At 72.1% G+C, this 113,251-nt stretch carries 100 protein-coding genes, 1 tRNA gene and 2 pseudogenes (2 of these 103 running past the window's edge); 46 read left to right on the top strand and 57 right to left on the bottom strand.

Going from position 1 to position 113,251, the window contains the following annotated elements; genetic code table 11:
* A protein-coding gene (locus ACFQZ6_RS13385) for a hypothetical protein (protein ID WP_381607987.1) crosses the window boundary here: on the top strand, positions 1-57 show its final stretch. The gene continues 330 nt to the left of window position 1, outside the view; 57 of the gene's 387 nt are visible here — the last part of the coding sequence; its start codon lies beyond the left edge, outside the window; it ends in the stop codon at positions 55-57.
* 546 nt (positions 58-603) lie between these two features.
* Entirely contained in the window at positions 604-1,473 is an 870-nt protein-coding gene (locus tag ACFQZ6_RS13380) for a spermidine synthase (protein WP_381607985.1), read from the top strand.
* Between the two features lie 25 nt (positions 1,474-1,498).
* Here the strand turns inward: ACFQZ6_RS13380 and ACFQZ6_RS13375 are convergent, their stop codons facing one another.
* Positions 1,499-2,050, bottom strand: coding sequence for a hypothetical protein (locus tag ACFQZ6_RS13375; RefSeq protein WP_381607983.1), 552 nt, complete (start codon positions 2,048-2,050; stop codon positions 1,499-1,501).
* Between the two features lie 111 nt (positions 2,051-2,161).
* On the opposite strand from ACFQZ6_RS13375, the gene ACFQZ6_RS13370 reads away from it, so the two are divergent.
* The 3 genes and pseudogenes from ACFQZ6_RS13370 (at position 2,162) to ACFQZ6_RS13360 (ending at position 6,010) form a co-directional block, all read left to right on the top strand.
* Positions 2,162-2,872 carry a response regulator transcription factor gene (locus ACFQZ6_RS13370; RefSeq protein WP_381607980.1) on the top strand — a complete coding sequence of 237 codons (711 nt, stop codon included), beginning with the start codon at positions 2,162-2,164 and terminating at the stop codon, positions 2,870-2,872.
* A pseudogene (locus tag ACFQZ6_RS13365) lies at positions 2,869-4,295 on the top strand (sensor histidine kinase). The gene ACFQZ6_RS13370 and the pseudogene ACFQZ6_RS13365 overlap by 4 nt, the downstream one beginning before the upstream one ends.
* 239 nt (positions 4,296-4,534) lie before the next feature.
* Entirely contained in the window at positions 4,535-6,010 is a 1,476-nt protein-coding gene (locus ACFQZ6_RS13360) for a glycoside hydrolase family 18 protein (RefSeq protein ID WP_381607978.1), read from the top strand.
* A 119-nt stretch (positions 6,011-6,129) separates the two neighbouring features.
* Here the strand turns inward: ACFQZ6_RS13360 and ACFQZ6_RS13355 are convergent, their stop codons facing one another.
* The 4 genes from ACFQZ6_RS13355 to ACFQZ6_RS13340 all read right to left on the bottom strand — a co-directional run bounded on the left by ACFQZ6_RS13355 (position 6,130) and on the right by ACFQZ6_RS13340 (position 10,924).
* Positions 6,130-7,557: a GH1 family beta-glucosidase gene (locus ACFQZ6_RS13355; RefSeq protein WP_381607976.1), complete on the bottom strand. Its 1,428-nt coding sequence runs from the start codon at positions 7,555-7,557 to the stop codon at positions 6,130-6,132.
* 120 nt (positions 7,558-7,677) lie between these two features.
* Positions 7,678-8,577: a carbohydrate ABC transporter permease gene (locus ACFQZ6_RS13350; RefSeq protein WP_381607974.1), complete on the bottom strand. Its 900-nt coding sequence runs from the start codon at positions 8,575-8,577 to the stop codon at positions 7,678-7,680.
* An 11-nt stretch (positions 8,578-8,588) separates the two neighbouring features.
* On the bottom strand, positions 8,589-9,599 hold the full coding sequence (locus tag ACFQZ6_RS13345) for a carbohydrate ABC transporter permease (RefSeq protein ID WP_381618280.1): 1,011 nt from the start codon (positions 9,597-9,599) through the stop codon (positions 8,589-8,591).
* A 5-nt stretch (positions 9,600-9,604) separates the two neighbouring features.
* Entirely contained in the window at positions 9,605-10,924 is a 1,320-nt protein-coding gene (locus tag ACFQZ6_RS13340) for an ABC transporter substrate-binding protein (RefSeq protein ID WP_381607972.1), read from the bottom strand.
* A 323-nt stretch (positions 10,925-11,247) separates the two neighbouring features.
* On the opposite strand from ACFQZ6_RS13340, the gene ACFQZ6_RS13335 reads away from it, so the two are divergent.
* On the top strand, positions 11,248-12,303 hold the full coding sequence (locus ACFQZ6_RS13335) for a LacI family DNA-binding transcriptional regulator (RefSeq protein WP_381607970.1): 1,056 nt from the start codon (positions 11,248-11,250) through the stop codon (positions 12,301-12,303).
* 142 nt (positions 12,304-12,445) lie between these two features.
* Here the strand turns inward: ACFQZ6_RS13335 and ACFQZ6_RS13330 are convergent.
* The 4 genes from ACFQZ6_RS13330 to ACFQZ6_RS13315 form a co-directional block, all read right to left on the bottom strand.
* A tRNA-His gene (locus tag ACFQZ6_RS13330) sits at positions 12,446-12,518 on the bottom strand.
* 114 nt (positions 12,519-12,632) lie between these two features.
* Positions 12,633-13,235 (bottom strand): oligoribonuclease, encoded by a 603-nt coding sequence (gene orn, locus ACFQZ6_RS13325; protein WP_381607968.1) that lies wholly within the window; start codon positions 13,233-13,235, stop codon positions 12,633-12,635.
* Between the two features lie 225 nt (positions 13,236-13,460).
* Positions 13,461-14,654, bottom strand: coding sequence for a helix-turn-helix domain-containing protein (locus ACFQZ6_RS13320; RefSeq protein WP_381607966.1), 1,194 nt, complete (start codon positions 14,652-14,654; stop codon positions 13,461-13,463).
* Positions 14,655-15,041: 387 nt separating this feature from the next.
* Entirely contained in the window at positions 15,042-15,401 is a 360-nt protein-coding gene (locus ACFQZ6_RS13315; RefSeq protein WP_381607964.1) for a hypothetical protein, read from the bottom strand.
* Between the two features lie 354 nt (positions 15,402-15,755).
* Between ACFQZ6_RS13315 and ACFQZ6_RS13310 the strand changes: the two genes are divergently transcribed.
* Positions 15,756-16,283: a universal stress protein gene (locus ACFQZ6_RS13310; protein ID WP_381607961.1), complete on the top strand. Its 528-nt coding sequence runs from the start codon at positions 15,756-15,758 to the stop codon at positions 16,281-16,283.
* A gap of 499 nt (positions 16,284-16,782) precedes the next feature.
* Here ACFQZ6_RS13310 and glmS read toward each other — a convergent pair whose 3' ends face one another.
* From glmS to ACFQZ6_RS13295, 3 genes are all read right to left on the bottom strand, one after another.
* Positions 16,783-18,600 carry a glutamine--fructose-6-phosphate transaminase (isomerizing) gene (gene glmS, locus ACFQZ6_RS13305; protein WP_381607959.1) on the bottom strand — a complete coding sequence of 606 codons (1,818 nt, stop codon included), beginning with the start codon at positions 18,598-18,600 and terminating at the stop codon, positions 16,783-16,785.
* A 12-nt stretch (positions 18,601-18,612) separates the two neighbouring features.
* Positions 18,613-18,870, bottom strand: coding sequence for a hypothetical protein (locus ACFQZ6_RS13300; protein WP_381607957.1), 258 nt, complete (start codon positions 18,868-18,870; stop codon positions 18,613-18,615).
* Between the two features lie 99 nt (positions 18,871-18,969).
* A complete protein-coding gene (locus tag ACFQZ6_RS13295; protein WP_381607955.1) occupies positions 18,970-19,866 on the bottom strand; it encodes a DUF4429 domain-containing protein in 897 nt (298 codons plus the stop codon).
* Positions 19,867-19,937: 71 nt separating this feature from the next.
* On the opposite strand from ACFQZ6_RS13295, the gene ACFQZ6_RS13290 reads away from it, so the two are divergent.
* Positions 19,938-21,551: a beta-N-acetylhexosaminidase gene (locus ACFQZ6_RS13290; RefSeq protein ID WP_381607953.1), complete on the top strand. Its 1,614-nt coding sequence runs from the start codon at positions 19,938-19,940 to the stop codon at positions 21,549-21,551.
* Positions 21,552-21,619: 68 nt separating this feature from the next.
* On the opposite strand, the gene ACFQZ6_RS13285 is transcribed toward ACFQZ6_RS13290, so the two are convergent.
* From ACFQZ6_RS13285 to ACFQZ6_RS13230, 12 genes are all read right to left on the bottom strand, one after another.
* Positions 21,620-22,525: an RNA polymerase sigma-70 factor gene (locus ACFQZ6_RS13285; protein ID WP_381607951.1), complete on the bottom strand. Its 906-nt coding sequence runs from the start codon at positions 22,523-22,525 to the stop codon at positions 21,620-21,622.
* Between the two features lie 38 nt (positions 22,526-22,563).
* Positions 22,564-23,778 (bottom strand): NAD(P)/FAD-dependent oxidoreductase, encoded by a 1,215-nt coding sequence (locus ACFQZ6_RS13280; protein ID WP_381607949.1) that lies wholly within the window; start codon positions 23,776-23,778, stop codon positions 22,564-22,566.
* 120 nt (positions 23,779-23,898) lie between these two features.
* Positions 23,899-25,674 (bottom strand): IucA/IucC family protein, encoded by a 1,776-nt coding sequence (locus tag ACFQZ6_RS13275; protein ID WP_381607947.1) that lies wholly within the window; start codon positions 25,672-25,674, stop codon positions 23,899-23,901.
* On the bottom strand, positions 25,671-26,198 hold the full coding sequence (locus tag ACFQZ6_RS13270; RefSeq protein WP_381607945.1) for a GNAT family N-acetyltransferase: 528 nt from the start codon (positions 26,196-26,198) through the stop codon (positions 25,671-25,673). The genes ACFQZ6_RS13275 and ACFQZ6_RS13270 overlap by 4 nt, the downstream gene beginning before the upstream one ends.
* Positions 26,195-27,484 carry a lysine N(6)-hydroxylase/L-ornithine N(5)-oxygenase family protein gene (locus ACFQZ6_RS13265; RefSeq protein ID WP_381607943.1) on the bottom strand — a complete coding sequence of 430 codons (1,290 nt, stop codon included), beginning with the start codon at positions 27,482-27,484 and terminating at the stop codon, positions 26,195-26,197. The genes ACFQZ6_RS13270 and ACFQZ6_RS13265 overlap by 4 nt, the downstream gene beginning before the upstream one ends.
* Positions 27,468-28,910 (bottom strand): lysine decarboxylase DesA, encoded by a 1,443-nt coding sequence (desA, locus tag ACFQZ6_RS13260; RefSeq protein WP_381607941.1) that lies wholly within the window; start codon positions 28,908-28,910, stop codon positions 27,468-27,470. The genes ACFQZ6_RS13265 and desA overlap by 17 nt, the downstream gene beginning before the upstream one ends.
* 147 nt (positions 28,911-29,057) lie before the next feature.
* Positions 29,058-29,918 (bottom strand): siderophore-interacting protein, encoded by an 861-nt coding sequence (locus tag ACFQZ6_RS13255; RefSeq protein ID WP_381607939.1) that lies wholly within the window; start codon positions 29,916-29,918, stop codon positions 29,058-29,060.
* Positions 29,919-29,992: 74 nt separating this feature from the next.
* Entirely contained in the window at positions 29,993-31,042 is a 1,050-nt protein-coding gene (locus ACFQZ6_RS13250) for an ABC transporter substrate-binding protein (RefSeq protein WP_381607937.1), read from the bottom strand.
* Positions 31,043-31,197: 155 nt separating this feature from the next.
* Complete coding sequence (locus tag ACFQZ6_RS13245; protein WP_381607936.1) at positions 31,198-32,358, bottom strand: acyl-CoA dehydrogenase family protein; 1,161 nt, start codon at positions 32,356-32,358, stop codon at positions 31,198-31,200.
* A gap of 8 nt (positions 32,359-32,366) precedes the next feature.
* Positions 32,367-33,308, bottom strand: coding sequence for a hydroxymethylglutaryl-CoA lyase (locus ACFQZ6_RS13240; RefSeq protein ID WP_381607934.1), 942 nt, complete (start codon positions 33,306-33,308; stop codon positions 32,367-32,369).
* Positions 33,305-35,239 carry an ATP-binding protein gene (locus ACFQZ6_RS13235; RefSeq protein WP_381618277.1) on the bottom strand — a complete coding sequence of 645 codons (1,935 nt, stop codon included), beginning with the start codon at positions 35,237-35,239 and terminating at the stop codon, positions 33,305-33,307. The genes ACFQZ6_RS13240 and ACFQZ6_RS13235 overlap by 4 nt, the downstream gene beginning before the upstream one ends.
* A gap of 20 nt (positions 35,240-35,259) precedes the next feature.
* Positions 35,260-36,876, bottom strand: coding sequence for a carboxyl transferase domain-containing protein (locus ACFQZ6_RS13230; RefSeq protein WP_381607931.1), 1,617 nt, complete (start codon positions 36,874-36,876; stop codon positions 35,260-35,262).
* Between the two features lie 112 nt (positions 36,877-36,988).
* Between ACFQZ6_RS13230 and ACFQZ6_RS13225 the strand changes: the two genes are divergently transcribed.
* Entirely contained in the window at positions 36,989-37,588 is a 600-nt protein-coding gene (locus ACFQZ6_RS13225) for an SACE_7040 family transcriptional regulator (protein WP_381607929.1), read from the top strand.
* Positions 37,589-37,612: 24 nt separating this feature from the next.
* Here the strand turns inward: ACFQZ6_RS13225 and ACFQZ6_RS13220 are convergent, their stop codons facing one another.
* Together ACFQZ6_RS13220 and ACFQZ6_RS13215 are read right to left on the bottom strand one after the other, a co-directional pair.
* Complete coding sequence (locus tag ACFQZ6_RS13220; protein ID WP_381607927.1) at positions 37,613-38,011, bottom strand: DUF6069 family protein; 399 nt, start codon at positions 38,009-38,011, stop codon at positions 37,613-37,615.
* A complete protein-coding gene (locus ACFQZ6_RS13215) occupies positions 38,008-38,547 on the bottom strand; it encodes a TetR/AcrR family transcriptional regulator (protein WP_381618274.1) in 540 nt (179 codons plus the stop codon). The genes ACFQZ6_RS13220 and ACFQZ6_RS13215 overlap by 4 nt, the downstream gene beginning before the upstream one ends.
* A 230-nt stretch (positions 38,548-38,777) precedes the next feature.
* Here ACFQZ6_RS13215 and ACFQZ6_RS13210 point away from each other — a divergent pair, with 230 nt between their 5' ends.
* Together ACFQZ6_RS13210 and ACFQZ6_RS13205 are read left to right on the top strand one after the other, a co-directional pair.
* Positions 38,778-39,566, top strand: a complete 789-nt coding sequence (locus ACFQZ6_RS13210; protein WP_381607926.1) for a phosphatase — start codon at positions 38,778-38,780, stop codon at positions 39,564-39,566.
* 150 nt (positions 39,567-39,716) lie between these two features.
* Entirely contained in the window at positions 39,717-40,007 is a 291-nt protein-coding gene (locus tag ACFQZ6_RS13205; protein WP_381607924.1) for a hypothetical protein, read from the top strand.
* Positions 40,008-40,013: 6 nt separating this feature from the next.
* Here the strand turns inward: ACFQZ6_RS13205 and ACFQZ6_RS13200 are convergent, their stop codons facing one another.
* The 3 genes from ACFQZ6_RS13200 to ACFQZ6_RS13190 all read right to left on the bottom strand — a co-directional run bounded on the left by ACFQZ6_RS13200 (position 40,014) and on the right by ACFQZ6_RS13190 (position 43,708).
* Positions 40,014-40,898: an acyl-CoA thioesterase gene (locus ACFQZ6_RS13200; protein ID WP_381607922.1), complete on the bottom strand. Its 885-nt coding sequence runs from the start codon at positions 40,896-40,898 to the stop codon at positions 40,014-40,016.
* A gap of 40 nt (positions 40,899-40,938) precedes the next feature.
* Positions 40,939-42,096: an acyl-CoA dehydrogenase family protein gene (locus ACFQZ6_RS13195; RefSeq protein WP_381607920.1), complete on the bottom strand. Its 1,158-nt coding sequence runs from the start codon at positions 42,094-42,096 to the stop codon at positions 40,939-40,941.
* A gap of 115 nt (positions 42,097-42,211) precedes the next feature.
* On the bottom strand, positions 42,212-43,708 hold the full coding sequence (locus ACFQZ6_RS13190) for a PucR family transcriptional regulator ligand-binding domain-containing protein (protein ID WP_381607918.1): 1,497 nt from the start codon (positions 43,706-43,708) through the stop codon (positions 42,212-42,214).
* An 87-nt stretch (positions 43,709-43,795) separates the two neighbouring features.
* On the opposite strand from ACFQZ6_RS13190, the gene speB reads away from it, so the two are divergent.
* A complete protein-coding gene (gene speB / locus ACFQZ6_RS13185) occupies positions 43,796-44,764 on the top strand; it encodes an agmatinase (protein WP_381607917.1) in 969 nt (322 codons plus the stop codon).
* Positions 44,761-46,455 carry a thiamine pyrophosphate-binding protein gene (locus tag ACFQZ6_RS13180; RefSeq protein WP_381607916.1) on the top strand — a complete coding sequence of 565 codons (1,695 nt, stop codon included), beginning with the start codon at positions 44,761-44,763 and terminating at the stop codon, positions 46,453-46,455. The genes speB and ACFQZ6_RS13180 overlap by 4 nt, the downstream gene beginning before the upstream one ends.
* Positions 46,456-46,462: 7 nt before the next feature.
* On the opposite strand, the gene ACFQZ6_RS13175 is transcribed toward ACFQZ6_RS13180, so the two are convergent.
* Positions 46,463-46,828 (bottom strand): peptidase inhibitor family I36 protein, encoded by a 366-nt coding sequence (locus ACFQZ6_RS13175; RefSeq protein ID WP_381607915.1) that lies wholly within the window; start codon positions 46,826-46,828, stop codon positions 46,463-46,465.
* 224 nt (positions 46,829-47,052) lie between these two features.
* Entirely contained in the window at positions 47,053-47,868 is an 816-nt protein-coding gene (locus ACFQZ6_RS13170; protein ID WP_381607913.1) for an endonuclease I family protein, read from the bottom strand.
* A gap of 273 nt (positions 47,869-48,141) precedes the next feature.
* Between ACFQZ6_RS13170 and ACFQZ6_RS13165 the strand changes: the two genes are divergently transcribed.
* From ACFQZ6_RS13165 to ACFQZ6_RS13155, 3 genes are read left to right on the top strand one after another with little or no spacing between them, the layout of a single operon-like run.
* The gene (locus tag ACFQZ6_RS13165; protein ID WP_381607912.1) at positions 48,142-49,410 is read left to right on the top strand and encodes a hypothetical protein; all 1,269 of its coding nucleotides are present in this window, start codon (positions 48,142-48,144) and stop codon (positions 49,408-49,410) included.
* Positions 49,407-50,309: a hypothetical protein gene (locus ACFQZ6_RS13160; RefSeq protein WP_381607911.1), complete on the top strand. Its 903-nt coding sequence runs from the start codon at positions 49,407-49,409 to the stop codon at positions 50,307-50,309. The genes ACFQZ6_RS13165 and ACFQZ6_RS13160 overlap by 4 nt, the downstream gene beginning before the upstream one ends.
* Positions 50,310-50,362: 53 nt before the next feature.
* On the top strand, positions 50,363-51,400 hold the full coding sequence (locus tag ACFQZ6_RS13155; RefSeq protein ID WP_381607910.1) for an esterase-like activity of phytase family protein: 1,038 nt from the start codon (positions 50,363-50,365) through the stop codon (positions 51,398-51,400).
* Here the strand turns inward: ACFQZ6_RS13155 and ACFQZ6_RS13150 are convergent.
* Positions 51,376-51,936, bottom strand: a complete 561-nt coding sequence (locus ACFQZ6_RS13150) for a GNAT family N-acetyltransferase (protein WP_381607908.1) — start codon at positions 51,934-51,936, stop codon at positions 51,376-51,378. The genes ACFQZ6_RS13155 and ACFQZ6_RS13150 overlap by 25 nt on opposite strands.
* Positions 51,937-52,063: 127 nt before the next feature.
* On the opposite strand from ACFQZ6_RS13150, the gene ACFQZ6_RS13145 reads away from it, so the two are divergent.
* The 3 genes from ACFQZ6_RS13145 to ACFQZ6_RS13135 all read left to right on the top strand — a co-directional run bounded on the left by ACFQZ6_RS13145 (position 52,064) and on the right by ACFQZ6_RS13135 (position 57,759).
* The gene (locus ACFQZ6_RS13145; protein WP_381607907.1) at positions 52,064-55,789 is read left to right on the top strand and encodes an ABC transporter ATP-binding protein; all 3,726 of its coding nucleotides are present in this window, start codon (positions 52,064-52,066) and stop codon (positions 55,787-55,789) included.
* A gap of 63 nt (positions 55,790-55,852) precedes the next feature.
* Complete coding sequence (locus tag ACFQZ6_RS13140; RefSeq protein WP_381607905.1) at positions 55,853-56,272, top strand: hypothetical protein; 420 nt, start codon at positions 55,853-55,855, stop codon at positions 56,270-56,272.
* Positions 56,273-56,340: 68 nt separating this feature from the next.
* A complete protein-coding gene (locus ACFQZ6_RS13135; RefSeq protein ID WP_381607904.1) occupies positions 56,341-57,759 on the top strand; it encodes a S28 family serine protease in 1,419 nt (472 codons plus the stop codon).
* Positions 57,760-57,813: 54 nt separating this feature from the next.
* Here ACFQZ6_RS13135 and ACFQZ6_RS13130 read toward each other — a convergent pair whose 3' ends face one another.
* Positions 57,814-59,637, bottom strand: a complete 1,824-nt coding sequence (locus tag ACFQZ6_RS13130; protein WP_381607902.1) for a glycoside hydrolase family 3 protein — start codon at positions 59,635-59,637, stop codon at positions 57,814-57,816.
* 115 nt (positions 59,638-59,752) lie between these two features.
* A complete protein-coding gene (locus ACFQZ6_RS13125; RefSeq protein WP_381607901.1) occupies positions 59,753-60,658 on the bottom strand; it encodes a LysR family transcriptional regulator in 906 nt (301 codons plus the stop codon).
* Positions 60,659-60,747: 89 nt separating this feature from the next.
* Here ACFQZ6_RS13125 and ACFQZ6_RS13120 point away from each other — a divergent pair, with 89 nt between their 5' ends.
* Both ACFQZ6_RS13120 and ACFQZ6_RS13115 read left to right on the top strand, forming a co-directional pair.
* A complete protein-coding gene (locus ACFQZ6_RS13120; RefSeq protein WP_381607900.1) occupies positions 60,748-61,704 on the top strand; it encodes an EamA family transporter in 957 nt (318 codons plus the stop codon).
* A gap of 8 nt (positions 61,705-61,712) precedes the next feature.
* A complete protein-coding gene (locus ACFQZ6_RS13115) occupies positions 61,713-62,477 on the top strand; it encodes a hypothetical protein (protein WP_381607898.1) in 765 nt (254 codons plus the stop codon).
* 804 nt (positions 62,478-63,281) lie between these two features.
* Here the strand turns inward: ACFQZ6_RS13115 and ACFQZ6_RS13110 are convergent.
* Complete coding sequence (locus ACFQZ6_RS13110) at positions 63,282-63,476, bottom strand: DUF397 domain-containing protein (protein ID WP_381607896.1); 195 nt, start codon at positions 63,474-63,476, stop codon at positions 63,282-63,284.
* Positions 63,473-64,291: a helix-turn-helix domain-containing protein gene (locus ACFQZ6_RS13105; protein ID WP_381607894.1), complete on the bottom strand. Its 819-nt coding sequence runs from the start codon at positions 64,289-64,291 to the stop codon at positions 63,473-63,475. Before ACFQZ6_RS13105 ends, ACFQZ6_RS13110 begins: the two co-directional genes overlap by 4 nt.
* Before the next feature lie 160 nt (positions 64,292-64,451).
* On the opposite strand from ACFQZ6_RS13105, the gene ACFQZ6_RS13100 reads away from it, so the two are divergent.
* The gene (locus tag ACFQZ6_RS13100) at positions 64,452-64,844 is read left to right on the top strand and encodes an ATP-binding protein (RefSeq protein WP_381607893.1); all 393 of its coding nucleotides are present in this window, start codon (positions 64,452-64,454) and stop codon (positions 64,842-64,844) included.
* Positions 64,845-64,884: 40 nt separating this feature from the next.
* Positions 64,885-65,781, top strand: coding sequence for an RCC1 domain-containing protein (locus tag ACFQZ6_RS13095; protein WP_381607891.1), 897 nt, complete (start codon positions 64,885-64,887; stop codon positions 65,779-65,781).
* On the opposite strand, the pseudogene ACFQZ6_RS13090 reads toward ACFQZ6_RS13095, so the two are convergent.
* Together ACFQZ6_RS13090 and ACFQZ6_RS13085 are read right to left on the bottom strand one after the other, a co-directional pair.
* Positions 65,756-66,411: pseudogene (locus ACFQZ6_RS13090) on the bottom strand (class I SAM-dependent methyltransferase). The gene ACFQZ6_RS13095 and the pseudogene ACFQZ6_RS13090 sit on opposite strands and share 26 nt — an antisense overlap.
* A 116-nt stretch (positions 66,412-66,527) precedes the next feature.
* Complete coding sequence (locus tag ACFQZ6_RS13085) at positions 66,528-67,094, bottom strand: Uma2 family endonuclease (RefSeq protein ID WP_381607889.1); 567 nt, start codon at positions 67,092-67,094, stop codon at positions 66,528-66,530.
* Positions 67,095-67,183: 89 nt separating this feature from the next.
* Here ACFQZ6_RS13085 and ACFQZ6_RS13080 point away from each other — a divergent pair, with 89 nt between their 5' ends.
* Positions 67,184-67,627, top strand: coding sequence for a cytidine deaminase family protein (locus ACFQZ6_RS13080; protein ID WP_381607887.1), 444 nt, complete (start codon positions 67,184-67,186; stop codon positions 67,625-67,627).
* Positions 67,628-67,640: 13 nt separating this feature from the next.
* Here ACFQZ6_RS13080 and ACFQZ6_RS13075 read toward each other — a convergent pair whose 3' ends face one another.
* Entirely contained in the window at positions 67,641-68,444 is an 804-nt protein-coding gene (locus ACFQZ6_RS13075; protein WP_381618271.1) for a sugar phosphate isomerase/epimerase family protein, read from the bottom strand.
* A gap of 207 nt (positions 68,445-68,651) precedes the next feature.
* Positions 68,652-69,908, bottom strand: coding sequence for an ROK family transcriptional regulator (locus ACFQZ6_RS13070; RefSeq protein ID WP_381607885.1), 1,257 nt, complete (start codon positions 69,906-69,908; stop codon positions 68,652-68,654).
* A gap of 247 nt (positions 69,909-70,155) precedes the next feature.
* Here ACFQZ6_RS13070 and mmsA (ACFQZ6_RS13065) point away from each other — a divergent pair, with 247 nt between their 5' ends.
* From mmsA (ACFQZ6_RS13065) to ACFQZ6_RS13055, 3 genes are all read left to right on the top strand, one after another.
* Positions 70,156-71,676: a multiple monosaccharide ABC transporter ATP-binding protein gene (gene mmsA, locus ACFQZ6_RS13065; protein ID WP_381618269.1), complete on the top strand. Its 1,521-nt coding sequence runs from the start codon at positions 70,156-70,158 to the stop codon at positions 71,674-71,676.
* Positions 71,673-72,971, top strand: a complete 1,299-nt coding sequence (gene mmsB, locus ACFQZ6_RS13060; protein WP_381607883.1) for a multiple monosaccharide ABC transporter permease — start codon at positions 71,673-71,675, stop codon at positions 72,969-72,971. The genes mmsA (ACFQZ6_RS13065) and mmsB overlap by 4 nt, the downstream gene beginning before the upstream one ends.
* A gap of 156 nt (positions 72,972-73,127) precedes the next feature.
* Positions 73,128-74,237, top strand: a complete 1,110-nt coding sequence (locus tag ACFQZ6_RS13055) for a substrate-binding domain-containing protein (RefSeq protein WP_381607882.1) — start codon at positions 73,128-73,130, stop codon at positions 74,235-74,237.
* 464 nt (positions 74,238-74,701) lie between these two features.
* Here ACFQZ6_RS13055 and ACFQZ6_RS13050 read toward each other — a convergent pair whose 3' ends face one another.
* The gene (locus tag ACFQZ6_RS13050; RefSeq protein ID WP_381607880.1) at positions 74,702-75,748 is read right to left on the bottom strand and encodes a LacI family DNA-binding transcriptional regulator; all 1,047 of its coding nucleotides are present in this window, start codon (positions 75,746-75,748) and stop codon (positions 74,702-74,704) included.
* Between the two features lie 306 nt (positions 75,749-76,054).
* On the opposite strand from ACFQZ6_RS13050, the gene ACFQZ6_RS13045 reads away from it, so the two are divergent.
* Genes ACFQZ6_RS13045 through ACFQZ6_RS13035 form a run of 3 tightly spaced genes read left to right on the top strand, consistent with a single transcriptional unit; the run spans position 76,055 to position 79,202 of the window.
* Entirely contained in the window at positions 76,055-77,206 is a 1,152-nt protein-coding gene (locus ACFQZ6_RS13045) for a Gfo/Idh/MocA family protein (protein ID WP_381607878.1), read from the top strand.
* Positions 77,203-78,354, top strand: coding sequence for a dihydrodipicolinate synthase family protein (locus ACFQZ6_RS13040; protein WP_381607876.1), 1,152 nt, complete (start codon positions 77,203-77,205; stop codon positions 78,352-78,354). The genes ACFQZ6_RS13045 and ACFQZ6_RS13040 overlap by 4 nt, the downstream gene beginning before the upstream one ends.
* A 47-nt stretch (positions 78,355-78,401) precedes the next feature.
* Positions 78,402-79,202 (top strand): sugar phosphate isomerase/epimerase family protein, encoded by an 801-nt coding sequence (locus ACFQZ6_RS13035; RefSeq protein ID WP_381618266.1) that lies wholly within the window; start codon positions 78,402-78,404, stop codon positions 79,200-79,202.
* Between the two features lie 28 nt (positions 79,203-79,230).
* On the opposite strand, the gene ACFQZ6_RS13030 is transcribed toward ACFQZ6_RS13035, so the two are convergent.
* From ACFQZ6_RS13030 to ACFQZ6_RS12980, 11 genes are all read right to left on the bottom strand, one after another.
* A complete protein-coding gene (locus tag ACFQZ6_RS13030; RefSeq protein ID WP_381607874.1) occupies positions 79,231-79,617 on the bottom strand; it encodes a gas vesicle protein K in 387 nt (128 codons plus the stop codon).
* Positions 79,614-79,910: a gas vesicle protein gene (locus ACFQZ6_RS13025; RefSeq protein ID WP_381607873.1), complete on the bottom strand. Its 297-nt coding sequence runs from the start codon at positions 79,908-79,910 to the stop codon at positions 79,614-79,616. Before ACFQZ6_RS13025 ends, ACFQZ6_RS13030 begins: the two co-directional genes overlap by 4 nt.
* Positions 79,907-80,716 (bottom strand): GvpL/GvpF family gas vesicle protein, encoded by an 810-nt coding sequence (locus tag ACFQZ6_RS13020; protein WP_381607871.1) that lies wholly within the window; start codon positions 80,714-80,716, stop codon positions 79,907-79,909. The genes ACFQZ6_RS13025 and ACFQZ6_RS13020 overlap by 4 nt, the downstream gene beginning before the upstream one ends.
* Positions 80,713-81,120, bottom strand: coding sequence for a gas vesicle protein (locus ACFQZ6_RS13015; RefSeq protein ID WP_381607868.1), 408 nt, complete (start codon positions 81,118-81,120; stop codon positions 80,713-80,715). The genes ACFQZ6_RS13020 and ACFQZ6_RS13015 overlap by 4 nt, the downstream gene beginning before the upstream one ends.
* Positions 81,117-82,031, bottom strand: a complete 915-nt coding sequence (locus ACFQZ6_RS13010) for an SRPBCC family protein (RefSeq protein ID WP_381607866.1) — start codon at positions 82,029-82,031, stop codon at positions 81,117-81,119. Before ACFQZ6_RS13010 ends, ACFQZ6_RS13015 begins: the two co-directional genes overlap by 4 nt.
* The gene (locus ACFQZ6_RS13005; protein WP_381607864.1) at positions 82,024-82,515 is read right to left on the bottom strand and encodes a hypothetical protein; all 492 of its coding nucleotides are present in this window, start codon (positions 82,513-82,515) and stop codon (positions 82,024-82,026) included. Before ACFQZ6_RS13005 ends, ACFQZ6_RS13010 begins: the two co-directional genes overlap by 8 nt.
* Before the next feature lie 23 nt (positions 82,516-82,538).
* Positions 82,539-82,802, bottom strand: a complete 264-nt coding sequence (locus ACFQZ6_RS13000; protein ID WP_381607862.1) for a gas vesicle protein GvpG — start codon at positions 82,800-82,802, stop codon at positions 82,539-82,541.
* Between the two features lie 34 nt (positions 82,803-82,836).
* A complete protein-coding gene (locus ACFQZ6_RS12995) occupies positions 82,837-83,550 on the bottom strand; it encodes a GvpL/GvpF family gas vesicle protein (RefSeq protein ID WP_381607860.1) in 714 nt (237 codons plus the stop codon).
* 6 nt (positions 83,551-83,556) lie between these two features.
* Positions 83,557-83,997, bottom strand: coding sequence for a gas vesicle structural protein GvpA (locus tag ACFQZ6_RS12990; RefSeq protein ID WP_381618264.1), 441 nt, complete (start codon positions 83,995-83,997; stop codon positions 83,557-83,559).
* Positions 83,998-84,035: 38 nt separating this feature from the next.
* Positions 84,036-84,314 carry a gas vesicle protein GvpO gene (locus tag ACFQZ6_RS12985; RefSeq protein WP_381607858.1) on the bottom strand — a complete coding sequence of 93 codons (279 nt, stop codon included), beginning with the start codon at positions 84,312-84,314 and terminating at the stop codon, positions 84,036-84,038.
* A 67-nt stretch (positions 84,315-84,381) separates the two neighbouring features.
* Entirely contained in the window at positions 84,382-85,323 is a 942-nt protein-coding gene (locus tag ACFQZ6_RS12980; RefSeq protein ID WP_381618261.1) for a ribokinase, read from the bottom strand.
* A gap of 63 nt (positions 85,324-85,386) precedes the next feature.
* On the opposite strand from ACFQZ6_RS12980, the gene recD2 reads away from it, so the two are divergent.
* Positions 85,387-87,648: an SF1B family DNA helicase RecD2 gene (gene recD2, locus ACFQZ6_RS12975; protein WP_381607856.1), complete on the top strand. Its 2,262-nt coding sequence runs from the start codon at positions 85,387-85,389 to the stop codon at positions 87,646-87,648.
* Positions 87,649-87,887: 239 nt separating this feature from the next.
* Positions 87,888-89,177: a citrate synthase gene (locus ACFQZ6_RS12970; RefSeq protein WP_381607854.1), complete on the top strand. Its 1,290-nt coding sequence runs from the start codon at positions 87,888-87,890 to the stop codon at positions 89,175-89,177.
* Between the two features lie 566 nt (positions 89,178-89,743).
* Here ACFQZ6_RS12970 and ACFQZ6_RS12965 read toward each other — a convergent pair.
* The 3 genes from ACFQZ6_RS12965 to ACFQZ6_RS12955 form a co-directional block, all read right to left on the bottom strand.
* Complete coding sequence (locus tag ACFQZ6_RS12965; RefSeq protein WP_381607852.1) at positions 89,744-92,032, bottom strand: heavy metal translocating P-type ATPase; 2,289 nt, start codon at positions 92,030-92,032, stop codon at positions 89,744-89,746.
* Between the two features lie 97 nt (positions 92,033-92,129).
* On the bottom strand, positions 92,130-92,369 hold the full coding sequence (locus ACFQZ6_RS12960) for a heavy-metal-associated domain-containing protein (protein WP_381607851.1): 240 nt from the start codon (positions 92,367-92,369) through the stop codon (positions 92,130-92,132).
* A 74-nt stretch (positions 92,370-92,443) separates the two neighbouring features.
* Positions 92,444-93,172: a TetR/AcrR family transcriptional regulator gene (locus ACFQZ6_RS12955; RefSeq protein WP_381607849.1), complete on the bottom strand. Its 729-nt coding sequence runs from the start codon at positions 93,170-93,172 to the stop codon at positions 92,444-92,446.
* Between the two features lie 165 nt (positions 93,173-93,337).
* Here ACFQZ6_RS12955 and ACFQZ6_RS12950 point away from each other — a divergent pair, with 165 nt between their 5' ends.
* Together ACFQZ6_RS12950 and ACFQZ6_RS12945 are read left to right on the top strand one after the other, a co-directional pair.
* Positions 93,338-95,572, top strand: coding sequence for an MMPL family transporter (locus ACFQZ6_RS12950; RefSeq protein ID WP_381607847.1), 2,235 nt, complete (start codon positions 93,338-93,340; stop codon positions 95,570-95,572).
* A 36-nt stretch (positions 95,573-95,608) separates the two neighbouring features.
* Positions 95,609-96,664: a zinc-dependent alcohol dehydrogenase family protein gene (locus ACFQZ6_RS12945; RefSeq protein ID WP_381607845.1), complete on the top strand. Its 1,056-nt coding sequence runs from the start codon at positions 95,609-95,611 to the stop codon at positions 96,662-96,664.
* A gap of 74 nt (positions 96,665-96,738) precedes the next feature.
* Here ACFQZ6_RS12945 and ACFQZ6_RS12940 read toward each other — a convergent pair whose 3' ends face one another.
* Positions 96,739-96,939, bottom strand: a complete 201-nt coding sequence (locus ACFQZ6_RS12940) for a helix-turn-helix transcriptional regulator (protein WP_381607843.1) — start codon at positions 96,937-96,939, stop codon at positions 96,739-96,741.
* Positions 96,940-97,318: 379 nt separating this feature from the next.
* Here ACFQZ6_RS12940 and iolC point away from each other — a divergent pair, with 379 nt between their 5' ends.
* The 9 genes from iolC (at position 97,319) to ACFQZ6_RS12895 (ending at position 110,775) form a co-directional block, all read left to right on the top strand.
* A complete protein-coding gene (gene iolC, locus ACFQZ6_RS12935; protein WP_381607841.1) occupies positions 97,319-98,269 on the top strand; it encodes a 5-dehydro-2-deoxygluconokinase in 951 nt (316 codons plus the stop codon).
* Positions 98,266-99,156 (top strand): Cgl0159 family (beta/alpha)8-fold protein, encoded by an 891-nt coding sequence (locus tag ACFQZ6_RS12930; RefSeq protein WP_381607839.1) that lies wholly within the window; start codon positions 98,266-98,268, stop codon positions 99,154-99,156. Before iolC ends, ACFQZ6_RS12930 begins: the two co-directional genes overlap by 4 nt.
* Before the next feature lie 7 nt (positions 99,157-99,163).
* Complete coding sequence (gene iolB, locus ACFQZ6_RS12925; RefSeq protein WP_381607837.1) at positions 99,164-99,976, top strand: 5-deoxy-glucuronate isomerase; 813 nt, start codon at positions 99,164-99,166, stop codon at positions 99,974-99,976.
* A complete protein-coding gene (gene iolD / locus ACFQZ6_RS12920; RefSeq protein WP_381607835.1) occupies positions 99,973-101,856 on the top strand; it encodes a 3D-(3,5/4)-trihydroxycyclohexane-1,2-dione acylhydrolase (decyclizing) in 1,884 nt (627 codons plus the stop codon). Before iolB ends, iolD begins: the two co-directional genes overlap by 4 nt.
* A gap of 14 nt (positions 101,857-101,870) precedes the next feature.
* On the top strand, positions 101,871-103,373 hold the full coding sequence (gene mmsA, locus ACFQZ6_RS12915; protein WP_381607833.1) for a CoA-acylating methylmalonate-semialdehyde dehydrogenase: 1,503 nt from the start codon (positions 101,871-101,873) through the stop codon (positions 103,371-103,373).
* Positions 103,374-103,502: 129 nt separating this feature from the next.
* Complete coding sequence (locus ACFQZ6_RS12910) at positions 103,503-106,151, top strand: alpha/beta fold hydrolase (protein WP_381607830.1); 2,649 nt, start codon at positions 103,503-103,505, stop codon at positions 106,149-106,151.
* Positions 106,148-107,020 carry an ABC transporter permease gene (locus ACFQZ6_RS12905; protein ID WP_381607828.1) on the top strand — a complete coding sequence of 291 codons (873 nt, stop codon included), beginning with the start codon at positions 106,148-106,150 and terminating at the stop codon, positions 107,018-107,020. Before ACFQZ6_RS12910 ends, ACFQZ6_RS12905 begins: the two co-directional genes overlap by 4 nt.
* Before the next feature lie 145 nt (positions 107,021-107,165).
* Positions 107,166-108,752 (top strand): vWA domain-containing protein, encoded by a 1,587-nt coding sequence (locus tag ACFQZ6_RS12900; protein ID WP_381607825.1) that lies wholly within the window; start codon positions 107,166-107,168, stop codon positions 108,750-108,752.
* 94 nt (positions 108,753-108,846) lie between these two features.
* Positions 108,847-110,775, top strand: coding sequence for an AMP-dependent synthetase/ligase (locus ACFQZ6_RS12895; protein WP_381607823.1), 1,929 nt, complete (start codon positions 108,847-108,849; stop codon positions 110,773-110,775).
* An 86-nt stretch (positions 110,776-110,861) separates the two neighbouring features.
* Here ACFQZ6_RS12895 and rdlB read toward each other — a convergent pair whose 3' ends face one another.
* Positions 110,862-111,254 carry a rodlin RdlB gene (gene rdlB, locus ACFQZ6_RS12890; protein WP_381607821.1) on the bottom strand — a complete coding sequence of 131 codons (393 nt, stop codon included), beginning with the start codon at positions 111,252-111,254 and terminating at the stop codon, positions 110,862-110,864.
* Between the two features lie 189 nt (positions 111,255-111,443).
* On the opposite strand from rdlB, the gene rdlA reads away from it, so the two are divergent.
* The 3 genes from rdlA to ACFQZ6_RS12875 all read left to right on the top strand — a co-directional run.
* Positions 111,444-111,833 (top strand): rodlin RdlA, encoded by a 390-nt coding sequence (gene rdlA / locus ACFQZ6_RS12885; protein ID WP_381607819.1) that lies wholly within the window; start codon positions 111,444-111,446, stop codon positions 111,831-111,833.
* Positions 111,834-112,114: 281 nt separating this feature from the next.
* Positions 112,115-112,342 carry a chaplin ChpD gene (gene chpD / locus ACFQZ6_RS12880; protein WP_381618258.1) on the top strand — a complete coding sequence of 76 codons (228 nt, stop codon included), beginning with the start codon at positions 112,115-112,117 and terminating at the stop codon, positions 112,340-112,342.
* 118 nt (positions 112,343-112,460) lie between these two features.
* Positions 112,461-113,251, top strand: partial view of a chaplin gene (locus ACFQZ6_RS12875; protein WP_381607817.1) — the 5' portion only. Its footprint extends 55 nt past the window's final position; the window shows 791 of its 846 coding nt (coding positions 1-791); the start codon lies at positions 112,461-112,463; the stop codon falls past the right edge of the window.

The raw sequence follows: 113,251 nt of genomic DNA, 5'->3' as shown, positions 1-113,251 counted from the left end.
CGCCGCGCCCTGGGCGAGGCGGCCCGCCTGATCGAGGCCGCGGACAACTGCAGCTGAGGCTCGGCCGGGCGGGGCCGCGGGTAACGGCGACGTCGCGGGCAACGGCGGCTGAGGCTCCCGCCGGATCGAGGCGGCGGACGGCTGCGGGCTTGAACTCCGTCGACCGAGGCGGCGGACGCGGGCGAGGCTCCGGCCTGTGCCTGACCAGGGCCGAGGACGACTGGGGCTGAGGCTCCCGCCGCCCGGCGCGGTGCCGTACCGGGCGGCAGCTCAGGCGGCCCGGTCATCGCCCGGGGGCACTCCCGGCGCCTCGGTGGCCACTCCGACGCCTTACGGGGGCACTCCCGGCGCCTCGGCGGCCACTCCGGCGCCTTACGGGGGCACTCCCGGCGCCTCGGCGGTCATCCCGACGCCTTACGGCGGCACTCCCGGCGCCTCGGCGGCCACCCCGACGCCCTACGGCGGTCCCCCCAGCGCCCCACGGCGGCACCCCCGGCGCGGTGCCGTGCCGGGCGGCAGCTCACGCGGCCCGACCGCCACCCGGCGGCACCCCGGGCCCCCGGCGCCCCGGTGGCACCCCCCGACCCCTGCGACAATGACCCGATGGGAAAGTCCAGGAGTGCCCGGCGTGGGCAGGCGGTCGTTGCCGCGGTTGTCGAACCCGTCGACGGGGGGCTCGCCGAGCTGGTTCCCGACCGGGACCGGGCGCGTGCCTGGACGCTGCTCATCGACGGCGCCCCGCAGTCCCACGTCGACCTGGACGACCCGGCCTACCTGGACTTCGAGTACCAGCGCCGCCTCGGCCACGTCATCGACCTCGCCGCCCCGCCCGGCCGACCCGTGCACGCCGTGCACCTCGGCGGCGGCGCGTTCACGCTGGCCCGCTACGTCGCCGCGACCCGGCCCCGCTCCACCCAGCAGGTCGTCGAACGCGACGCCGCCCTCGTCCAACTGGTCCGCCGGGAGCTGCCGCTCGCCGCCAACGCCCGCGTCCGGGTGCGGTCGGCGGACGCCCGCGCGGGGCTCGCCAAGGTGCCGGACGGGTGGGCCGACCTCGTCGTCGTCGACGTGTTCAGCGGCGCCCGCACCCCGGCCCACCTCACCTCCACGGAGTTCCTCGACGAGGTGCGCCGCGCCCTGCGCCCCGACGGCGTGTACGCCGCCAACCTGGCCGACGGGCCGCCGCTCACGCACCTGCGCGGCCAGATCGCCACCGCCGCCGCCCGCTTCAACGAACTCGCCCTGATCGCCGACCCGGCGGTGCTGCGCGGCAAACGCTTCGGCAACGCCGTCCTGGTCGCCGCCGACCGGCCGCTGCCCGTCGCGGAACTCACCCGCCGCGCCGCGTCCGACCCGCACCCCGCGCGCGTGGAGCACGGCAGGGCGCTCACCGACTTCACGGGCGGCGCCCCGGCCGTCACCGACGCCGCCGCGGTCCCCTCACCGGCACCGCCGCCGTCGGTGTTCCGCTGACCCGGCCAACACCGGCCAGGACCGCTCAGTACGACCCGATCTCCACCCGCGGCGGGCCGTCGTGCCAGGTGCAGAACACCGACACCCGGTCCGCGCCCGAGGTGAACTCCACCCGGATCCACGACTCCGTCTTCCACACCTGCATCGACCAGCCCGCGCCCGGCGTCGCCGAGACGAGGGTCGCGTGGTCCTCCCGCAGGTCGAACACCGCCCGGCCGCCGTCGGTGTCGTAGCTCTTGACCTGACCGGAGGCGGTCGGTGAGGCGGCGGGCGCGGAGGAGGAGGGCCGGGGCTCGGCGGACGGGGTCGGCGTGGCCCGCGGCGCGGAGGCGGTCGGCCCGGCCGACGGACCGGACGGACCGGACGGGCTCTTCGACGGTCCCGGGCGGTGCGTGCTCGCTGACGTGGTCAGCGGCTGGGACTCCCGCACGGTCGCGTCGGCCGCCGTGACCGGCAGGGCGCGCGGCGGGTCGTACACCGTGCCCGCCAGCACCGTGTGCACGCCCCACCAGGACAGCGCGGCGGCAGCGCCGGTGGCCAGCGACCAGGCGAGTACGTGGACGAGTCCTCTGAACATCGCGGCCATACTGCCTCACCCGTCACACCGCGTGCACCCGGGGGCAGTTATCCACAGGCGGTTATCCACAGGCTCCGACCGGTGCCGCCCGGATGGCGTACGGTGCGGCGCATGGCAAGTGTGCTCGTGGTCGAGGACGACCAGTTCGTACGCTCGGCGCTGATCAGGCATCTGACCGACGCCGCGCACACCGTGCGCAGCGTGGGTACGGCGCTTGAGGCGCTGCGCGAGGTCGCCCACCTCCGTTTCGACGTGGTCATCCTGGACCTCGGACTGCCCGATCTGGACGGGTCCGAGGCGCTGAAGATGCTGCGCGGCATCACCGACGTCCCGGTGATCATCGCCACCGCCCGGGACGACGAGGCGGAGATCGTCCGGCTGCTCAACGCGGGCGCGGACGACTACCTGACCAAGCCGTTCTCCGTCGAGCACCTGTCGGCGCGGATCGCCGCCGTACTGCGCCGGGCCCGTTCCGCCAGCGCCGACGCCGCGCCGGACAGCGTGCTGCGGGTCGGCGGGCTGACGGTCGACCCGCTGCGCCGCCAGGCCGAACTGGACGGCGCCCGCCTGGACCTGACCCGCCGCGAGTTCGACCTGCTCGCCTTCCTCGCGGGCCGCCCCGGCGTGGTCGTGCCGCGCCGGGAGCTGCTCGCGGAGGTGTGGCAGCAGTCGTACGGCGACGACCAGACGATCGACGTCCATCTGTCGTGGCTGCGGCGGAAGCTGGGGGAGACGGCCGCCCGGCCGCGCTACCTGCACACCCTGCGCGGAGTCGGCGTGAAGCTGGAGCCGCCGGTCGGGGAAGCGGGGCCGACGCGATGAGGTGGGCACTGGTCAAGGTCTCGCTCGCGGTCACCGCCATGGTCGTGGTCGCCTTCGCGGTGCCGCTCGGCCTGGTCATCAAGGAGATGGCCCGCGACCGCGCCTTCGCCAACGCCGAGCGGGAGGCCGCGGCGATCGCACCCGCGCTCTCCATCACCACCGACCGGGACCAGTTGGAGCGCGTCGTCGCCTCGGCGGGCTCGGACGACGGGATGGCCGTGCACATACCGGCCACGGAGGGCACGGACGGTACGGAGGGCGCCGACGCCCTGGACTTGGGGCGGCGGCGGGCCGCCGACGAGGACATCGACGCCACCCGGCAGGTGGGCCGCGCCTCCACCGCGCGCGTGCCCGGCGGTTCGGCGCTGCTCCAGCCGGTCGCGCTCAGCTCCGGGCAGATCGCGGTCGTCGAGGTGTACGTCCCCGACACCGAGGTGAGCAACGGCGTCGGCACGGCGTGGGCGGTGCTCGCCGGGGTGGCCTGGCGCTGATCGTCGGCTCGGTCGCGGTCGCGGACCGGCTGGGCGTCCGGATGGTGCGGCCCGCGCAGCGGCTGGCGGAGGGCGCGAGCGAGCTGGGGGAGGGGAAGCTGGGGGCGCGGGTGCCGGAGGAGGGGCCGACGGAACTGCGGCGCGCGGCGGTCGCGTTCAACTCGATGGCCGACCAGGTCGTCCAGCTCCTCGCCAACGAGCGGGAGCTGGCGGCCGACCTCTCGCACCGGCTGCGCACCCCGCTCACCGTGCTCCGGCTGAACGCGGCCTCGCTCGGCGACGGACAGGCCGCGGACCAGACCCGGGCCGCGGTCGCCCAGTTGGAGCGGGAGGTCGACACCATCATCCGCACCGCCCGGGAGGCCAAACCGCAGACCGCGGCGGCCGGGCCCGGCGCCGGGTGCGACGCGGCCGAGGTGGTCCGGGAGCGGATGGCGTTCTGGTCGGCGCTCGCGGAGGACGAGGGCCGCAAGTGGCGGGTGGCCGGGGTGGAGCGCCCGGTGCGGATACCCGTGGCCCGCGCCGACCTGGCAGTCGCCCTCGACGCGCTGCTCGGCAACGTGTTCCGGCACACCCGGGAGGGCACGGCGTTCGCGGTCGACGTCCACAACGGCGACGACGCGGTGATCGTCCTGGTCTCCGACGCGGGCCCCGGCATAGCCGACCCCGAGGCGGCGATGTCCCGGGGCCGGGGCTCCGGCGCAGACGGCTCGACCGGCCTCGGCCTCGACATCGTCCGCAGGCTCGCCGAGTCCACCGGCGGTGACGTGCGCATCGGCCACTCCGTCCTCGGCGGCACGGAGGTCCGCGTCTGGATACAGCTCGACGCCAGGGAGCGCTCACCCCGCCGCCGCGGACACCGGGGCGCCGTACGACGCCGGGGGCAGCCCAAGGCGCTCGCGGCGACGCCGGGACAGCCCGGCCACGGCTGATCAACGCCCCACGGACGGCCACCGGACCGTCACCGGACCGCCTGCGCGCTGCTCCCAGACCGCCCACGGACTGCCCTGGACCGGCCCCCGGACCGCCCTCGATTAATCCGTCCCGATGGCTTCCTTAAGGCCGCCCTAAGACCCACAACCCCCGCCCGGAACAGGCGTTTTGGGTGTTTCGAGATCGCTAACGTGCTGCCACAGCCACCCCCCACCCCCGAACGACAGAGGCAGGCACGATGAGCACGCACCGGCGCGGACTGAGCGGCAGGAACAAGGCGATCGGCGGGGCCGTCGCCACGGCCGTGATCGGCGGTGGCGCCGTGCTGTTCTCCGGCACCGCCCAGGCGGCCGGTGTCGGCGCGGCGTACACCAGGACCAGCGACTGGACGACCGGCTACACCGCGCAGTACGTCGTCACCAACAACAGCGGCGCCCAGAAGGCCGACTGGACGCTGGAGTTCGACCTGCCGTCCGGCGCGAAGCTCAGCTCACTGTGGAACGGCGAGTCCAGAACCAGCGGTCAGCACATCACCGTCCGGCCCCCGAAGTGGGACACCGACGGGCTGGCCGTCGGCGAGTCCGTCACCGTCGGCTTCGTCGTCAACGGCTCCGGAGACCCCACCGGCTGCCTCATCGACGACGCCAAGTGCTCCACGGACGACACCGCCACCCCCGAACCCACCGGCCGCCCGACCAACACCCCCACCCAGACGGCCACCCCGCCCCCCACCCCCACGCCGACCCCCACCAGGACGGCGACCCAGAGCCCCACCCCGACCCCCACCCCCACCGCCACGCAGACCACCCCCGGCACCCCCACCACCGCCGCCTTCGCCCCGTACGTCGACACGTCCCTCTACCCGGCCTTCGACCTGCTCGCCAGCGCCCAGGCGACCGGCGTGAAGGACTACAACCTCGCCTTCATCACCTCCGGCGGCGGCTGCACCCCCAAGTGGGGCGGCGTCACCGACCTCGCCAGCGACGCGGTCGCCGGGCAGATCGGCGCCCTGCGCGCCAAGGGCGGCGACGTCCGGGTCTCCTTCGGCGGCGCGTCCGGCACCGAGCTGGCCACCGCCTGCTCCTCGGCCGACGCGCTGGCGACGGCGTACGGCAAGGCCGTGGACGCCTACGGCCTCACCAAGGTCGACTTCGACGTCGAGGGCGGCGCGCTGCCCGACACCGCCGCCAACACCCGCCGCGCCCAGGCCATCGCGCGGCTCCAGAAGGCGCACCCCGGCCTGGACGTCTCCTTCACCCTGCCGGTGATGCCGGAGGGCCTGACCCAGCCCGGCGTCGACCTGCTCGCCGACGCCCAGCGCAACGGCGTCAGGATCAGCGCCGTCAACATCATGGCGATGGACTACGGGGCGGCGTACAGCGGCGACATGGGCACGTACGCCGAGCAGGCCGCCACCGCCACCCAGGCGCAGATCAAGAGCGTCCTCGGGCTCAGCGACAGCGCCGCCTGGAAGACCGTCGCCGTCACCCCGATGATCGGCGTCAACGACGTCGCGTCCGAGGTGTTCAAGGTCGAGGACGCCACGCAGCTCGTGAAGTTCGCCCAGGCCAAGGGGCTCGGCTGGCTGTCGATGTGGTCCGCGACCCGCGACAAGCAGTGCCCCGGCGGCGCGAAGAACTCCGCCGACGCCACGTGCAGCTCGATCGTCCAGGACCCCTACGCCTTCACCAAGGCGTTCGCCGCCTACAAGTAAGCCCCCAGACGAGCAAGTAAGCCCCCCGCGAGAGCAGCCCACACACACGGCAAAACGGGGCGCGGCACCCCCACAGTGCCGCGCCCCGCCCCCCGTCACTCCCTCCGGTTCAGGTCCGTTCAGTCCTGAACGGCCGGGGGGAGCACACCCGTGCGCGCCGCCTGGCCGTACCAGAGGGCGCTCGACTTCGGCGTACGGGCGAGGGTCGTGTAGTCGACGTAGACCGCGCCGAAGCGCTTGCCGTAGCCGTACGCCCACTCGAAGTTGTCCATCAGGGACCACAGGTAGTAGCCGCGCACATCGGCGCCGTCCGTGATCGCCTTGCGCACGGCGGCGAGGTGGCCGTGCAGGTAGGCGACGCGCTCGGGGTCGTGGACCCGGCCGTCGGCGTCCAGCTTGTCGTCGTAGGCGGCGCCGTTCTCGGTGACGTAGATCGGCAGGCCCGGGGCCTCGCGGCTGTAGCGCATGATCAGGTCGTGCAGACCGGTCGGGTCGATGGTCCAGCCCATCTCGGTCTGCTCGCCCGGCGTCTGGTGGAACGCCACGTCGTCCGCGGCGGGCCACGGCGAGTGCTCGCTGGAGCCGTGGCCGTCGGCGCGCGGCCCGGTGGGGGCGTTCGCGGCGGACGAGACCAGCGCGGGCGTGTAGTAGTTCAGGCCCAGCGCGTCCAGCGGCTGCTTGATGGTGGCGAGGTCACCGTCCTGCACGAACGACCAGTCCGTGAGCGACGACGTCGCCTCCAGCAGCGTCGCCGGGTAGGCGCCGTGCAGCATCGGCCCGTGGAAGACGCCGTTGGCGAGGTCGTCGATCTTCTGTACGGCGGCCAGGTCGCCGGGGTCCTGGGACAGCGGGCGGACGACGGAGGAGTTCAGGGAGACGGCGACCGAGTTGCGGGCGGGCATCACCGAGCGCAGGGCGACGGTGCCGAGCCCGTGCGCGAGGTTGAGGTGGTGCGCGGCCTTCAGGGCGGACGCCGGTTCGGTGCGGCCGGGGGCGTGCACGCCGGAGCCGTAGCCGAGGAAGGCGCTGCACCAGGGCTCGTTGAGGGTGATCCACTGCTCCACGCGGTCGCCGAGCGCCTCGCCGACGATCTGCGCGTACTCCGCGAACCGGTACGCCGTGTCCCGCTCCGGCCAGCCGCCCGCGTCCTCCAGCTCCTGCGGGAGGTCCCAGTGGTAGAGGGTGACGGCGGGCTTGATGCCCTTGTCGAGCAGCTCGTCCACCAGGCGGCGGTAGAAGTCCAGACCGACCTGGACGGCGGGCCCGCGGCCGGTGGGCTGCACCCGGGACCAGGAGATGGAGAAGCGGTACGCCGTCAGGCCCAGCTCCGCCATCAGCGCCACGTCCTCGCGGTAGCGGTGGTAGTGGTCGACAGCGATGTCGCCGTGATCGCCGCCCGCCGTCTTCCCGGGCGTGTGGCTGAAGGTGTCCCAGATCGACGGGGTGCGACCGCCTTCACGCACCGCCCCTTCGATCTGGTACGCGGAGGTCGCGGCGCCCCAGAGGAAGGTGGAGGGGAAGGACACCGGCGTTTCGGGCTCAGGCATGGAAGCGCTCCCATCGCAGGTCGCGCGGACCCACGGGTAGACGAAGGAAAAGGGCAGGGAAGGTGTGGGGGGAACAGAGGGGCCGAGGCGGCGGTGACCCGGCCCCCTGGTACGCGGGCGTCAGCCCTTGACCGCGCCCTGCATGATGCCGCCGACGATCTGCTTGCCGAAGATCGCGAAGACCAGCAGCAGCGGCAGCGTGCCGAGCAGCGCGCCCGCCATGATCAGGGACTGGTCGGGCGTGTAGCCGCGGCCCCAGGCCACCGCGACCTGCACGGTCGGGTTGCCGGTCTGGGTGAGCACCAGGAACGGCCACAGGAAGTCGTTCCAGGTCTGGACGAACATCAACATGCCGAGTACGGCCATGGCGGGCCGCGCGGCCGGGAACACCACGTGCCAGACCACGCGCCAACTGCTGGCGCCGTCCACCCGGGCGGCCTCGATGATCTCGTCGGGCAGCGCCTGGATCAGGTACTGCCGCATGAAGAACACGCCGAACGCGCTCACCAGCGACGGGAAGATCACGGCCTGGAGCTGGTCGGTCCAGTCCAGCTTGGCGACCATCATGTACAGCGGGATCACGCTGAGCTGCGGCGGCACCATCATGGTGCCGATGACGATCAGCATCATCGCGTTACGGCCCTTGAACCGCAGCTTGGCGAAGGCGAACCCGGCGATCGTCGACAGCACCACGATGGTGACCGCCGAGATCCCGGCGACGATGGTGGTGTTGAGGAACGCCTCGCCCAGGTTGGCGTCGGTCCACGCCACTTCCAGCTTGTCGAACAGGTTGCCGCCGAACCACAGCGGCGGCGGGTTCTCCGCGAGGCGCTGGTTGTCACGGGAGGCGGCGATCGCGGTCCACACCAGCGGGAACAGCGAGCCGATCGTGAACAGGGCGAGGATGACGTAGGCGAGGGGCCCGGCGTGCATCGTCCCGCCCGCGCGTGCGGACTTGGGGGCGCGCGAGCGCCGGTGCGCGCCCGGCTTGGCGTCCTCGGGGCTCAGGGTCGTCGTCACGGCCGGTTCTCCTAACTACTGGCGCGCAGCCGGCGCGAGATGACGTAGTTGACGATCCCGATCACGATGAGGATCAGGAACATCGTCCAGGCGATGGCGGAGGACCGGCCCAGGTGCTGGTTGACCCAGCCCTGCTCGTACAGGTACAGGCCCAGCGTCTGGAACTGGTGCTCGGAGCCGCCGGAGGCGCCCTTGTTCGCGTCGAACAGCAGCGGTTCGCCGAACACCTGGGAGGCGCCGATCGTCGACACGACCACGGTGAACAGGATCGTCGGACGCAGCGACGGCAGGGTGACGTGCAGGAACTGCTTCCAGCGGCTGGCCCCGTCCAGGGCCGCCGACTCGTACAGGTCCTGCGGGATCGCCTGCATCGCGGCCAGGTAGATCAGCGCGTTGTAGCCGGTCCACCGCCAGATGATGATGGTCGACACCGCGATCTTCGAGGCCCAGTGGCCGTTCTGCCAGTCGATGTTGTCGATGCCGACCGCGTTCAGCACCCAGTTGATCATGCCGTAGTCGCGGCCGAACAGCAGCACGAAGACCAGCGACGCGGCGGCGATCGAGGTGGCGTACGGGGCGAGCATGACGACCCGGTAGAAGGTCGAGCCGCGCAGCTTGTAGTTGAGGATGTGCGCGATGCCCATCGCCATCAGCAACTGCGGCACCGTGGAGATGATGCCGATCCAGAGGGTGTTGCGCGCCGCGTTCCAGAAGAAGTCGTCGTCGAAGATCCTGGTGTAGTTGCGCAGGCCCACCCACTCCATGTCGGTGGGGGCGGTCAGCTCCACCTGGTGCAGGGAGGCCCAGCCCGTGTAGATCAGCGGGAACAGGCCGAAGGCGAGGAAGAGCAGGAAGAACGGCGAGACGAACGCGTACGGGCTCCATCGCATGTCGCGCTGCCAGCGCCGGGACAGCCGCTTCCGCTTCCGCTCCTCCTGCTCGGTGAGCGGGTTGGCGGGCGGGCGCGGGGCCGCGCCCCCCTTGACGGGGGACGCGGCGGCCGTGTCGTGCCGGGTGGTCATGCCGGTCACTGGTCCAGGTTGTTGTCGATGGTCTTCACGGCGTTGTCCCAGGCGGCCTTGGCCGACTTGCCCTGGGTGACGAGGATGACGCCGTTGTCGGTCAGGCCCTGCTGGATGATCTGGTCCTTCGGGCCGATCACCTGCACGGGCGCGGCCTTGGCGGCCTCGGCGAAGATCTCACCGATCGGGGCGTCCCCGGTCATGTCGTTCTTGCCGTCCACGACCTGCTGCATGGTGTACGCGGCCGGGGTGCTCGGGAAGCTGCCCTGCTTGCCGAAGAGCTTGGCCTGCTGCTCGGGAGCGGTCAGCCAGGCGGCCAGCTTGGCGGCCTCCTCGGTGTTCTTGCCGGACTTCGGCACGGAGAGGAAGGAACCGCCCCAGTTACCGGACTTGGGCGACTGGGCGACGTCCCACTTGCCCGCGGCCTCCGGCTTCGACTTGCCCTTGATGTAGCCGAGCATCCACGGCGGGCAGGACATCGCCGCGAACTTGGTGTTGGCGATGGTGGTGTCCCAGGCGGGCTGGAACTGCGTCTGGTTGCCGACCAGTCCGTCCTCGGCCGCGGCGGCGGTGAGGTCGAACGCCTTCTTCACGGCCGGGTTGGTCTTGTAGATGACCTCGCCGGAGGAGTCGTAGAACTTCTCCGTCTCCGAGCTGAGGATCGCGTTGATCAGACCGCCGGGGGAGTCCATGAAGGTGGTGCCGCTCGGGGCGTTCTTCTGGTAGTCGCGGCCGACGTCGACGAACTTCTCCCAGTCACCCGCCCACAGCTTGCCGACCTCCTCGCGGTCGGTCGGTAGACCGGCCTCCTTGAACAGGTCGGTGCGGTAGCAGATGGCCATCGGGCCGATGTCGGTGCCCAGGCCGACGGTCTGCCCCTCCTTGGTGGTGGCCTGCTGCCACTTCCAGTCGAGGTAGTCGCTCTCCTTGCCGTACTTCGACAGGTCGAGCAGCTTGTCGGACTGCGTCTGGACGACCTCGGCGATGTTGCCGACCTCGACGCCCTGGATGTCCATCAGACCGCTGTTGGTCGTCAGGTGGTTGACCAGCGCGGGGTAGTAGTTCTCGTTGCGCTCGACGACGTTCTCTTCGATCTTGATGTCCGGGTGGAGCTTCATGTACTCGTCGTAGAGCCCGGCCTCCTTGAAGCCGAACGTACCGAAGAGCCCCAGCGTGATCGTGGTCTTGCCACCGCCGCCGCCGTCAGACGAGTTGTTCTCGCTGTCGTCGCCGTCGTCGGCACAACCGGCCAGCAGCCCAGCCCCCAGCGACGCGATGGCCGCGAGAACCACCGCCTTACGGCGGATTCGGGTAGGTGCTCGCATTGCAGTCCTCCTGTTGCCCTGACGTGCCGACCCCCCGGCCAAAATACGTGCATGGGCCCGTTGTTCTTCTCGCTGCGGCTCGGGCGGGGAACGTGCGGGTTGTGTAAGTGCCAGGTACCGTGGGAGCGCTCCCATCGGTGATGTGTTGAAGGTTCGTAGCTTCGGGACGGGGTGTCAAGGGAGTGGACGCGGAGAGACGCGTTCAGTTATCGGCCTGTTAACTGGAACGGCGGAGTCGGTCTTCTGGCGCCCGCCCGGTACGGCGGCGTCCCCGCACTGTTACATTCCAGGCCAGGCGTGGTGTCGACGGGAGGGCGGAGCCAGTGGCAAGCCACGGAACACGGGGCCGCAGCGGCGGTCGGCCAACTCTGGAAGAGGTGGCGGCCCGAGCGGGCGTCGGCCGTGGCACGGTCTCCCGCGTCATCAACGGCTCCCCTCGTGTGAGCGACGCCACTCGCGCGGCCGTCGAGGCGGCGGTCGCCGAGCTGGGTTACGTCCCGAACACGGCCGCCCGCGCGCTTGCCGCCAACCGTACCGACGCGATCGCCCTCGTCGTCCCGGAACCGGAGACCCGGTTCTTCGCGGAGCCGTACTTCTCGGACATGCTCAAGGGCGTCGGCGCCGAGCTGGGCGAGACCGAGATGCAGCTCCTGCTCATCTTCGCGGGCAGCGACCGGGAGCGGCAGCGCCTCGCCCAGTACCTCGCCGCGCACCGCGTGGACGGCGTCCTGCTGGTCTCGGTGCACGCCGACGACCCGCTGCCCGACCTGCTCTCCCAACTGGAGATCCCGGCGGTGATAAGCGGCCCCCGCTCCGCCGCGGAGACGCTGCCGTCGGTCGACTCCGACAACTACGGCGGCGCCCGCCAGGCCGTGGAGCACCTGCTGTCCCGGGGCCGCCGCCGCATCGCCCACATCACCGGCCGCCTCGACGTCTACGGCGCCCAGCGGCGCGTCGACGGCTACCGGGACGCGCTGCGGGACGCCGGTCTGGAGGCGGACGAACTGCTCATCGCGTCCGGTGACTTCACCGAGGAGGGCGGCCAGCACGCGATGGCCGAGCTGCTCGGCCGCCGCCCCGACCTCGACGCCGTCTTCGCCGCCTCCGACGTGACGGCGGCGGGCGCCCGCCAGGTGCTGCGCGAGTCCGGCCGCCGGGTGCCGGACGACGTGGCCCTCGTCGGCTACGACGACTCGGCGATCGCCCGCCACATGCACCCGCCGCTGACGAGTGTGCGCCAGCCCATAGAGGAGATGGGCCGCGCGATGATCGACCTGCTCCTCGGCGAGATAGCGGACCGCCGCCCGGCGGTGTCGAGGGGCCTGGAGCCGCGCCAGATGGTGCTGGCGACGGAGCTGGTGGAGCGGACGTCGTCGTAGTCGGCGTGGTCGTGCCGGGGGAGGGGGCCGCGCCCCGCCGGGCGGGCACGCGGCTCCCACCGGGCGTGCACGCGGCTCCCACCGGGCGTGCACGCGAATCAGCCGGTGACCCTCTTCCCAAGGTCACCGGCTGATTACTCAGGGTGAGTGACGGGACTCGAACCCGCGGCATCCTGGACCACAACCAGGTGCTCTACCAGCTGAGCTACACCCACCATGACCGGCGGTTCTACCGTGGTCTCCCCGACCGGCCGAGAAAAAGTGTACAGGGTCCGAAGGGGTGCTCGCGCCCGCCTTTTCCCGAGGCCCCCGCACGGGCCCCGGGGCGGCTACCGGGCGGGCAGGACGTGCTTGGCGGCGATCGCCTTCGCGGTCTCCGAGTCCGGGCCGGGCTGCGGTACGAAGACGGCCTCGCGGTAGTAGCGCAGCTCCGCGATGGACTCGCGGATGTCGGCGAGGGCGCGGTGGTTGCCGTTCTTCTCGGGGCTGTTGAAGTACGCCCGCGGGTACCAGCGCCGGGCCAGCTCCTTGATGCTGGAGACGTCGACGATCCGGTAGTGCAGGTAGTCCTCCAGGGTGGGCATGTCGCGCAGCAGGAAGCCGCGGTCGGTGCCGACGGAGTTGCCGCACAGGGGGGCCTTGCCGGGCTCCTTGACGTGCTCGCGCACATAGGCGAGAACCTGCTCCTCGGCGTCCGCGAGCGTCGTGCCGCCGGGCAGTTCGGCGAGCAGGCCGGACGCGGTGTGCATCTGACGCACCACCTCCGGCATCGTCTCCAGCGCCGCGTCCGGCGGACGGATGACGATGTCGACGCCGTCGCCGAGCACGTTCAGCTCGGAGTCGGTGACGAGGGCGGCCACCTCGATGAGCGCGTCGTCGGACAGCGAGAGGCCGGTCATCTCGCAGTCGATCCACACCATGCGATCGTTCATGTGTCTAACCCTACGGCCCCCACGTTCGAACCCGACCCGCCCCGACGGTGGGCTTCGAGGCGGTGGGAACGGGCCAGACGGCGGACGGGCGCACCGGGTGGCGTCCGCGGCGGCCTTCTCGGGCCGTACCCGGCGACGTGCGTGGTGGTTTTCCCGGGTCGCACCCGGTGATGTCCGTGGCGGCTTTCCCCGGGCCGTACCCGGGGAAAGCCGCCACGGTACGGCTCACGCGCCGCCGCGTTGCCCCGGCATCCCGGCCAGGGAGGCCGCCGGGCGGCGGCTCTGGTGGGGTACCGACGGGTCGGGGTGGAGGCTGCCCGGGGGCGGTCCGACCGGGGTGGGCGGTGGCACGTTCGGGGCGGCGCTCGGCGGGCCGTCGCCGTCCGGTACGCGGTCGCCGTGCGGACGCCGGGCCCGGTAGGCGGCGCGGTACGCGGCCGGGGACGAGCCGAGCTGGCGGCGGAAGTGCCCGCGCAGCGCCACCGGCGAACGGAAGCCGCAGCGGCCCGCGACCTCGTCCACCGAGTAGTCGGACGTCTCCAGGAGGCGCTGCGCCTGGAGGACCCGCTGGGTGATCAGCCACTGGAGCGGGGCCGAACCCGTCAGCGAGCGGAACCGGCGGTCGAAGGTGCGGCGCGACATGTACGCGCGCGCCGCGAGCGTCTCCACGTCGAACTGCTCGTGGAGGTGTTCGAGCGCCCAGGCGACGACCTCGGCGAGCGGGTCGGCGCCGATCTCCTCTGGTAAAGAGCGGTCCAGGTAGCGCTCCTGCCCGCCGGTCCGGCGCGGCGGGACCACCAGGCGCCGGGCGAGCGCGCCCGCCGCCTCGTTGCCGTGGTCCGTGCGCACGATGTGGAGGCAGAGGTCGATCCCGGCCGCCGTACCGGCGGAGGTGAGGACGTCCCCGTCGTCGACGAAAAGTTCCCTGGGATCGACGTGCACCGACGGGTAGCGCTTGGCCAGCGTCGGCGCGTACATCCAGTGGGTGGTGGCCGGGCGGCCGTCCAGCAGGCCCGCCGCGGCGAGGACGAAGGCGCCGGTGCACAGCCCGACGATGCGGGCGCCCTCCTCGTGGGCCCGGCGCAGCGCGTCGAGTGCCTCCACCGGTGGCGGTGAGGTGATCGACCGCCAGGCGGGCACGACGACGGTGCCCGCCCGGGAGATCGCCTCCAGGCCGTGCGGCGCGGTGAGTTCGAGGCCCCCCGTGGTCCGCAGCGGGCCTTCCTCGCCCGCGCACACCAGCAGGCGGTAGCGCGGCACACCGGCGTCCTGGCGGTCGATTCCGAACACCGACAGCGGTATGGAACTCTCGAAGATGGGGCCGCCGCTGAACAGCAGCACCGCGACGATCTCCTTGCGGCGTCGCCCGGACAGTTTCCGGGTCGCGGCCTCCGGCGCGGCAGTGGAGTCGTGGCTCATGCTGCTAAGCCCCCCTCGGTGGTCGCGGCGCCCTGATCCTTTCGGGTCTGTCGCTCCAACACGTTTCCCCTCGGTCCTGCACGAGTCCCCCGCCGTACGACAGTCAAGATCGAATCTACTGCGTTCCGCCGTGCCCGGGTGGCCAGTTCGCACCCCGGCTCATTGTCGACTTGGCAACTTGGCGTGAAGCATTCGATCACGAAGGGTTGCACTCCCGAGCCGTGCAGGGAAGTGCGCCTTGTCGCGGTGGCCAATCAGCATAGGGTCCGCGAACCCCGCAGGACCCTTTCCATGCAGGTCGAACGGGGGTTGGGGGGTGGCTGGACGGCGCGATGCACAGGTTCCGGAAGTTGGCTGAAAAGCTACGGGCGCGTGCGCGAAAACCGGTCAGCCGACCGGTGTCTTTCCGCCCGCGTGACGACCGCCCCGGCGTGCGCCCGTTCCGCCCCGGTTCGCCCCCGTCCCGGCCCGGTCGGCGCCCGCGCCGCTCCGGTGGTGCCGCCCGCGGGGCCCCGGCGGGGGCGCCTCGGCGGGCTGCCGGGCCGCGCACCGCTCGGACCGGCGCAGCAGCAGTCGGCACACGGCGGTGACGGCGGCGAGCCCCAGCGCCGTCCCGGCGGCACCGGCCAGGGAGGTGCCGTAGACCAGCAGGACCACCGGGACGAGGACGCAGGCGAAGGCCGCCCAGCCGATGACTCCGGAGGTGGAGTCGGGCGTGGCGTGGGGCGCGGGGCGGGGTGCGGGCATCGCGGGGCTCCCTCGGGCGGCGGGTCACCGGGATCAACGGCTGTTCGAGGAGTCGGTCACTGTCCGCACCCGCGACGGGGCCCGGGGTGACGGACCGGTCCGGGCGCCGCCCGCCGTCCAGCGCCGTAATTGAATCCTGTGCAAACCGCCTGTACGGGGCAGCAACCATTGCGTTACGGGCGCCCCCTCGTGCATCCTCCGGTGAACCCGTCGCGGACGGAGTGCGGGATCTGGGCTAAGGAGGCGTGCCGCCGTACCCTTGGGGGTATGGGGTTGGGAAGATGATTCCCGGACACAGCTCCGCCGCACACTGTCGTCCCACCCATCACAAAGGATCACGACGCCGAGACAGCCATGGCCGGTCACGAATTCTTCGAACCAGCGGACCGCAGGCGACCGCTCGCCGAACCGACGGCGGCCGATCCCCTGGCGGCGGACGAACCACGCCAGTCCTGCGACCCCGCCTTCAAGCACGGGGTGGTCGTCGGCTTCGACGGCTCGACCTCCAGTGAGCGTGCCCTCGCCTACGCGATCGGCATGGCCCAGCGCTCCGGCTCCGGCCTGATCATCGTGCACGTGGCCAACCGGCTGCCCACCACGGTGTGGGCGGGCTGTGAGCCGCCGGTCTTCGTGGACGTGCCCGACCACCGCACCGAGGTGCTCGGTCTGGAGCTGGCCTGCGCGGACTACCTCGCGGAGGTGCCGTGGATCCTGGTCGAGCGCGGCGGTGACATCTGTCACGAACTCGAAGAGGTGGGGCGGGAGTACGAGGCCGACGCGATCGTCGTCGGCTCCACGCACGGCATCGTGGGCCGGATCTTCGGCTCGGTGGCCGGACGGCTCGCCAAGCGGGCGCAGCGGCCGGTCGTCGTGATCCCGTAACCCTCCCTCAACACCCTCAACTCCCTTTGCGCGCAAGGTTCGGCGGACTCGCCGAGCGTGAACCTACTTGTGCGTACATGTGTTTGTGTGCTTGTGAAGGGCATATATCGCTCACGCACCACCGCACAGGCATGAAGGGAGCCCGCCGTGGACGACGGAGTCCCTGCGGGAAGCGCCACCACCGTCGTCGGCCGACGCGCCCGCGGCGTCACCCCGCTGGCCTTCCGCGACGCGCGGCTGGCCGGGGAGTGACGGCCACGGGTTAGCTGCGCAGGCTGGGGCGGGATTTCAGCTCCGGCCCAGTGAAGGGCCCCCCGCGCTTTGGTGGCAGCGCGTGGGGGCCCGTTCTGTTGGCTGGCCGGTGCGGGTGGGGGGGTGGTTGGTCGCGCAGTTCCCCGCGCCCCTAAAAGATGCGCAGTTCCCCGCGCCCCTAAAAGATGCGCAGTTCCCCGCGCCCCTAAAGGACGCGCAGTTCCCCGCGCCCCAAAAAAGACGGGCGCTACTCCACCGTTACCGACTTGGCGAGGTTCCTCGGCTTGTCGATGTCCCTGCCCAGGGTCAGGGCCGTGTGGTAGGCGAGGAGTTGGAGGGGGATGCCCAGGAGGATGGGGTCGAGTTCGTCCTCGTTCTTGGGGACGACCAGGGTCTGGTCGGCCTTCTCCTGGGGCTGGTGGGCCACCGCGAGGATCTTTCCGCTGCGGGCCTTGATCTCCTCCATCGCGGCGCGGTTCTTCTCCAGCAGGTCGTCGTCGGGGACGATCGCGACCGTCGGCAGGGCGGGCTCGATCAGGGCCAGCGGGCCGTGCTTCAGCTCGGAGGCCGGGTACGCCTCGGCGTGGATGTAGGAGACCTCCTTGAGCTTCAGGGAGGCCTCGCGGGCGACCGGGTAGCCGCGGACGCGGCCGATGAAGAGCATCGAGCGGGCCTCGGCGTAACTCTGGGCCAGCTTCTCGATCTCCCCCTCCTGCTCCATGATCTCCGCGATCTGGGCGGGCAGCTTGCGCAGCCCCTCGATGATCCGCTTGCCGTCGCGCACCGAGAGGTCACGGGTGCGGCCGAGGTGCAGGGCGAGGAGGGCGAAGGCGACCGTGGTGTTGGTGAAGCACTTCGTCGAGACCACGCAGACCTCGGGGCCCGCGTGCACGTAGATGCCGCCGTCCGCCTCACGGGCGATCGCGGAGCCGACCACGTTCACGATGCCGAGCACCCGCGCGCCCTTGCGCTTCAACTCCTGAACGGCCGCGAGGACGTCGTACGTCTCACCGGACTGCGATACGGCGATGTAGAGCGTGTCGGGGTCGACGACCGCGTTGCGGTAGCGGAACTCGGAGGCGGGCTCGGCGTCGGCGGGGATGCGGGCCAGCTCCTCGATCATCTGGGCGCCGATCATGCCCGCGTGGTACGAGGTGCCGCAGCCGAGGATCTTGACGCGGCGGATGCGGCGGGCCTCGCGGGCGTCCAGGTTGAGGCCGCCGAGGTGCACGGTGGAGAAGCGGTCGTCGATCCGGCCGCGCAGGACGCGGTCCACGGCCTCGGCCTGCTCGTGGATCTCCTTGTGCATGTAGGTGTCGTGGCCGCCCATGTCGTAGGACGCGGCCTCCCACTCGACGGTCGTGGGCTCCGCCGTCGTACGGGTGCCCTCCGTCGTGTAGGTGCGGAAGTCGTCGGCCTTGAGGGTGGCCATCTCGCCGTCGTCGAGGGTCACTATCTGCCGGGTGTGGGCGACCAGCGCGGCGATGTCGGAGGCGACGAACATCTCCTTCTCGCCGATGCCGAGGACGACCGGGGAGCCGTTGCGGGCGACCACGATGCGGTCGGGGAAGTCGGCGTGCATCACCGCGATGCCGTACGTGCCCTCGATGACGCGCAGCGTCTCGCGGACCTTGTCCTCCAGCTTCTCCGCCTGGGAGCGCGCGATGAGGTGGACGAGGACCTCGGTGTCGGTCTCGGAGAGGAACTCCACCCCGTCCGCCTCCAGCTTGCGCCGCAGGTCGGAGGCGTTGTCGATGATGCCGTTGTGGACGACGGCGACCTTGCCCTCGGCGTCCAGGTGCGGGTGGGCGTTCACGTCGGAGGGGGCGCCGTGGGTGGCCCAGCGGGTGTGGGCGATGCCGGTGGTGCCCTTGAAGCGCGCCGGGACCCTGGCCTCCAGGTCGCGCACCCGCCCCTTGGCCTTGACCATCTTCAGTCCGCTGGCCTTGGGGGAGGTGACGACGATGCCCGCCGAGTCGTACCCCCGGTACTCCAGCCGCTGGAGGCCCTCCAGGAGCAGCGGCGCGACGTCACGCTTGCCGATGTATCCGACGATTCCGCACATAGATGGGTGTTCCTAGCCGTAGACGATGCGCCGTAGTTGCCTGAGGGTCAGCTCCGGCGGTGCCACGGCGCGGTATTTGAGGTCCGCCTCGATCCGTTCGAAGATCGTCGCGTTGACCAGGCCCTGGGCCTGTAGCTCGCGGTGGCGGCGACGGACGTAGTCCTCGGTCGTCTCGTCGAAGTAGGCGAGCACGTCCTGGACCACCCGCAGCGCCTCGCCCCGGCTGAGGGGCGTGGACCGCGTCAGGTGATCTACGAGTTCATCGTGCACCCGGTAGATCCTGGAGTACGCGCGACGGTTACGCAAGAAACCTGCCCGATTCCGGGCAGGGTGCACAGGAAACCGATATGCGTTTCCTGTCTGCGCCCCCTACATCCGCTTCAGGATCGCCCGCTTGGCCAGCGTGAACTCCTCCTCCGTCAGCACGCCCGTGCGGTGCAGCTCGCCCAGCTCCCGCAGCCGTCGCAGCAGGGCGTCGTGGTCGTCCTCGGCGGCGGGTGCCGGGACGGCGGGTATCTCCCGGGGCTCCGGCCGCCGTGCCTCGGGGGCGGGGGCGGGGGCGGGGGCCGCGGGGTGGGGGAGCCGGGCCTGGACGGCGGCGGCGACCAGTGCCATCAGGGGGTCCTTCTTGAAGCCCCACAGGTCGATGGCGTTCGGGTCGTACTTCGGCGGGGCGGTGGTGGGGGAGTCGCGGACGGTGAAGCGGAGGTAGCCGTTCTCCAGGCCGACCGCGGGGTGCCACTCCACCGCCGTGATGTCGGCGACGGCCAGGGTGCGCGGGCCGCGGGCGGACTTGGCGTCCTCGGTCTTCCAGTTCCACTCCAGCCGCACCTGCTCGCCGTCGAAGCTCGCCGTGCCGTCCCCGGCGGACGCGGTCAGCGGCACGGCGGGGCCCGGCAGCAGGTACGCGGTGACCGGGTCGGCCGGGACCTGGTCGAGGAGCAGGGCGTTGCGGACCTCGTCCACGACGTACTCGGCGACGCCGTAGCGGTCGGACTCGACGGTGAGCTGGTACGGGTCGTGGGGCTCGGTGAGGCGGCCCCCGGTGGCGTGCAGCAGCGGGTCGGCGCCGTCCCGCAGTCGCAGCCGCAGTCGCCCCGACTTCCGGCCCTGCTCGAAGGAGATGCCCGCCAACGCGCCGAGCGGGACGACGAGTTCGCCCAGCGCCCTGCGGAACAGGCTGACGCTCTTGTCGCGTCCCGGGGTCAGGCGCAGGGCGTCGCCGTCGAAGGTCCAGGAGCCGTCCTTCTGGAAGATTTCCGCCATGAGGGGGATTGTTCCACCGGTTCGGCGGCAGACTGGTCCAGACCTTTAGGACGTCCAGGAAGGGGTCGTTTGTGAGATCGCTCAGACCGCACCACAGAACGCTTCGCCTTCTCGTCTCCCTGCTGCTCGTCACCGCCGCCGCGGCCACGGCCACCGCCGCCGCCGCCGCCGCGCCCGCGCGGGACGCCCAGGCCGCCGTCTCCCCGCTCGACCAGGTGGTCCCGGCGCCCGTCGCCACGACGGCGGGCGGATCGCCGTACCGCCTCACCGAGCGCACCCGCATCCGGGTCGCGGACTCGGCCGAGGCGCGCCGGATCGGGGGCTACCTCGCGGACGTGCTCCGGCCGTCCACCGGCTATCCGCTGCCCGTCACCACGGGCGGCGGCACGGACGGCATCCGGCTGCGGCTCGCCAAGGGCCCCTACGGCGCCGAGGGGTACCGCCTCGACAGTGGCCGCACCGGCGTCACCGTCACCGCGGCCAAGCCCGCCGGGCTCTTCCACGGCGTCCAGACCCTGCGGCAGTTGCTGCCCGCCGCCGTGGAGCGGGACACCGTACAGCCCGGGCCGTGGCTGGTGCCGGGCGGCACCGTCGAGGACTCCCCGCGCTACGGCTGGCGCGGCGCCATGCTCGACGTCTCCCGGCACTTCTTCACCGTCGACCAGGTCAAGCGGTACGTCGACCAGCTCGCCCTCTACAAGATCAACAAGCTGCACCTGCACCTCAGCGACGACCAGGGCTGGCGCATCGCCGTCGACTCCTGGCCGCGCCTGGCCACCTACGGCGGCTCCACCGAGGTCGGCGGCGGCCCCGGCGGCCACTACACCAAGGACGACTACCGGGAGATCGTGCGGTACGCCGCCGACCGCTACCTGGAGGTCGTCCCCGAGATAGACATGCCGGGCCACACCAACGCCGCCCTCGCCTCCTACGCCGAGCTGAACTGCGACGGCGTCGCACCCCCGCTCTACACCGGCACCGCCGTCGGCTTCAGCTCGCTCTGCGTCGGCAAGGAGGTCACCTACGACTTCGTCGACGACGTCATCCGCGAACTGGCCGCCCTCACCCCCGGCCGCTACCTCCACATCGGCGGCGACGAGGCGCACTCCACCAGCCACGAGGACTACGTCACCTTCATGGCACGGGTGCAGCCGATCGTCGCGGCGTACGGCAAGACGGTCGTCGGCTGGCACCAGCTCACCGGTGCCACCCCCGCGCCGGGCGCGCTCGCCCAGTACTGGGGCCTGGACGGTACCGGCGCCGCGGAGAAGGAGCGGGTCGCGGCGGCGGCCCGCAGCGGCACCGGGCTCGTCCTCTCCCCGGCCGACCGGATCTACCTCGACATGAAGTACGACGCCCAGACCCCGCTGGGACTCTCCTGGGCGGGCTACGTCGACGTGCGCCGGTCCTACGACTGGGACCCCGGCGCCTATCTGCCGGGCGTGCCCGCGTCGGCGGTCCGGGGCGTCGAGGCGCCGCTGTGGTCGGAGACCCTCGAAACCTCCGCCCACATCGAGTACATGGCCTTCCCCCGGCTGCCGGGCGTGGCCGAACTGGGCTGGTCCCCGGCGTCCACCCACGACTGGGACGACTACCGCACCCGCCTCGCGGCACAGGGGCCGCGGTGGGAGGCGCTGGGCGTGGGGTACTACCGGGCGCCCGAGGTGCCCTGGCCCGACAGGTAGGGAGCGCTGACGGGTGCCCCGGCGGCAGGCGCGGGGCACCCTGTCCGGGGCGGCGATCCGGCGCGGCGTCAGGCGGTGGCGGGACCTCCGGCACGCTGCACACCGAGGAGTTTGTCCGGGTTGAGCTGGATGTGCACGTGGTGGACCAGGCCCTGGGTCACGCCCAGGGACATCGTGCCCAGCGTCCGGCCACCCAGGGTGATGAGCAGCCCGGGCTCGGCGTTGACGACGGCCGGTTCCAGCGTGGTGTCGGCCGACGTCGGCTTCGCCAGCACGCCGAGCAGCCACCGTGCGACATGGTCCGGGCCGGACAGGGGGCGGCGGGCGGCGGTGACCTTGCCGCCGCCGTCGGACCACGCGACGACGTCCGGGGCGAGCAGCTCCATCACCCGGTTCAGGTCCCCGCCGGCGCAGGCCGCCCGGAACCGCTCGGTCACCTCGTGGTGCCGCTCGGGACCGGCGTCGTACCGGGGGCGCCGGGCGTCCACGTGGCGGCGGGCGCGGTGGGCGATCTGCCGTACGGTCGGCTCCGGCCGGTCCAGCACCTGGGCGATCTCGGCGTGGGAGAACGCGAACGCCTCCCGCAGCACGAACACGGCCCGCTCCACCGGCGCGAGCGTCTCCAGGACCACCAGCAGCGCGGTGGACACGGTGTCCGCCAGCTCGGCGTCCTCGGCGACGTCCGGGGAGGTCAGCAGCGGCTCCGGCAGCCAGGGTCCGACATAGCGCTCGCGGACGGCGCGGGCCGACGTGAGCCGGTTCAGGGCGAGGTTGGTGACGGCGCGCACCAGGTACGCGCGGGGGTTGCGGACCTCCTCCCGGTCCACGCCCCGCCAGGCCAGCCAGGCGTCCTGGAGGACGTCCTCGGTGTCGGCGACGCTGCCGAGCATCCGGTACGCGGTACCGAACAGCAGCCGCCGGTGCTCCACGAACGGGTCCTCCCCCGCGTCCGGCGCGCGCTCGGTGCCGGTCATCGGTTCACGCTCCCCACCGGGGGAGGCGGGCGCCCCCGTCACGGCGCGATCACGGGCAGGGGCGCCACGGTGGTGCGGGTGGCCCGCCCTCCCCGGGAGAGCGTGGCGCTGACGTTCACGCGCCTGCCCAGCCGGTACAGCGTCAGCGGGCTGCCGCTGACCGTCTCCTTGTAACGGACGGCCCAGGCACCCCGCAGGTACCAGCGGCGCGGGCTGTCGTCCGGGTAGGTGAACTGGACGACCGCGTCCCGCCGTCCGATGCTGACCGGCTGGTGGAAGTAGCCGAAGCGGAACGGCCGCGGCTCCCTCCCGCGCAGTCGGCGCGCGATCTCGTCAGCCGCGTGCTGGGCGGTCGGCAGGCCGCTCTGGCACGTGCCGTGGACGGCTCCCCACGCCTGGCGGACCGCCGCGGCGTCACCGATCGCGTACACCTCGGGGTGCGAGAGCGAGCGCAGGTGGGCGTCCACGACGACCAGACCGCGGGCGTCGGTGGCGATACCCGAGGCGGCGGCGAGTTCCGGCACGCGCACGCCGGTCGTCCACAGCGTCAGGTCGGACGGCAGCCGCTCACCGTCGGCCAGCTCGACCGCACCGGCCAGGACGCGGGTGACGGTCGCTCCCGCGCGGACCGTCACACCGAGGCGGTCCAGGTCCCGGTCCAGGTGGGCGCGGGCCGCCTCGCCCATCATGGCCCCGGGCACGCCCCGGCTGACCAGGGTCACCCGCAGGCCGGGGTGGGTCTCGGCGAGCTCTGCCGCCGCCTCGATCCCGGTCAGGCCACCGCCGCACACCGTCACCGCACCCCCGGTGCGGGCCAGCGCGGGCAACCGGTCGGCGAAGTTCCGGACGGCGTCCGGGTCTTCGAGGGTGACGGCGTGCTCGGCGGCCCCGGGCACCCCGCGGGTGTCGGCGCGGCTGCCCAGCGCGTACACGAGCGTGTCGTACGACAACGCCACCGGCCCCGCGGGGGGTACGGCCTCGACGCTCACCCGACGTGCCTCCGGGTCGATCGCCGTCGCCCGGCCCTGGAGGAACTCGACACCGGTGCCAGCCAGCAGTTCGGGGATGCGGTGGCGGGTCAGCTCCTGGCCCGCCACCGTCTGGTGCAGCCGCAGCCGCTCCGTGAACCGCTCCGAGGGATTGACCAGCGTGATCCGCACCCCCGTCCGGCGGGTGCGCCGGGCAAGACGGACGGCGGCCATCATGCCCGTGTAACCGGCACCCAGAACGACGATCCGGTGCTTCGCGTTCATCTCGCTCACTCCCAGCATTCGCCCTGCTCTCACGACTGAGGACGCCCATGGGACAGCCGACGCCCCGCACCCGTGACAGCCGACCCGAGTGATACACGCCACACGGCGCGAACCCGTCGGTCAGAACCCGGCGATCGGGTTCTCCAGGGTGCCGACGAGCTGGAGGGCGCCCGAGGGGTCCGCGAGGTCCACCATCTGCTGGTTGTCGCGGAGCTGGAGGCGGTTCAGGCAGGACAGGGCGAACTCCGGGGCGAACATGTCGTACTGGGCGAACTTGTCGGCGAGTTCGGGCACCGACGCCTGGTACTCCCGGGTGACCTCCGCGACCGTACGCCAGAAGTCGTCCTCGGTGAGGACGCCCTCGGTGGCGAGGACGGCGGCGAGGAAGCGGAAGAAGCAGTCGAAGACGTCCGTGAAGACCGACAGCAGCTTCATGTCGTCCGGGACCTCGGCGCGGACGCGCTGGACCTCGGGCGGCAGCACCGCGTCCGGGTCCATGACGACGATCTCCTCGGCGATGTCCTTGTAGATCGCGCGTTCGACCACGCCGTCCTTCAGGGCGAGGATGACGTTCTCGCCGTGCGGCATGTAGGCGAGGTCGTAGGCGTAGAAGCTGTGGAGGAGGGGGGTGTAGTAGGCGCGGAGGTAGCGGCGCAGCCACTCCACCGGGGTCAGGCCGGAGCGTTCGATCAGGGCGCCCGCGAAGGACGCGCCCTCGTGGTCGACGTGGAGGAGCGAGGCCATGGTGGCGAGGGTCTCGCCGTCCCGGAGGGACGCCACCGGGCTCTCCCGCCACAGCGCCGCCAGCATCTTGCGGTACGGCGAGTAGCGGTCGGTCGCCTTCTCGTACTCCAGGTGCCGGTAGCCGACCGCCGCCCGCTCACGGATGATCGTCAGGCCGGTGGCCTTGAGCACCGGGTCGTTGTTGATGAGCTGGGCCAGCCAGTCGTTGATGGCCGGGGTCGCCTCCATGTACGCGGCCGACAGTCCGCGCATGAAGCCCATGTTGATGACGGACAGGGCCGTCTTGACGTAGTGCTTCTCGGGGCTGGTGGTGTTGAAGAAGGTGCGGATCGACTGCTGGGCCAGGTACTCGTCGTCGCCCTCGCCGAGGCAGACCAGGTGCTGGCGGGCGACCTCGGCGGCGAAGGTGACGGTGAGCTTGTTCCACCACTGCCAGGGGTGGACGGGGATCAGGAGGTAGTCGGCGGGGTCGAGGCCCTTGTCGCGCAGGGTGGCGTGGAAGCGGTCGACCGTCGCCCCGCCCAGCTCCTGGCGGTAGAAGGACTCGTACTCGATGCCGAGCCCGGCGGTGAACGCGGCGCGGGAGCGGTGGGCGGCCAGCCAGACCAGGCGGACCGGGCTCGCGGTCTCGGGGGCGTACGACAGGTACTCGTGGATGCCGAAGCCGAGCCGTCCGTTGTTGGCGACGAAGCAGGGGTGGCCCTCGGTCATGCCGGTCTCGATGGCCTGGAAACCGGCGCCCGCCAGCTCGGCGGCCGTGACCCGCGGCTTGGCGAGCTTGTAGCAGGTGCCGGAGAGGGTGGAGGAGATCTCCTCCAGGTACACCGGGAGGATCGCGTCGCTCAGGCCCAGGGAGTCCTTCAGCTCGATGAAGAAGTCCAGGGCGGAGAGGGGGAGTTCGGTGTTCCCCTCGCCGTGGCGGGTGATCGAGTCGGCGTCCACCTGCCAGTGGTCGAGGGCGTGGCGGGTGGCGGTGAAGCGGTAGTGGGTCAGGCCGTCGTCGGCGCGGACGACGTAGTGGTCCTGATGGCGTTCCGGTGTGATCAGGCGCTCGTGGGCGAACTCCGCGAGCGCCTTGCGGACCAGCAGGCGGTTGGCCCGCTCCCAGTGCTCGGGTGAGAGGTGGCTGACGGCGTCGGCGAGGTGGGTCATGCGTGCGCCACCGCCTTCTCGAACTGCTCGCGCGTGCAGAAGCTGAGCAGCGCCCGCTTCTCCGGCTTCTCGATCTCCCGCTCGGGCACGAACCCGACGGCCTCGTTCAGCGCGTGGACGGCCTTGTTGGCGACGTCCGGCTCCACGACGACCCGCTCGGTCGCCGGGTCCGCGAAGAGGAAGGCCATGACGGCGGTGATGACGGACCTGGTGAAGCCGTGCACCGGTGTGTCGGTCGGCGGGGTGAGGAAGTGCATCCCGACGTCCCCGGGGAGCGGCTCGTACAGGCCGACCAGCTCGCGGTGGGCGGGGTCGTACTTCTCCATGAGGAAGACGGGCTCGCCGTCGCGCAGGCCGAGGTAGGCGTGGTGGTGCTCGTCGGCGGCTATCTCCATGTAGGCGCGCTCGACGTCCTCCAGCTTGGCGTCCTGCATCATCCAGAACGCCGCCTTCGGGTGGGTGACCCAGGCGTGCAGGAGTTCGGCGTCCTTCAGCGGGTCGAGGGGGCGGAACGTGAAGGTCATACGGAGAACTCCTGGAACGCGATCGACTTCTCGACCGGGTAGTACTCGCTGCCGAGCAGCTCGCGGATGATGCAGCTGTTGCGGTAGGGGCCCATGCCCAGGTCGGGGGAGGTGACGCTGTGGGTGTGGACCCCGGCGTTCTGGAGGAAGACGCCTCTGCCGGTGACGTCGATGGCGTAGTCGCGGGTGACGTCGAAGCGGCCGTGGGCGTCGAAGCGCAGGCGGTCGTGGATCGGGGCGAGGAAGGCGGGCGGGGCGTAGTGGTAGCCCGTGGCCAGGACCAGGCCCTCGGTCTCGATCTCGAAGTCCTTGCCCTGCTCGTCCTGGTGGAAGCCGAGCGTGTACGTGCCGTTCTCGTGGCGGGCGGTGGTGAGGCTGGAGTTGGTGAGCAGACGGGTGGGGAGCGGGCGGTCGCCGCTCTCGACGTTCTTCTGGTAGAGCAGGTCGAAGATCGCGTCGATGAGCTCGGAGTTGATGCCCTTGAAGAGGCCCTTCTGCTGCTTCTCCAGGCGGTAGCGGGTGTCCTCGGGCAGCGCGCGGAAGTAGTCGATGTAGTCCGGGGACGTCATCTCCAGCGTCAGCTTGGTGTACTCGAGGGGGAAGAAGCGCGGGGAGCGGGTCACCCAGTTGAGCTGGTAGCCGTGGGTGTCGATCTCCGTCAGCAGTTCGTGGTAGATCTCGGCGGCGCTCTGACCGCTGCCGACGATCGTGATCGACTCGCTCTTCTGGAGTTCCGCCTTGCGGTGCATGTACTCGGCGGTGTGCAGGACGCCGTCGCCGCCCAGGTCCCGGCAGGGCTCGGGGAGGTAGGGGACCGTGCCGGTGCCGAGGACCAGGTGGCGGGCGCGGTAGGTGTCACCGGCGGCGCTCGTGACGACGTACAGGTCGTCCTCGTACGTCACCTCCGTGACCGTCGTGTCGAAGCGGATGCTGCTCAGCTTGGCGGCGGCCCAGCGGCAGTAGTCGTCGTACTCGACGCGCAGGGGGTAGAAGTTCTCGCGGATGTAGAAGGGGTAGAGCCTGCCCTTCTCCTTCAGGTAGTTGAGGAAGGAGTAGGGGGACGTCGGGTCGGCGAGGGTGACCAGGTCCGACATGAACGGCGTCTGGAGGTGGGCGCCGTCGAGGAACATCCCGGCGTGCCACTCGAAGTCGGGCTTCGACTCCAGGAAGACGCCGTGCAGCGCGTCGATCGGCTCGGTGAGGCAGGCGAGGCCGAGGTTGAAGGGGCCGAGTCCGATGCCCACGAAGTCGTAGGCGCGGTCCGTGGGGTCAGCAAGCGCGGTCAAGGGACTCTCCCAGGTACTGCTCGGCGTGGTCGGCGATCAGGTCGAGGACGGCGGCGATGTCGGACGCCTTCGTCTCGGGGTTCAGCAGGGTGAACTTCAGGTAGTGGCGGCCGTGGACCTTGGTGCCCGCGACGATGGCGGCACCGGAGGCGAACAGGGCCTTGCGGGCGTGCAGGTTGGCCCGGTCGATCTCGGCGGGGTCGGTGACGGCGGCCGGGACGTAGCGGAAGACCAGGGTGGACAGGGTGGGCTCGACGACGACGTCGTAGCGCGGGTCGGCGGCGAGCAGGCCGTAGCCCTCGGCGGCCAGGTCGCAGACCTCGTCGAAGAGCTGGCCGATGCCGTCGGCGCCCATGACGCGCAGGGTCATCCACAGTTTGAGGGCGTCGAAGCGGCGGGTGGTCTGGAGGGACTTGTCGACCTGGTTGGGGATGCGTTCCCGCACCATCCGGCGCGGGTTGAGGTACTCGGCGTGGTAGGTGGCGTGGCGCAGGGTGGCCGCGTCCCGGACCAGGACGGCGGAGGAACTCACCGGCTGGAAGAAGGACTTGTGGTAGTCGACGGTGACCGAGTCGGCGCGCTCGATGCCGTCCAGCAGGGAGCGGCGGGTGCGGGAGGTGAGCAGTCCGCAGCCGTAGGCGGCGTCGACGTGCATCCACGCCCCGAACTGGGCGCACAGCTCGGCGATCTCGGGCAGCGGGTCGATGGACCCGAAGTCGGTGGTGCCCGCGGTGGCGACGACGGCCATGGGGACGAGGCCGTCCCGCGCGCAGCGCTCCAGCTCGTGGGCGAGGGCGACGGTCTGCATCCGCTGGTCGTGGTCGACGGGGATGACGACGACGGCGTCGGGGCCGAGGCCGAGCAGTTTCGCGGACTTCTTCACGCTGAAGTGGCTGGCCTCGGAGGCGAAGACGCGCAGTGTGCCGAGGTCGCCGGTCTTGGCCTCCTCGCGGGCGAGCAGCAGCGCCTGGAGGTTGGACTGGGTGCCGCCGGAGGTGAAGACGCCGTCGGCGGCGGGGCCGAGGCCGATGCGGGCGGCGGTCCAGTCGATCAGTTTGCGCTCGATGAGGGTGCCGCCGGCCGACTGGTCCCAGGTGTCCAGGGAGGAGTTGACGGCGGAGAGGACCGCCTCGCCGAGCACGGCTGGGATGACGACCGGGCAGTTGAGGTGGGCGAGGTAGCGGGGGTGGTGGAAGTAGACCGCGTCCCGGAGGTAGACGTCCTCCAGTTCGTCGAGCGCGGCGGTGGTGTCGTGCAGCGGGCGGTCGAGGTCGATCTGCTCGATGCGGGGGGTGAGGTCGTCGACCGTGACGCCGGTGAACGGCTGGTCGGTGGTGGCGAGTTTGGCCGCCACCCGCTCCACTCCCTCGGTCACGGAGCGGCGGTAGTGCTCCGCGGTCGTGTCATTGAGCAGGTGCGAACGCATGTGGGGGCCTTCCGGGTGGGGACAGTCCGGGTCTCGATCTCAACTTAGGTAAGGCTAACCTAATTAACGCACGGGAAACGCAGCCTCATGCGTGACCGCTGTCACTCTGAACAGCGGCCGTCACAGGCAGAGTTGAAGGGCTGTGGGCTACTCGCCCTGCTCGCGGAGCTGCTCCTCCGTCAGCCCCTGCCGCCAGTAGCCCACGAAGGCGACCCGGCGGCGGTCGACGCCGCGCTCGCCCACGAAGTGGCGGCGCAGCTCCTTCATCCGGCCGGACTCGCCCGCGATCCAGACGTACGGGTGCTCGGCGGCCGGAAGCCGGGCGGCGCGGAGGGCGTCGAGGGCCGTGGGGGAGGTGTCGTCGCCGGTGACGAGCCAGGTGACGTCCGCGTCCGCGGCCACCGTCAGCTCCTGTACGTCATCGGCGTACTGCGCCTCCAGCCAGGCGACGGCACGGGTGCCGGGCGGCAGCGACTCCAGGATCGCGGAGGCGGCGGGTACGGCGGTCTCGTCGGCCCACAGGACGACCAGGTCGGTGTCCTCGGGTGGGCGGAACCGGATCGCCCGGTTGTCGGCGACCGCCGGGCCGATCAGCCGCACCCGGTCGCCCGCGCCCGCCCGCGCCGCCCAGCGGGACGCCGGTCCCGCGGGGACGGCGGCGTCCGGCTCGATGCCGTGCAGCACGAAGTCGATGTCTATCTCGCTGGTGACCCCGTCGGCGTCCCGGCGCAGCTCACGCAGGGTGTACGAGCGCATCACCGCCCGGACGTCCGCCGGGAGGGCCATCCACGCCCGCCACCACTCGTCGCCCTCCTCGACCGGCACCACCGGCTCGTCCTGGCCCGGGTGCGGCAGGAACAGCGACAGCGACTGGTCGAGGCCGTCGGAGTGGAAGTCCCGCAGCTCGGGTCCGGCGAAGGTGATCCGGACCAGGGACGGGCCGAGCCGCCTCGTCCGTACGACCTGGAGGGAGAAGAAACGGAACGGGGCGGCTACGGCCGTGGACATGCGATGACTCCTGATGTGACGTCAGGGGGCTTTGTGCGCGGGGGTGTGGTGCGGGGGCGGGGGCGGGGTGCGGGTCAGCTGACCTTCTTGGCGTTCTCCAGCGCCTCGGCCAGGGCCTCCACCAGCGGGGCGCACTTGTCGTACGACAGGATCGGCTCCGCGGAGCGGGCGATGACCTGACCGGCCTTGACCGCGGGCAGCTTCTTCCAGGTGCCCTCGGTGATGTCGGCGGGCTGGATGGCGGAGGAGCGGTCGTCCATCATGATGATGTCGGCGTCGTACTTGTCGACGTTCTCCCAGCTCAGCGACTCGAACCAGCCGCCGCCCTCGGCCTTGGCGTCCTCCGGCGGCTCGACGAAGTTCACGCCGAGGGCCTTGAAGTACTCCAGGTCGACGGAGAGGTTGGTGCCGGAGACGTAGAAGATGTCCTGGCTCGCGGAGCCCGCCAGCACCTTGATGTCCGGCTTGGCCTTGGCGGCGGCGCGCAGCCGGGCCGAGGCGTCCTCGAAGCGCTTCTTCGCCTCGGTGATCTTCGACGAGGAGACGTCCGCGCCCAGCGACTCGGCCAGCTCCATCATGCGCTGGAGCGGCTCGGTGAGCTGGCGGTCGTAGACGGAGACGCCGACGCTCTCGGCGCCGACGGCGAGGATCTTGTCCTTGGACTCGTCCGGGACGTACCAGAGGGTGCCCTGGTCGTCGAACATCGTGGAGACCAGCAGGTCGGGGGTGAGGGAGACGTACTTCTCGATGTTGAACTGGCCCCACTCGTTGCCGAGGACCTCGACCTTGCTGATGTCCATGTCACCGGCCTGGACGTCGGCCTTGCCGTCGGCGGTCCTGGTCGGGCCGAAGACGCCCTTGACCTGGATGCCGTAGTCGAACAGCGCGGCGCCGACGCCGACGAAGGCGACGATGTTCGCGGGGGTCTTGTCGGCCTTCGCCGTCTCGCCGCGGTCGTCCTTGAAGGTCCAGGGGCCGGAGTCCTGGGCGGAGGCCGTCGCGTCCGCGCCACCGCTGTTCTTGTCGTCGTCGCCGCAGGCCGTGAGGACGGCGCCGAGACCGAGGGCGCCGCCTGCGGCGAGGATGCCGCGGCGGGTGAGGTGGGTGGCACGGGCGTGGGACATGAGCGACTGCTTTCGAACGGGGCGGAGCGCCCGCCGGACAATTCGAAGGTAGGTTAGCCTAACCTCAGATCTTGTCCAGGGTCTGGGGGTCCTGACGGGGCGTGGTGTGGATCACTGCCGCCCCGCCGGGCGCTCCGGCCGCGCTCCGGCCGCGCTCAGCCCGCGAGCCCCAACTCCCGGGCGATCAGCATCCGCTGGACCTCGCTGGTGCCCTCGCCGATCTCCAGGATCTTGGAGTCGCGCCACATCCGGGCCACCGGGTACTCGTTCATGAAGCCGTAGCCGCCGTGGATCTGGGTGGCGTCGCGGGCGTTGTCCACGGCGATGGTGGAGGAGTGCAGCTTGGCGAGGGCCGCCTCCTTCTTGAACGGCTCACCGGCGACCAGCCGGGACGCCGCGTCCCGCCAGGCGAGCCGGGCGGTGTGGGCGCGCATCTCCATGTCGGCCAGCTTGAACTGGATCGCCTGGTTGGCGCCGATTGGACGGCCGAAGGCGTGACGTTCCTTCGCATAGCGGACCGACTCGTCCACGCACCCCTGCGCCAGGCCCGTCGCCAGCGCGGCGATCGCGATCCGGCCCTCGTCGAGAATGCGCAGGAACTGCGCGTACCCGCGGCCCTCCTCACCGAGGAGGTTGGCGGCCGGGACCCGGACGTCGGTGAAGGACAGCTCACGCGTGTCGGAGGCGTTCCAGCCGACCTTGGAGTACGCGGGCGCCACCGTGAAGCCGGGCGTGCCCGACGGGACGATGATGGCGGAGATCCGCGGCTTGCCCTCCGGGGTGCGGCCGGTGACCGCGGTGACCGTCACCAGGCCGGTGATGTCCGTACCGGAGTTGGTGATGAAGCACTTGGTGCCGTTGATCACCCATTCGTCGGTCTCCGGGTCGAGGCGGGCCGTCGTGCGCGTCGCGCCCGCGTCCGAGCCGCCGTCCGGCTCGGTCAGGCCGAACGCGCCGAGGATCTCACCGGAGCAGAGGCGCGGCAGCCACCGCTCCTTCTGCTCCCGGGTGCCGAACAGGTGGATCGGCATGGCGCCCAGCGAGACGCCCGCCTCCAGGGTGATGGCGACCGAGGAGTCCACCCGGGCCAGCTCCTCCAGGGCGATGCCCAGGGCGAGGTAGTCGCCGCCCATCCCGCCGTACTCCTCGGGGAAGGGGAGCCCGAACAGGCCCATGCGGCCCATCTCCCGGACGATCTCGTACGGGAACTCGTGCCGCTCGTAGTAGTCGCCGATCTTGGGGGCGACCACGTCGTGCGCGAACTCCTCGACCGTGCGGCGGAGTTCTTCCAGCTCGGGGGGAAGACGGTGGTCCATGGCTCTGATCACGACTCCTGGTGGGAGAGGGCTCGTACGGTGCGGGACGGGCTGGGTCGGCCCAGTTGCCCGGCCATCCACACGCTGGTGGCGGTGAGACGGCCGAGGTCTACGCCGGTGTCGACGCCGAGGCCCCGCAGCATCCACACCAGGTCCTCGGTGGCGAGGTTGCCGGTGGCGGACCTGGCGTAGGGGCAGCCGCCGAGGCCGCCCGCGGAGGCGTCGACGGTGGTCACGCCGTGCCGCAGGGCGGTCAGGGTGTTGGCCAGGGCCTGGCCGTAGGTGTCGTGGAAGTGCACGCCGAGGGCGGACACCGGCACGCCCGCCTCGGTCAGCGCCGTGAGCAGCGCGGAGACATGGCCCGCCGTGCCGACGCCGATGGTGTCGCCGAGGCTCAGCTCGTCGCACCCCATGTCCAGCAGCACCCGGCAGACGTGCACCACCTGGGGGATGGGGACCTCGCCCTCCCAGGGGTCGCCGAAGCACATCGACAGATAGCCGCGGACGTGCACGCCCGCCGCCTTCCCGCGGGTGACGACCGGCTCGAACATGGCCAGCGCCTCGTCCATCGAGCGGTTGAGGTTGGCGCGGGCGAAGGACTCGCTGGCGCTGGCGAACACGGCGACGCGGTCGGCGCCGAGGGCGAGCGCCCGGTCAAGCCCGCGCTCGTTCGGCACCAGCACGGGCAGCGCCACCGGCAGGTCGGCCACCCGCGGGTAGAGCTGCTCGGCGTCGGCGAGCTGGGGAACCCACTTGGGGTGGACGAAGCTGGTCGCCTCGATCGTCGTCAGCCCGGCGTCGGCCAGTCTGCGGACGAACTCCGCCTTGACCTCCGTGGGGACGGTCGCCTTCTCGTTCTGCAGGCCGTCGCGGGGACCGACCTCATGGATGCGGACCCGGGTGGGGAGACCGCCGTCCGGGACCACCATGGGCAGCGGGGAACCGGTCATGTCCCGGCCTCCTCCTCGTACGGGGCGACCACCGCGAGCACCTGGTCCATGGCGACCGTGGCGCCCGGCCGGACGTCCAGCTCGGTGACCTTGCCCGCGTGCGGCGCGGAGATGACGTGCTCCATCTTCATCGCCTCCACCACCAGCAGGCTCTGCCCGGCCGCCACCTCGTCGCCCACGGCGACCTTGACGACCGTGACCGTGCCGGGCATGGGCGCGGTGAGGGAGTCCGCGCCCGCGTGCGCCGACCGGGTGAGGCTCGCGGCGACCGGGTCGTGGTCGCGGACGTGCCAGGCGTCGCCCGCGCGGCCCAGCCAGACGCCGTCCGGCGCGGGCGCGAGGTCGAAGGTGTGCCGGACGCCGTCGAGGGTGACGGACACCTGGTCGCCGGTGACGGTGTGCGTCCCGCGCGGGACGTACTCCACGGGCTCGCGCACCCGCAGCGGGAAGCGGGCCGGGCGGGGCGTGCCGCCGAGCCGCCAGCCGTCCGGGACGGAGAACGGGTCGGTCCAGCCGCCCGTGGCCTTCGGCCGCAGTGCCTCAAGGCGTACGGCCGCCGCCGCCTCGTACACCTCCTCGGGCACGTCGGTGTCGACCAGCCCGTCCACCTCGCGCTCCACGAGCCCGGTGTCCAGGTCGCCCGCGGCGACCGCCGGGTGCGCCAGCAGCCGCCGCAGGAACCCGGCGTTGGTGGGCACGCCGAGGGTGACCGTCGCGGCGAGGGCGGCGCGGAGCCTGCGCAGCGCGGTCGCGCGGTCGGGGCCGTACGCGATCACCTTGGAGAGCATCGGGTCGTACAGGCTGCCGACCTCGGTGCCCTCGCTGAGCCCGGAGTCGGTGCGCACGCCGTCGCCCCGCGGCTCGCGCAGCCGCAGCACCGTGCCGCCGGAGGGCAGGAACCCGCGCGCGGGGTCCTCGGCGCAGATCCGCGCCTCCACGGCGTGCCCGGTCAGCCGCACGTCGTCCTGCGCGAACCCGAGCGGCTCACCCGCCGCCACCCGCAACTGCCACTCCACCAGGTCCACCCCGGTGACCAGCTCCGTGACCGGGTGCTCCACCTGGAGGCGGGTGTTCATCTCCATGAAGTAGTACGACGTCGGGTCGCCGCCGGGGACGATGAACTCCACCGTGCCCGCGCCCCGGTACCCGCACGACCGCGCCGCCTGCACGGCGGCCTCGCCCATCGCCGCGCGCGTGTCCTCGTCGAGGAGCACGCTGGGCGCCTCCTCGATGACCTTCTGGTGGCGGCGCTGGAGGGAGCACTCGCGCTCGCCCAGGTGCACGACGTTGCCGTGGCCGTCGGCCAGCACCTGGATCTCGATGTGCCGGGGCCGGTCGACCCACCGCTCCACCAGCAGCGTGTCGTCCCCGAAGGACGTACGGGCCTCGCGGCGGGCGGCGGCGATCTCCTCCTCCAGGAGGGTGAGGTCGCGCACCAGCCGCATCCCCTTGCCGCCGCCGCCCGCGCTGGGCTTCAGCAGCACGGGCGCGCCCAGCTCCCGGGCGGCCTCGACGAGGTCGGGGTCCCGCCCGCCGGGCACCACCGGCACGCCCGCGGCCCGCACGGTCTCCTTGGCCCGGATCTTGTCGCCCATCAGGGCGATGGCGTCGGCGGGCGGCCCGATGAACACCAGACCGGCCTCGGCGCAGGCGCGCGCGAAGGCCGCGTTCTCCGCGAGGAAGCCGTAGCCGGGGTGGACGGCCTGGGCGCCGGTGCGGGCGGCGGCCTCCAGCAGCCGCTCCACGGACAGATAGCTCTCGGCCGCAGGCGCGGGCCCGATCCGTACCGCGGTGTCGGCCTCCCTGACGTGCCGGGCGTCGGCGTCGGCGTCGGAGAAGACGGCGACCGAGCGCACCCCGAGGGCGCGCAGGGTGCGGATGACGCGGACGGCGATCTCGCCGCGGTTGGCGACCAGGACGGTGTCGAACATGGGCATCTCGTAGCTCCCCCTCACATCCGGAAGACGCCGAACTGGGGGTCACCCAGGGGCGCGTTGCCGCAGGCCGTCAGTGCCAGGCCCAGGACCTGCCGGGTCTCCAGCGGGTCGATGACGCCGTCGTCCCAGAGCCGGGCCGTGGCGTAGTAGGCGTTGCCCTGGCGCTCGTACTGCTCCCGGATGGGCGCCTTGAAGGCGCCCTCGTCCTCCGGCGTCCACTCCTCGCCGCGCGCCTCGATCTGGTCGCGCTTGACGGTGGCGAGGACGGAGGCGGCCTGCTCGCCGCCCATGACGGAGATCTTGGCGTTGGGCCACATCCACAGGAAGCGCGGCGAATAGGCGCGCCCGCACATGGAGTAGTTACCGGCGCCGTACGACCCGCCGACGACGACGGTCAGCTTCGGCACGCGCGTGCACGCGACGGCGGTGACCATCTTCGCGCCGTGCTTGGCGATGCCACCGGCCTCGTAGTCCTTGCCGACCATGAAGCCGGAGATGTTCTGGAGGAAGACCAGCGGGATGCCGCGCTGGTCGCACAGCTCGATGAAGTGGGCGCCCTTCTGGGCGGACTCGGAGAACAGGATGCCGTTGTTGGCGACGATGCCGACGGGGTGGCCGTGGATACGGGCGAAGCCGGTGACGAGGGTCTGCCCGAACTCGGACTTGAACTCCGCGAACCGGGAGCCGTCGACGACCCGGGCGATGATCTCGCGGACGTCGTAGGGGGTGCGGGGGTCGACGGGCACCGCGCCGTACAGCCCGAAGGGGTCGACCTTGGGCTCGACGACGGCCTCCGTACGCCAGGGCAGCGCCCCGCGCGCGGGGAGGGTGGCGACGATGTTCCGCACGATCCGCAGCGCGTGCGCGTCGTCCTCCGCGAGGTGGTCGGTGACGCCGGACACGCGCGCGTGCACGTCCCCGCCGCCCAGCTCCTCGGCGGTGACGACCTCCCCGGTGGCGGCCTTCACGAGCGGCGGCCCGCCGAGGAAGATCGTCCCCTGCTCGCGCACGATGACGGCCTCGTCGCTCATGGCGGGCACGTAGGCGCCTCCCGCCGTGCAGGAGCCGAGCACGGCGGCGATCTGCGGAATCCCGGCCCCGGACATCCGGGCCTGGTTGTAGAAGATCCGCCCGAAGTGCTCCCGATCGGGGAAGACTTCGTCCTGCATGGGCAGGAAGGCCCCGCCGGAGTCCACGAGGTAGAGACACGGCAGCCGGTTCTCCAGGGCGACTTCCTGTGCCCGGAGGTGCTTCTTCACGGTCATCGGGTAGTACGTCCCACCCTTGACGGTGGCGTCGTTGGCGACGATGACGCACTCCCGCCCGCTGACCCGCCCGATCCCGGCGATGACCCCGGCGGCCGGGGCCTGTCCGTCGTACATCCCGTCGGCGGCGAGGGGCGCCAGCTCCAGGAAGGGTGAGCCGGGGTCGAGCAGGGTGTCCACCCGCTCCCTCGGCAGCAGCTTGCCGCGCGCGGTGTGCCGGGCGCGGGCCTTCTCACCGCCGCCGAGCCGGGCGGCGGCGAGCTTGCCGCGCAGCTCCTCGACGAGGGCGCGGTGCGCGTCCTCGTTGGCCCGCCAGGCCGCCGACGCGGGGTCGGCCGCGGTCGTCAGCTCGGGTGCCTCGTGCATCCTTGCGATCCCCTCACCCGTACGGCCGACCGGTGGGACGGCCGTGTTAATGAGCGTTAACGTATGTCCCTCATGTTAACGACCGCTAACCACCCTGTCTACAATTGCCTCCATGAGCATCAGGACCGACGCCCCCACGCGGCGCGAGCAGATCCTCAAGGAGGCCGCCCGGCTCTTCGCCGAGCGCGGCTTCCACGGCGTCGGGGTGGACGAGATAGGCGCCGCCGTGGGCATCTCCGGTCCCGGCCTCTACCGGCACTTCCCGGGCAAGGACGCGATGCTCGCCGAGCTGCTGGTCGGCATCAGCGGACAGCTCCTCACCGGCGCGAAGCGCCGCCTGGCGGACGCGGACGGCGGCGCGGCCTCCGTCGCCCTCGACTCCCTCATCGAGGGCCACATCGACTTCGCCCTGGACGACCGTCCCCTCATCACCCTGCACGACCGCGAGCTGGACCGCCTCCGCGACAGCGACCGCAAACTGGTCCGCCAGCTCCAGCGCCAGTACGTGGAGCTGTGGGTCTCGGTGGTCCGCGAGGTCTACCCCACCCTCACCGAGCCCACGGCCCGCTCCGCCGTCCACTCGGTCTTCGGCCTCCTGAACTCCACCCCCCACCTGGGCCGCCGCGGCTCCCTCCCGGGTCGCGCCGCGACAGCGGAACTCCTGCACCGGATGGCCCGGGGGGCGTTCGGGGCGGCGGCGGGGGAGGGCTGAGCCCTTTCTCAGGGGGCCCAGCCGTTAGCGAGGCGCCCCGGACCTGCCGCCCCCCAACCCCAGGAGCAGTACCGCCGCCACCGTCACGTGCATCAGGGCGAGGGCGGCGCGTGTGCCGGGGTTCATGCCGTCGCCCAGGAAGGGGAGGGAGGACACCGCGAGGACCGCGCAGGACGCGCCGGTCCAGATGCGGTGGGCGTGGTGGGGGACGGTGCGTTCGAGGGCGGCGAGGAGGGCCCAGGCGGCGAGGGAGGCGAGGAGGGCGACCAAGGCCACGGGGGCGGCGGTGATGGTGAGGGTCTCGTCGCCGTTGGTGATCCGCAGCCGGTGGCCCAGTAACGGGTCCGCCGTCAGCCAGATCAGGGCGGGAGTGAGGACGGCGAGGGTCGTGGCGCCCAGGCGCCTTCGCCGGACGGCCGTCACTCGGGGGCTCCCGTGAGGGCTCCGTGGAGGAAGACCTCCGCCAACTCCTTGGGGGTCAGGGTCGGTTCGTCGTCCTGGCGGGGCTGGGTGAAGAGGAGGCCGAAGAAGAGGGACGCGATCTCCTCCGGGGAGCGGCGCAGGCGGGACCTGTCGGGTTCCAGGAGCTCCGCCAGGGCCGAGCGGATGCGGGCGCGGGAGTCGTCGCGGCCCGCGCCGCGGACCCGGCCGGGGTGTTTGCCGCCGCCGTGGCCCAGGGAGCCCATGATCGCGCCCATCCGGGCCATGTGCGCCTCCAGCGCCTCCGCCGCCTCCGCGAGGCGGTCGGGGAGGGGCTGGGAGACGTCGATCGCGTCGAGTTCGCGGATCGCGTGGTCGGGGGAGAGCGCCTCGGCCACGCACGCCTGGATCAGCTCGTCCTTGTCGGCGAAGACCCGGAAGATCGTGCCCTCGCCGATGCCCGCCGCGCGGGCGATCTTCGCGGTCGTCACCGCGGCGCCGTACTCGGCGATCAGCGGGATCGCCGTCTGGATGATCATCTCCCGGCGCTGCTCCGGCGACATGGCCGGGGCGCGGCGGCGCGTGGGCGGGGTGGGGTCGGTGGGGTGGGTGTCGTTCTTCGGTGGTGTCATGGGGAACAGGGTACGGAGTGAGTCCTCACTCCGTCAATGAGTGAGGACTCACTCCGGTCGGATGGTGGGTGCGTGAGGCGCGTCCCAGCGTGCGGAACGGGCGGGACGGGCGCGGGGCGCTGCCCCACAATGGGGACATGCCGATATCCGGGACACCCAGCCGCGCCGAACTCATCGACCACCTCGTCAGGACCCGTATCGCGGGCGAGGTGGCGACGCCGCGTGAGAACAACCTCTCCCACTACCGTCAGTTGTCCAACGGCGTCCGCAACTTCTGGCTCGGCCTTGAGCTGGGGGACCGCTGGAGCGACGAGCAGGACGTGCTCGCGGTGATGGCGGAGCGGGTGGGGGTGAACGACGACCACGAGTACCGGTACGGACAGGACACCATCGACCCGGAGTTGACCGTCGCCGCGCTGGAGCGGATGGCCGGGCGGTTGCGGAAGGCCGTGGAGGGGCGGCAGCGGGTGCTGTTCGCCACCGGGCATCCGGGCGGTCTGCTCGACGTGCACCGGGCCACCGCCGCCGCGGTGCGTGACGCCGGGTGCGAGGTCGTCGTCATTCCCGACGGGCTGCAGACCGACGAGGGGTACGTCATGCAGTTCGCGGACGTCGCGGTCCTTGAGCACGGGGCGACCCTGTGGCACACGCACTCCGGCGAGCCGATGAAGGCCATCCTCACCGCACTGGAACGCGAGGGCCGTCCGCTGCCCGACCTGGTCGTCGCCGACCACGGCTGGGCCGGTTACGCCGCCCAGCACGGCGTCGACTCCGTCGGCTACGCCGACTGCAACGACCCCGCCCTCTTCCTCGCGGAGTCCGAGGGCACGCTCCAGGTCGCCGTACCCCTGGACGACCACGTCGTCAGCCCCCGGTACTACGACCCCATGACCGCCTACCTGTTGGCGGAGGCGGGGCTCGCCTAGCCACCCCGCCCAGCCGTGGGCGCCGCGCGGACGGCCCAGCAGAGGTTGCCGCCCCCGGCGCCCCGAGGTGAGCCTGGGCAGGGCGTCACCCGGTGTCCGTGTGCGCGGGTGGACCGCGTCGGCCGTGGGGCGCGGAAGGGAGCGCGCGCGATGAGGGTCATGCTCAGGGCCACCCTGAACACCGAGGCCGCGAACGAGGGCATCAAGAACGGCACCCTGCCGCAGGCCCTGGAGGCGATGATGGAGCGGCTCAAGCCCGAGGCCGCCTACTTCACGCCGAACCACGGGTCGCGGTGCTGCATCGTCGTCTTCGACATGCAGGACAGCTCCCAGATGCCCAGCATCTCCGAGCCGCTGTTCCAGCAGTTCGGCGCCGAGGTGGAGATGCAGCCCGTCATGAACGCCGACGACCTGCGCAAGGGGCTCGGCGCGCTCAGGTAGTCGGGTTCAGTTCCGGTCCCTCGGTACCCGTACCACGCCCTCCTGGATCACCGTGATCGCCAGTCGGCCGTCCCGGGTGTAGATGCGGGCCTGGCCCAGGCCCCGGCCGCCGTGGGCCGACGGGGACTCCTGGTCGTAGAGCAGCCACTCGTCGGCGCGGAACGGGCGGTGGAACCACATCGCGTGGTCCAGGGACGCCCCGACCACGTCACCGACCGCCCAGCCGCCCCGGCCGTGCGCCAGCAGCACCGAGTCCAGCAGGGTCATGTCGGAGACGTAGGTGGCCAGGACGACGTGCAGCAGCGGGGTGTCGACGGCGCCGTCGAGCTTGCCGTTGGTGCGGAACCAGACCTGGGAGTGCGGGTCGCGCGGGGCGCCGAACTCGCCGTAGGGGGGCTCGGCGACGTGGCGGAGGTCCACCGCGGCCCGGGTCTCGAGGAAGCGCTCGACGACCCTGGCGTCCAGGTGGGTGTAGCCGCGCAGCCGGTCCTCCGAGGTGGGGAGGGTCGCCGGGTCGGGGGCGGGCGGCATCGGGTACTGGTGGTCCAGGCCCTCCTCCGCCGTCTGGAAGGACGCCGAGAGGTGGAAGACGGGCTGGCCGTGCTGGACGGCGACCACGCGGCGGGTGGTGAAGGAGCGGCCGTCGCGGATGCGGTCCACCGTGTAGATGATGGGCGCCCCCGGGTCCCCGGGGCGCAGGAAGTACGCGTGCAGGGAGTGCGCCGGGCGGTCGGCGGGGACCGTACGGCCCGCCGCCACCAGGGCCTGGGCCGCCACCTGGCCGCCGAAGACGCGCGGGACCACGGCCGACCGGGAGGCGCCGCGGAATATGTCCCGCTCGATCTGCTCCAGGTCGAGCAGATCGAGCAGGGACTGGAGTGCCTGACTCATGGGCTCAGTTGTATCTGTATCGGGCACTCTTTTCGTGGGCCTACAGGCCCATGTTCTTCGCGATGATCATCTTCATGACCTCGCTGGTGCCGCCGTAGATGCGGTTGACGCGGTTGTCGGCGTACAGGCGGGCGATCGGGTACTCGTTCATGTAGCCGTAGCCGCCGTGCAGTTGGAGGCAGCGGTCGATGACGCGGTGCGCGACCTCGGTGCAGAACAGCTTGGCGCTCGCCGCCTCGGCCGCCGTCAGCTCACCGGCGTCCAGCGCCTCCAGGGCGCGGTCCGCGACCGCCTCCGCGGCGTCCACCTCGGCCTGGCAGGCGGCCAGCTCGAACTTGGTGTTCTGGAACGCGGCGACCGGCTTGCCGAAGACGGTGCGCTCCTGCACGTACTGCTGGGCGAACCGCACGGCGGCCTTGGCCTGCGCGTACGCGCCGAAGGCGATGCCCCAGCGCTCGGAGGGCAGGTTGGCGCCGAGGTAGTAGAAGCCCTTGTTCTCCTCGCCGAGGAGGTCCTCGACGGGCACCTTGACGTCGACGAACGCCAGCTCGGCGGTGTCGGACGTCTTCAGGCCCAGCTTGTCCAGCTTGCGGCCGACCGAGTAGCCCTCGGACTTGGTGTCCACCGCGAACAGGGAGATGCCGAAGCGGCGGTCCTCCGCCGTCGGCGCGGCGGTGCGGGCGCAGACGATGACCTTGTCGGCGTGCACGCCGCCGGTGATGAAGGTCTTGGCGCCGTTGAGGACGTAGTGCGTGCCGTCCTCGCTGAGCCTGGCGGTGGACTTCATGCCCGCGAGGTCGGAGCCGGTGCCCGGCTCGGTCATCGCGATCGCCCACATCTCCTCGCCGGAGACGAACTTCGGCAGGTAGCGCTTCTTCTGCTCGTCCGTGGCCAGCATCTTGATGTAGGGGAGGGCGAGCAGCACGTGCACGCCCGAGCCGCCGAAGCTGACGCCCGCGCGGGCCGTCTCCTCGTACTGGATCGCCTCGAACTTGTGCGTCTCCAGGCCCGCGCCGCCGAACTCCTCCGGCACGTTGATGCCGAAGACGCCCAGCTCACCGAGCTTGTAGTAGAAGTCGCGCGGCGCCTGGCCCGCGGCGAACCACTCGTCGTACACCGGTACGACCTCGGCCTCGATGAAGGCGCGCAAGGTCTCCCGGAACGCCTCGTGATCCTCGTTGAACACCGTACGGCGCACGCCGTCACCTCCACGGGTACATGTCTAAGCGCTTGCTCAGAGGGCTACCGTACCGGCCAGTACGGAGCGTCGTCCAGAGCGGGCCGCGTGGGGCTCATCACGCCCTCGCGCACCCTCAGGACCGGCGCAGGGCGAACCACAGTTCCATCCGGACGTCCGGATCGTCCAGGTCCGCCTCCAACAGCGCCGCGCAGCGGGCGACGCGCTGGCGCACGGTGTTGCGGTGCACGCCCAGCGCCACGGCGGTGCGGTCCCAACTGCCGTGCAGGGAGAGCCAGGCGCGCAGGGTATCTCCGAGCGTGGGGGTGAGGGGCGCGAGGAGCGCGCGGGCGTGCGCCTCGGCCTCCGCGGGCGGGACCAGGTCCGCCAGCCGGGGCGTGCCGTAGTGGTGGAGGGGCGTGCGGGTGGCGCGGGCGCGGGCCAGCGCGCGGGCCGCCTGGGCGTCGGCGGTGGGCCAGTCGGCGGGGCCGACGGGGGCGCTGACGCCCAGGGTCCAGCCGGGCTGCGGGGCCGGTTCGCGGTCGGCGGGGACCAGGACCCGTACGACGTCCTCGGCCAGGTCGACCAGGGGCGAGCCCAGCGCCGTACCCAGCGCGGAGGCCGCGAGCGCGTCGGCGGGCGGATGTGTGCCCCACCGGTCGGCGCCCGGGTCCGGCGGGGTCCGGCCCGCCGCCGCCCGCCGCGGCCGGACGGCGTGCACGACGTACCAGCTCTCCGCGCCCAGCAGCGGCGCCACCGCCTCCGGCGCGGCCCCCAGCAGCAGCCGCACCAGCGCCGACGAGCGCGCCGCCGCCGCGCCGCCCTGGTGCGCGCCGGTGAGCAGGGACAGCAGTACGGCGGCCACCGAGGCGATGGTGTGGTCCCCGGGGGCGCGGCGGGCGGCGGCCACGCCGAGGACATGGCCCCGGGCGGCGCCGAGGGAGTACGCGGTGAGGTCTGTGCCCTCCGCCGTGTCCGTGGCCGTCGTCGTCGACCGCGCGGTCAACCGGCGCGCCAGCTCCCGCAGGCCCGTCCGCACCCCGGCCGCCTCCGGGGTGCGCCCCGCCGCCGCGACCCGCTCGCCCGCCGCGTCGTAGAGCACCGCCCACCCCGCCACCGCCCGCGCGAGCTGCCGCAGCACCGCCGGGACCGGGTCGGGCCGGGACGCCGCGGCGGCGAGGCCCTGCTGGGCCTCCGTGACGCGGCGCAGCTCGGCGTGCCGGGCGTGGGCCATGAGCTGCCAGACGGCACGGGCCACGCCCGCGAACGTGGTCCGCGGCGGCACCTCGAGCAGCGGCAGCCCGTGCGCCTCGCAGGCCGCGACCAGCCCCGCGGGCACCGTGTCGTGCACGGGGGCCAGCCCGAAGCCCAGCGCCGCGCCGCCCGCCGCGACGATCCGGGAGACGTACGCGTCGAAGTACGCCGCGTCCGGCGCCTCCGGCAGCTGCGCGCCCGCCGTCAGCAGCAGCTCCCCGCCCAGCAGGTACGGGTACGGGTCGGGCATCTCCGAGGCGTGCGCGCCGTGGATGACGACGCCGGACACGTCGGCGGGCCCGGCGATCCGCCGCAGCGCCAGGTCCTCGCGGGCCAGCAGGTCCGCCAGCGGCACCGGGGGAGTGGGCGGGACGGTCATGGTGTGCGATTCCTCCACTCTCACACAAGGGTATGGAGGAAACGTACACTTCGCCGCCGCCCGGCGACGGACCTAGGGTCGGGGACCATGACCACGCACGAGACACCCCGCGGCCCCGTCGACTCCTCCCGCGTCCCCCGGTACGCCGGTCCCGCGACCTTCGCCCGGCTGCCCCGCCTGGACGAGGTCGGCACCGCCGACGTCGCCGTGGTCGGGGTGCCGTTCGACTCGGGTGTCTCGTACCGGCCCGGCGCCCGCTTCGGCGGCAACGCGATCCGTGAGGCGTCCCGGCTGCTGCGGCCGTACAACCCGGCGCAGGACGCCTCCCCCTTCGCGCTCGCGCAGGTCGCGGACGGCGGTGACATCGCCGTGAACCCCTTCGACATCAACGAGGCCGTCGAGACGGTCGAGGCCGCCGCCGACGACCTGCTCGGCACCGGCGCCCGGCTGATGACCCTCGGCGGCGACCACACCATCGCGCTGCCCCTCCTCAGGAGCGTCGCCAGGAAACACGGGCCGGTCGCGCTGCTCCACTTCGACGCCCACCTCGACACCTGGGACACCTACTTCGGCGCCGAGTACACCCACGGCACCCCGTTCCGCCGCGCCGTCGAGGAGGGAATCCTCGACACCTCCGCGCTGTCGCACGTCGGCACGCGCGGCCCGCTCTACGGCAAGCAGGACCTCACCGACGACGAGAAGATGGGCTTCGGCATCGTCACCTCCGCCGACGTCTACCGGCGCGGCGCCGACGAGGTCGCCGACCAGCTCCGGCAGCGCGTCGGCGACCGGCCGCTGTACATCTCCATCGACATCGACTGCCTCGACCCGGCGCACGCCCCCGGCACCGGCACCCCCGAGGCGGGCGGCATGACCTCCCGCGAGCTGCTGGAGATCCTGCGCGGGCTGGCCTCCTGCCACCTGGTCTCCGCGGATGTGGTCGAGGTGGCGCCCGCGTACGATCACGCGGAGATCACGTCGGTGGCCGCGTCCCACACGGCGTACGAACTGACCACGATCATGTCCCGGCAGATTGCGGAGGCCCGCGCGCAGTGACCCACGACCACGACCTGGTACTCCGCCCCACCGAGGCCCAGAGGGAGGCCGCGCTGAATCCTCCCCCCGGCCGCACGGGCGGGGACCTGGTCGTGGAGACGCTGGCCGGGCTCGGCGCGACCACCGTCTTCGGGCTGCCCGGCCAGCACGCCCTCGCCGTGTACGACGCGCTGCGCCGCTCCGACCTGCGGTACGTCGGGCTCCGGGTGGAGAACAACGCCGGGTTCGCGGCGGACGCGTACGGCCGGATCACCGGCGAGGCCGCGCCGCTGCTGCTGTCGACCGGTCCTGGCGCGCTGACCTCGCTGGCCGCGCTCCAGGAGGCGGCGGCGGCCTCGGCGCCGGTGCTGGCGATCAGCAGCCAGGTGCCGGTGCGCGGCCTGGGCGGCGGGCGCCACGGCTATCTGCACGAACTGCCCGACCAGGCCGCCTCGTTCCGGGGCGTGGTGAAGTCGGTGCACACCGTCCGTACGGCGTCGCAGATCCCGTCCGCCATCGCCGCCGCCTGGCAGTCGGCGCTGACCGCCCCGCACGGGCCGGTGTGGGTGGAGGTCCCGCAGGACGTGCTCGCCGCGAAGACGTCGATCCCGGTGGTGACCGGCGTCGACGCCACGCCGGAGGAGCTGGTGCCGAGGCCGGAACTCACCGCCGTAGCCGCCGAGCTGCTGGCGCGGGCCGAGCGTCCGGCGATCGTCGCGGGCGGGGGAGTCGTGCGGGCGGACGCGGCGAAGAAGCTGCGGCAGCTCGCGGAGCGGCTGGACGCGCCGGTCGTCACCACCTTCGGCGGCAAGGGCGCCTTCCCGTGGACGCATCCGCTGTCCCTCCAGTCCTGGCTGGAGGACCGGCACACCACCGACTTCCTGGAGGACGCCGACGTCCTGCTCGTCGTCGGCTCCGGGCTCGGGGAGCTCTCGTCCAACTACCACACGTTCCGGCCGCGCGGCCGGGTCGTGCAGATCGAGGCCGACCCCGGCAAGCTGGAGGCCAACCACCCGGCCCTCGGCATCCACGCCGACGCCCGGCTGGCCCTCCAGGCGCTGCTGGAGACGGTGCCCGAGCGGTCCGACCCGACGGCGCCGGAGCGGGTGCGGGCGGTGCTTGAGCGGGTGCGGGAGCGGATTGCCGGGCAGGACCGCACGCTGGAGCAGGAGGTGCTGGGCGCCGTCCGGCGCGCGCTGCCCGCGCGGTCGCCGTCGTTCTGGGACATGACGGTCCTGGCGTACTGGGCCTGGTCGGCCTTCGACGCCAAGGCGCCCAACACCATGCACTCCGCGCAGGGCGCGGGCGGCCTCGGCTACGCCTTCCCGGCCGCCCTCGGCGCCGCCGTCGCGGACCCGACCCGCCCGGCCCTCGCGGTCTCCGGGGACGGCGGCGCGCTGTACTCCGTCGCCGAGCTGGCGACCGCCCGCCAGCACGACCTGGACGTCACCTGGCTGATCGTCGACGACGGCGGCTACGGCATCCTGCGCGAGTACCTGACCGACGCGTACGGCGCGACCCCGGGGGACCCGGTGACCGAGCTGACCCGGCCGGACTTCGTCGCCCTCGCCGAGTCGTTCGGCGTCCCGGGGGTCCGCACCACCCCCGGGACCCTGGAAGCGGACCTCACCGCGGCCCTGGCGTCACCTGGACCGTCGGTGGTCGTGCTTCCGGCGGTGCTGCGGATGTTCGCGCCCACCCATACGGGGTGACGAGGGGTCAGCAGCCGCCTGGCCCCACCCCGTCGATCCGCCCGCCGAAGTCGCCGAGGTAGCGCGAGCGCCAGTCGCCGTTGAAGACGTCCCGCTTCTCGACGGGGCCCCAGTTGACGAAGCAGGCGCGGGTGCTGGCGACGAACGAGCCGACGTGGTCGTGCAGGAAGGGCGGCATGTCGCGGTAGCCGCTGCGGGCCGTCCACTCCCAGGTGTCGCCGCCGAAGCCCTCCCCGCTCCAGAAGCAGACCGACCCGTCGGCGCAGGCGGGCGGGGCGGCGGCGTCCGGCTGCGCGGCGACGGCGGACGGGGCGGGCAGCGCCAGCGCGGTGAGGGCGAGTGCGGCGGCGGCGGACCAGGTACGGAACTTCACGGGACTCTCCACGGGGTGTGAGGGGCTGGGCCACTACGGGCCTCCCGGCGGAACCGTCCGCCGGGGCTCTGCCATGGTCGCGGGCCCGGCAGCCGCCCTCCCGTGAACGGGCGTTCACACCACCTGTTGGAGCGAACCGGTGGCTCGGCGGGGAGAGTCCGCCGCGGTGCCGGGCGCCGGTGCGCGGGGCGTACGGGCCCCGGGCACCGGCGCCGGAAGCGGGCCTACCAGATCGCCTCGACCCACTCCGGGTGGTCGATGAACGGGTTCCGGTTGTGCTGGTAGGTGGTGTAGATGACCTCGTTGCGGCGCTCCTCGAAGGCGTCCGGCGGGTCCTGCTCGTTCCACTGCTTCAGCACCGACAGACGGCCGTGGTACGGCGAGGTGCCGTTGCTGGTCGAGTCGTTGGGCTCCAGGTCGGGCCAGCCGTCGGTGCCCTCGTAGCGGACGGCCATGTAGAGGACCATGCGGGCCACGTCGCCCTTGACGGCGTCGCGGGGCTCGAAGGAGTTGGCGTCGGTCAGGCTGCCCCCGCTGTTGGTGAAGGAACTGCCGCCGTTGTCGAAGTCCTTGTTGCCGCGCACGCTGTTGACCTGCACGTCCTCGGGGCGCAGATGGTGCAGGTCGGTGCCGGGGCCGGTGGCGGTGCCGAAGTCGCCGTGGGACTTGGCCCACACGTGCTCACGGTTCCAGTCGCCGACGTCACCGCCGTTGAGGGACTTGCTGCGGGAGATGCCGGAGTACAGCAGCCGCACGTTGGCGCTGTTGTTCGGGTCCTGGTCGGTGACCTTCAGGGCCTCCCAGACCGCCGAGTAGGAGATCTTGGTCTGGCTGCTGATGATCGTGTTCAGCGAACTCTTCAGGCTGGCGCCGGTCTTGCCGACCGCGTTCTTGTAGTACGTCGTGTCGTAGTCGGTCGTGGTCGCCCCGGCCGGGGCCGCGGTGAGCGCCGGGGCGGTGAGGGCGACCAGGACGGCCGAGACGGCGAGCGCGAGGGGCCTGAGGCGGTGGTGGCGGGGGCGTACGGCGGTGACGGGCATGTGGGGGTGTCCGTTCTGCGAGGGGGATGGACGTGCTGTTCCGCGGTGCTCCACGGTTCTCTACGCGCGTTGATCGAAGGAACCGTTTGAGCATGGCATGAACATGCATACCCATGGGTGAACAGAAGATTTCCGTTTCCCCTGCGTCACTTGCGTCCGCCAACCCGGCACCCCACCCCGCTTATTGGCGTATTGACCACGCTGGAGAGTCGTGGGATCACTGTGCGTACGCCTTCGGGGGCGTCCATTTTCGGACGGAGAGGCAAGCACGCCATGGCAGTCATCCTCATCGCGATCGTGCTGTTGGCGGTCGTCTACACCGTGTCCAGGACCGCTCGGAACCGCAGGCGGCACCAGCCGCCCTCAGCCGCCGACTACCAGCAGGTCCCCACCTTCCAGGTCGTCACCATCGGCCTCCAGGGCTCCGGCAAGACGCTCCTGCTGGCCAGCATGTACCACCAGCTCCAGACCCCGGCCCACCAGTGCTTCTTCCTCACCGCGCCGCGCGACGAGGTGCTGCTGCTGAACCGGTGGTTCCACCAGATGGCCGACACCGAGTCCGCGCACGGCTGGCCGCGCGGCACGGCCAAGGGCGAGACCCGGCACTTCACCTTCACCGTCAAGACCCGCACCGGACCGGCCACGCACACCGCCTTCCACATCAGGTACCTGGAGTACGCGGGCGAGTTGCTCACCGAGATCCAGGAGCCGGGCTCCACCGCGCAGGAGGAACTCGAAGAGCACATCAGGACCGCCGACTCCCTGCTCGGCGTCGTCGACGGCTACGTCCTGCGCAAGGTCTGCGACGGCGACCCGGGCGGGCGCAGACGGCTCGCGCGGGCCCTCGACGCCATGGTGCCGCTGATGATCACGGCCACCTGCCCGGTCAGCTTCGTCATCACCAAGTGGGACCTGCTCGCCGACCTCCACCCCGACGAGCGCGAGCGCATGAGGATCGTGCGGGAAGTGCTCATGGCCAACGCCCAGTTCAGCTCCCTGGTGCGCATCCACAGCGACGACCGGGTGGTCCGGCTGATCCCGGTGAGCGCCGTCGGACCCGACTTCGCCACCGTCGACCCGTCCGGCGAGGTGGTCAAGGCGGGGCGCGGGGAGGTCCGGCCCGCCCATGTGGAGGTGCCGCTCTCGGCCGTCGTACCGGACATGTTCGACGTCGTCGAGCACCGCCTCGACGAGACCACCCGGCGACTGCTGCGGGAGGAGGTGCGGCGGCGCAGCCGGATGACGCCGGTGGAGGCGCTCGCCTCGCTCGGCACGTTCGCCGGGCAGGTCGCCGGACGCGCCCTGACCCTCGCCTTCGGCACCACCACCGCCCTGCTCGTCTCCAACTCCCTGATGGACCTCTACATGGACTCCCAGTCCGGCGCCCAGAGCAGCCGACAGGCCCGCGCCGAGCAGGAACTCGACGGTGAGCAGGCGAAGATCGAGGAGTTCCGGCGCGCCCGGCGCCGCGTCGTCGACGACATGCGGCGCAAGGTCAACACCCTTGAGGTGCAGTTGCCCGCGTCGAGGCTGACGCCGTGACCGCGCCCCACGGCGGTGCGACGGCGTACGGCGCCTGGCCGTTCCTGGTCGCCCGGGGCCGCCACCGCGGCTACCGCACGCTCCTCGCACCGGACTTCCTCGTCGCCGACCGCGACTACGGGGCCCTCGACGACTCGGTGGCCCCCGACGACGAGGACGACCGGGCGCGGGTCATGGACGTCACCACCCGCGCGGGCCGCGCGCTGACGGTCGTCCACGCCACGCACCTGGTCACGGCGGCGGACACCGGCCAGCCGGAGCTGGCCCCGCGCGACGAGCACGGGCGCCCGTTGCAGATGATCTACGGGTTCGTCTGCCCGCACGCGCGGGTCACCGACCCCGCCGACGCCGACCTCGCCCAGGCCCGGGAGGCCGCCCTCGCCGCGTACCGGGCCTTCCTCACCGCGGAGGACGCCGACGAGGAGTTCACCGTGCGCGGCGCCCCGGCCTTCGCCCTGCGCTCGGACGCGGTGCCCCGCCGGGACCCGCGCCGCACGCCCGCCGGGACGGCGTCGGCACCTCGGGAACGCCGGGAGCGCCGGACGCCGGTGCCGCCGCTCTTTGGGCTGCTGCTGCTCGTCACCGTGCTGACCGTCCTCGGCGTGCTCCTCTACAACTGGGCCAGCGCGCCGGAGGGGGGCAAGGGCCCCGACCCGTGCGCCACCACCCAGGCCGCCGCCGCGCCCAAGGACCCGAGGCCGACGGCCACCTGCCCGTCACCGTGCGCCACCCCCCCGGCCGCCGCCGCGCCCAAGGACCCGAGGCCGACGGCCACCTGCCCGTCACCGTGCGCCACCACCCAGGCCGCCGCCGCGCCCAAGTCCCCGACACCGACGCCCACTTGTCCGTCCCCGTCCCCTTCCCCGTCACCGTCGCCCTCCCGGCCCTCGGGGAGGTGACCCTTCACGGCGCGGCCTCCCCACCGTCACCGCCACCGCCTACCGTGACGCCCATGCGCCTGAGATCCGCACTCGCCACGGCCACCGCCGCCCTGACGGTGGCCGCCACCTGTCTGACCGCAGCCGGGGCGGCCCACGCGACCGCCGCCCCCTCGCCCGCGTCCCGGGCCTGCTCGCCGTCCGTGGCCATCCGGGGCTTCTCCGACGCCCTCGACAAGACGACGTACGACGGCACCGACGTCGGCAACCTCTCCGCGCTCGCCACCGACCGCGACGGCACGCTCGCCGCCCTCTCCGACCGGTCCGCCCTGTTCACCCTGGACGCGCGCACCCTCCAGCCGCGCCGGGTCGTGAAGCTCACCGACGAGGCCGGGGGCGCCCTGGACTCCGAGGGCCTGGTCGTGGACCGCGACGGCAGCTACCTGATCTCCGACGAGCACGGGCCCGCCGTACGCCGCCACGCCCGCACCGGCGAGATCCTCGCGAGCCTCCCCGTGCCGGACGCGCTGCGGGTCGCCCCCGCCGGGCGGGCCACCACCAACCTCACCTTCGAGGGGCTGACCCTGCTGCCCGGCGGGCGGACCCTGCTGGCGTCGATGGAGGCCGCCCTGTCCGGCGACGACACGGACACCGTCCGCTTCCAGACCTGGCGGCGGACCGGGAGCGGCGACTTCCGGCTCGGCGCCCAGTACGGCTACCGCGCCGACCCCGGCCTCGGGGTCCCCGAGGTCACCGCCACGCCCGACGGACGTCTGCTCGTCCTGGAGCGCGGCTACACCCCCGGCGTCGGCAACACCGTCCGCCTCTACCTGGCCGACCCCCGGCACGCCACCGACACCAGCGACGTCCCGGCCCTGACCGGGCAGGACGGCGTCCGCCTGATCCGCAAGGCGCTGCTCGCCGACCTCGTCGACTGCCCCGACCTGGGCGCCACGGCGAAGCAGCCGCAGCCCAACCCGCTGCTCGACAACATCGAGGCGATGACGGTCACCGGCCGCGCCAAGGACCGCCTGGACGTCCTGCTGGCCAGCGACGACAACGCGAGCCCGAACCAGACGACCCGCTTCTACGCGCTCACGGTCCGGCCGTGACCTGAGTCCGGCTTCCAGTCCTGGGCGAGGAGCCCGAGCAGCACCTCGTCCAGGAACTCGCCCAGCACCCACGCCGAGGAGCGCAGCACGCCCTCGCGGACGAAGCCGTTGCGCTCGGCGGAGCGCAGCATCGCCGCGTTGTCCGCCAGCGTCTCGATCTGGAGCCGGTGCAGCCCGCGCACCACGAAGCCGTAGTGGCACAGCACCGCCACCACGTCCGTGCCGTAGCCCTTGCCGCGCGCCGAGGGCAGCAGGCCGAGGCCGATGTGCGCGCACCGGTTGTGGGTGTCGATGCCCCACAGGTTCGCGGTGCCGACCAGCGTGCCGCCGTCCAGCTCCACCACGGAGAAGGGGACGCTGCCCTCCCGGGTGTCGTCCACCACGAGCCGGGGGTCCTTCGACCCGGGCGTGACCGGCCGCCACGGCCCGGCCTCGGCCCGGGAGGCGTTGACCACGTCGTCGTACAGCTCGGCCCGCAGCACCGGGATGTCGTCCTCGTGCCGGGCGCGCAGCCCGACCTTGCTCCCCTTCAACATGCGGGCTTCCTATCCGACCGGGCCGAGCCGCCGCAAACGAATACCCGTGCCGGCGCCGGGATGAAATCCGGCCCCGTCCGCGTTGGTGCCTTCCGGAAGATCAGGTCGTCGGAGGGAAGGCACCCGCGTGGACAGGCAACGGGGATGGGCACGGCGGCTGGCCGGATACGCCTGGCGGTATCCGAAGGACGTCGTCCTCGCCCTGGGCTCGTCGCTCGCCGGGATGGCCGTCATGGCGGTCGTCCCGCTGATCACCAAGGTGATCATCGACGATGTCATCGGGGACAGGACCCGCTCCATGGCCCCCTGGGCGGGCGCCCTGATCGGCGCCGCGCTGCTGGTCTACGTCTTCACCTACATCCGCCGCTACTACGGCGGCCGACTCGCCCTCGACGTCCAGCACGACCTGCGCACCGAGATGTACGGCACGATCACCCGGCTCGACGGGCGCCGCCAGGACGAGCTGTCCACCGGGCAGGTCGTCGGCCGGGCCACCAGCGACCTCCAGCTGATCCAGGGCCTGCTGTTCATGCTCCCGATGACCATCGGGAACTTCCTGCTCTTCCTGATCTCCCTGGTGATCATGGCGTGGCTGTCCATACCGCTCACGCTGGTCGCCCTCGCCGTCGCGCCCGCCCTGTGGTGGATCGCCAAGCGCAGCCGCACCCGGCTGCACCCGTCCACCTGGTACGCGCAGGCGCAGGCCGCCGCCGTCGCGGGCGTCGTCGACGGCGCGGTCAGCGGCGTACGCGTGGTGAAGGGGTTCGGGCAGGAGGCGCAGGAGACCGGCAAGCTCCGCGAGGTCGGCCGGAAGCTGTTCGCGGGGCGGCTGCGCACCATCCGCCTGAACAGCCGCTACACCCCCGCCCTCCAGGCCGTGCCCGCGCTCGGCCAGGTCGCCATGCTGGCCCTCGGCGGCTGGCTCGCGGTCCACGGGCACATCACCCTCGGCACGTTCGTCGCGTTCTCCACCTACCTCGCCCAGCTCGTCGGCCCGGTCCGGATGCTCGCCATGGTCCTCACCGTCGGCCAGCAGGCCCGCGCGGGCACCGAGCGCGTCCTGGAGCTGATCGACACCGAGCCGTCCCTCACCGACGGCGAGCGCGACCTGCCCGCCGACGCGCCCGCGACCGTCGAGTTCGACGACGTCTCCTTCGGCTACGACCCCGACCGGCCCGTCCTCGACGGCCTCACCTTCCGCATCGCCCCCGGCGAGACCCTCGCCGTCGTCGGCACCTCCGGCTCCGGCAAGTCGACGGTCTCCCTGCTGCTGCCCCGCTTCTACGACGTGACCGGCGGCGCCGTCCGCGTCGGCGGCCACGACGTGCGCGAGCTGACGCAGGAGTCGCTGCGGGCGGCCATCGGACTGGTCCCGGAGGACTCCTTCCTCTTCTCCGACACCGTCCGCAACAACATCGCCTACGGCCACCCGGGCGCCACCGACGAGCAGATCGAGCAGGCCGCCCGCGCCGCCCAGGCCGACGGCTTCATCGCCGAGCTGCCCCACGGCTACGACACCAAGGTCGGCGAGCACGGCCTCACCCTCTCCGGCGGCCAGCGCCAGCGCATCGCCCTGGCCCGCGCCCTGCTCACCGACCCCCGCCTCCTCGTCCTGGACGACGCCACCTCCGCCGTGGACGCCCGCGTCGAGCACGAGATCCACGAGGCCCTCCAGCACGTCATGGCGGGCCGCACCACCCTCCTCATCGCGCACCGCCGCTCCACCCTCAACCTCGCCGACCGCATCGCCGTCCTGGACGCGGGCCGCCTCGCCGCCGTCGGCACCCACGAGGAACTCCAGGAACGCTCCCCCCTCTACCGCCGCCTCCTCACCGACCCCGACGAACTCGGCGCCGTCTCCCCGGGCCACGCCCAGCCCCAGGCACCCCAGGAGGACACCTCCGTACGCGACGAGCTGGACGCCGAGTTCGACGCCGAGCGCGGCATCACCCCGAGGCTGTGGGCGGGCGAGCGCCAGCCCCGAGACGCGGCGATGGACGGCAGCCCCGCCACCCCCGAACTCCTCGCCCAGGTGGAGGCGCTGCCCCCGGCGACCGACACCCCCGACGTCGACGAGACCCGCGCCGTCACCCCGGAGGACTCCTACGGCCTGCGCCGCCTCCTGCGAGGCTTCGGCCTCCCCCTCCTCGTCAGCCTCGCCCTGGTCGCGGTCGACGCGGGCACGGGCCTGCTGCTGCCCGTGCTGATCCGGCACGGCATCGACAGCGGCGTCACCGAGATGGCGATCGGCGCGGTCTGGACGGCCTCGCTGCTGGCGCTGCTGTCCGTGCTCGCCCAGTGGGCCGCGCAGACCGGTGAGATCCGCATGACCGGCCGCACCGGCGAACGCGTCCTGTACGCCCTGCGCCTGAAGATCTTCGCCCAGCTCCAGCGCCTCGGCCTCGACTACTACGAGCGTGAGCTGACCGGCCGCATCATGACCCGGATGACGACGGACGTGGACGCCCTGTCGACGTTCCTCCAGACCGGCCTGGTCACCGCGTTCGTCTCGGTCGTCACCTTCTTCGGCATCATGGTCGCCCTGCTGGTCCTCGACGTCGAACTCGCCCTCGTCGTCTTCGCCACCCTGCCGCCGCTGGTCCTCGCCACGTTCTTCTTCCGCCGGGCGAGCGTGAAGGCGTACGAACTGGCCCGCGAGCGGGTCTCCACGGTCAACGCCGACCTCCAGGAGATGGTGTCCGGGCTGCGGATCGTGCAGGCGTTCCGGCGCGAGGGCGACGGCGGCCGGGCGTTCGCGGAGCGCAGCGACAGCTACCGCCAGGCCCGCGTCCACGGCCAGTGGCTGATCTCCGTCTACTTCCCGTTCGTGCAGTTCCTGTCGTCGGCCGCTGCCGCCGCCGTGCTCATCGTCGGCGCGGGCCGCATCGAGGCGGGCACGCTGACGACGGGCGCGCTGGTGGCGTACCTGCTCTACATCGACCTGTTCTTCGCGCCGGTGCAGCAGCTCTCCCAGGTCTTCGACGGCTACCAGCAGGCCACGGTCTCCCTGGGCCGCATCCAGGAACTCCTGCGCGAGCCCACGTCGACGAAGAACGCCCCCAAGGCCGCCGACGTGCGCGCCCTGCGCGGCGAGATCGCCTTCGAGGACGTCCACTTCAGGTACGGGGACGACGAGGAGGCGCTCACCGGCATCGACCTGCGCGTCCCCGCCGGGCAGACCGTCGCGTTCGTCGGTGAGACCGGCGCGGGCAAGTCGACGCTGGTGAAGCTGGTGGCCCGGTTCTACGACCCGACCGGCGGCCGGGTCACCGTCGACGGCACCGACCTGCGCGACCTCGACCTGACGGCGTACCGGCACCGCCTCGGCGTCGTACCGCAGGAGGCGTACCTGTTCCCCGGCACCGTCCGGGACGCCATCGCCTACGGGCGCCCCGACGCCACCGACGCCGAGGTGGAGGCGGCGGCCCGCGCGGTCGGCGCCCACGAGATGATCGCCACGCTGGAGGGCGGCTACCTGCACGAGGTCGCCGAGCGGGGCCGCAACCTGTCCGCCGGTCAGCGGCAGCTCATCGCGCTGGCCCGCGCCGAACTCGTCGACCCCGACGTGCTGTTGCTGGACGAGGCGACGGCGGCGCTGGACCTGGCGACGGAGGCGCAGGTCAACCAGGCCACCGACCGGCTCGCCGGTCGCCGTACCACCCTCGTCGTCGCGCACCGGCTGACCACCGCCGCCCGCGCCGACCGGGTGGTGGTCATGGACCACGGCCGGGTCGCGGAGGACGGCACGCACGACGAACTCCTCGCGCGGGGCGGCCGGTACGCCGAGCTGTGGCGGACGTTCATCGGCGCGCCGGAGGAGAAGGACCTGGCCCCCGCGTCCACCGCCCGCTGACGCAACCAACCGCCCTACGTCGTGCGTCCGTACACCAGTACGTCCATGGACGGCGGGGAGGTCATGCCAGTGGGCAGCGGTGACAGGGGGCGCACGGGTCGCGGGGGCGCGGCACGGCGGTGGCTGGCGCTGGGCACGGCCGTCCTCGCCACCTCCGGGCTGCTCACGCTCATGACGCCCGCCGACGCGCGGGCGGCGTCGTCCTGCGCGGGCCGCGCGGTCCGGTCGCTGCCGTTCTCCACCGGCACCGTGCACATCCACCGCGGCGGCGGCTACGTCTGCGCCGTCACCGTCCCCAAGGACCCCGGCCCGAAGCGCTCCATGCTGGTGAGCGTGCAGGCGCGCGGCAACCGCCCGGTCGTCGACAAGGGCAGGTACCGCTACCGCGCGGGCCCGGTGACCGTGCACGCCGGCCAGCGGTGCGTGCGGGTGAAGGGCAAGGTCGGCCGGGGTTCGGTCAGTTCCGGCTGGATCCTCTGCTGAAGCCCCCTGGTGTGACGCAGGATGCTCCGATAGCTTCCGGCGCACATATGTTTCACAGGGGAGGCTGTATGCGCAAGGCGCTCAGATGGCTGCTCGCGCTCACGGTGCTCATAGGCGCACTGAGCACGGCGGGGACGGCCACCGCCGTCCAGCCGGAGGCCGCGGACATCAAGGACCGGCTCCTGGACATCCCGGGCATGAGCCTGGTCGAGGAGAAGCCGTACCCCGGCTACCGCTTCTTCGTCCTGAACTACACCCAGCCGGTCGACCACCGGCACCCGTCCCAGGGCATGTTCCAGCAGCGGATCACCGTGCTGCACAAGGACGAGTCCCGCCCGACGGTCTTCTACACCGGCGGCTACAACGTCTCCACGACGCCCAGCCGCCGCGAGCCGACCCAGATCGTGGACGGCAACCAGGTCTCCATGGAGTACCGCTTCTTCACCCCGTCGCGCCCCGACCCGGCCGACTGGACCAAGCTGGACATCTGGCAGGCCGCCAGCGACCAGCACCGCATCTTCACGGCCCTCAAGCCGATCTACGACAAGAAGTGGCTCTCCACGGGCGGCTCCAAGGGCGGCATGACCGCCACCTACTACGAGCGCTTCTACCCCCGTGACATGGACGCCGTCGTCGCCTACGTCGCCCCCAACGACGTCGTCAACAAGGAGGACTCGGCCTACGACCGCTTCTTCGCCACCGTCGGCACCAAGGAGTGCCGCGACCGCCTGAACGGCGTGCAGCGGGAGGCCCTGGTGCGCCGCGAGCCGCTGGAGGAGCGCTACGCGGCCTACGCCGCCGAGAACGGCTACACCTTCGACACCGTCGGCAGCCTCGACAAGGCGTACGAGGCGACCGTCCTGGACTTCGTCTGGGGCTTCTGGCAGTACAGCCTGCTGTCGGACTGCGACACCATCCCCGCCGACGCGAAGAACGCCACCGACGACCAGATCTGGGAGACCGTCGACACCATCGCGGGCTTCTCGTTCTACACCGACCAGGGCCTGGAGCCGTACACGCCGTACTACTACCAGGCGGGCACCCAGCTCGGCGCGCCCACGATCCACTTCCCGCACATCGAGAAGCGGTACGTCCGCTACGGCTACCTGCCGCCGCGCTACTTCGTCCCGCGGGACATCCCGATGCGCTTCCAGCCGTCCGCGATGCGCGACATCGACGACTGGGTACGGCACAACGCCACCCGGATGCTGTTCGTCTACGGCGAGAACGACCCGTGGGGCGCGGAGCCGTTCCACCTCGGCAAGGGCGCGCGGGACAGCTACGTCTTCACCGCCCCCGGCGCCAACCACGGCGCCCGGGTCGCCGGTCTCGTCGAGGACGAGCGGGCGCTCGCCACGGCCCGCATCCTGGAGTGGGCGGGCGTGGCCCCGGCCACCGTCCAGTCGGACCCGATGACGGCGAAGCCGCTGGCGAAGTTCGACGCCAAGCTCGACCAGCGGGGCGCGGAGCGCACGCTGAGGCCGTGACCTGACGGCAGGCCGCGCCCGTCCCCGGCAGGGAACGGGCGCGGCCTCATTTTCTTAGTACGACAGCCCGTACCCGATGGGGTACAGCACGCTCGCCGGGTCATCGGCCCGCTGCACCGGCACCGGCAGGTGCCCGCGCGGCGCGACCCGCCCGGCGATGACCCGCGCCGCGGCGCGCAGTTCGACGTCGGTCCAGGAGTACGTCGCCAGGTAGGCGCGCACGGACGGGAACCGCGCGACGTCGTACGGATTGCGGATGGCGACCCCGACGACGGGCTTCCCGGTCTCCAGGAGCCGTTGCACCAGGATCCGTTGGGAGCTGGTGGCGGAGACGTTGTAGGTGGCGACGACGACGGCGTCCGCGTCCCCCGCCGCCGCCACGGCCTGCTCGATCAGCGCCGCGCTGGGACTGGTCCCGGTCGGCAACGCGGTGGCCGTGAAGCCCAGTTCGGTGAGGGCGCCCGCGAGGACACTGGTCGGCGGGCCGGTGGTCCCGGACGGGGACGAGAGGTCGGGCCCGACGACGAGGAGCCTGCGCTGCCGACGCGGGGAGAGCGGAAGCAGCGGACCCTCGTTGACGAGCAGGGTGGTGGTCCGCTCGGCGATCCGGTCGGCGGCCTCCAGGTGCCCCCGGGTGCCGACGGTGGACTCGACGCCGCGCGGACTGACGTACGGCTCGGTGAACAGCCCCAGCTTGGCCTTCAGCCGCAGCACGCGCAGGATCGACTCCTCCAGCCGCGCCTCGGACAGCTCGCCGTCCAGGACGGCCTGCCGTACGGCGTTCCAGGCGAGGTCCAGCTCGGGCGCGTTCAGCAGCAGGTCGACGCCCGCCTTCAGGGCGAGCACGGGCACCCGGTCGTCGCCGTACTTGGTGCGGACGCCCGCCATGTCGAGGGCGTCGGTGACCACGACCCCGTCGTAGCCGAGGCGTTCGCGCAGGATGCCGGTGAGGATGGGCCGGGAGAGGGTGGCCGGGTCGCCGGAGTCGTCGAGGGCCGGGACGAGGATGTGCGCGGTCATGATCGAGTCGATGCCCGCCTCGATCGCCGCGCGGAACGGCGGCTCGTCCAGGGTCTCCCACTGCTCGCGCGTGTGCGTGATCGTCGGGAAGCCGTAGTGGCTGTCGACCTCGGTGTCCCCGTGCCCGGGGAAGTGCTTGGCGGTCGCGGCGACCCCCGACTTCTGGTACCCGGTCACCTCGGCGGCGACCAGCGCGGCGACGGCCTCGGGATCGGCCCCGAAGGACCGCACGCCGATGACGGGGTTGGCCGGGTTGACGTTGACGTCGGCGACGGGGGAGTAGTCCTGCCGGATGCCCATGGCCCGCAGCTCACGCCCGGCGATCCGCCCGAGCGTCCGGGCGTCGGACACGGACCCGCCCGCCCCGATGGCCATGGCCCCCGGGAAGAGCGTGGCGGGCTTCCCGACCCGGGCGACGATGCCGTGCTCCTGGTCGGTGGAGACCAGCACGGGCAGCCCGCGCGGCAGCCCGAGGGACGCCCGCTGGATGCCGTTGGAGAGGGCGGCGATCTGCTGCGGGTCGCGGGTGTTGTGCGCCCAGGCGAAGTAGATGACGCCGCCGAGCCGGTACTTGGCGATCAGCTCGGCGGCGGTGCGCACCCCGAACTGGGCGAGGTTGGCGTCGGCGTCGGCCTGGTCGGGTTCGGTGGCGGAGTGGCCGTAGACCCGGGAGACGAAGAGCTGGCCGACCTTCTCCTCCAGCGTCATCCGGGAGATGAGGGCGCGGAGGCGGTCGTCGTCGGGGGCGGCGTAGGCGGGTGCTCCCATGGCGAGTGCGGCGGTGACGCCCGCCGTGGCGGCGAGGACGGTGCGTCTGGAGGGGACGGATGCGGGGCTACCCGCGCCGGTGTCTTGCACGTGCGCTCCTTCCGGAGGAGATCCGCTGAAGGAAACTTCCGAGGTGCCACCAATATCCGGGAAGTTTCTGCCAGTCAAGGGAGTGCGCTTGAGGCGGGGTCAGAGCCTGTCGCGGTCACGGTTGGTGCGGCGGCCAGTGGGCCTGGAGCGTACGCACGGTCTCGGCGATCGCCGGTCGCCGCCCGAGCCCCGTACGCCACAGCGCGTACAGCCGCCGTACCGGCACCGGATCGAGCACCACCTCCACCACCCCGTCCGGCAACGGCCCCCGCCCGAGCCGCGGCACCAGACAGATCCCGAGCCCGGCGGCGACGAGCGCGACGAGGGTCGGGTTCTCGTCGGCCTGGTGGACGATCTCCGGCTCATGGCCAGCCGTCCGCAGGGTCCGCAGCAGCCAGTCGTGACACACCCGCCCCGGCGGCTGGCACACCCACCGCTCCCCGCCCAGCTCCTCCCGCCGCACCGGCCCCCGCCCGGCGAACCGGTGCCCGCGCGGCACCAGCAGCGTGCACTGGTCCTCCCCGATCGCCGCGTGCTCCACGCCGGGCGGCAGGGGCAGCGGCGCGATGTCCCAGTCGTGGGCCACCGCCAGGTCGACGGCGCCCTTGGCGACCATGTCGACGGACAGGTGCGGATCGACCTCACTGAGCCGCGCGTCCAGCGCGGGATGCCGTACGGCGAGATCCGCGAGCACCCCGGGCAACAGCCCCCGCGCGGCCGACGCGAACGCGGCGACGCTGAGCCGTCCCGACGGCTCGCCCCGCCGCTCCTCCAGCTCGACCTCGGCCCGCTCGACGAGGGCGAGCAGTTCCTCGGCCACGCGGACGAGTTGATGCGCCTCGGCGGTGAGCCGCACCCCCCGCCCCTCCCGCTCAAGGAGGACGGTACGGGTCTCCCGCTCCAGCTTGGCGATCTGCTGGGACACCGCGGACGAGGTGTACCCGAGCGCGGTGGCGGCGGCACCGACGGTGCCGTGCACGGAGACGGCGTGCAGGGCGCGCAGCCGCTGGAGATCAAGCACGGGTCCCTCCATTCATCAGCGTCGCTTAATCCAACCATGCAGAAATCGTCGCTGGTGCTTCACGGTCGCCCCGGGTGATCCTCACAGACATGCGCCCCGCACACGTTGCCCTCGCCGTCCTGGTCGCCGCCGTCTGGGGCGTCAACTTCACCGTCATCGAGATCGGCCTCGACCACTTCCCGCCCCTGCTCTTCTCGGCCCTGCGCTTCCTGGCGGCGGCGCTCCCGGCGGTGTTCCTGGTGGGCCGCCCGAAGGTGGCGTGGCGCTGGATCGTGGCGGTGGGCCTGGTCCTGGGGGTGGCGAAGTTCGGCCTGCTGTTCGTCGGCATGGACGCGGGAATGCCAGCGGGCCTGTCGTCCTTGGTCCTCCAGGTCCAGGCGGTCTTCACGGCACTGATCGCTTTCGCGGCACTCGGCGAACGCCCGACCCGCCTCGCGCTGACGGGCATGGTGATCGCCCTCTCCGGCATAGCCGTCGCCGCCGTGGACGAGGGCACGACGGGCCCGCTCGGCGCCTTCGCCCTGGTGGTCCTGGCGGCGGCCTGCTGGGGCGCGTCGAACGTCCTGACCCGCAAGGCGTCCCCACCGGACGCCCTGAACTTCATGGTCTGGGTGAGCACGGTCCCGGTCCTCCCCCTCCTGACCCTCTCCTTGATGTGGGAGGGCCCGCAGCGGGACATCGACGCCCTGCGCACCCTGGACTGGCAGGGCGCGGGCACGATCGCCTACGTCGCCTGGGTCACGACGGTGTTCGGCTTCGGCGCCTGGGGCTGGCTGCTGCGCCGCCACCCGGCGTCGACGGTGGCGCCGTTCTCCCTCCTGGTCCCGGTCTTCGGCATGTCCTCGGCGGCCCTGTTCCTGGGCGAGCCGGTGACGGGCCTGCGGTGGTGCGCGGCGGTACTGCTGGTGGGCGGGGTGGCGCTGACGTCGTTGCGTAGTTTCACGGATGCCCGCTGGCGGCCCCTACGGCATGATCTGCTTCCGCCGAGGGACGGGGAACGGGTGAGGAGCGGGGGATCATGGGGCGACGGAGAGGTACGAGGCTGAAGACTGGGATGGCGATGGCCACGGCGACGGCTTCAGCGTCGCTGCTGCTGCTGCTGACGGCGTGCGGAGGGGGAACGGACGACGGGGACGCCGCCGCCTCACAGCCCCCGCCCTCGCCCTCCTCTTCCTCTACGCCGACCGCTTCCCCCGACGAGACGGAGCCGGGCACGGAGACGGAAGGGGACGCCGCCCCTGAGTCGGGCGAGAAGTCGCAGGTGAACGTGGAGGAGGTCATCCTCACGCAGGGCGACCTGGCCGAGTTCCAGATCACGGAGTCCCCGGGCGGCGACCGCGACGTCCCACCGACGAAGGCCCGCCCGGCGTCCTGCCAGCCGGTGGAGAACCTCCGCCTGGACGCCTACGCCCCCGCCCCGACCGCCACGGCCCGCCGCTTCGCCGTGGCGACGACCGGCGACTACCGGGGCACGGGCACGACGATCACCCTGACGTCCTTCACCACGGCGCAGGCCGAGAAGATGATGGCGGACCTGCGGGCGGCGGTGACGAAGTGCGCGAGCGGCTACGCGGGCGGCGCGCTGACCTTCTCGGAGGTCCGCAAGCTGGACTCCGTCCCGGTAGGCGACGAGGCGGTGTCCTTCCACCTGACGGGCCGCGCCAACCCGACGTCGTACACACTGGTCCGCCAGGGCTCGATCCTGATCCGCCTCAGCTCGGCCGTCGGCACGGGCGGGGAGGCGGAGGTGCCGCAGCCGGTGATGGTCCAGCAGGTGATGAAGATCCAGGCGGCGGAGGCAAGGGATACGGCGTCGTAGTCGGCGCCTTCCTTCGGGGTGACCGTCGGGGCCGCCCGCTTCTTTTGCCAGGGTCGTGCTTCCACGGCCCGGCCTCAAGGGCGCTCCGCTGTCGCTCCGCGTCGCCTTCGGCGATGGCCCTGCGGGCCACCCTTGACCCCGGTCCGCTCCAGCACGGGTGAGAAGCGCGCGGACGGCCCGGAAAGACGGGGGGCCGGGGTGGGTCGGTCCCTTGGGTGGGCTTCTTGGCTGGGGTGGGTGTGGGGGCGCGTCGGCGCCTCGCCTGCACGCCGGGTGGGCTTAGCGGCTTGCGGCCCGGTGGGAGGGGTTAGGGGGGCGGGGGCTTGCCTCGGCTGTCACATGGGCCTCAGGAGTGTGCGGGTAGGGGGTGATTGGCCCCTTTGGCCCACGCCCAGCCCGCCTCTCCTCAGGAGTGAGGATGGTGTTCGTCCGTCCTGGTCAGGAGGGCGTGGGCCAAAGGGGCCAATCACCGCCCACCCATTGACACACACCCCTCCCCCACTTCCCCTCCCCACCCCCCACCGGGCCGGAAGCCGCTGAGCCAGCCCGGCGTGCTGGCGAGGCGCCGACGCGCCCCTCAGCCCCGGCCCACCACGCACCCCACCTGAAGGGACAACAGACCTGGGCCCCCGTTTTTCCGGGCCGTCCGCGCGCTTCTCACCCGTGCTGGAGCGGACCGGGGTCAAGGGTCGGCCGTAGGCCGATCGGCGCAGCCGACGCGGAGCGACAGCGGAGCGCCCTTGAGGCCGGGCCGTGGAAGTACGACCCTGGCGAAAGAAGCGGGCGGCCCCGACGGTCACTTGCTCAAACGCCGTCCGAGGTCCGACGACTCACTGCCTCCGTGAGGAAGCGTCCCCAGACGGCGGGGGAGACGGTGAGGTGGGGTCGGGCAGGGGCCTTGGAGTCGCGTATGTGAACGGCGGAGGCGATGGCCACCTCGACACACTCGCCTCCGCTTGAGTCGCTGTAGCTGCTCTTGAACCACGTCAGCTCGGTCAAAGCTCACCTGCCAACTGCTCGATGAGGGCGACGGATTCCTCCGGAGAGAGGGCCTGACTTCTGATCATCGCATAGCGACGCGCGAGGAGACCGACCTCGCGCGGATCGGATACGAGGACGCTGTGCCCGTTCCCTTCCATGTAGGCCAGCATGGTCTCTTCCACTGTCTCCAAGAGGGTCAGCGGGCCACCCTGCAACCCGGCGTGCTCAGCCCGTTCCGTCGGCATGACCTGGAGCACGACGTTCGGCCGCGCTGCAGAGGCGACCAGGAACTCGTACTGCGCCCGCATCACCTCGGGCCCGCCGATATGGCGTCGTAGCGCCACCTCCTCAAGGATGACGTTGACCACGCAGGTCGGCTTGCGGTCCAACAGCGCCTTGCGCTCCATGCGTGCGGAGACGAGCACCTCCACGTCATCCTCCAACGGCGGGAAGGCACAGTGCAGCACCGCACGGGCGTAGTCCGGCGTCTGAAGCAGACCGTGGATGAGCTGGGGACAGTACGAGGAGACGCTGAGCGCCTCCTGCTCCACTCGCACGAACCCCTGGAAGTGCGCGGGATACCGCTCCAGCCGCAGGTACTTGGACGCGGCCGAGATGATTCCCCCGGCTTCCAGCGCCTTCTCCGCCGCCTTGATGAACTCGTCCGTCGCGGGCTTGGCGAACGTCTCCACCGCGCTCACCGCCGCGCCCGAGTAGGACATCCGCTCGCCCAGTTCGCTCTGCGAGAGCCCCGCTGCCGTACGCAACATGCGGAGCACCTCGCCGAAGTACTGGGCGGCCGGTGACGATGACTTCTTCCCGGACTGCGGCATCGCAGTCACCTCCTCAACACACCTCAACGACAGTTCAACGGTCCGCTCAACGTCCGCGCCGGTCAGGGGCGTTGACGCTAGGCCCCTGGTGACGCTAGCGATGAGGACTGACAGTGGAGGTGTGAACACAGAAAGTCATCACACCTGGTACCGCCGCTTCATGCCGGTCATCGAAAACGTGGCCGAGGCCCGGCAGGGTGTCCGTGCCGTGTTGGACTCCTGGGCGGTCCCGGAGGACACCACGGAGACGGTCGCCCTGATCGTCACGGAGCTGGCCGCGAACGCCGTCACCCACGCCCACCGCCCCGGCCGTACCTTCGACGTGGCCCTGACCTGCGACGGCGACGGCAATGGCAACGGGAATGGCGGTGGCGGTGGCAAGACGATCGAGATCGAGGTCCACGACCCGTCCCCCCGCCACCCGGTCCGCCGCCCCTACGACCCGGAGGCCACCTCAGGTCGTGGCCTGCTCCTCGTGGAGTCCCTCGCGAACGCCTGGGAGGTCAGGGACCGTGAGCAGGGGAAGACGGTGTGGGTGCAGGTCGTACGGTGAGAACAGTGTCGTCTGCCAAGTACGGGTAGAGGGAGGCGGAATGGTCACTGCCCGGGCGGTGCTGGCTGCCGGTCGGCGTCATTCGGTGGCGCGGCGCTGGGACGGGACCGTGCTCGCGGTGGGTGAGGGCGCAGCCGACGAGTGTCGTGTCGAGGGGTGGGAGGACGTGGTCGCGGTGGCGGCGGGCAACGTCCATACCGCGAGGAACACGGGCAGGTCCCACACGGTGGGGCTCCGGTCGGACGGCACGGTGCTGGCGACGGGCTGGAACGGCGACGGGCAGTGCGAGGTCGCCGGATGGCGGGGCGTCACGGCCGTGGCCGCTGGCTGGCGCCGGACGCTCGGGCTGCTCGCCGACGGGCGTGTCGTTGCCGTCGGCCGGGGCTCGGAGGGGCAGTGCGACGTGCGGTCCTGGCGCGAGATGGTCGCCTTGGCGTGTGGCGACTGGCACTCGGTGGGTGTTCGGGCGGACGGTTCCGCGCTGGCCGTGGGGAACGACCGGCGAGGGCAGTGTGGCGTCGGGGAGTGGCGTGACCTTGTAGCCATCTCCGCCGGGTATCTCCACACCGTCGGCCTCAGAGCCGACGGGCGGGCGGTGGCGGCCGGGGACCGGGCGACCGGGGCGTGTGAGGTCGATGAGTGGGAGGACGTGGTGGCGCTGGACGCGGGCAGCTACCACACGGTCGGCGTCACAGCGTCCGGACGCGTCCTGGCGGTCGGAGACAACGGCCACGGGCAGTGCGAGGTCGGTGACTGGCACGGCATCGTCGCCGTGGCGGCCGGTTCGACGCACACCCTCGGCCTGCGTGCCGACGGCACGGTCGTGGCCACGGGCAACAACGCTGACGGCCAGTGCGATGTCGCGGCCTGGTCCGGAGTCCGGGCCGGGGTCAGTGCTCCCGGTCACCCCGCTAGGTCCTCACGGCGCGCACGATGAGCGTTCCGATGTGCCCCGGCACGGGTGCGTCCAGCACCCTCGCCTCCGCCGCGTCGAACCCGGCCCGGGTCAGCAGCCGTTCCCAGACGGCGGGGCGGTAGCTGTAGCGGTAGGTGAACATGGCCTTTCCGGCAAACCCGCCCTTGTACATGCCCTGGGGTCCGTACGCGCCGGGGATGGCCGGGGGCTGGGAGAACACGAACACGCCGCCGGGGGCGAGCCGCTGACGGACCAGCGGGAAGAGACGCCCGGGGTCGGTGAACCAGGCCGCGCCGAAGATCGAGTAGACGGCGTCGTAGGTGCCCGGGGCGCTGGCCAGCCACTCCAGCACCTCCCCTCGTACGAAAATGGCGCCGGTGCCGCCCCACCGCGCGCTGCTTCTCTCGACCATCACCGGGACAGGTCGACACCGTGCGCCTCGACGCCCCGCTGCGCCAGGTAGGCGAGGGCACGTCCGGTACCGCAGCCGATCTCCAGCACCCGGCGCGGGGCGCCCAGCAGTTCCGGCCCGGGACCGTGCCCGCGGTACTGCGTCCAGCAGAAGCCGGGCTCGGCGTCGTCCCGGAACGCGGACTCGGCGAAGGCGTCCCACAGTTCGGTCTCGGCGGCGATGTCGTGCGGTACGGGCACAGCGGGTTCTCCTCGGGACGGGACCCTGCCCCGCCCCCGGTGCGGGCAGGACGCCGATCTCTACGACGTGATGACGCTGGCGCTGCGCTGAGGTGACCGTGCTCTTGTGCGGTCGTTCAGACCTGGCCCAGGTCGATTTCCACGGGGAAGGGAGCGGTCACCTTCATCACCCCGGTGAACACGTCTCCGTCCCGGTACGTCTTCGTCGCGGGGTCGAGGAGGTACGTGTAGACGAGAGGCACGCCCGTCGCGGCCTGTTCGATGCGCCAGTAGAAGCCGATGCCAGCCTTGGCGTACTGGTCGACCTTCACGATCCGGTCGGTGGTCTCCGAGCCCGGCGACACCACCTCGGCCACCAGCAGTACGTGCTCGGGCCGGGTGGGCGTGACGTCGATCGTGTCGGCGCGGTAGACGACCACGTCGGGGCGGCGGTTGGTCAGCGGGACGTCCTGGAGCCGGACGTCGAAGTCCGTGTCGGCGTTCCAGTCGGGACCCGCGGCGGCGTCGAGGGCGTTCGCCAGGATGCGGGCCAGCCGGTTGTGCCGCTTGGAGGCGCTGGGACTCACGACGACCATTCCGTCCACGATCTCGATACCTGCGCACTGCTCCTCGGACCACGACTCGTACTCCTCGGCCGTGATCTGCTCGTGCATCCACGCCGGGGCCACCATCTCGGCAGTCATGACACGCCTCCCGGACACTGTGCGGCGGGCCCGATCCCGCTGGCCTCAGACTACTGTCTTCCCCTCGCCGTCCGACGAAGACAGAGAAGATGAGCCCGCCCCCGACGCCCCCCGCGCACACCCCTCACCCCGACCCCGTCGACCACGAACTCGTCCAGGCCGCCGCCGACGTCGCCCGCACCCGTTGCCGCGGCGACAACCACACCATGGCGGCGGCTGGCCGTGCCCCGGACGGGCGGGTCGTCACCGCCGTGAACGCCTACCACTTCACCGGAGGGCCCTGTGCCGAGCTGGTCCTGGTGGGTGCGGCGGCGGGGCAGGGGGTCTACGAGCTGGAGACCGTCGTCGCCGTGGGTGACCGTGACCGGGGTGTCGTGCCGCCCTGTGGCCGGTGTCGGCAGGTGCTCCTCGACTACTTCCCGGGGGTGCGGGTCATCGTCGTCGGGTCGGGCGGGGATCTTCGGAGTGTTCTGATCAGCGACCTGCTTCCCTCCAGCTACGTCTGGGCCGAGCACCAAGTCGACGGCGGCTGAGCGGCACGCGTCCTCACGCCGAGTCGTTGAGGAGCCGTCCCAGGTGGGTTCGGCCCGCCGACAGGAGGTCAGGGAGCGGGGCCGCCTCCTCGTACCAGCGCTTCTCGTACTCCCAGCACAGCCAGCCGTCCCAGCCGTGCCGGGAGAGGATCTCTACGCACTCGGCCAGGGGGAGGACGCCCGCGCCCAGGGGGAGCGGGGTCCGGTCGTCGGCGGAGGCGATGTCCTTGACCTGGACGTAGCCGAGGTACGGGGAGAGGGCGGCGTAGGTCTCGGAGGGCTGTTCGCCGCCCAGCCAGGTGTGCATGACGTCCCACAGCGCGCCGACCTGGCGGTGGCCGACCAGGCCCAGGACGCGGATCGCGTCGGCGGCGGTGCGGTGGGAGTCGTGGGTCTCCAGGAGGATGCGTACGCCAGCGTCGGTGGCGTGTTCCGCCGCCGTGCCCAGGCGCCGGGCGGCCGTCGCGTCGGCCTCCGCGGGGGACTGGCCGTGCGCGTCGGCGCCGGGGAAGACCCGGATGTACGGGGCGCCCAGGTCGCGGGCGAGGTCGAGCAGGGCGCGGATCTCCGCGAGGACCGGTTCGTCGTCGCCCGGCGCGGCCACGCGCGCGTACCCGGCGAGGCCGAGGATCTCGACCCCGGCGGTCTTGAAGTGGGCCGCGACCTCGACCCGTTCGGCGGGCGAGAGGGCGGGGTGGACGGGCTCCTCGGGATGCGCGCGCAGTTCGACGCCGTGGTAGCCGTGCTCGGTCGCGAGCCGGGTGACGTCGGGGAGGGGGAGACCGGGGACGCCGAGAGTGGAGAACGCCAGTTTCATGCTCATCGACCCTACTCGTCCGGTCCTACGGTTGGGCGTTGCCTTTAAGTTATAAAGAAGACTCTCGATCGATGCCGAGAGTCGACTTCAAGTAATGAATGAATCGTTACCTGATTCGGGACCTGTGGCCCTTCCCGAGGCGGCGTGGTCCGGTTCAGACTCTCGGAGGGCGCGGTGGCCCCCCGTGCGGCCGAAAACCGCCCCCGCTCAGCCCGTGAGGTCCGTGAGGAGCGCCGACAACTGCGGCGAGTACGCCGAGTGCAGGACCAGCGCCGCGCTCCCCACCGGCGCCGCGTCCGCGCCGTGCGGGGAGGCGGTCACGTCGACGACCCGGATGTGCCGGGAGACCGGCCTCGTCGCCAGGGCCGACGCGACGACGTCCACGTACCGCGACTCCACCTGGCCGATGCCGTGACCGCCGAGCACGATCAGGTCGACGTCCAGCAGGTTGGCGACACTTGAGGCGACCGTGGCGACCTGGGCCGCGGCCTCGTCGACCACGGCGACGGCGACGGGGTCCCCGGCCGCGGCGGCGCTCCGGATCGCGGCGTGGTCGACGGACTCCGGGTCGGCGGCGAACAGTTGCGCCAGCACACCCCCGCCGTCGGCCGGGCGGCCCGCGAGCCGCTCCCGGGTCGCCGCCACGACGGCGGACGGGCTGGCGGACACCTCCAGGCAGCCCCGGTTGCCGCAGTAGCACTCGGGGCCGTCCGGCCGCACCGACAGATGCCCGAACTCCCCGGCGTTCAGCGAACCCCCGCGGTACACCTGGTGGTTGAGGATGAGGCCGCCGCCGATGCCGGTGCCGAAGAAGAAGTAGGCGAAGTTCGCCACGCCCTTGCCCGCGCCGGACCAGCGCTCACCGATCGCGGCGGCGGTCGCGTCGTTGTCCAGCGTCACCGGCAGCCCGGTGGCCTCACTGAGCGTTTGCCGCAAAGGGAAACCGTCCATGTGGGCGAGGCGCGGCGGCGCGGCGACCAGGCCGTGTTCCTGGTCGAGGGGGCCGGGCGCGGCGAGGCCCAGGCCGAGGACGCGGTCCCGGGGGACGTCCGCCTCGGCCAGTGTCTCGGCCACCAACTCGGCCATGACGGCGACGACTTGGGCGGGGTCGGTGTCCGGTGGGGTGGGCCGTCGGTTGATGACCAGGGGATGGCCGAGCAGGTCGACCACGGCGCAGGCGAGCTGGACGGCGTCGAAGTGGAGGCCGACCGCGCTGCGGGCGGTGGCGTTGACGCGCAGGGTGGTGCGGGGTTTGCCGCCGCCGGAGGCCCGGCTGGAGCCGTCCTCCCGCACGACGCCCTCGTTGATCAGTCGGCGCACGATGCCCGACACCGTCTGCGGGGTGAGACCGGTGCGCTCCGCGATCTCGACGCGGCTGATGCCGTCGGACCACTGGATCTGGTCAAGTACGACCGCCTGATTGTAGCGCCCGACTTTCGGCAGGTTTGTCCCGACTTGTTGCACTAGTGCCTTCTCCCATTGGGGCCGGTCGGCCCTCGCTGGTCCACCACGCTCCGCGCTTGACTTAGTAAAACAAATGAACTTAACGTCCCGTTCAGTTTCAGCGCGGACCTCAGGGACCGCGTAGTGCCAACGGAGGCAAGCTGATGTCCACCCAATGCCGCATACCGGATCGCCCGGGGCCGTCTGACGGCCTCGGCGCGCGCAGAGTGGGGCCGCTGTCGTGAGCGGGAGCCCGGTCCTGCTGGAGATGCAGTCGATCACCAAGACGTTCCCCGGGGTGAAGGCCCTCGACGACGTGAACCTGGTCGTCCGGGAAGCCGAGATCCACGCCATCTGCGGGGAGAACGGCGCGGGCAAGTCCACGCTCATGAAGGTCCTGAGCGGGGTCTACCCGTACGGCAGCTACACCGGCGAGATCATCTACCAGGGCGAGCGCGTCCGGTTCGGCGACATCCGGGCCAGTGAGCACGCCGGGATCGCGATCATCCACCAGGAACTGGCCCTCGTGCCGGGCATGTCGATCACCGAGAACATCTTCCTCGGCAACGAGCCCCGCAGGCGCGGCGCCATCGACTGGAAGTACGCGCGCCGCCGGGCGCTGGAGCTGATGCGGCAGGTCGGACTCGACGAGGACCCCGACACGTTGATCAAGGACATCGGCGTCGGCAAGCAGCAGCTCGTGGAGATCGCCAAGGCGTTCGCGAAGGACGTCCGGCTGCTCATCCTCGACGAGCCGACCGCGGCCCTCAACGAGGACGACTCCCGCCACCTGCTGGACCTGCTGCGCGGGTTCCGGGACCGGGGCATCACCCTGATCATGATCTCGCACAAGCTCAACGAGATCGAGGCGGTCGCCGACACCATCACGATCATCCGCGACGGCCGGACCATCGAGAGCCTCGACGTCAAGGGCGACGAGGTCAACGAGGACCGCATCGTGCGCGGCATGGTCGGCCGCGAGCTGAGCAGCCGGTTCCCCGACCACACCCCGGAGATCGGGGAGGTCTTCTTCGAGGTCCGGGACTGGACGGTACGGCACCCCACCGCCGAGGACCGCCTGGTCTGCAAGGGCTCGGAGTTCCACGTCCGGCGCGGTGAGATCGTCGGCTTCGCGGGCCTGATGGGCGCCGGGCGCACCGAACTCGCCATGAGCCTCTTCGGCCGCTCCTACGGGCGGTACGTCTCCGGCCGGGTCTTCAAGGACGGCGAGGAGATCCAGGTCAAGACGGTGGCCGACGCCATCGGCCACGGGATGGCGTACGTCAGTGAGGACCGCAAGTCCATCGGGCTCAACCTGCTGGACGACATCAAGACCTCGACGGTCGCGGCCAAGCTGAAGAAGATCACCAAGCGGGGCGTCATCGACCGGGTGCGCGAGCACGGCGTCGCCGACGACTACCGCAAGAGCCTGCGGATCAAGACCCCGACCGTCGACGAGGGCGTGGTCAAGCTCTCCGGCGGCAACCAGCAGAAGGTCGTCCTGGCGAAGTGGATGTTCACCGACCCGGACCTGCTGATCCTCGACGAGCCGACGCGCGGCATCGACGTGGGGGCCAAGTACGAGATCTACGGGATCATCCACCGGCTCGTCGACCAGGGCAAGGGCGTCATCGTCATCTCGTCCGAGCTGCCCGAGCTGATCGGCCTGTGTGACCGCATCTACACGGTGTTCGAAGGCACCATCACCGGCGAGGTCGCGCGCAGCGACGCCGATCCGGAACTCCTGATGAAGCAGATGACCGCAATGAAGAAGAGCCCGACCTCATGAGCAGATTCAAAGAGCTGCAGAAGAACCTCTTCGGAGGCTCCCAGTCCAACGCCCGCCAGTTCGGCATGATCTTCACCCTCGTGGCGATCGTCCTGCTCTTCCAGATCTGGACCGGCGGCCTCACCCTGACCTCCAGCAACCTCATCGCGGTCGTCAGCCAGTACTCGTACATCCTGATCCTCGCCATCGGCATGTTGATGGTGATCGTGGCGGGGCACATCGACCTCTCGGTCGGCTCGGTCGCGGCGTTCACCGGCATCGTCGTCGCCAAGGCGATGCAGGAGTACGACCTCCCGTGGCCGCTCGGCATCCTGCTCGGCCTGCTCGTCGGCCTCGTGATCGGCGCCTGGCAGGGCTTCTGGGTGGCGTACGTCGGGGTCCCGGCGTTCATCGTGACGCTGGCGGGCATGTTGCTCTTCCGCGGCGGCAACCAGTTCATCGGCAACGCCGACACCATCCCGGTGCCCGAGGGCTTCCGGAAGATCGGCGCGGGCTTCCTGCCCGAGGTCGGTCCGGAGACCGGCTTCAACAACCTGACCCTGCTGCTCGGCATCGCGGCCTGCGCCGCCGTGGTGTGGCGGGAGTGGAAGGGCCGTCAGACGCGGCAGGAGATGGGCGCCGAACTCGCCCCGCTGTGGGTCAACGGCGTCCGCCTCGCCATCATGCTGGGCGTCATCCTCTTCGCCACGCTGCGCTTCGCGGGCGGCCGGGTCGGCACCAGCTTCCCGATCTCCGGGATCATCCTGATCGTCCTGGTGCTGGCGTACTCGCACTACACCAACAACACCATCGGCGGTCGCCACATCTACGCCGTCGGCGGCAACTCCCGAGCGGCCGAGCTGTCCGGTGTGAAGCTGCGGCGGGTCAACTTCCTCGTCATGACGAACATGTCGGTGCTGGCCGCGCTGGCGGGCATGATCTTCGTGGCGCGGTCCACGGCCTCCGGGCCGCAGGACGGACTGAGCTGGGAACTCGACGCCATCGCGGCCGTCTTCATCGGCGGCGCGGCGGTCTCGGGCGGCCTCGGCACCATCAGCGGCTCGATCGTCGGTGGTCTGGTCATGGCGTTGCTCAACAACGGCCTCCAGCTCGAAGGCGTCGGCTCCGACCGGGTCCAGATGATCAAGGGCCTGGTGCTTCTCCTCGCCGTCGCGTTCGACGTCTACAGCAAGAGCCAGGGACGGTTCTCGATCATCGGAACGCTGTCGCGTCCGTTCCGTCGGGAGGAACCGGCGGCACCGGCCGAACCCCAGAGTCCGGCCTCCGATCCCCAGAAGGCCCCGGTCGCAAGCTGACCACGGTTCGGCACCGGGTCCGGAGCGGTCGCTCCGTTCAGGACCCGGCACCGGCCAAGGGCCTCCGCTCGCGGGCTGCCGCCAGCTCGCTCCCCCCTCGCGCCACACTCCGCGGCGCACCTCTCAGCACCACCTTGCAAGAAGGGCACAACTCCCATGCGCAGACTCATCACCAGAGCCGTTGCCACGGTCGGCGCTGTCGCACTCCTCTCCCTGGGTACGGCCTGCTCCAACGAGCGTGAGGGCTCCACCTCCGCCGACTCCGCCTCCGACAGCGGCTTCGCGCAGGACTCCCTCATCGGTGTCGCCCTGCCGTCGAAGACCTCGGAGAACTGGGTGCTCGCGGGCAACCTGTTCACCGACGGCCTGAAGGAAGCGGGCTTCAAGGCGGACGTCCAGTACGCGGGCGCCTCCACCACCGTCGCCGACCAGCAGGCGCAGATCTCCGCCATGGTCACCAAGGGCGCCAAGGTCATCGTGATCGGCGCGACCGACGCCTCCCAGCTCTCCACGCAGGTGGCGCAGGCCAAGGAGGCGGGCGCGACCGTCATCGCCTACGACCGGCTGATCACCAACACCAAGGACGTCGACTACTACATCGCGTTCGACAACTTCAAGGTCGGCCAGTTGCAGGGCCAGGCCCTGATCGACGGCATGAAGGCCAAGGACAAGAAGGGTCCCTGGACCATCGAGCTGTTCTCCGGCTCCCCGGACGACAACAACTCGAAGGTGTTCTTCGACGGTGCGATGGACGTGCTCCAGCCGCTGATCGACAAGGGGGACATCGTTGTCGGCTCCGGCCAGACCGACATCAAGCAGACCGCGACCCAGGGCTGGAAGGCCGAGAACGCCCAGCAGCGGATGGACGCCCTGCTGAACTCGACGTACAGCGGCAAGAAGACGCTGGACGGGGTGCTCTCCCCGAACGACACCCTGGCGCGCGCGATCCTCACCTCGGTGAAGGGCGCGGGCAAGGAACTGCCGGTCGTCACCGGCCAGGACTCCGAGGTCGAGTCGGTCAAGTCGATCATGGCGGGTGAGCAGTACTCCACCATCAACAAGGACACCCGCAAGCTGGTGACCGGGACCATCGACATGGTCAAGGCGCTCCAGAAGGGCGACAAGCCGGAGATCAACGACACCAAGTCGTACGACAACGGCGTCAAGGTCGTCCCGTCCTACCTCCTTGAGCCGATCATCGTCACCAAGGAGAACGCCGCCGAGGCGTACGCCAACGACGACAAGCTGGCGCCGCTCACCAAGTAGCGGCACCGGCGGGCGCCCCGAGCCCCGGGATCACCCTCCTCGGGGCCCGGGCGCCCGCACCGGCCGACCTGACCGGCAGCCCACCTGACCGGGTGCACGGCAGGTCGGCCGCCGCCCTCACCGGCGGCACGCCTCAGACCGGCGGACGGCACCCTCCCCGGCCGCCGTGCTCCGTCCCTGACCCCGGAGCACGACGACCGAGCCGGGCCAACACCTCACCGACCCGGAGCCGCCCGCCGCTCCCCGGGAAGTCTGCGGGACTTCCCGGGGAGTTGTGCGTTTCCGGGGGCGCGCATGGCCGGGCGGGCGTTTCGTGGACGCCGCTCCCCGGTCACCTGGGCCCGACGGCCGGTCACCCGGGCTCGACGGCCAGTGGGTCAGGAACGCCCGATGTGCGGCCGTACAAGCGAGCCCGGCGTACGGGCCGCCCCCGTCCCGCCGCCCTACGACCACCCCCCGCCCGGCTACCCCCGCGGCACCCCCGAAGACCCCCGCACCATCAACTCCCCCCGCACCGTGGCGATCCCGCCGGGCGGCGGCTCCTCGCGCCCCATGGCGATGCGGCCCGCCCGCGCCCCCGCCCCGGCGAGCGGCAGCCGTACCGTCGTCAGGGACGGCACCGCGTCGATGCTGAACGGCAGGTCGTCGAACCCGGCGACGGAGACGTCCGCGGGGATGCGGCGGCCGGAGTCGCGCAGGGCGGCGCACGCCCCCAGCGCGACGGAGTCGTTCGCGGCGACGACCGCCGTCAGGGACGGGTCCCGGCGCAGCAGCTCCAGCGTGGCCTCGTAGCCGGAGCCGCGGTCGTAGCGGCCGTGCACGGTCCAGCGGGGGTCCTCCTCGATCCCGGCGGCGGCCAGCGCCTCGCGGTGGCCCTCCAGCCGGTGCCGGGTGGTGGTGCGCTCCTCGGGCCCCGCGATGTACCCGAGCCGCCGGTGCCCGAGGCCGATGAGGTGCTCGGTGAGCTGCCGGGCGCCGCCGCGGTTGTCGAAGGTCAGGGCGATGGCCCCGGTGTCGGGCGCGGGCGGCCGTCCGCACAGCACGACCCGGGTCCCGGCGTCGCCCAGTTTCCGCAGCTTCGTCGCCATCGCCGTGGCGTGCGCCGCGTCCTCCATCGCGCCGCCCGTCAGCACCACCGCCGCCGCCCGCTGCCGCTGGAGCAGCGTCAGGTAGGTCAGCTCACGCTCGGGCGAGCCGCCCGTGTTGCAGACCACCGCCAGCCGTTCGCCGCCCGCGCGCCCGCCGGGGCCGCCGATCTCCGACTGGATGGCCCCGGCCATGATCCCGAAGAACGGGTCGGCGATGTCGTTGACGAGGATGCCGACCAGGTCGGAGGTGGCGGCGGCGAGCGCGCTCGCGGGGCCGTTGAGGACGTAGTCCAGTTCGTCGACCGCCTTGAGCACCCGCTCCCGGGTGGACGCCGCGACCGGGTAGTTGCCGTTCAGCACGCGCGACACCGTCGCGGGCGAGACCTGAGCGCGAGCAGCCACGTCCGCCAGGGTCACCGTCATGTCCTCGTCCTCCGGTCGCGCATCTCGTCGTACGCCTTATACACACAAGACCCCGGGCCCGGCTCGGACGTACGCCCCACTACACATCCGGACCCCCCAGCACGGTTCCGGACAGACCTTACGGCCAAGGACCCCTGTTGTTCGACCCTTCGAACAAACAGCGCCTTCGCAGTGGTCTTGTCCAACCGCTGTTCAGAGGCTAGCTTCTGAACTGATAGAAAGCGCTTGCTGCATGGCTCATCACCGCACTCTTTTCCGAGGCGGCCGGGCGTACGCGGCGCGCGGACCGCGTACGAAGGGAATGACGTGACACGCAAGACGGTGCGTATCGCCATGAACGGTGTCACCGGGCGCATGGGCTACCGCCAGCACCTGGTCCGCTCGATCCTGGCCCTCCGTGAACAGGGCGGCCTCGACCTCGGCGACGGCACCGTGCTGTGGCCGGAACCGATCCTCGTCGGCCGCCGCGAACACGCGCTGAAGGCGCTTGCTGAACGGCACGGCCTTGACCACTTCTCGACCGACCTCGACGCGGTCCTCGCCGATCCGACCGTCGACATCTACTTCGACGCCCAGGTCACCTCCGCCCGCGAGGAGGCCCTGAAGAAGGCCATCGCCGCGGGCAAGCACATCTACACCGAGAAGCCCACCGCCACCGGCCTGGACGGCGCCCTGGAGCTGGCCCGCCTCGCGGACGCCAAGGGAATCAAGCACGGCGTCGTCCAGGACAAGCTGTTCCTCCCCGGCCTGCTCAAGCTGAAGCGGCTCATCGACGGCGGCTTCTTCGGCCGCGTCCTGTCCGTGCGCGGCGAGTTCGGCTACTGGGTCTTCGAGGGCGACTGGCAGACCGCCCAGCGCCCCTCCTGGAACTACCGTGCGGAGGACGGCGGAGGCATCGTCGTCGACATGTTCCCGCACTGGGAGTACGTGCTCCACGAGCTGTTCGGCCGGGTCAGGTCCGTCCAGGCCATCGCCACCACCCACGTCCCGCAGCGCTGGGACGAGAACGGCAAGCCCTACGACGCGACGGCGGACGACGCGGCGTACGGCATCTTCGAACTCGACGGCGGCGTCATCGCGCAGATCAACTCCTCCTGGGCCGTGCGCGTCAACCGCGACGAACTCGTGGAGTTCCAGGTCGACGGCACCGAGGGCTCCGCCGTCGCGGGCCTGCGCAACTGCCGCGTCCAGCACCGCAGCGCCACCCCGAAGCCGGTGTGGAACCCCGACATCCCGGCCACCGAGGCGTTCCGCGACCAGTGGCAGGAGATCCCGGACAACGCCGACTTCGACAACGGCTTCAAGGCCCAGTGGGAGCTGTTCCTCAGGCACGTCCACGCCGGTGCCCCCTACCACTGGGACCTGCTCGCCGGTGCCCGTGGCGTCCAGCTCGCCGAGCTGGGGCTGAAGTCCTCGGCCGAGGGCCGCCGCATCGACGTACCGGAGATCGCGCTGTGACCATCCGCCTCCCGGACCCGCACGGCGGCCTGCGGACCTACGAACCCCGCACCGCGCCCCTGACCCTCACCGCAGAAGGCGCTTTCACCTCGCGGACCGTCTTCTCCGCCGCGCACGTCGTCGCGGACCCCTACGCCGACGTCTCACCCGACGCGCCCGCCGCCGTCGACTGGGACGCCACCCTCGCCTTCCGCCGCCACCTGTGGTCCCACGGGCTCGGCGTCGCGGAGGCCATGGACACCGCCCAGCGCGGCATGGGCCTGGACTGGGCGGGCGCCGCCGAACTGATCCGCCGCAGCGCCGCCGAGGCCAAGGCGGTCGGCGGCCGGATCGCCTGCGGCGTCGGCACCGACCAGCTCACCACGGGGACTTCGGCGGACGTCCGCGCGGCCTACGAGGAGCAGCTCGCCGTCGTCGAGGAGGCGGGCGCCCAGGCCATCCTGATGGCCTCCCGCGCCCTGGCCGCCACGGCGTCCGGCCCCGAGGACTACCTGGAGGTCTACGGCCACCTGCTGCGCCAGGCCGCCGAACCGGTGATCCTGCACTGGCTCGGCCCCATGTTCGACCCGGCCCTGGAGGGCTACTGGGGCTCCAGCGACCTGGACCTGGCCACCGACACCTTCCTCGACGTCATCGCCGCCCACCCCGACAAGGTCGACGGCATCAAGGTCTCCCTCCTCGACGCCCAGCGCGAGGTCGACCTGCGCCGCCGCCTCCCGCAGGGCGTGCGCTGCTACACCGGCGACGACTTCCACTACCCCGAGCTGATCGCGGGCGACGACCAGGGCTTCAGCCACGCCCTGCTCGGCATCTTCGACCCGCTCGGCCCGCTCGCGGCGGAGGCGGTCCGCGTCCTGGACACCGGGGACGTCGCGGGCTTCCGCGCCCTGCTCGACCCCACCGTGGAACTCTCCCGCCACCTCTTCCAGGCGCCCACCCGCTTCTACAAGACCGGCGTGGTCTTCCTGGCCTGGCTCTCCGGCCACCAGTCCCACTTCACGATGGTCGGCGGCCTCCAGTCGGCGCGCTCCCTGCCGCACTTCGCCCGCGCCTACGAACTCGCGGACGGGCTGGGCCTCTTCCCGGACCCGAAGCTGGCCGAGGAACGCATGAGGAACCTGCTCGCGCTGTACGGAGTCGACCAGTGAGCCAAGCCATCGATCCCCGCGACCTCGCGCGCTTCAGCATCAACCAGATGACGGTCAGGCAGCTCGCCCTGCCCGAACTGACCGACGCCTGCGCCCAACTCGGCGTCCAGGGTGTCGGCCTGTGGCGCGAACCCGTCCAGGAGTACGGCGTCGAGGCGGCGGCCAAACTCGTCCGCGACGCGGGCCTGACGGTCACCACGCTCTGCCGCGGCGGCTTCCTCACCGCCCTGGACACCGACGCACGCGCGCGTGCCCTCGACGACAACCGCCGCGCCGTCGACGAGGCGGCGACGCTGGGCACCGACACCCTCGTCCTGGTCTCCGGCGGCCTGCCGCCCGGCTCCAGGGACCTGCGCGGCGCCCGCGAGCGCATCGCCGACGCGCTGGCCGAGCTGGGGCCCTACGCGGAGTCCCACGGCGTACGGCTCGCCATCGAGCCACTGCACCCCATGTACGCCGCCGACCGCTGCGTCGTCTCCACCCTGGCCCAGGCCCTCGACCTCGCCGAGCGCTTCCCGGCCCACCAGGTCGGCGTCACCGTCGACACGTACCACATCTGGTGGGACGACCGGGCGCCGGAGCAGATCGCCCGCGCGGGCGCGGGGGGCCGCATCCACACCTTCCAGCTCGCGGACTGGACGACCCCGCTGCCGGAGGGTGTCCTCAACGGGCGCGGGCAGATCGGGGACGGCTCGATCGACATGCGGGAGTGGAAGGGGTACGTGGAGGCGGCGGGGTACACCGGCGCCATCGAGGTGGAGTTGTTCAACGATCCGCTGTGGGCGCGGGACGGGCGGGAGGTGTTGGCGGAGACGGCGGCGCGGTTCGTGGAGCACGTGGTGCGCTGAGCCGCAGTTGAGGATCGTTGAACGATCCTCAGGGTGGGGGCAGCAGGGGGCCCAGCGGTCCCAGGTCCAGGTTGAGGTCCTCCAGCGTGAGGCCGTACCGGTCGCACAGCTCGGTCATCCGGTCGTGCAGGACCATCAGCGTCAGCCCGAGCCGCTCCTCCTGCTCCTCCGTCAGCCCGCCCTCGTCCACCCGGCGCAGCGCCTGCCGCTCCATGAGCTGGCGCAGCAGCTCGACGATGGTCAGCACCAGCCTGACCAGGTCGCGCTCCACGGTGTCCGGGTCGGTGCGCAGCCGGTGGGCCGGACTCCGCCCGGCCGGGGGTGCCACGAGGTCCTCCGGCCGGGCGGGCAGCAACGCGAACGCGCGCGAGGCGGCGTCGGAGACCTCCCGCAGCCGGTCGGCGGGGCCCGTCACGGCCCGTCCTCCGGTGAGGGCGGGAGGGTCCACTGCTCGTCCAGTTGCTCGCGGACGGAGACGATCACCGCGCGCAGGGAGATCCGCACCAGGTCGATGTCCGCGATCGACAGCACCAGGTCGCCGGTGAGCACGACCCCGCCGCTGAGCAGCCGGTCCAGCAGGTCGATCAGCGCGACCTGCCGTCCGGAGAGGGGACGGTCGTCTTCGCCGGGACCGTAGGACTCGTGGGGCTCGTAGGACTCGTACGGCTCGTTGGGCTCGTACGCGCCGTCCGTGTCGTACGCGTTCACCCCTGCGGCACCTCCTCCTGCACCGGGGGCGCGGCGAAGGAGTACGGCGCCCAGGGGCCGGTGACCTCCACGCGGACGCCGGGCAGGTCGTCGGCCGCGTGCCGCATCCGGTCGTGGAACTGCGCGGACAGGTGGCGCGGGACCAGGTAGGCGTCGTTGGCGACGTTGTCGCCGGTGCGGCCGGGCGCCCGGGCGAGGTCGCCCTGCTGGGGGCGGTGCCGGGCGCGTTCCACGGCCAGCCCGCGTGCGAGTTCCTCCGTGCGCCGTACGGCTTCCCGCGCGGCCCGCCAGGTGTCCTCCCGTTCCTGGCGCAGGCGTCGGCGGCTGCGCAGGTACGCGCGTCCGGCGTCCGGACCGTCCACCGCGACCGGCGCGGGCGGGGCGCCGGGCGGGCTCTCGGCGTACACCTTCACGCCCCACTCCTCGTGCCCGGCGAACCGGTCGAGCAGCGCGGCGAAGACCGCCTCCCGCTCCCGCAGCATCCCGGCGACGCGCGTCTCGTCGAGGTACACGGTCGCCAGCCGCAGCGGCAGCACCGTGGTGCGGGCGGCCAGCGCCTCGATGACGGCGTGGTGCGCCCTCGCCGTCGCCTCCAGCCACTCCAGGTCCTCCAGACGTGACTTCAGCGCCGCCTCCGAGAACTCCGCCGCGGGCACCGCGCCGACCGCGGCGGCCACCGCGCCGGAGCGCACGAACCCGACCGGCGCCCCCGCCACGCCGTACGGCCCCGTCGGCGCGTCCCGCGGACGGTCGGTCGCGGCCGACGCCGGGACCACCGCGTACACGTAGGCCAACCGCCCGCTCACGGCTCCCTGTCCTCACGGCGTCTGCGGCGCGGGAGTTCCTCGCGGGGCTTGCGGCGCGGCTCGGGGGACTCGGAGACCTGGCGGCGCAGCTCCCGCACCTCGGCGCGGAGCCGCCGGTTCTGCTCCTCCAGGGAACGGCTGCCGTCGGCGCGGGAGGACAGCGCGGGGTCGTGCTCCCACCAGTCGATGCCGATTTCCTTGGCCTTGTCGACCGAGGCCACCAGGAGGCGGAGCTTGATGGTGAGCAGTTCGATGTCGAGCAGGTTGATCTTGATGTCGCCGACGATGACGATGCCCTTGTCCAGGACGCGTTCCAGGATGTCCGCGAGGTTGGCGCTGGAGGACTGGCCGTACGGCGAGACGGCCCGGGACGGGAGGGGGGCGGGGGAGTCGGGATGCGTCACCGGGGCGCCTCCTCCTCGTCGTCTTCGTACGCTTCTCCCTCGTCGGCGTCCTCGTCCTCCGCCTCGTCGTCTTCGTCTTCCTCGTCGTAGTCGTCCTCGTCTTCTTCTTCTTCGTCCTCTTCCTCGTACTGGTCCTCTTCTTCCTCCTCCTCGGCCTCCTCCGGCCCCCGGACGACCTCCCCCTCGCGGATCTCGCCGCGCCAGCCCCCGGTCGCCTCGCCGCGCATCATCACGAACGTGCGGTACAGCTTCAGGTCGAGGCGGGCGCGGCGGCCCTGGGCGCGGACCAGGCTGCCGGTCTTCTCGACGACCCCCTTGGGGAAGTACTGGAGGACCAGCAGCACCTTGGTGAGGTTCTCGCCGAGGGGGTGGAAGGTGACCACGCCCTTGGTGGTCGCCTTCTCGCCCTCGGACGTCCAGGCGATCCGCTCGTCCGGCACCTGTTCCGTGATCGTGCCGTGCCAGCGGCGGCTGGCCTTGGCGACCTTGACCTGCCACTCGGTGGTCACGTCGTCCTTCTGCTGGACGTCCACCACACCCTTGGCGAACCGGCCGAACTCCCGGAACTGCGTCCACTGGTCGTACGCCTCGCGCACCGGCACGCCCACGTCGATGTCCTCGATGATGGTGAGCCCCTTGCCGACGCCGCCCTCGGTGGCCTGGGTGTGCCGCTTGCTGGTGGCCTCCTTGGCCTTGTCCAGCAGCGCGTGGGTGGTGTGGGAGGCGAGCGAGCCGAGGTGCGGTCGGCCCAGGTGGGCCTCGCCGAGGCGGCGCGCCCCCGAGCCCATCCGTTCGCCCACGCCCTTCAGCATCACCTGGAGCCGGGCCTCGACGTACTTCTCCAGCTCCTCCTTGAGGTGGGCCGTGCCCGGGTTCTGCGCGGCCCGCTCACGGAGCTTGCCCTCAGCCATCGCCCTGCCTCCTCGCCTTCGGAGCGGCACGCTTGGAGCGGCTCGGGGAGGCGGTCGTGGTCTTCTCCCGGCGCCGGGGCGCGGGTTCGGGTTCCTCGGCGGACTCGGCGTCGTCCGACTTGGCCTCGGCCTCGGGCTCCGCCTTCGTGTCCGCCTCCGCCTCCTTGTCCGCCTCCGCCTCCTTGTCGGCTTCCGGCCCCGCCTCCCGCAGCCCCGCCGTACGTTCGTGCAGGGCGTCGGCGAGGTGGTCGGCCTTGGCCGTCAGGACGGAACTGGCCGCCGTCCTGCCCGCCTCGGTCAGCTCGGTGCGCAACTGCTGGGTGATGTTGTTGAGGAAGGGCGAGTCGAGGGCCTTGCCGAACTGCCCCGGCCGGATGCGCGACCCGGCCAGCAGGGCGCCCAGGCTGACGGCGAGTCGGCCCTTCTTGGACCGCCCGAGCACATAGCCGCCCAGGACGGCCGCCCCGATCTTGGCGTTGTTCATGATCCGCCTTTCTCCGCGTGCCCTCACAGGCCGGGCCGCGCGCCCCGCTGGAGCTGGTAGACCCGGATCTCCTCCAGGCGGTGGAGCAGCTCCTCCTCGTGCCGCGCGAACTCCTCGTCGTCGATCCGCCCCTCCTCACGGGCCCGTTCGAGGTTCACGAGCGCCTCCTGCACGGGGGCCGGGTCGTAGTACTCCTCCTCGGCGGCCCGGACCACCTTGTCGATCACCCAGCCCACGCCCCGGAACGGGGCGAGCGGCAGCGCCAGGATCTCCACGACCAGTCCCACACCGGACCTCCTTCGTCACCCACCCCGTCCGCGCTCAGGCGAAGCTGTACGGCGGCAGTGGCCCGCGCAGCCGGAGTTCGACGCCGTCCCCGAGCCGTTCGGCGAGGTCGCGTCCCGCGCGGGTGAACTCCTCCCCGCGGTCGTCCTCCAGGAGGAAGGACACGCTCACGAAGTACTGCTGGGAGGGCGGGGACAGCTTCTCCGCCAGCGCCAGCGGGCGCAGCGCGTCCAGGACCTGCCCGGCCAGCGCCTCCTGCCTGGCCTGCACCTCCTGTGCCACGAGCTGGCCGAGCGCGACCCGGTCAGCGTGCGTCCCGCCGCCGTCGCGGGTGGCCTCGTTGAGCGCGCGGGCCTGTTCCGAGTCGGTGAGGACGGCGCGCAGCAGCGTGTCCTCGTCCTGGACGCCCTTGACGTTGTACTCGACCCGCCCGGTGAGTTCGTCGAGCCGCTGGGCGTACGCCGCGGCGCGCTCTTCGAGCACGGCGCGTACGGCGTCCTCGTCGGCGGCGACGTACCCGAAGCCCAGCGGGAGGACCGCGCCGTCGGCCCACAGGGACTCCTGGACCTCGTGGTGGGCGGTCAGGGCGTCCCGGCTGACGCCGACCTGCTCCGGCGCCTCGCTGACGACGGCGCACAGGTCGCCGACGCGGACGGCGCGCACCTCCGTGGGCGCCTCGCCGACGCCCTTGGCGCCCTCAAGCCGCAGGGGGTGCGAGGCCCTGGTGATCGCGTAGACGTACAGCGGCATGGGCGCTCACTCCTCCCGGGCCTTGGTGGAACGGCGGTCGGAGCCGCGTTCCACGCGCGCGTGCCGCTTCTCACGGCTGTCGTCGTCCTCGCGGCCCTTCTGGAGGGACTCGGTGACGGCCTGGACCGCGCCGGTCAGCGCGCCCTTGCTCTTGCCGCGGGCGCCGCCCTCGGAGGCGCCCTCGACGATGTCGGAGAGCTGGGCGGGGGCCTTGCGGCCGGACTCCAGGTCCAGCCGGTTGCAGGCCTCCGCGAAGCGCAGGTAGGTGTCGACGCTGGCGACGACGACGCGGGCGTCGATCTTCACCAGCTCGATGCCGACCAGCGACACCCGCGCGAACGCGTCGATGACCAGGCCCCGGTCCAGGACCAGTTCCAGTACGTCGTACAGGTTTCCCGAACTCCCCGGGCTGGCGGAAACGGCGCCGCCCTCGCCCTGCGGCACCACAGTCACTGTGCTGCCCCTTACCGGTTGTCGTCCATCGGTCAGCGGTTGTCCCGGTCGACCTGCGCGCGCGTGTACCGGCGTCCGCGTTCGTACGCCAGCAGCTTGCCCGTGGGGTCGAGGACGACCTGGTAGCTGGCCATCACGCTGCTCGTCTGCGGGACGCGCTCCAGCTCCACGACCTCGACGTCGGCCTCCCAGCCCTGCTCGGTCGGCTTCAGCGAGGAAACGGACTCGGGGGCCCGGCCCAGCAACTCCGTGAGTTGCTCGGCCGCGCTGCGCATGGCCTCGGCAGCGGAGACCCGTTCGTCGTCCGTCATCTGCTCACTCCACTTCCATCATCGACCTGGCCCCCGTCATATGCCACCGGGGGCGGAAGGCCATCTCTCAGCTCCCCTCCGCCGCCGTCTCCCCGACCTCCCCCGCCGCCGTCCCCTCGACCTCCCCCGCCGTCGGATACGACTCCTGCGCCCCCGCCCTGGTGACCGCCGCCGCCCCCACCCGTGCCGCGTAGGCAGCCGCCCGCGTGAGCGGCTCGCCCGCCCCCAGCCGCCAGGCCAGCGCGGCGGTGAACGCGTCGCCCGCGCCGGTGGTGTCCACGGCGGCCACCCGCACCGACGGCACCCGCGCGAGCCCTTCCCGGGACGCCACCAGCGCGCCCTCGGCGCCCAGCGTGACGACGACCGAGCGCGGCCCCTTGGCCAGCAGCAGCCGCGCCCAGTCCTCGGGGACGTCACTGACGCACGCCTCGCCGAGGATGACGCGGGCCTCGTGCTCGTTGACGACGAGCGGGTCGCAGGCCGCCAGCACGTCGCCGGGCAGCGACCGCGGCGGCGAGGGGTTCAGCACGAACCGGCTGCCGGGCGCCAGGCACCGCACCACCTCCGCCACCGTCTCCAACGGGATCTCCAGTTGCGCGGAGACGACCTGGGAGGCGTGGAACAGGCTGGCGGCGGCGCGCACGTCGGCCGGGGTGAGCAGCGCGTTGGCGCCCGGCGACACCACGATGCTGTTGTCCCCGGACGGGTCGACGGTGATCAGCGCGACGCCGGTCGGCGCCCCGCCGACCAGCACGCCCACCGTGTCGACCCCGGCGGCCCGCTGCGCGTCGAGCAGCAGCCGCCCGTGGTCGTCGGCGCCGACCCGGGCAAGCAGCGCCGTCCGCGCGCCGAGCCGGGCGGCGGCGACGGCCTGGTTGGCGCCCTTGCCGCCGGGGTGGACGGCGAGGTCGGAGCCGAGCACCGTCTCCCCGGCGCCCGGCCGCCGCTCGACGGCGATCACCAGGTCGGCGTTGGCCGAGCCCACCACCAGCAGGTCGTAGTGGTACATCAGCACCCTCATCTCCGTACGTGGCCGTTCATCGCTGTCAGTCGCACCCGCTACGGTCGGATCATGTCCAATGAGGCGGGGAACGCGCAGGGGGAACGGCGATTGGCCGTCCTCGAAGGCGTCCTGGAGCGGATCACCTACGCCAACGAGGAGAACGGCTACACGGTCGCGCGGGTCGACACCGGCCGGGGCGCGGGTGACCTGCTCACGGTCGTCGGCGCGCTGCTGGGCGCGCAGGTCGGGGAGTCGCTGCGGATGGAGGGCCGCTGGGGCTCGCACCCGCAGTACGGCAAGCAGTTCACCGTGGAGAACTACACGACGGTCCTCCCGGCCACCGTCCAGGGCATCCGCCGCTACCTGGGTTCCGGCCTGGTCAAGGGCATCGGCCCGGTCTTCGCGGACCGCATCACCCAGCACTTCGGACTGGACACCCTGACGATCATCGAGGAGGAGCCGAAGCGCCTCATCGAGGTCCCGGGGCTCGGCCCCAAGCGCACCAAGAAGATCGCCGACGCCTGGGAGGAGCAGAAGGCGATCAAGGAGGTGATGCTCTTCCTCCAGACCGTGGAGGTCTCCACCTCCATCGCGGTGCGCATCTACAAGAAGTACGGCGACGCGTCGATCTCGGTCGTGAGGAACCAGCCGTACCGGCTGGCCGCCGACGTGTGGGGCATCGGCTTCCTCACCGCCGACAAGATCGCCCAGTCCGTGGGCATCCCGCACGACAGCCCGGAGCGCGTCAAGGCGGGGTTGCAGTACGCGCTGTCGCAGTCCGCCGACCAGGGCCACTGCTACCTCCCGGAGGAGCGGCTGATCGCCGACGCGGTGAAGCTGCTCCAGGTCGACACCGGCCTGGTCATCGAGTGCCTCGCGGAGCTGGCGGCGCCCGGCGAGGACGGCGAGGACCCCGGCGTCGTACGCGAGCGGGTGCCCGGCCCCGACGGCTCCCCGGAACCCGTCACCGCCGTCTACCTGGTCCCCTTCCACCGCGCCGAACTCTCCCTCTCCGCCCAGTTGCTGCGCCTGCTGCGCACGGAGGAGGACCGGATGCCGGGGTTCAGGGACGTCGACTGGGACAAGGCGCTGGCCTGGCTGAAGGGGCGTACGGGCGTCGAGCTGGCGCCCGAGCAGGAGGCCGCCGTCAAGCTGGCGCTGACGCGGAAGGCCGCCGTGCTCACCGGTGGTCCGGGGTGCGGCAAGTCCTTCACGGTCCGCTCCATCGTGGAGCTGGCCCGCGCCAAGAGGGCCAAGGTGGTGCTCGCCGCGCCCACCGGCCGGGCCGCCAAACGGCTCGCGGAGCTGACCGGCGCCGAGGCGTCCACCGTGCACCGGCTGCTGGAGCTGAAGCCGGGCGGGGACGCGGCGTACGACAAGGACCGCCCGCTGGACGCCGATCTGGTGGTCGTCGACGAGGCGTCCATGCTGGACCTGCTGCTCGCCAACAAGCTGGTCAAGGCGGTCCCCCCGGGCGCCCACCTGCTCTTCGTCGGGGACGTGGACCAGTTGCCCAGCGTCGGCGCGGGCGAGGTGCTGCGCGATCTGCTGGCCGACGGCGGTCCGGTCCCGGCGGTGCGGCTCACGCGCGTGTTCCGGCAGGCCCAGCAGTCGGGCGTGGTGACGAACGCGCACCGGATCAACGCGGGCCAGCACCCGGTGACCGACGGCATGAAGGACTTCTTCCTCTTCGTGGAGGACGACACGGAGGAGGCGGGGCGGCTCACGGTGGACGTGGCGGCCCGCCGCATCCCCGCGAAGTTCGGGCTCGACCCGCGCCGCGACGTGCAGGTCCTGGCCCCGATGCACCGCGGACCAGCCGGGGCGGGCACGCTCAACGGCCTCCTCCAGCAGGCCATCACCCCGGGCCGCCCCGACCTGCCCGAGCGCCGGTTCGGCGGCCGGGTGTTCCGCGTCGGAGACAAGGTCACCCAGATCCGCAACAATTACGAGAAGGGCAAGAACGGGGTCTTCAACGGCACCGTGGGCGTGGTCACCTCGCTCGACCCGGTCGAGCAGCGGCTGACGGTGCTGACGGACGAGGACGAGGAGGTTCCCTATGACTTCGACGAACTGGACGAACTGGCGCACGCGTACGCGGTGACCATCCACCGCTCGCAGGGCAGTGAGTACCCGGCGGTCGTCATCCCGGTGACCACCGGCGCCTGGATGATGCTCCAGCGCAACCTGCTCTACACGGCGGTCACCCGGGCCAAGCGGCTGGTCGTGCTCGTCGGCTCGCGCAAGGCGATCGGGCAGGCGGTGCGCACGGTGTCGGCGGGGCGGCGCTGCACCGCGCTCGACTTCCGCCTCTCGCCGCGCCCCCTTTAGTACACCTTTGGGTCCACCGCGGGCGCCGTAGGTAAAAAATGATCGATCAAACGAGTCGCGAAGGTCACAGAGCACTTCCGGATGCGGAAGTCAGCGGGCAGGATGTGCAAGTTGGCGGCACTCAGTGCCGCCAATAAGCCCAATGGTCGACCCCGAGTGCACTCTCCTGAGCCAAATGGGGGATGGTAGAGACAGTCAGGGCACCTCGAAGATGAGGCACTACGTCGGTGAGGGAAGACGTGAGCGACAACTCTGTAGTACTGCGGTACGACGGCGGCGAGTACACCTACCCGGTGATCGATAGCACGGTCGGGGACAAGGGCTTCGACATCGGGAAGCTGCGGGCCCAGACCGGTCTGGTGACCCTGGACAGCGGGTACGGCAACACCGCCGCGTACAAATCGGCCATCACCTACCTCGACGGCGAGGCGGGCATCCTGCGGTACCGGGGTTACCCGATCGAGCAACTCGCCGAGCGCTCCACGTTCCTCGAAGTGGCCTACCTGCTGATCAACGGTGAGCTGCCGACCGTCGACGAGCTGTCCGGCTTCAAGAACGAGATCACGCAGCACACCCTGCTGCACGAGGACGTCAAGAACTTCTACCGGGGCTTCCCGCGCGACGCGCACCCGATGGCCATGCTGTCGTCGGTGGTCTCGGCGCTGTCCACGTTCTACCAGGACAGCCACAACCCGTTCGACGAGCAGCAGCGCAACCTCTCCACGATCCGGCTCCTCGCCAAGCTCCCGACGATCGCCGCGTACGCGTACAAGAAGTCGGTCGGCCACCCGTTCGTCTACCCGCGCAACGACCTCGGCTACGTCGAGAACTTCCTGCGGATGACCTTCTCGGTGCCCGCGCAGGAGTACGACCTGGACCCGACCGTGGTCTCGGCCCTGGACAAGCTGCTGATCCTGCACGCGGACCACGAGCAGAACTGCTCGACCTCCACGGTCCGGCTGGTCGGCTCCTCGCAGGCGAACATGTTCGCCTCGATCTCCGCGGGCATCAACGCCCTGTGGGGCCCGCTGCACGGCGGCGCCAACCAGTCCGTCCTGGAGATGCTGGAGGGCATCCGCGACGCGGGCGGCGACGTCGACTCCTTCATCCGCAAGGTGAAGAACAAGGAGGACGGCGTCCGGCTGATGGGCTTCGGCCACCGGGTCTACAAGAACTTCGACCCGCGCGCCAAGATCATCAAGGCGGCGGCGCACGACGTCCTCTCCGCGCTCGGCAAGTCCGACGAACTGCTGGACATCGCGCTGAAGCTGGAGGAGCACGCGCTCTCCGACGACTACTTCGTCTCGCGCAGCCTCTACCCGAACGTCGACTTCTACACCGGTCTGATCTACCGGGCCATGGGCTTCCCGACCGAGATGTTCACGGTCCTGTTCGCCCTCGGCCGCCTGCCGGGCTGGATCGCCCAGTGGCACGAGATGATCAAGGAGCCGGGTTCCCGCATCGGTCGTCCGCGCCAGATCTACACGGGTGTCGTCGAGCGCGACTTCGTCCCCGTCGAGGCCCGCTGAGCGAGCCTCGCCATGTGCTGAGAGCCGCGCCGCGCCGAGAGGCGCCGAGCGCGGCAGAAGGCGCCCCGGTACGTCAGTCCCCCCACGGGCCGACGACCAGGGCGCCTTCCCATGTCCCGGTGCGGATTCCCCCCACGGGATCCGGCCGGGCGTCTGTGGAGACCAGCGCCTGAATCGCTGTTGTTGCGGTGTTGCCGTACTGCGGTGGTGCGGTGGTGCGGTATTGCGGTGGTGCGGTGCGATCTGCCGGGACAGCGCACGCTGGGAGGGCCGCTCAAAGCTCCCCGGGCGTGGCGTGCCCCGGCAACGCTCCCCCAAGCTCTCAACTACGTTCGAGCAGGGAGGTACCCCCATCTGGGGAAGTCCCCCAAGACACCCCCAGACGCCAGCCAGCGCCCCCCAAGACGCTGTCTGACATCGCCAACTTAGACCTTCGAACCCCTTCGATGGTTACGTTCACATCACTGTGATCTGCGTCTCTTGCATTTGTCCTGTTAGTACGCAAGAGGCCCAATTCCCCGAACGGGGCTCAAGCGTAAGGAAAATGCGCGAGCCGTGTGAAGAGCTTATGTGAGGGTCGCCCCGGACTCCAGAGGGACCCCCGACCGAAAAGTCCTGAGGCGCAGGCTGTTCGTCACCACGAACACCGACGAGAACGCCATCGCCGCACCCGCGATCATGGGGTTGAGCAGGCCCGCCGCGGCCAGCGGCAGCGCGGCCACGTTGTAGCCGAAGGCCCATACCAGGTTGCCCTTGATGGTGCGGAGGGTGCGCCGGGACAGCCGGATCGCGTCGGCCGCCGCCCGCAGGTCCCCGCGCACCAGCGTCAGGTCGCCCGCCTCGATCGCCGCGTCCGTGCCGGTGCCCAGCGCCAGCCCCAGATCGGCGGCGGCGAGCGCGGCGGCGTCGTTGACCCCGTCCCCGACCATGGCCACGACCCGGCCCTCGCCCTGCAACCGCCGTACGGCGTCCACCTTGTCCTCGGGCAGCACCTCGGCGATCACCTCGGTGACGCCGACCTCGGCTGCCACCGCCTCGGCCACCGTCCGGTTGTCCCCGGTCAGCAGCACCGGCGTCAGCCCCAGCGCGCGCAGGGCGCGGACCGCCTCGGCGCTGGTCTCCTTGACCGCGTCCGCGACGGCGACGACTCCCCTCGCCGCGCCGTCCCAGCCGACCACCACGGCGGTACGGCCCGCCCGCTCGGCGCTCGCGCGGGCGCGTTCCACCTCCTCGGGGAGCGTGTCGTGGAGCTGGCGCCCCACGGTGACCTCATGGCCGTCCACGCGCCCCCGTACGCCCCGCCCCGGGACGTTCTCGAAGTGCTCGACGCCGGGCAGCTCGCCCAGCCGCTCCGCCGCCCCGGCGGCCACCGCGCGGGCGACGGGGTGCTCCGAGGCGTGCTCCAGGGCGCCCGCGAGGCGCAGCACCTCCTTCTCGTCGGCGCCCTGGACGGCGTACACCTCCCGCAGGGTCATGCGGCCGGTGGTGACGGTGCCGGTCTTGTCGAGGACGACGGTGTCGACCCGGCGCGTGGACTCCAGCACCTCCGGGCCCTTGATCAGGATGCCGAGCTGGGCGCCGCGCCCGGTGCCGACCAGCAGCGCGGTCGGGGTGGCCAGGCCGAGCGCGCACGGGCAGGCGATGATCAGTACGGCGACGGCGGCGGTGAACGCGGCGACGGTGTCGCCGGTGCTGCCGAGCCAGACGCCGAAGGTGGCCGTCGCGAGCAGCAGCACGACGGGGACGAAGACGGCGGAGACCCGGTCCGCGAGCCGCTGCACCTCCGCCTTGCCGCTCTGCGCGTCCTCCACCAGCTTGGCCATCCGCGCGAGCTGGGTGTCCGCGCCGACCCGGGTGGCCTCGACGACCAGTCGGCCCCCGGCGTTGACGGTCGCGCCGGTCACGGCGTCCCCGACGGCCACGTCCACCGGCACGGACTCGCCGGTCAGCATGGAGGCGTCGACGGCGGAGGCGCCCTCGGTCACCGTGCCGTCGGTGGCGATCTTCTCGCCGGGGCGGACCACGAACCGGTCCCCGACCTTGAGGTCGGCCACGGGCACGCGGACCTCGGCGCCGCCGCGCAGCACCGTCACGTCCTTGGCGCCCAACTCCATCAGCGCCCGCAGCGCGGCGCCCGCGCGGCGCTTGGAGCGGGCCTCCAGATACCGGCCGAGCAGCAGGAACGCGGTGACCCCGGCGGCGACCTCCAGGTAGATCGTGGCGGCGCCGTCCGTGCGGGAGACGGTCAGCTCGAAGCCGTGCCGCATCCCCGGCATCCCCGCGTCGCCCAGGAACAGCGCCCACAGCGACCAGCCGAACGCGGCGAGCGTGCCGACCGACACCAGCGTGTCCATGGTCGCCGCGCCGTGCCGGACGTTGGTCCAGGCGGCCCGGTGGAACGGCCAGCCGCCCCAGACCACGACCGGGGCGGCGAGCGTGAGGGAGAGCCACTGCCAGTTGTCGAACTGGAGCGCCGGGACCATCGCGAGCAGGACGACCGGGAGGGCGAGCGCGACGGAGACCAGCAGGCGGTGGCGCAGGGAGTCGAGTTCGGGGTCCCCGGCCCGGTCGTCCTCCTCGGGGACCTCCGGAGGCGCGGGCTCCTCGGCCGTGTACCCGGTCTTCACGACGGTGGCGATCAGGTCGGCGACCTCGGTCCCGGCCGGGTAGCTGACGCGGGCCTTCTCCGTCGCGTAGTTGACGGTGGCCGTGACGCCGTCCATCCGGTTGAGCTTCTTCTCGATGCGGGCCGCGCAGGACGCGCAGGTCATCCCGCCGATGAGCAGCTCGACCTCGGCGGTGGGCGCCGGGGCGGCTATCGGGGTCCCGGCGGGGGTGGTGCTGGTGCTGGTCATTCCCGGGCTCCAGGGGAGGGACCGGGCCGTACGGGCGCGGGGCGTCGGGTACGGCCCGGTGCCGTGGTGTGGGGTGGTGCGTGCGCCGGGCGGCGGATCAGGCCTTGCCGACCAGCTCGTAGCCCGCCTCGTCGACGGCGGCGCGTACGGCGTCCTCGTCGAGCGGGGCGGCGGAGACGACGGTGACCTCGCCGGAGGCGGCGACGGCCCGCACGGAGCTGACGCCGGGGAGCTGGGACAGCTCGCCGGAGACGGCGCCCTCGCAGTGGCCGCAGCTCATCCCGCTCACCTTGTAGACGGCGGTGACGGAACCCTGGGTGTCGGTCTGGGCGCTCATGTCGTTACTCCTCGTCGAGGCGCGTGGGTCGGACGAGACCCCGGGGGAGGGGCCACGCTTCCCAGACTATACCCCTAGGGGGTATAAATCCAAGAGGGGTCGCGCCGTGTCCCGGCGCTCATCGGTCCCAGGTAGCGGATCAGTACGTCCTTGATCTCCTGTACGTACGCCTCCCGCTCGGCGCCCTCGTGGGCCAGGACCAGCTCAAGGCCCGCCTTGTAGACGCCCAGGGCGACCTGGGCGACGCGGGTGATGTCGGCCGGGGAGCGGTCGGGCAGCAGGGAGGTCAGGAGTGCCTCGATCCGGGTGAGCAGGGTCGCGTGCAGGGCGTCGTGCTGCTCGGCGATCCGGCCCGGGATGTCGGGGCCGTGCATCAGCGCGAAGAACTCCGGGCGCTCGCAGTTGAACGCGATGAACCGGTCCACGGCGGCGCCGACGGCCTCCTCCAGCGGCGTCGCCGGGTCGACGGGGGCGAGCGCCTCGCCGTAGGTCTCCCGCATCTCGTGCATCAGGCGGCTGCCCAACTCGATCGCGATCGCTTCCTTGTTCGGGAAGAACTGGTACAGCGTGCCGGGGGAGACGCCCGCCTCGCGGGCGATGGCGTTGGTGCTGGCGGCGGTGTAGCCGGTCGTGCAGAACACGCTCGCGGCGGCCTCCAGCAACTGCGTGATCCGGCGCTCGCCGCGAGCCTGACGGCGGCGCGGCCGGTCCGTCGCCTCGGTCTCCTTGGCCTCCTTGGGCTCCTTGGTTCCCTCGGGTCCCTTGGCCTCTTCTGTCCCTGTTTCCGCTCGCTCCTCGGACACGCGTTATCCCCAGCTTCCCGAACGCGATTGACAAACGCGAGCGACCGCTCGCATTCTGGAGAAACGCGAGCGACGTCTCGTGTTTGTCAGTCTATGGCAATGACACTCCCATGCTGCCTGCTCGTACGCCGGGCAGCCGGGCCACGGTGAAGGGGACACCGCAGGATGACCGAAGTCAAAAGCCCGCCCCAGGTCGGGCGCTGGACCCGTTTCGTGACCGCCCGCCCACGGCTGTCCCTGCTCGCGGCCCTCGTGGTGACCCTGCTCGCCGTGCTGGCGGGCGGCGGCGTCGCCGACCGGCTCTCCAGCGGCGGCTGGGAGGACCCGGGAGCCGAGTCCACGTACGCCACCGAGGCGCTGGAGCGCCAGTTCCCCGACTCGCAGCCCAACCTGCTGCTCCTCGTCGACGCGGGCCGCGCCTCGGTCGACGACCCGGTGGTCGCCGCCCAGGCCGAGGACCTCGCCGCACGGCTGGCCGCCGAGGAGGGCGTCACCGGCGTCGGCTCCTACTGGCAGTCCCGCTCACCCGCCCTGCGCGCGGAGGACGGCCGCCAGGCGCTGATCGCCGCCCGGATCACCGGTGACGAGACCACCGCGGGCGAGACCCTGGAGCGCATCGCACCGCACTTCCGCGGCAGCCAGGGCCCGGTGGAGGTGCGCATCGGCGGCATCGTCGCCGTGCGCCACGAGATGCAGACCACCATCCAGGAAGACCTGGTGCGGGCCGAGATGATCGCCCTGCCGGTGACGCTGGTGCTGCTGGTGATGGTCTTCGGCAGCGCCGTCGCGGCCCTGCTGCCGCTCGGCATCGGCATCGTGGCGATCCTCGGCACCAACGCCGTGCTGCGCGGCCTCACCGAGTTCACCGACGTGTCGGTCTTCGCGCTGAACCTCACCACCGCCCTGGGCCTGGGCCTCGCCATCGACTACGCCCTGTTCATCGTCCGCCGCTTCCGCGAGGAACTGGCCACCGGTGCCGACCCGCTGACCTCCGTCGCCACCACCCTGCGCACGGCGGGCCGCACGGTGCTGTTCTCCGCCCTGACGGTCGCGGTCTCCCTGGCGGCGATGCTGCTCTTCCCGCAGTACTTCCTGCGGTCCTTCGCCTACGCCGGTATCGCCGTCGTCCTGCTCGCCGCGGCGGCGGCGCTGATCCTGCTCCCGGCCGCCCTGCTGCTGCTCGGCCACCGGGTGAACTCCCTGGACCTGCGCCGCCTCTTCCGGCGCGGCGGCCAGCGCGCCCGCGTCCCGGGCGCCGAGGAGGGCCGGGGCTGGGGCCGCGCGGCGGGCCTGGTGATGCGCAGGGCGCCCTTCTTCGCCCTGGCCACCACCGCCGTCCTGGTCCTGCTCGGGCTGCCGTTCCTGGGCGTGAAGTTCGGCACCGCCGACGACCGTCAGCTCCCCTCGGGCGCCGAGTCGCACGTCGTCCAGCAGGACATCCGCGACGGCTTCCCCGGCAGCCCCGGCGGCGGACTGGAGATCCTCGCCGAGGGCCGCGCCACCGAGGCCCAGTACGCCGACTACAAGGAGCGCGTCGCCGCGCTGCCGGAGGTCCTGCGGGTGGACGGCCCGCTGGTGCAGGGCGACGCCGCGTACTTCACGGTGCAGCCCAGGGGTGAGGCCGTCGACGAACCCGCCCAGCGCCTGGTGGGCGACATCCGCGCCCTGGACGCCCCCTTCGACACCGCCGTCACCGGCACCGCCGCCGTCCTGGTCGACACCAAGGACGCGATAGGGGAGCAACTGCCCTGGGCGGCGCTGTTCATCGCCGTCGTCACGCTGATCCTGGTCTTCCTGCTCACCGGCAGCGTGCTCATACCCCTCCAGGCGGTGCTGCTCAACGCCCTCAGCCTGACCGCCATGTTCGGCGCCGTGGTCTGGGTCTTCCAGGACGGGCACCTGTCCGGCCTGCTCGACTTCACCAGCACCGGCTCCATAGAGACCACCCTGCCGGTCCTGATGTTCTGCGTCGCCTTCGGCCTCTCCATGGACTACGGCGTGTTCCTGCTCTCCCGCATCAAGGAGGAGTACGACCACACCGGCGACCATCAGCGGGCCGTACGGCATGGGCTCCAGCGCACCGGCGGTCTGATCACCGCGGCGGCGGTCATCCTGGCGGTGGTGATGGTCGCCATCGGCACCTCCCGGGTCACCAACACCAAGATGCTCGGCCTCGGCATCGCGCTGGCCGTGCTGATGGACGCGATGGTGGTGCGCAGCCTGCTGGTCCCGGCGGTGATGCGCCTGACGGGCCGCGCCACCTGGTGGGCCCCGGCACCCCTGCGGCGGCTGCACGCCCGGTTCGGGCTGAGCGAGGGCGAGTCGGCCCCGGGCGCCACCCCGGCCGAGCAGGGGCGCGAGAAGGAGCGAGAGGGGGACAAGGTGACGACGGGCGGTTAGGTTGCCCCGGACGTAGTGGACGCGGAGGAGTGACGGATGCGGGCTGTGGTGTTCGAGCGGTTCGGGGAACCGGCCGAGGTGCGGGAGGTGGCGGACCCGCGGCCCGCGGAGCACGGCGTCGTGGTGCGGGTCGAGGCCACCGGCCTGTGCCGCAGCGACTGGCACGGCTGGCGGGGCCACGACCCGGACATCGCCCTGCCGCACGTCCCCGGGCACGAACTCGCCGGGGTCGTCGAGGAGGTCGGCGCCCGGGTCACCGGCTGGCGGCCCGGGGACCGGGTCACGGTGCCGTTCGTCTGCGCCTGCGGCGGCTGCCCCTCCTGCGCGGCGGGCGACCAGCAGGTCTGCGAGCGGCAGACCCAGCCCGGCTTCACCCACTGGGGCTCCTTCGCCCAGTACGTGGCGCTGGCCCACGCCGACGTGAACCTCGTCGCCGTCCCGGAGGAGACGACCTTCGCCACGGCGGCCTCCCTTGGCTGCCGGTTCGCCACCGCCTTCCGCGCCGTCGTCCAGCAGGGCCGGGTGGCGGCCGGGGAGTGGGTGGCGGTGCACGGTTGCGGGGGAGTGGGCCTGTCGGCGGTGATGATCGCCGCGGCGGCGGGCGCCCGCGTCATCGCCGTCGACGTGTCGCCCGGCGCGCTGGACCTGGCGCGGAAGTTCGGCGCGGCGCACGGTGTGGACGCCGCCCGTACCGAGGACACCGCGCGGGCGGTCCGGGAGCTGACCGGCGGCGGCGCACACCTCTCGCTGGACGCCCTCGGCTCGCCCGTCACCTGCGCCGCCTCCGTCAACGGCCTGCGCCGCCGGGGTCGGCACGTCCAGGTCGGCCTGCTGCCCTCGGCCGACGGCACCACCGCCGTCCCGATGGCCCGCGCGGTCGCCCTGGAACTGGAACTCCTCGGCAGCCACGGCATGGCCGCCCACGCCTACCCGGCCCTGCTGGACCTGGTCCGCTCCGGCACCCTCCGCCCCGACCTGCTGGTCACCTCCGCGATAGGCCTGGACGCGGCCCCGGCGGCCCTGTCCGCGCTGGGCACGGCACCGGGCGCCGGGGTGACGGTCATAGAACCCTGGGCTGACCCGAGGAGCTGAGCCCGGGAGGCGATCACCCCGGTGGGTCAGCCCGGTCGGTCACCCCGGTCGGTCACCGCCAGCTCGCGGCGCGTTCAGTCCCGCCGTCGCCCCCTGTTCCCCGGCCTCGCGGCGGCCCAGGTGCGGACCGTGTCGGCGTACCAGTAGGGCTTGCCGCCCTCCACATGGTCGGGTGGGGGCAGCAGACCGTGTTTGCGGTAGGAGCGCACGGTGTCGGGCTGCACCCGGATGTGCGCCGCGATCTCCTTGTAGGACCAGAGCCGTCGGTCGGTCATGAGTTGCACCTCCCCGCGCCACGCCACGGCGGCGGCCGGGGACGGCCGTCGGGGGAGCCGGGCGCAGCGCTGGCGATCACCAAGCCTGTGCCCGGTCAACGACGGAGAGTGACAGCGGAGCGGGGCTGTGGGACGGGTGTGACCGGGAACCCGCGGACACGCGACATGTGTGACGCGCGGGTGGTGTTTGTGACAAAGGTGCCGCAAAGGCGTACGCCGGTCCGTCGGCGGGGCGTGTTGACAGCGGTTGGTCCACCCGTCACCCGTATGTCGTCAGAATGTCCGGACAAAATATTGACAGGGTTCCCGGTGCAGGGCTAGAAACCGGGGAGAGGCCGGAACAGTGGGAGCGCGCGAGGAGCACCGCGAAGGGGACTCGATGGCGTACGAGCTGATCACCATGGGGCGGATCGGGGTGGACCTGTACCCGTTGCAGACGGGTGTCCCGCTCCCGCAGGTGACGTCCTTCGGCAAGTTCCTCGGCGGTTCGGCGACGAACGTCGCGGTCGCCGCCGCCCGCCTCGGCCGCCGCACGGCGGTGATCACCCGCACCGGCGACGACCCCTTCGGCACCTACCTCCACGACGCGCTGCGCGGCTTCGGCGTCGACGACCGCTGGGTCACCCCGGTCGCCGGACTGCCCACCCCGGTCACCTTCTGCGAGGTGTTCCCGCCGGACGACTTCCCGCTGTACTTCTACCGCCAGCCGAAGGCCCCCGACCTGGAGATCGACGCCCATGACCTCGACCTGGACGCCATCCGCGAGGCGGGCGTCTTCTGGGTCACCGGCACCGGTCTGAGCGAGGAGCCCAGCCGCACCGCCACCCTCGCCGCCCTCGCCCACCGCGGCACGGCGGGCCCCACGGTGTTCGACCTCGACTGGCGGCCGATGTTCTGGGCGAACCCCGACACCGCCCGCCCCCACTACACCGAGGCACTGCGCCACACCACCGTCGCCGTCGGCAACCTCGACGAGGTCGAGATCGCCACCGGCGTCCGCGACCCGCACGCCGCCGCCCGCGCCCTGCTGGCCGCCGGGGTGGAGCTGGCCGTCGTCAAACAGGGACCCAAGGGCGTCCTGGCGATGAGCGCCGACGGCGAGTCCGCCGAGGTCCCGCCCCTCCCCGTGACCGTCCTCAACGGACTCGGCGCGGGGGACGCCTTCGGCGGCGCCCTCTGCCACGGCCTGCTCGGCGGCTGGAGCCTGGCGGAGACCATGCGGTACGCCAACGCGGCGGGGGCGATCGTGGCCTCCCGCCTGGAGTGCTCCTCCGCGATGCCCACCCCCGCCGAGGTCGAGGCCGCGCTCGCCGCCGGAGCGGTCCGGTGACCGTCGACGTCGCGGACCTCGTCCGCACCCGCACCCGGCACCCGGAGGCGATAGCGGAGGCCGCCGCCCGCCGCCCGCGCCGTCCGCTGCTGGGCGACAGCGGACGGCTGATGATCGTCGCCGCCGACCACCCGGCCCGCGGCGCGCTCGGCGTCGGGGACCGCAAGTTCGCCATGGCCAACCGCGCCGACCTGCTCGAACGCCTCTGCCTGGCGCTCTCCCGGCCCGGCGTGGACGGCGTCCTCGCCACCGCCGACATCCTCGACGACCTGCTGCTGCTCGGCGCCCTCGACCACAAGGTGGTGATGGGCTCGATGAACCGCGGCGGACTCCAGGGCGCCGCCTTCGAACTCGACGACCGCTTCACCGGCCACCGCCCCGAGGACATCCAGCGCCTCGGCTTCGACGCGGGCAAGCTGCTGCTGCGCATCGACTACCGCGACCCCGGCTCCCTGACCACGCTGGAGTCCACCGCCCGCGCGGTCGACGCGATGGCGGCGCGGCGGCTGCCGGTCTTCGTGGAGCCGTTCATCTCCCACCGCGACGCGGACGGGCGGCTGCGCAACGACCTGTCCGCCGACGCCGTCACCCGCTCCATCGCCATCGCCTCAGGGCTCGGCGGCAGTTCGGCCTACACCTGGCTGAAGGTGCCGGTCACCGACGACCCGGACGACATGGCGAGGGTGATGGAGACCTCCACCCTCCCCGCCGTGCTGCTCGGCGGCGACGTCGGGGACAAGCCCGACGACCAGGCGGAGGCGTACGAGAGGTGGCGCGGCGCGCTCCGGCTGCCCACCGTGCGGGGTCTGGTCGTGGGCAGATCGCTGCTGTACCCGGCGGACGGCGACGTGGCCGCCGCCGTGGACACCGCCGTAGGACTGCTGTGAGGGCCGCATGAGAAACGAGCTGCACGTCCCGAAAGGCGCGGCCGCGAACGTGGAGTACGCGCTGGACATCGACCCGGAGCGGGCCGGGTGGGGGTACAGCGCGCTGCGAGTGGTGGAGCTGGCGCCGGGCGGCACGCACACGTTCGCCACCGGCGACAGCGAGTGGATCGTGCTGCCGCTCAACGGCGGCTGCGTCGTACACGTAGATGAGGAGAGGTTCCCCCTCCTGGGCCGGGAGCACGTGTTCGCGTCGGTCACCGACTTCGCGTACGCGCCCCGGGACGCCCGGGTCCAGATCGCCTCCGACGCGGGAGGCCGCTTCGCCCTGGCAGGAGCGAAGTGCGAGCGACGACTCCCCGCCCGCCGCGGCCCCGCGTCGGAGGTCCCCGTGGAGGTGCGCGGCAGCGGCACCCGCACCCGCCACGTCCGCAACTTCGCCGCCGCCGACACCTTCGTCTGCGACCGGCTGATCGCCGTGGAGGTGATCACCCCGGGCGGCAACTGGTCGTCGTACCCGCCGCACAAGCACGACGAGGACCGGCCCGGTGAGGAGTCCGAGCTGGAGGAGATCTACTACTTCGAGATCGACGGTCCGAACGGGTTCGGGTACCAGCGGGTGTTCCCCTCCAGGGAGGGCGGCTCGGACGTCCTCGCGGAGGTCCGCACCGGCGACGCCGTCCTCGTCCCGGACGGCTGGCACGGCCCGTCCGTCGCCCAGCCCGGCCACGACATGTACTACCTGAACGTCATGGCGGGACCGGGGAAGAACAGGGAGTGGCGGATCTGCTTCCACCCGGACCACACAGAGGGGTACCGATGACGACGACCAGGCTCACCGTCGCGCAGGCGCTCGTCCGCTTCCTGTCCGCCCAGTACACCGCACGCGACGGGGTGCGGCAGCGGCTGATCGGCGCGACCTGGGGCATCTTCGGCCACGGCAATGTCGCCGGGATCGGCCAGGCGCTCGTCGAGTACGGCGACGTGATGCCGTACCACCAGGGCCGCAACGAACAGGCGATGGTGCACGCGGCGGTCGGCTACGCCCGCCAGTCCAACCGGCTGTCCACGCACGCGGTGACCACGTCCATCGGCCCCGGCGCCACCAACCTCGTCACCGGCGCCGCGCTCGCCACCATCAGCCACCTGCCCGTCCTGCTGCTCCCCGGCGACGTCTTCGCCGCCCGCCCCGCCGACCCGGTGCTCCAGCAACTGGAGGTGCCGTACGCGGGCGACGTGTCCGTCAACGACTGCCTGCGCCCGGTGTCGCGGTACTTCGACCGCGTCACCCGGCCGGAGGCCCTGATTCCGGCGGCCCTCCAGGCCATGCGGGTCCTCACCGACCCGGTGGACACCGGCGCCGTCACCCTCGCCCTCCCGCAGGACGTGCAGGCCGAGGCGTACGACTGGCCGGACGACTTCTTCACCGACCGCACCTGGGTGGTACGACGGCCGGGCGCCGACCCCACCGAGCTGGCCGAGGCCGTCACCGCGATCCGCGCCGCCCGGCGCCCCCTGGTCGTCGCGGGCGGCGGCGTCCACCACAGCCGCGCCGAGGAGGCCCTCGCCGAGTTCGCCGCCGCCACCGGCATCCCGGTCGCCGCCACCCAGGCGGGCAAGGGCTCCCTCACCTACGACCACCCCCAGGACGTCGGCGGCATCGGCCACACCGGCACCGCCACCGCCGACGAACTCGCCCGCACCGCCGACCTGGTGATCGGTGTCGGCACCCGCTGGACCGACTTCACCACCGCCTCGAACACCCTCTTCGCCGCGCCCGGCGTGCGCTTCCTCAACCTCAACATCGCGCCCTTCGACGGCCACAAGATGGCGGGCCTGCCGCTGGTCGCGGACGCCCGCAGCGGACTGACCGAACTCACCGACGCCCTCCGCCTGCACGGCCACCGCGTCCCCGACGCCTACGTCAGCGAGTACACCGAGGACAAGGAGCGCTGGGAGCAGCGCGTCGACGCCTGCTACGAGGCCGAGGAACCCGACGTACGGCGCCCCACCCAGCCGCAGGTCCTCGGCGCCCTGGACGCGCTGGTCGACGAGACGGACATCGTCATCAACGCCGCCGGTTCCCTCCCCGGCGACCTGCACAAACTCTGGCGCGCCCGCTCCCGCGACCAGTACCACCTGGAGTACGGCTACTCCTGCATGGGCTACGAGATCCCCGCCGCCCTCGGCGTGAAGCTCGCCGCGCCCGACCGGCCCGTGTGGGCGCTCGTCGGGGACGGCACCTACCTGATGATGCCGACGGAGATCGTCACCGCCGTACAGGAAGGCGTCGCGATCAAGGTCGTCCTCGTGCAGAACCACGGGTACGCCTCCATCGGCGGCCTCTCCGAGTCCGTCGGCGCCGAGCGGTTCGGCACCGCCTACCGCTACCCGGCCGACGACGGCGGCTACACCGGCGCCCCGCTCCCCGTCGACCTCGCCGCCAACGCCGCGAGCCTCGGGATGCGGGTGCTGCGCGCCCGCACGGTGCGCGACCTGCGCGCCGCGCTGGCCGAGGCGCGGGCCGCCGACACCCCCACATGTGTCTACGTGGAGACCGAAACGGCAGACACAGTGTCGGGCGCGCCCCCGGCGCAGGCCTGGTGGGATGTACCCGTCGCCGAGACCGCCACCAGGCCCTCCGCGGTCAAGGCACGCGAGCTGTACGAACGGCACGTCTCCACCCGACGCCGCCATCTGTGAAGGAGCAACCGGTCATGACGAAGATCGTCAACCACTGGATCGGCGGCAAGTCCGTCGACGGCACGTCGGGCACCTACGGCCCGGTGACGGACCCGGCGACCGGCCAGGTCACCACGAAGGTCGCCTTCGCCTCCGTCGACGAGGTGGACGCCGCCGTCGCCGCCGCCAAGGACGCCTTCGCCACCTGGGGCCAGTCCTCGCTGGCCCAGCGCACCTCGATCCTGTTCACGTTCCGGGCGCTGCTGGACGCCCACCGCGACGAGATCGCGGAGCTGATCACCGCCGAGCACGGCAAGGTGCACTCCGACGCCCTCGGTGAGGTGGCGCGCGGCCTGGAGATCGTCGACCTGGCCTGCGGGATCAGCGTGCAGCTCAAGGGGGAGCTGTCCACGCAGGTCGCCAGCCGCGTCGACGTGGCCGCGATCCGGCAGCCGCTGGGCGTCGTCGCGGGCATCACGCCGTTCAACTTCCCGGCGATGGTGCCGATGTGGATGTTCCCGCTGGCCATCGCCTGCGGCAACACCTTCGTGCTGAAGCCGAGCGAGAAGGACCCGTCGGCGGCGGTGCGGCTCGCGGAACTGCTGGCGGAGGCGGGCCTCCCGGACGGCGTGTTCAACGTCGTGCACGGCGACAAGGTGGCCGTCGACCGGCTCCTCGAACACCCCGACGTCAAGGCGGTCTCCTTCGTCGGCTCCACCCCCATCGCCCGCTACATCCACACCACCGCCTCCGCCCACGGCAAGCGCGTGCAGGCCCTCGGCGGCGCCAAGAACCACATGCTGGTCCTCCCCGACGCCGACCTGGACGCGGCGGCCGACGCCGCCGTCTCCGCCGCCTACGGCTCCGCGGGCGAGCGCTGCATGGCGATCTCCGCCGTGGTCGCGGTCGGCGCGATCGGCGACGAGCTGGTGGCGAAGATCCGCGAGCGCGCCGAGAAGATCAAGATCGGCCCCGGCACCGACCCCGCCTCCGAGATGGGCCCGCTGATCACCGCCGCCCACCGCGACAAGGTGGCGTCGTACGTGGCGGGCGCGGCGGCCGAGGGCTGCGAGGTCGTCCTCGACGGCACCGGCTACACCGTGGAGGGCCACGAGGAGGGGCACTGGATCGGCATCTCCCTGCTCGACAAGGTGCCGACCACCGCGAAGGCGTACCAGGACGAGATCTTCGGCCCGGTGCTGTGCGTACTGCGCGCGGAGACGTACGAGGAGGGCGTCGCCCTCATCAACGCCTCCCCGTTCGGCAACGGCACCGCGATCTTCACCCGGGACGGCGGCGCCGCCCGCCGCTTCCAGTTGGAGATCGAGGCGGGCATGGTCGGCGTCAACGTGCCCATCCCGGTCCCGGTCGGCTACCACTCCTTCGGCGGCTGGAAGGACTCCCTCTTCGGGGACCACCACATCTACGGCAACGACGGCACGCACTTCTACACCCGAGGCAAGGTCGTCACCACCCGCTGGCCCGACCCGGCCGACGCCCCGGCAGGTGTCGACCTGGGCTTCCCGCGCAACCACTGACCCGCGCGCGTCCCGTCCCCGTGTACCGCGCCCGCGGTACACGGGGACGGGCCCGTACCCCCGTGGGAGGTCACGGGGTTCACCCCGGGGGCTGCCCCCGTTGTCGGTGGCGGCCCGTACCGTTGACGCATGGATCTTCGACTGCCCGGACTGCGGAGGCCGCGCGGACCACGGAGGCTGCTCGCCGCCGTCGCCGCCGTGGCCGTACTCGCCGGTGCCGGTACGTGGACGGCCGTCGCCTCCGACGACCCGCCCGCGGTGCACCGCACCGACCGGGTGCTGGGCGTCGGCGAAGGGGTGCGGGTCGACACCTCGTACTTCACCTCCGCCGACGCCGGGCGCCGCCCCGCCGTGCTGCTGGGCCACGGCTTCGGCGGCAGCAAGGACGACGTCCGCGAGCAGGCCGAGGAACTCGCCCGGGACGGCTACGCGGTGCTGATCTGGTCCGCCCGCGGCTTCGGCCGCTCCACCGGCCGGATCGGGCTCAACGACCCCCAGGGCGAGGTCGCTGACGTCTCCCGGCTCATCGACTGGCTGTCCCAGCGGCCCGAGGTCCGCCTCGACAAGCCCGGCGACCCGCGCGTGGGCGTCGCGGGCGCCTCCTACGGCGGCGCGATCGCCCTGCTCTCCGCCGGGTACGACGACCGGGTGGACGCCATCGCCCCGGCGATCACCTACTGGAACCTCGCGGACGCGCTGTTCCCCAACGGCGTGTTCAAGAAGCTGTGGGCGGGCATCTTCGTCAACTCCGGCGGCGGCTGCGACCGGTTCGAGCCCCAACTGTGCGCGATGTACGAGCGGGTCGCGGAGTCCGGCGCCCCGGACCCCGAGGCGCGCGCCCTGCTGGAGGAGCGCTCACCGTCCGCCGTCGCCGACCGCATCGACGTGCCCACCCTGCTGGTGCAGGGCCAGTCCGACTCCCTCTTCCCACTCGGCCAGGCCGACGCGGCGGCCAAGGCGATCCGCGCCAACGGCGCCCCCGTCGACGTCGACTGGATCGCGGGCGGCCACGACGGCGGCGACCCGGAGGCCGACCGGGTCCGCGCCCGGGTGACGTCCTGGTTCGACCGGTACCTCAAGGACGACGAGGGCGCCGACACCGGCCCCGCCTTCCGCGTCACCCGCACCGGCGGCGTCGACTCCACCGACGGCGAGGCGCTGCTGCGGGGCGCCAGCGCCGACACCTACCCCGGCCTGGGCAGCGGACAGCGCGCCATCCCGCTCACCGGTCGCGAGCAGCGCTTCGACAACCCGCCCGGCGGCGCCCCGCCCGCCGTCTCCGCCCTGCCAGGACTCGGCGGCTCCGGCGGCCTCGCCCAGCTCTCCTCCCTCGGCGTCGGCGTCTCCCTCGACTTCCCCGGCCAGTACGCGAAGTTCGAGTCGGCGCCCCTCGACCGCGACCTGCGCGTCACCGGCTCCCCGACCGTGACCGTGCACACCGAGTCCACCACCGACGACGCCGTGCTCTTCGCCAAGGTGTACGACGTCGGCCCGGACGGCGGCCAGCAGGTGCTGCCCTCCCAGCTCGTCACCCCGGTGCGCGTCGAGGACGCCAAGGCGGGCCGGGACGTCACCCTGACCCTCCCCGCCATCGACCACGAGGTCGACAAGGGCCACCGGCTGCGCCTGGTCATCGCCTCCACCGACCTCGGCTACGCCTCCCCGGCCACCCCGGCGACGTACCGGGTCTCCCTGAAGGGCGACCTCAAGGTGCCCACCGCGCCCGGCGTCACGACCGCCGCCGCGCCGCTGCCGTCCTGGGTGTGGTGGCTGCCCCTGCTGGCCGCCGTCCTCGCCGCGGCGCTGCTGCTCACCGGCCGCCGCCGCACCACGACGCCCGCCCCGGACCCGGCGCTCGCGGACGTACCGCTGAAGATCACCGACCTGAGCAAGCGGTACGCCGGGTCGACCGACCGGTACGCGGTCCGCGACCTCTCCTTCACCGTGGAGAAGGGCCAGGTCCTCGGCCTCCTCGGCCCCAACGGCGCGGGCAAGACGACCACCCTGCGCATGTTGATGGGCCTGATCCAGCCGGACGGCGGCGAGGTCCGCGTCTTCGGCCACGCCATCCGGCCCGGCGCGCCCGTCCTCTCCCGGGTCGGCGCCTTCGTCGAGGGCGCGGGCTTCCTGCCGCACCTGTCCGGCCGGGAGAACCTGGAGCTGTACTGGCGGGCCACCGGCCGCCCACCCGAGGACGCCCACCTGGACGAGGCCCTGGAGATCGCCGGTCTCGGTGACGCCCTCGCCCGCGCGGTGCGCACCTACTCGCAAGGGATGCGCCAGCGCCTCGCCATCGCCCAGGCCATGCTGGGCCTGCCCGACCTGCTCATCCTGGACGAGCCGACCAACGGCCTCGACCCGCCCCAGATCCGCGAGATGCGCGAGGTGATGATCCGGTACGCGGCGGCGGGCCGCACGGTCATCGTCTCCAGCCACCTCCTCGCCGAGGTGGAGCAGTCCTGCACCCACCTCGTGGTCATGGACCGCGGCAGGCTCGTGCAGGCGGGTCCCGTCGGGGAGATCATCGGCTCCGGTGACACCCTGCTCGTCGGCACCACCGGGCCCGTCGAGGAACCCGTCGTGGAGAAGATCGGCGCGCTGCCCGGCGTCGCCTCGGCCGTCCGCGCGGACGACGGACTCCTGGTCCGCCTCGACGCCGGGGGCAGCCCCGTCCGGCTGGTGGCCGAACTGGTCCGCCTGGAGGTGCCCGTCGCGTCGGTGGGCCCGCACCGCCGCCTGGAGGACGCGTTCCTCACCCTGATCGGAGGTTCCGCATGAGCGCCGACACGACGCTCACCGAGCGCACGGAGGTGGCCCACGGCTACCGCGCGGGCCGCACCCTGCCGCTGCGCGTCGAGCTGGTCCGCCAGCTCAAGCGCCGCCGCACGCTGGTGATGTTCGCGATCCTCGCCGCGCTGCCGTTCGTGCTCGTCGCCGCGTTCGCGATCGGCGGTGAGCCGGACGGCGGCGGTGACCGCATCACCCTGATGGACACGGCCACCGCGTCCGGCGCCAACTTCGCCGCGGTCAACCTCTTCGTCTCCGCGGGCTTCCTGCTGGTCATCCCCGTCGCCCTGTTCTGTGGGGACACCGTCGCCTCGGAGGCGAGCTGGTCGTCGCTGCGCTATCTGCTGGCGGCGCCCGTGCCGCGGGCCCGGCTGCTGTGGTCCAAGCTGGTCGTCGGGCTGACGCTGAGCCTGGCCGCGATGGTGCTGCTGCCGGTGGTGGCGGTCGGCGTCGGCACGGTCGCCTACGGCTGGGGGCCCCTGAAGATCCCCACCGGGGGCGCGCTCGACGCGGGCACGGCGGCCGGGCGGCTGGTGGTCGTCGTCGGCTTCGTCTTCGTCTCCCAACTGGTCACCGCCGGGCTGGCGTTCTGGCTCTCCACGAAGACGGACGCGCCGCTGGGCGCGGTCGGCGGCGCGGTCGGCCTGACCATCGTCGGCAACGTCCTCGACGCCGTCACCGCCCTCGGCGACTGGCGCCACTTCCTGCCCGCGCACTGGCAGTTCGCCTGGGCGGACGCCGTCCAGCCGAACCCCGAGTGGTCCGGCATGATCCAGGGCACCGCCCTGTCCCTCACGTACGCGCTGGTGCTGTTCGCGCTGGCCTTCCGGGGTTTCGCCCGCAAGGACGTGGTCTCCTAGGTCACCGGAAGATCACCTACCGGTCTCGACGGCCCTGGTCCGTGCCCGCATCGAGACCCTTCCGCAACGCCCTGTCCCGCACCTTCCGGCACCCCGCGCCGTCACAGTCCCAGAAGGCGACACCGACGCGCACAGGGGGCCACCCATGGACCACACCACCGAACCGACCCTCCCCAGCCGCCGCCCGCCGCGGCGGCCCCGGGGCCCGCGCACCGCGCTCACCGCGCTGGCCGTCGCGGGCGGGCTGCTGCTCAGCGCCTGCGGCGGCACCGGCGAGCACACCGCCACGGCCGACAAGGGCGGCGCCAGCGACTCCCGCGGCGAGGCCCCGCTGCCCGCCCCCGACCAGCGGCAGGGCACCGGCGAACAGGACAGCGACGGCACCGGCGAGACCGACTCCCGCGAGGTCGCCCCCGCCCCCGACTACCTCTCCACCTTCGCCCTCGACGTCGACACCGCCTCCTACGGCTACGCCCGCCGCACCCTCGCCGAGGGAGGGCTGCCCCAGCCCACCACGATCCGCCCCGAGGAGTTCGTCAACAGCTTCCGCCAGGACTACGACCGCCCGGACGGCGACGGCTTCTCCGTCACCGTCGACGGCGCCCGCACCAGCGCGGACGACTGGTCCCTGGTGCGCGTCGGGCTCGCCACCCGCGAGGCCGAGGGTCGGGGCGAACGCCCGCCCGCCGCCCTCACCTTCGTCCTCGACGTCTCCGGCTCCATGGCCGAGCCCGGCCGCCTCGACCTCGCCAGGAAGTCGCTGGGCGTGCTGACCGACCGGCTGCGCGACGACGACTCGGTCGCCCTGGTCACCTTCAGCGACGAGGCGGAGACCGTCCTGCCGATGACCCGGCTCGGCGGCCACCGCGACGAGGTCCACGACGCCATCGACGACCTGCGCACCGACGCCTCCACCAACCTCGGCGCGGGCGTCGAGACCGGCTACGCCACCGCCGAGGACGGCCTGCGCCGCGGCGCCACCAACCGGGTCGTGCTGGTCTCCGACGCGCTCGCCAACACCGGCGACACCGACGCCGACACCATCCTGGAGCGCATCGCCGGGGCCCGCCGCGAGCACGGCATCACCCTGTTCGGCGTCGGCGTCGGCAGCGACTACGGCGACGCCCTGATGGAACGCCTCGCGGACCGCGGCGACGGCCACACCGTCTACGTCTCCACCCCCGACGACGCCTACGACGTCTTCGCGGAGCAGCTCCCGCGCAACATCGACCTCACCGCCCGCGACGCCAAGGCGCAGGTCGCCTTCGACCCGGAGACGGTCGAGGAGTTCGCCCTGGTCGGCTACGACAACCGCGAGGTCGCCGACGAGGACTTCCGCGACGACTCCGTGGACGGCGGCGAGGTCGGCCCCGGCCACACGGTCACCGCCCTGTACGCGGTGCGCACCCGGCCCGGCGCCTCCGGCCACCTCGCCACCGCCACCGTCCGCTGGCTCGACCCCGACAGCCGCGCCCCGCACGAGGAGTCCGCGAGCGTGGAGACCGGCACCGTCGACGGCTCCCGCGCCCGCGCCTCCGACCGGTTCCGCGTCACCGCGGTGGCCGCCTACTTCGCCGACGCCCTGCGCCAGGGCGGCTACGGCAGCCGCCTGCCCGGTGCCCCGTCCCTGACCGAACTCACCGAGGAGGCCGAGGACCTCGCCGACGCCACCGGCGACCGCGCGGTGGCGCGGCTCGCCGACGCCATCCGCCAGGCGGACGCCCTGTACTGACGAGCCCGGACGCCGCCCGCGGCCCCATTGACTCCTTCTTACTTCCGAGTAAGTTACTGGCGAGACAACGTCGTTCGCCGCACCGGGAGCCGCCATGGGCGTACGCAGGGATCTGAAGCGGGCCAAGCAGCACTCCCGCCTGCCGGACCACACCGGCATCGAACTGGTCAGGGACGCCGACGGCACGGTGCGCGAGGCGCGGGCCGCGCCCCTCGTCCCGCGCCCGACGACCGGCAGCGTCGCGGACATCCCGTACACCAACGCCGCCGAGGCGCCGGGCGCGGTGGTGCTGCGCCGCCGCGCCGCCGACGGGAGCTGGCGGCCGGTGACCGCGGAGACCTTCGCCCAGGAGGTCACCGCGGTCGCCAAGGGCCTGATCGCCGCCGGACTCGAACCGGGCGGCCGGGTCGCGCTGATGTCCCGCACCCGCTACGAGTGGAGCGTCCTCGACTTCGCGATCTGGGCGGCGGGCGGCCAGAGCGTCCCCGTCTACGCCACCTCCTCCGCCGACCAGGTGGAGTGGATCGTCCGCGACTCCGGCGCCCGGTTCATCGTCACCGAGACCGCCGACAACGCCGCCACGGCCACCTCCGCCACCTCCGCCCTGCCCGCACGGCCCCGCGTGTGGCAGCTCGACGCGGGCGCCCTGGACGACCTCACCCAGCTCGGACGGCACCTCCCCGACGACGAGGTCACCCAGCGCCGTACCGCCCTCACCCCCGACGCCATCGCCACCGTCTGCTACACCTCCGGCACCACCGGCCGCCCCAAGGGCTGCGTCCTCACCCACGCCAACCTGCACGCGGAGGCGGCCAACACCGTCGAACTGCTGCACCCGGTCTTCAAGGCCGTCTCCCGCCAGACCGCCTCCACCCTGCTGTTCCTGCCGCTCGCGCACATCCTCGGCCGCGCCCTGCAGATCGGCTGCCTGATGGCCCGCATCGAGACCGGCCACTTCCCGAGCGTCAGACCCGCCGAACTCCGCCCCGCGCTCAAGGAGTTCCGGCCCACGTTCCTCGTCGGCGTCCCCTACCTCTTCGAGAAGATCCACGACACCGGCCGCGCCACCGCCGAGAAGCTCGGCCGCGGCGCCTCCTTCGACCGCGCCGACCGCGTCGCCGTCCGCTTCGGCGAGGCCCACCTCAACCGCTTCCTCGGCACCGGGAAGGGGCCGGGCCCCGCCCTGTACGCCGCGTGGGCCCTGTACGACCTGCTGGTCTACCGCAGGGTCCGCAAGGAACTCGGCGGCCGGGTCCGCTACGCCATCAGCGGCGGCTCCCCCCTGGACCGCGACCTCAACCTGTTCTTCTACGCCGCCGGAATCATGATCTACGAGGGCTACGGCCTCACCGAGACCACCGCCGCCGCCACCGTCGTCCCGCCGCTGGGCCCCCGCCCCGGCACCGTCGGCCGCCCGGTCCCCGGCACCTCGGTCCGCATCGCGGCGGACGGCGAGGTCCTGCTCAAGGGCGGCATCGTCTTCGGCGCCTACTGGAACAACCCCGAGGCCGCCGACGCCGTCCTCACCGACGGCTGGTTCCACACCGGCGACGTCGGCACCCTCGACCAGGACGGCTACCTCACCATCACCGGCCGCAAGAAGGACATCCTCGTCACCTCCGGCGGCAAGAACGTCTCCCCGGCCGTCCTGGAGGACCGGCTGCGCAGCCGCTCACCCATCGGCCAGTGCGTCGTCGTCGGCGACAACCGCCCCTACGTCGCCGCCCTCATCACCCTCGACCCCGAGTCCGTCGCCCACTGGCTCGCCGTCCGCAAGCTGCCCCCCGACACCCCCCTGTCCCAGGTGATCGAGGACGACCGGATGCGCGCCGACGTCCAGCGGGCCGTCGACTACGCCAACGAGGCGGTCTCCCGCGCCGAGTCCATCCGCGCCTTCACCCTCGTCGACGGCGAGTTCACCGAGGCCAACGGCCTGCTCACGCCGTCCCTGAAGGTCAAACGCCACGCGGTGGCGGAGGTGTACGCGAAGGAGATCGACGCGCTCTACGACACCGGCCGCTAGGCCGCGGCGCCGGACGCGGAAGCGGGCGGGGCCGCCGGATCGACTCCGGCGGCCCCGCCCACGTCATGTCCGCTGGGAGCGGCAGCTCACTCCTCGCCGTTGTACGACAGGATCGACACGTCCTCCAGCAGGTGGGCCAGCGCGCCGTCGCGCTTGGACTGCGTGGAGTTCTCGGCGCACTGCTGGGTCATCTCGTCCGACAGGATCGGCACGTCCTGGATCGGGATGAGGTTGATGACGCTGACGGGAATGTCGCTGACGGCGATACACGGCTTGTTGAACGAGCCCTGGATGAGCGCCATCTGCGGGCTCATGTTCCCGTAGGTGGCGGAATTGCCGTAGAACTGGGCGGCACCGTTGCCGTTGGCGAGGGCCGGGCCGCTGTCATCGCCGATCGCCATCGCCTGCGGAGCGGCGACGGCGGAAGCGCCCATGACGGACGCGGCGATCGCCGCGGTGGCAACAACCTTCTTGATCACTGGAAGTCCTTTCTGAGGAAACCCCGTCCACCGGAGCTCTCTGGTCAACTCCACGTGACCGGTGTGGTTTCTGTCGTTCACCCGGTCGGCCCACATGCGGGCCAACTGGGTGAACCGCCGCAACTAATCCTGGTCCGCCGTGTTGATGGAGCCGTAGGACATGCGTCGCTACGAGGAAAGGAATGCGAAGTGCTCAAGAAGGCAATGGTCGCCGCGGCGGCCGCCGCTTCCGTCATCGGTATGTCGGTGGCGGCCGCTCCCCACGCGCTTGCCGTGGGCGACGACTCCGGCCCGGCCGTGGCCAACGGCAACGGAGCCGAGTCGGCTTACGGCAACTCGGCGACCAAGGGCGACATGAGCCCGCAGCTCTCGCTCGTCGAGGGGTCGCTCAACAAGCCGTGCGTCGGCCTTGAGGACATCAACGTCGCGGTCATCAACATCGTCCCGATCCAGGACGTGCCGATCCTGTCGGACGACCTGGCTCAGCAGTGCACCGACAACTCCACCCAGGCCAAGCGCGACGCCGCCCTGTCGCACATTCTGGAGGACCTGTCGGTTCTGTCGGCGAACGGCGACTGACCCGAATTCGAGGATCCCGGTCGAGCCCGGGTGGTCCGCAGCGGTACCGCGCGGGCGCCCGGGCTTCTCCGGAGATCTCCTTGCCCGAATGCTCGAATGCCGGGGGTGAAACGTGTGGTGACACGGCGCGAACGGGTGAATTCCCGGGCGACCCGCGTTCCAGAGTTTCTCAAAGCGTCTATCCCTCGTTCTACAGCTGCCGGTCATGGTGCGAGCCGTTGAAGCTGTGCTCGCTCGGTTTCGGCCGTCATAGGGGCATGACCGCAGAGAAGGGAATTCTCATGAAGAAATGCGCTGCCGTTGTCGCGGGCGCGATCATGGCTCTGGGCGGGGCCGCCCCGGCGTTCGCCGACGCGGGCGCCCAGGGGGCCGCTGTCGGTTCCCCGGGTGTCCTCTCCGGCAACGTCGTGCAGGTGCCCGTCCACATCCCCGTCAACGTGTGTGGCAACACGATCAACGTCGTCGGTCTGCTGAACCCGGCGTTCGGCAACGTGTGCGTCAACAAGTGACGTCGTAGCGCACCGGCTCGTTCGGCTGCGTCCCGGCCGGTCTCGGACAAGGGTTCCCTTCCGTCCGGGACCGGCTGTCTCCTTTCTGCCCATTTCTTCTCACCAGGAAGACACGAGATTGCGACAGACCCTGAGCAGGGGAATGGTCGCGGCGGCTGCCGCGACCGGCATTCTGTCCCTGTGCGGCAGCCCCGCCCTCGCCGACTCGACGGCTGACGCGGGCGCCCGGCAGTCACCCGGCGTCGCCTCCGGCAACGCCGCCCAGGCACCGGTGCACGTACCGGTGAACGCCTGCGGCAACACCGTCGACGTCGTCGCCGCGCTGAACCCGGCCTTCGGCAACTCCTGCGCGAACGTTTCGCACACGGACCACGGGGGGCACGGCGGGCACGGCGGCGGTCACGGCCACGACGGTGGCTACGGCGACGGCGGTTACGGCGACGGCGGGCACGGTGGCACCTCCGGCTCCTCCGCCGACGGTGCCGCCGTCGGCTCGCCCGGCGTGGGGAGTGGCAACAACGCCCAGGTACCGGTCGACGTACCGGTGAACGCCTGCGGGAACACCGTCGACGTGGTCGGCGCGCTGAACCCCGCCTTCGGCAACGGCTGCGCCAACGCGGAGCAGCCGGGCTACGGCGACACGCCCCCGACGCACCCGCCCACGCCGCCCTCCGACGACGAGGACAAGCCCCCCGCCGACGAGGAGCAGCCGCCGCCCCCGGCCGACGAGGAGGAGCAGCCGCCCGGCGACCACCACGAGCCGCCCGCCGACGAGGAGGAGCAGCCGCCCGCGGCCGAGGAGGAGCCCGGCACCCCGCCGGAGGGCGAGGAGGAGCACGGTACGGCGCCCGAACTGGCCGAGACCGGCGGCGCCGCCCTGCTCGGCGCCTCCGCCGCCAGCGCCGCCCT

The sequence above is a fragment of the Streptomyces flavalbus genome (assembly GCF_042674625.1).
In the GTDB taxonomy this organism is placed as follows: Bacteria; Actinomycetota; Actinomycetes; order Streptomycetales; family Streptomycetaceae; genus Streptomyces; species Streptomyces flavalbus.
This window is presented reverse-complemented; position numbering and strand designations above follow the sequence as displayed.

Excerpts from the sequence above, each read along its gene's own strand:
- ACFQZ6_RS13380 (WP_381607985.1), top strand. The coding sequence starts at position 604 with ATGGGAAAGTCCAGGAGTGCCCGGCGTGGGCAGGCGGTCGTTGCCGCG.
- ACFQZ6_RS13375 (WP_381607983.1), bottom strand. The coding sequence starts at position 2,050 with ATGTTCAGAGGACTCGTCCACGTACTCGCCTGGTCGCTGGCCACCGGC.
- ACFQZ6_RS13370 (WP_381607980.1), top strand. The coding sequence starts at position 2,162 with ATGGCAAGTGTGCTCGTGGTCGAGGACGACCAGTTCGTACGCTCGGCG.
- ACFQZ6_RS13360 (WP_381607978.1), top strand. The coding sequence starts at position 4,535 with ATGAGCACGCACCGGCGCGGACTGAGCGGCAGGAACAAGGCGATCGGC.
- ACFQZ6_RS13355 (WP_381607976.1), bottom strand. The coding sequence starts at position 7,557 with ATGCCTGAGCCCGAAACGCCGGTGTCCTTCCCCTCCACCTTCCTCTGG.
- ACFQZ6_RS13345 (WP_381618280.1), bottom strand. The coding sequence starts at position 9,599 with ATGACCACCCGGCACGACACGGCCGCCGCGTCCCCCGTCAAGGGGGGC.
- ACFQZ6_RS13340 (WP_381607972.1), bottom strand. The coding sequence starts at position 10,924 with ATGCGAGCACCTACCCGAATCCGCCGTAAGGCGGTGGTTCTCGCGGCC.
- orn (WP_381607968.1), bottom strand. The coding sequence starts at position 13,235 with ATGAACGATCGCATGGTGTGGATCGACTGCGAGATGACCGGCCTCTCG.
- ACFQZ6_RS13320 (WP_381607966.1), bottom strand. The coding sequence starts at position 14,654 with ATGAGCCACGACTCCACTGCCGCGCCGGAGGCCGCGACCCGGAAACTG.
- ACFQZ6_RS13315 (WP_381607964.1), bottom strand. The coding sequence starts at position 15,401 with ATGCCCGCACCCCGCCCCGCGCCCCACGCCACGCCCGACTCCACCTCC.
- ACFQZ6_RS13310 (WP_381607961.1), top strand. The coding sequence starts at position 15,756 with ATGGCCGGTCACGAATTCTTCGAACCAGCGGACCGCAGGCGACCGCTC.
- glmS (WP_381607959.1), bottom strand. The coding sequence starts at position 18,600 with ATGTGCGGAATCGTCGGATACATCGGCAAGCGTGACGTCGCGCCGCTG.
- ACFQZ6_RS13295 (WP_381607955.1), bottom strand. The coding sequence starts at position 19,866 with ATGGCGGAAATCTTCCAGAAGGACGGCTCCTGGACCTTCGACGGCGAC.
- ACFQZ6_RS13285 (WP_381607951.1), bottom strand. The coding sequence starts at position 22,525 with ATGACCGGCACCGAGCGCGCGCCGGACGCGGGGGAGGACCCGTTCGTG.
- ACFQZ6_RS13280 (WP_381607949.1), bottom strand. The coding sequence starts at position 23,778 with ATGAACGCGAAGCACCGGATCGTCGTTCTGGGTGCCGGTTACACGGGC.
- ACFQZ6_RS13275 (WP_381607947.1), bottom strand. The coding sequence starts at position 25,674 with ATGACCCACCTCGCCGACGCCGTCAGCCACCTCTCACCCGAGCACTGG.
- ACFQZ6_RS13270 (WP_381607945.1), bottom strand. The coding sequence starts at position 26,198 with ATGACCTTCACGTTCCGCCCCCTCGACCCGCTGAAGGACGCCGAACTC.
- desA (WP_381607941.1), bottom strand. The coding sequence starts at position 28,910 with ATGCGTTCGCACCTGCTCAATGACACGACCGCGGAGCACTACCGCCGC.
- ACFQZ6_RS13255 (WP_381607939.1), bottom strand. The coding sequence starts at position 29,918 with ATGTCCACGGCCGTAGCCGCCCCGTTCCGTTTCTTCTCCCTCCAGGTC.
- ACFQZ6_RS13250 (WP_381607937.1), bottom strand. The coding sequence starts at position 31,042 with ATGTCCCACGCCCGTGCCACCCACCTCACCCGCCGCGGCATCCTCGCC.
- ACFQZ6_RS13245 (WP_381607936.1), bottom strand. The coding sequence starts at position 32,358 with ATGGACCACCGTCTTCCCCCCGAGCTGGAAGAACTCCGCCGCACGGTC.
- ACFQZ6_RS13240 (WP_381607934.1), bottom strand. The coding sequence starts at position 33,308 with ATGACCGGTTCCCCGCTGCCCATGGTGGTCCCGGACGGCGGTCTCCCC.
- ACFQZ6_RS13235 (WP_381618277.1), bottom strand. The coding sequence starts at position 35,239 with ATGTTCGACACCGTCCTGGTCGCCAACCGCGGCGAGATCGCCGTCCGC.
- ACFQZ6_RS13230 (WP_381607931.1), bottom strand. The coding sequence starts at position 36,876 with ATGCACGAGGCACCCGAGCTGACGACCGCGGCCGACCCCGCGTCGGCG.
- ACFQZ6_RS13225 (WP_381607929.1), top strand. The coding sequence starts at position 36,989 with ATGAGCATCAGGACCGACGCCCCCACGCGGCGCGAGCAGATCCTCAAG.
- ACFQZ6_RS13215 (WP_381618274.1), bottom strand. The coding sequence starts at position 38,547 with ATGATCATCCAGACGGCGATCCCGCTGATCGCCGAGTACGGCGCCGCG.
- ACFQZ6_RS13210 (WP_381607926.1), top strand. The coding sequence starts at position 38,778 with ATGCCGATATCCGGGACACCCAGCCGCGCCGAACTCATCGACCACCTC.
- ACFQZ6_RS13205 (WP_381607924.1), top strand. The coding sequence starts at position 39,717 with ATGAGGGTCATGCTCAGGGCCACCCTGAACACCGAGGCCGCGAACGAG.
- ACFQZ6_RS13200 (WP_381607922.1), bottom strand. The coding sequence starts at position 40,898 with ATGAGTCAGGCACTCCAGTCCCTGCTCGATCTGCTCGACCTGGAGCAG.
- ACFQZ6_RS13190 (WP_381607918.1), bottom strand. The coding sequence starts at position 43,708 with ATGACCGTCCCGCCCACTCCCCCGGTGCCGCTGGCGGACCTGCTGGCC.
- speB (WP_381607917.1), top strand. The coding sequence starts at position 43,796 with ATGACCACGCACGAGACACCCCGCGGCCCCGTCGACTCCTCCCGCGTC.
- ACFQZ6_RS13170 (WP_381607913.1), bottom strand. The coding sequence starts at position 47,868 with ATGCCCGTCACCGCCGTACGCCCCCGCCACCACCGCCTCAGGCCCCTC.
- ACFQZ6_RS13165 (WP_381607912.1), top strand. The coding sequence starts at position 48,142 with ATGGCAGTCATCCTCATCGCGATCGTGCTGTTGGCGGTCGTCTACACC.
- ACFQZ6_RS13155 (WP_381607910.1), top strand. The coding sequence starts at position 50,363 with ATGCGCCTGAGATCCGCACTCGCCACGGCCACCGCCGCCCTGACGGTG.
- ACFQZ6_RS13150 (WP_381607908.1), bottom strand. The coding sequence starts at position 51,936 with ATGTTGAAGGGGAGCAAGGTCGGGCTGCGCGCCCGGCACGAGGACGAC.
- ACFQZ6_RS13140 (WP_381607905.1), top strand. The coding sequence starts at position 55,853 with ATGCCAGTGGGCAGCGGTGACAGGGGGCGCACGGGTCGCGGGGGCGCG.
- ACFQZ6_RS13135 (WP_381607904.1), top strand. The coding sequence starts at position 56,341 with ATGCGCAAGGCGCTCAGATGGCTGCTCGCGCTCACGGTGCTCATAGGC.
- ACFQZ6_RS13120 (WP_381607900.1), top strand. The coding sequence starts at position 60,748 with ATGCGCCCCGCACACGTTGCCCTCGCCGTCCTGGTCGCCGCCGTCTGG.
- ACFQZ6_RS13115 (WP_381607898.1), top strand. The coding sequence starts at position 61,713 with ATGGCGATGGCCACGGCGACGGCTTCAGCGTCGCTGCTGCTGCTGCTG.
- ACFQZ6_RS13105 (WP_381607894.1), bottom strand. The coding sequence starts at position 64,291 with ATGCCGCAGTCCGGGAAGAAGTCATCGTCACCGGCCGCCCAGTACTTC.
- ACFQZ6_RS13100 (WP_381607893.1), top strand. The coding sequence starts at position 64,452 with ATGCCGGTCATCGAAAACGTGGCCGAGGCCCGGCAGGGTGTCCGTGCC.
- ACFQZ6_RS13095 (WP_381607891.1), top strand. The coding sequence starts at position 64,885 with ATGGTCACTGCCCGGGCGGTGCTGGCTGCCGGTCGGCGTCATTCGGTG.
- ACFQZ6_RS13085 (WP_381607889.1), bottom strand. The coding sequence starts at position 67,094 with ATGACTGCCGAGATGGTGGCCCCGGCGTGGATGCACGAGCAGATCACG.
- ACFQZ6_RS13080 (WP_381607887.1), top strand. The coding sequence starts at position 67,184 with ATGAGCCCGCCCCCGACGCCCCCCGCGCACACCCCTCACCCCGACCCC.
- ACFQZ6_RS13075 (WP_381618271.1), bottom strand. The coding sequence starts at position 68,444 with ATGAAACTGGCGTTCTCCACTCTCGGCGTCCCCGGTCTCCCCCTCCCC.
- mmsA (WP_381618269.1), top strand. The coding sequence starts at position 70,156 with ATGCAGTCGATCACCAAGACGTTCCCCGGGGTGAAGGCCCTCGACGAC.
- mmsB (WP_381607883.1), top strand. The coding sequence starts at position 71,673 with ATGAGCAGATTCAAAGAGCTGCAGAAGAACCTCTTCGGAGGCTCCCAG.
- ACFQZ6_RS13055 (WP_381607882.1), top strand. The coding sequence starts at position 73,128 with ATGCGCAGACTCATCACCAGAGCCGTTGCCACGGTCGGCGCTGTCGCA.
- ACFQZ6_RS13050 (WP_381607880.1), bottom strand. The coding sequence starts at position 75,748 with ATGACGGTGACCCTGGCGGACGTGGCTGCTCGCGCTCAGGTCTCGCCC.
- ACFQZ6_RS13035 (WP_381618266.1), top strand. The coding sequence starts at position 78,402 with ATGACGGTCAGGCAGCTCGCCCTGCCCGAACTGACCGACGCCTGCGCC.
- ACFQZ6_RS13010 (WP_381607866.1), bottom strand. The coding sequence starts at position 82,031 with ATGGCTGAGGGCAAGCTCCGTGAGCGGGCCGCGCAGAACCCGGGCACG.
- ACFQZ6_RS13005 (WP_381607864.1), bottom strand. The coding sequence starts at position 82,515 with ATGAACAACGCCAAGATCGGGGCGGCCGTCCTGGGCGGCTATGTGCTC.
- ACFQZ6_RS12995 (WP_381607860.1), bottom strand. The coding sequence starts at position 83,550 with ATGCCGCTGTACGTCTACGCGATCACCAGGGCCTCGCACCCCCTGCGG.
- ACFQZ6_RS12985 (WP_381607858.1), bottom strand. The coding sequence starts at position 84,314 with ATGACGGACGACGAACGGGTCTCCGCTGCCGAGGCCATGCGCAGCGCG.
- ACFQZ6_RS12980 (WP_381618261.1), bottom strand. The coding sequence starts at position 85,323 with ATGTACCACTACGACCTGCTGGTGGTGGGCTCGGCCAACGCCGACCTG.
- recD2 (WP_381607856.1), top strand. The coding sequence starts at position 85,387 with ATGTCCAATGAGGCGGGGAACGCGCAGGGGGAACGGCGATTGGCCGTC.
- ACFQZ6_RS12965 (WP_381607852.1), bottom strand. The coding sequence starts at position 92,032 with ATGACCAGCACCAGCACCACCCCCGCCGGGACCCCGATAGCCGCCCCG.
- ACFQZ6_RS12960 (WP_381607851.1), bottom strand. The coding sequence starts at position 92,369 with ATGAGCGCCCAGACCGACACCCAGGGTTCCGTCACCGCCGTCTACAAG.
- ACFQZ6_RS12950 (WP_381607847.1), top strand. The coding sequence starts at position 93,338 with ATGACCGAAGTCAAAAGCCCGCCCCAGGTCGGGCGCTGGACCCGTTTC.
- ACFQZ6_RS12945 (WP_381607845.1), top strand. The coding sequence starts at position 95,609 with ATGCGGGCTGTGGTGTTCGAGCGGTTCGGGGAACCGGCCGAGGTGCGG.
- ACFQZ6_RS12940 (WP_381607843.1), bottom strand. The coding sequence starts at position 96,939 with ATGACCGACCGACGGCTCTGGTCCTACAAGGAGATCGCGGCGCACATC.
- iolC (WP_381607841.1), top strand. The coding sequence starts at position 97,319 with ATGGCGTACGAGCTGATCACCATGGGGCGGATCGGGGTGGACCTGTAC.
- iolB (WP_381607837.1), top strand. The coding sequence starts at position 99,164 with ATGAGAAACGAGCTGCACGTCCCGAAAGGCGCGGCCGCGAACGTGGAG.
- iolD (WP_381607835.1), top strand. The coding sequence starts at position 99,973 with ATGACGACGACCAGGCTCACCGTCGCGCAGGCGCTCGTCCGCTTCCTG.
- mmsA (WP_381607833.1), top strand. The coding sequence starts at position 101,871 with ATGACGAAGATCGTCAACCACTGGATCGGCGGCAAGTCCGTCGACGGC.
- ACFQZ6_RS12910 (WP_381607830.1), top strand. The coding sequence starts at position 103,503 with ATGGATCTTCGACTGCCCGGACTGCGGAGGCCGCGCGGACCACGGAGG.
- ACFQZ6_RS12905 (WP_381607828.1), top strand. The coding sequence starts at position 106,148 with ATGAGCGCCGACACGACGCTCACCGAGCGCACGGAGGTGGCCCACGGC.
- ACFQZ6_RS12900 (WP_381607825.1), top strand. The coding sequence starts at position 107,166 with ATGGACCACACCACCGAACCGACCCTCCCCAGCCGCCGCCCGCCGCGG.
- ACFQZ6_RS12895 (WP_381607823.1), top strand. The coding sequence starts at position 108,847 with ATGGGCGTACGCAGGGATCTGAAGCGGGCCAAGCAGCACTCCCGCCTG.
- chpD (WP_381618258.1), top strand. The coding sequence starts at position 112,115 with ATGAAGAAATGCGCTGCCGTTGTCGCGGGCGCGATCATGGCTCTGGGC.